Source organism: Candidatus Marinarcus aquaticus (assembly GCF_004116335.1).
GTDB lineage: Bacteria > Campylobacterota > Campylobacteria > Campylobacterales > Arcobacteraceae > Marinarcus > Marinarcus aquaticus.
This window is the reverse complement of sequence record NZ_PDKN01000004.1, coordinates 115344-230686: the sequence shown is the minus strand read 5'-3', so window position 1 is coordinate 230686 and position 115343 is coordinate 115344. Positions and strand designations below refer to the sequence as shown.

Genomic DNA, 115343 nt, shown 5'->3' with positions numbered 1-115343 from the left:
CTAATTTTGAGTATCAAATTATCAAAGAGTGTGCTCAACACACAAAACTTTTAATACATTTTAATGCCAATGAATTTAATAAAAAAGCGTATGATAAGTTTAAAGATTTGGGTTTTGAACTTGAGGAAGGGTATGATTATACGCTTAATTTCAGTGACAAACAAATTCAAAAACAAGAAAGTGTACAAAAGACAGAACAGCATATCACCATTGAAGGATTTCGTTCACGTATTAATCAAATTGCATACATTAAACATCAAGTCTCAGAATTAGTCCATAAAGGCATTTTAACCAGTGATATAGTGATTGTAGTACCTGATGAAAGTTTTGTTCAAATAATGCAAGAGTTTGATGATGAGGCCTATTTTAACTATGCCATGGGAAAATCTATAAAAAGCAGTGACTTGTATATCTCAATGAAAGCGTTGTATGATTATTTGAATGAAAATGAGATACAACAAAGTGAGTATATTCACTACTTAAATCGTTTTGATAAACAAACAGAAGAGTACTTAACCAATGAGTTCAAAAAAGAGTTGAATCATGAAAATTTTGACATGCTCTTAGAGTGGATTAAAAAAGATGAAACAAAAGAAGAGTTACTTGAAAAGTTTGATGAAGTCATTTATAAATTGAAAAAGCTTCTCTTTTCTTATGAAGAGAAATTGACACTTAAAGAGGCGTATCGCTTCTTAATTCAACGTGTGCAAGAGATTACTTTAGATGATGTCAACAGTGGTCCTGTGACTGTCATGGGACTTTTAGAGACCAGAGGCATAACATTTAAAGCGGTGATTATTGTGGATTTTAATGAAGAGAGTGTACCTAAAAAGAGTGTGAAAGATAAATTTCTCTCTTCAAGTATCAAAAAATATGCCAAACTTCCCACTTTAAAAGACAGAGAAAATCTGCAAAAGTTCTATTATACGCAACTGTGTAAAGAGGCAGACTTTGTTAAAGTTGCTTATGTAAAGAATGAAACAGCTCAAATCAGTCGATTTGCAAAAACACTCTTCAGGGTGAATATATCGGATATAACTTCAGATGAAAAGTATAAAGAGATACTTTTCTCGCAAAAAAGATTTCGACATTTCAATGGTGAAATCAAATTAAATATGGATCTTTCTAAAAAGAAATGGTCGGCCACATCGTTAAAGAGTTATTTGCAGTGTAAAAGAAAATATTATTTGAAGTATATCGCCAATATCAATGAACACCATTTTAGTGTAAAACCGCAAGGATTTGAACTGGGAAGTATCATACATAAAATTCTTGAAGAGTTTTATAATCAATACACACAAATAGATGCAACCATTGATGATGAAATATTATCATCAGAAATAACGAAATACCAAAATCAAAATCCATTTTTAACATTGGAATTAGAGGTATGGAAATTCTACTTAAAAGTATTTATTCAAAAAGAGAAGTTATTGTTTAATGAACCCAAAGAGGTATTATATACTGAGAAAAAATTCAATGTAATGCATTGTGGTATCAATTTGATTGGTTCAATAGACAGAGTTGATTTTAATAAAAAAAGCAATCACTATGCCATCATAGATTATAAAACCAGCTCTAATTTAAAAGTGGACAGTTTGAAAAATTATGAAAAGAGTGTCGAGTTTCAATTGGAGTTTTACTATATTGCCCTTAAAGAGTTACTTCAAACAAATGAACTTCATGCAACGCCATATTATTATGATTTAAAAAACCAAGAGTTAATTGAAGAGAGTGCACTCGATGAAAAGCTTATGTTACTTGAAACAGTTTTAAATGACTTGCATACTTCTGAAGTTAACTTTATAAAGTGTGAGGATAAAGCACTTTGTGTTTACTGTCCATACACTCAAATATGCAATCGTGATTGATATGTTTACTTTTTATACATTTTAAAGCATTATGAGATTTTTTTTGGAATTAAACGTTACAAAAATGTAAAGTAATCTAAAATATTATAAATAAAGGCTTGTTTTGTATATTTTTTATACAACAGAGCTGTTTTAATTGTTTTTTTTACTGATATAATTTTTCTATGATTTTTTTCAGATCGGAAAGTAATATGTAAATATTACGAAATTTAGTCAGTAGATTAAATACAAAAGTGCGAAAATTAAAATAAAGGGAAGAGAAATGAAAAAACTAAGTTTAGTAGCGTGTGGACTATTACTCAGCAGTACAGCACTGTTTGCAGAGTCAAACAGTATTAAAGAGGCTTTTGCCAATGGTAAAACAAGTGGTGATATCACTGTTTATTATGAGTCACAAGATAATAAGCAAGGTACGGATACGTCATTTACAGCTGGTTCTGTTGGTGTAAATTATGAAACAGATTCATACAATGGTGTGAGTATTTCATTGGGTGGGCGAGCTCACCACGAGTTTCATGAAAAAAATGACACAGATTATGAAGCATCATTTGCAAATGACGCAATCTTACATACAGCGGCCATTAAATATGCCAATGAGAATTTTTTTATCTCTGTAGGTAGACAAGCAATCGATTTAGAGTGGTTAGGTGATTACAATGAGTCTGTAGTTGCAGGTATTACAGCTGTTCCAGATACTACAATTATCTTAGGATACACAGACAGACAAGCTGAAATTGGTTTTGATGTTGTTGAAGATTTTACTGAAATTACAGAAGATGGTGCATACGTACTTGACATTAAGTATGAAGGTGTAGAAGGTTTAATGGTGAACCCATATGCATACACTGCTCCAGATGTGGCTGATTTTTACGGATTAAAAGTAACGTATGATACAGATATGTTTGGTGTAACAGGACATTATGCCGCATCAAATGAAGATGTAAGCACAACTGAAGATGGAAGCATCTATAACTTAGAAGCACGATTAAACATCGCAGGTGTTGCATTAGCTGGTGGATACATTAAAACTGATTCTGATGGTGGTGTAGGAAGTATTGCTGCATATGGTGATAACATCTCTCCATTTGAAGATGGGAATAACACATACAGTACGGATGCAAAAACTTATTATGCTTCTGTTGGGTATGAGATTGCTGGTGTTGGTTTAACTGCATTGTATGGTGAAACAAAATACGATACAACTACAGATACTGAAAAAGAGGATGAGTTTAACTTCTATATTGACTACAGCTTCACTGATGAGTTATCTGCAAGTATTGCGTATGTTGATTATGATGATAAAAGCAATACCAATGGTGATTACAAAAAAGTATTTGCTAACGTAACGTACGCATTTTAATTCATAACAATATAACTGCCATAAAAAAAGGAGTATCTTTAGAGATACTCCTTTTTTATTTTAAAAATTTACAACTATTTTGCCGTTGCTATTAATACATCTTCAATGATTTTTGTAATATCTCCATCTAAAATAGCTTCGACATTGGAGTACCCAATACCACTTCGTGTATCTTTAACCTGTTGATAGGGTTGTAAGACATATGAACGAATTTGATGTCCCCATCCAATTTCACTCTTTTCAATACCGTCTGAGGCTGCTTTTTGTTTTTCCAGTTCCAATTCATAAAGCCTACTTTTAAGCATTTTCATGGCACTTGCTTTGTTTTTGTGTTGACTTCTGTCATTTTGGCACTGTACCACAATATTGGTTGGTATATGCGTAATACGAATAGCACTCTCTGTTTTATTCACGTGTTGACCACCAGCACCCGAAGCTCTATAGGTATCTATACGAATATCTTTATCTTCAATTTCAATATCAATGTTGTCATCAATCTCAGGAGAGACCATCACTGAAGTAAAAGAGGTGTGCCGTTTAGCATTGGAATCAAAAGGTGAAATACGCACCAATCTGTGAATACCATTTTCAGCTTTTAAGTACCCATAAGCATTTTCACCTTTAATAATAAAAGAGACATCTTTGATACCTGCTTCTTCACCATCTTGATAATCCAGCAACTCAATTTTAAAGTTTTGACGTTCTGCCCATCTAAGATACATTCTATAAAGCATTGAAGCCCAATCTTGGCTCTCTGTTCCACCTGCACCTGGATGAATAGTAACAATCGCGTTAGAAGCATCATCTGGATTTGAAAGCATCACAGCAATCTCTGTGGATTGAATAAGCTCTTCAATATCAGAGGCTTCCTCATAAAGCATTTCTAAAGTCTCTTCATCTTTTTCTGAAGTGGCCATTTCATAAAGCTCATTGGTGTCATTAAGCGCATCATGTGCTTTATTAAACTTAGAGAGTTTACTCAATATTCTATTTTTCTCAATACCAATTTGTGTGGCTTGTTCAACGTTGTTCCAAAAGTTTTGATCCGCTTCTAAAGCTTCAATTTCAGCTAAACGTTGATTTAAAATGTCTGGTTTAAGTATGTTAGTAATGTTTTGAAGCTTTTTATTTAAAAGCTTCAAAAGTTCAGAGTATTCGTAGGCGTCCATTAGTTCTTTTCTGAGTTGATGGATTTAAGATATGTATAGACGTTTTTAATGTCTTGATAATCCATTGATCCTGCATATGGTTTCATCAATATTGACATCACACTGTTTCTTTCTCCATTATTATAAGCTTTGATTGCATGTTGGAATTCATTGTGATCAAGAGTATTAAGAGGTTTTGATACACCTTTGGCTCGTAACTCCCCTTTATCTCCATGACAGTTTGCACACTTAGAGGTGTATAAAGCTTCTCCTGCTTTTGAGTTGGCTACAAAGAGGTCTTGTTTGGCTTTTTCCTCTTTTGCTTTTTTTTCATTCTCTAACTTCTTATAGAGTTTATCCATAAGCTCTTCTTCACTTACGTTTTGAAGACCAGACTCTTTTTTAAATATATAGATATAGTTGCTTCCATTTGATGTTGGGGTGATTTTAATATCATCTACCATCCAACCTTCAGACTTCATATCTTTTGCACTCTTATTGCCTGCACATGCGCCACCATCCAGTCGTGTGTTTTCTATGGTGATCATGTCTTTATGATTTTCCTTAAAACACATAGTGGTTTGGGCTTGTAGCGCAATAGAAGAGAGTAGAAGCGATGACACTATCAAAGATTTTTTAATCATTACATTTCCTTTAAAAAAGAAAAAGTGTAACATAGTTTTACTTTAGGGTTTGTTAGAAAAAAAGAAATAAAAAAAGGGGCAAAGCCAAAGCTTCACCCCTTTACTGAGTTTAGTAAGACAGGTCTATACTTTTCTAAAATTAGAAAGAGTATTGTACTTGTAATCTTCCGATTGTACCTTCTTGATCTTTTGCATTTTCTTTTTCATACTCATTTTCACCAAATCTAACATATGTAGATAAGTTTGGAGACATTTTGTATGTAGCTTGTAAATATAACTCTTTATCAGTTAAATCTGTACCTCTACCATGGTCATCATTTTTATCTTTATCTAATTGGTGATATTTAAGAGCAATGTTTAATGACTCTAATACTTGTGCATCAACAGAAACTTGTAAGTATTGAGCATCTGCAACACCGTTTAATTGTACAGTGTACCCTTGCATACCAGTTGTAGCATCGTTATCTAATGCAGCAGTACCACCTTCATCATCAGTCCATCCGTAGTTTACGTTAGCACCGAAAATTCCAGCTTTTAAACCTAACATGATTTTTGTTAAAGATTGGTCTTCTTTAGATAATGCTTTTCCAGCTAATTCTCTATCGAAGTCTAACATAGTGTGTCTAGCACCAACAGATAATTTCACTGCATCAAAATCAAAGTTAGCAGATGCACCTAATGTGAAAGTGTCAAATGTATCTTGCATTTCTAAGTACCATGCATCTAAAGCAACTGGTCCTACATTTGCAATTGCAGCAACAGTCCAAATGTTTCGATCACCTTCTAATACGTCAGTTAATTTAAGACCATTCGCTGTACCACCTTGAATTGTCATGTCAGCTGAGTCAGTTAAGTTTGTTTGGTTAAAGTAAGCACCTGCTAAAGTAACTGGTCCTACAGTTGTAAGAGCTAAGATACCAGTACCAGTTTGCTCATTTCCATCTGGGTCAATAGCAACAGTCCAAGGAGTTGTTAACCCTTGTTTACCAACGTTAACTGTAGTGTTAGCAATACCAGTGTATGAAAAGTAAACATTACTTAAAGATACGTCAGCTTGACCATCTTTACCACCATCTGTAGTAGTATTTAAAGATACGAAATCAGCATTAGTTTGTGAACCAACAATGAATCTAGTAACAGCAGTAACGTCATCGTTAACTTTTGCTTTAAGATTTAAACCAATTTTATATTTGTTGTTTGATAAATCTTTATCACTGTATTCATCATTGTAATCTCTGTCATCATATCTGTATACAACTGTTCCAGATACGTCAACGTTTTTGATTGCTTCCTCTAAAGGTTTTGCGTTAGCAGTAGTTAAACCAGCAACTGCTACAGCAGCCACTAAACTCATTTTTACGATTTTTTTCATTTGTTCTCCTAAATTTCGAAATTTCGTCAGTATTATCGGAGCGCGCGAACCATACCATCAAAGGTACCTTTTCCGATACACCGTTAGAGCAATTCTACACGAGAGTTTTTTAAAGTTTTCTTAAATCTGGGTATTCTTTTGAATTATAGATATAATTTAAGGAATTATTAAATAAATAAGGGTGTTTAGAGCATACAAAAATGGTGAATCAGTGTTCAATTGTGACAATACAGTTGTTAAGAATATCGGGTTTAGCGATAGCAAGCTTAAGTTTTGTTATTTTGTATTTTTTTGTGAGTTTTTTCTTTAAATAAAGGATGGCTTCTTCTAAAAGCTCAAATTGTCTCTTTTTCATTGTTTTTTCAATCTCTTTTGCAACCAAACTGTAATCAATAAACGCATTATTTGAGTAGTTATAAGAAAAAGAGCAGTTGATCACCACTCTTTGTTCTTTTTCTCGTTCAAAAGGTAAAATGCCGATGATACAGTTAAATGTTAACTCATTGATAGAGACTTTCATTATGCTACTTTACCCTCTTGTCCACGTACCAGTCTTATAATATTGGGAATATGTTTATAAATTATAATGAATGCAACAATATACATAGGAACATTACTTTGTACACCTAAACCATTGTTTATAAAAAGTGCAGCAATGACGGCGGTGATAAGACCTAACAGCGAAGAGAGCGATGAGATTTTAAGCACCTTTGCACAAAATGCCCAAACCACTGCACCAATAAGTGTAGGAATAGGAATAAGCACAATAAACACGCCCAATCCTGTAGCAACACCTTTCCCTCCTTCTAATCCTAAAAAGACAGAGTAACAATGACCCAATACAGCTAATACAGCAATTCCCCAAAGAGTTGCTTGTGAAACATCCATTGAAAGAGCCACTAAAAGTACAATGGTTCCTTTAAGAGCATCCAAAAGCACCGTTGCAACGCTGAGCTTTTTAGCCAGACTTGGATTGGTTTGTTTAACCACTCTTAATACGTTTGTAGCTCCAATACTTTTACTTCCTTGAGATTTAATATCCACTCCCGCAAACAGTTTTGCTAAAAGAAGCCCAAAGGGAATCGAACCAAACAAATATGCGGCAATATAGAATTGAATGGTGGTGTGTGAAAAAAAGTCCATGCTTTTCCTTGATTAATATATAGGCCTTTGATATCCATACGATTTTCAGACCAATTGATTTATTTAAATGAATTATAACTAAAATTTTGTTATATTCCGATTTAAAATGAGTAGGGCAGAGATAAAACACACCGTGTTCTTTGCCTATTACTAAAGGTCAATTTTGAATTTAAAAGAAGAGATACTGAAACTAAAAGAGCAACTCGATGTGACGATAGTTGCTCACTTTTATCAACGAGATGAAGTCTTTGAGCTTGCTGACATCAACGGCGACTCTCTCGAGCTTGCCAAAAAAGCGATGAATACATCCAGTAAATACATTCTGTTTTGTGGTGTGGGATTTATGGGAGAGAGTGTCAAAGTTCTAAGCCCACAAAAAAGAGTTTTAATGCCTAAAATTGCCTGTTGTGCTATGGCAAGAATGATTGATGTGGACTATTTTGATGAGAGTTTAAAAAAACTCAATGATGTGGGCATTAAAAGTGAAGATTTGCTTCCCATTACCTATATCAACTCCAGTGCAGCTGTGAAAGCACGTGTGGGAGAGATGGGTGGAATGGTGTGTACGAGTTCTAATGCCTATAAAATCATTCAAAAAGGATTAGAGTCAGGTAAGAAAATCTTTTTTGTACCCGACAGATGCCTAGGTCAAAACTTTGCTAAAAGTTTGAATCTAAAATCCACCGTTATTGGCGATGGCACAGACCCACATGAAGCAGATATTATTTGTTATGATGGTTTTTGTTCTGTTCATCAACTCTTTAGTGTTGAAGACATAGAGTTTTACCGAAATAAATTCCCTGATATTTTAATTGCGGTGCATCCTGAATGTGACCCAAGAGTGTGTGACGCCGCAGATTTTGTGGGTTCAACGTCTCAATTGATACAATTTATAAAAGATTTACCCCAAGATCAAAAAGTTGCTGTGGGAACAGAGTATAATATGGTGAACCGATTACGAGAGAAAAATACCTATATTTTAAGTTCAACCAAACCAGAGTGTCCAACGATGAATGAAACCACTTTAGAAGATGTTTACAGAACACTCAAAGCGATTGAAAAAGATCAAGACGAACCGTATGAAAATGAGATTATAGTTGACGAATCAGTCGTAAAATGGGCCAAAGTAGCTCTGCAAAGGATGTTTGAAGTATGATTAATATTAAGAAATTTGTAAAGAATGCCGTTATTGAAGACAACGGTCGAGGGGACTTATTCTTTGATGTTGCACCAAAAGGACGCTTCACCGCACGAGCCATTGCTAAAAGTGACGGTATCCTTGCAGGAGTTAAATACGCCAAAGTACTTGCTCGAACTGAAAAATTTGATTGTAAATTTTTAAAATTTGATGGAGATGTTATTAAGAAAGGAGACGTAATTGCAAAACTGGAAGGAAAAGCCTCTATTTTGCTTTCAAGTGAACGAACCTTTTTAAATATGTTGCAACATGCCAGTGGTATTGCAACCATGGCCAACAAATATGCCAAACTCATTGAAGGTACGGGGGTTGTACTTTTAGATACACGAAAGACGCGACCACAACTTCGAGATTTTGAAAAGTATGCTTCAAGAGTCGGAGGGGCTATTAACCACCGATTGGGCTTGGATGATTGTTTAATGTTAAAAGATACGCACATGCGAACCATTCAAAACTTAAAAGAGTTTATCGTAAAAGCGCGCAAACGAATCTCTTGGGTAACAAAAATTGAGATTGAGTGTGAAACCTTTCAGCAAGTTCAAGAAGCCATGGATGCGGGTGCAGATATCATCATGTGTGATAACATGACACCTGAGCAGATTGTGGAAGTGGTTACATTTAGAAATGAGCATTACCCGCATATTTTATTGGAAGCCAGTGGAAACATCTCTTTAGATACCATTCAAGAGTATGCCGCAACAAAAGTGGATGCAATCAGCAGTGGAAGTATTATTCACCAAGCAACATGGTTAGATTTCTCAATGAAGTTTGATTAAGAGCGTTTGTTAACTTTTTGTTATATTTTCTTGTATACAATGATTGAGATGTGAAAGGAGCAACGTGAAGAAAGATTTTATCTTAAACAACAAAGTAGACACTTCTTCACTTGAAGAGGCTCTGACACTTATAGAAAAGAGTCGGTATATATTAATAGTAACGCATGTCAATCCTGATGCAGATACCATTGCATCAGCATTGGCGTTGTCGAACTATTTTCGTGAAAACAGAATCAAACACAAAGTCTTTAATGTGGGTACAGAGTTGCCTCAAAATTTAGACTTTCTTAATGGGTTTGATAAAATCATTCATGAATTGCCCAAGTTTTATGACTTGGTGATTTCAGTGGATTGTGGTGCGATGTCACGATTAGGTTTTGAGATTCCTCAAGGGATTCCTCTGATTAATTTTGATCATCATAAGTCCAACGATCACTTTGGCGATGTGAATATTGTGGATTATTATAAGTCATCAACGTCTGAAGTAGTGTATGACTTCTTTAAATTCAATGGGTTGTATATCACGAAAAACAGTGCGACAGCGATGTATGTGGGTATTTATGATGACTCCTTAGCATTTACAGTCAATCGGTGTGATGAGTTCACGTATGACAAGATTAACTATTTGGTGAAGTGTGGTGCTGATCCATCTAAAATTGCAGATTTGTTAACCAGACGGGATTCATTGGCAAAATATCGCATTTTGCCTAAGATTTTTGAGAGTTTAGAGCTGCACAACGAAGGACGAGTTGCGACCATTTATGCACGCCCTGAATGGTTTAAACAAACGGGTGCTTCTTTGTTGGATACAGAGGTGGCATTGAACATGGTATTAAGCATTGCAGTGGTTAAAATTGCCATATATTTTAGAGTATCAAATGGTAAAGTGCGTGTCTCTCTTCGTTCTAAAGAGAAGATTGATGTGTCTGATATTGCGAGTTTATTTGGAGGTGGAGGGCACCTAAATGCCGCAGGGTGTTCTTTAGAGTGTAAAGATGTTTTTGAAGCAAAAGAGATAGTGTTAAAGGAAGTTCTTGAGAAATAAAAAAAGCAGTTTTGGAAAAGTATTATTTTTAATAATATTTTTAGGTATATTAGGTGGTGTGGGGTTTGTATTTGTCTCTCCTATTTTTGAAAAAGAGGCACCCATAATTACATTTAAAAAAGATATTTATTGGAACCTCAAAGAGAGTTTGGATTTAAAAATAGATGATAACAGTGGAATTAAATACTACAAAGTTGTTTTTAAAGATGGTGCCAATGAAACCATTTTAAAAAATGAGGTATTAAAAGAGCCACTTAAAAGTGTGGATTTGAAAATTGTTCCACCACAATTGGATATTTTCTTTAAAAGCAAAGAGGTTCAAATTGCTGTTGAGGTTGTGGATAACAGCAAATGGAACTTCTTAGAAGGAAATCGTGCGAGTGAAACGTTTAACGTTAAAATTGATACTAAAAAACCCGTTGCAAACGTGGTTGGAAACTCATTGGCTATTCGAAAAGGTGGAAGTGCTGTTGCCGTTGTAGAAGTCTTTGATGATAACTTAGAGGAGGCATACATCAGTTTTAATAACGATGAAGAGACGTTTGAGCTTATTCCTTTTTATAAAGAGAATTATTATGTCTCTCTGATTGCTTGGCCCGTTACAATTGATGACTTTGAACAAGTATCAATCATTGCAAAAGATAAAGCGGGCAATATTACTAAAAACAAAATACCACTTTACATTCGACCTTTGAAAGCGAAGAATGATACCATTAAAATCTCAGATAATTTTATTAAAAATGTGAGTACCTCTGTATTAGAACAGAGCAATGAGCCTATACCAGAAGAGCTTGAAGAGGTCTTTATTGCGCAAAATAGGTTGCTAAGAGCTAAAAATGTGGATATAATTAAAAAAGACAGTCGAAAATACATGGACAGAAGTGCTATCACTTCATTTGATATTAAACCCTTCAGTCGTCTGAGTGGTTCAAGAACGGCGGCTGGGTTTGCAGAAAAACGACACTACTACCATAATGGAAGTAAGATTGATGAAGCATGGCACTTAGGGATTGATTGGGCGAGTGTAAAACACGCCACCATTAAAGCAACCAATCCAGGACGAGTAATTGCCAGTAAGTACATAGGTATTTATGGTAATACCATCATCGTCGATCATAAAATGGGATTGTCAAGTCTGTATGCACACACAAGTATTGCTAAAATCAATGTGGGTGATGAGATAAAAACCAATCAAGTGATTGCAAAAACAGGTACAAGTGGTGCCGTGTTGGGAGATCATTTACACTTTGGGGTATTGGTACAAGGGGTTGAAGTTAATCCATTAGAGTGGATGGATAAAAATTGGATTAAAACACGTATCACAGACGTGCTTGATAGTGCTAAAAAGGTAATAGATACAAAATGAAACAACGAACCATCAAAAAACCCATTGAGATTGTAGGAATCGGACTTCATAAAGGTGTTCCCGTCACAATGAAACTGGAACCTTTAGAAGAGAATATGGGAATCGTTTTTTATCGTAAAGATGAGGGTGTAACCATCCCACTTAAAATAGAGAATGTGGTGGATACTAAAATGGCTACGGTCATTGGAAAAGATGGGGTGATCATATCAACCATTGAACATCTTTTGTCGGCTATTTATGCGTACGGTATTGATAACCTTCGAATTATTTTAGACAATGATGAAGTCCCCGTACTTGATGGAAGCAGCAGTGGGTATTGTTTGCTGATTGATGAAGTGGGTATCAAAGAACAAGAGGCAACAAAAAAAGCCATCAAAGTGAAAAAAGATGTACAAGTTAAAACCGATGAAGGCAAAATCGTCAGCCTAAAACCTTCTCACCATATTGTTTATGATTTCTCTATTAATTTTGAACACCCTGTTATTGGGGAGCAAGAGTTTAGATTTGATTACTCGATTAAAGAGTACAAAGAGAACATCTCAAAAGCACGGACTTTTGGATTTTTACATGAAGTACAATATTTAAGAAGTATCGGATTAGCACAAGGCGGTAGTTTGGAAAATGCCATCGTTTTAGATGACAATAAAGTACTTAATCCTGAAGGGTTACGATATGAAAATGAGTTTGTACGACATAAAATTCTAGATGCCATTGGTGACATGGCACTGTTGGGTTATACCATGATTGGTGAGTATAACGCACATGCAGGAAGTCATCATTTAAATCACCTCTTAACCAAAAAACTCTTCGAATCTGAAGAGAACTATGAAATTGTAGATTTAGATACTGCTGAAGCAGAGAGTAAAGTCTTTGAAATGGCATTTGCACACGCCAATTAAAAGAAGTTATATGGATGTATTAGTTATCAGTATTGCCAATCCCATTCTTATTGGTCTGTATAAAAACAACAAATTAATAAAAGTTTATGAAAAAGAGGGGCAATCATCTGATATAATACCACTTATATTTGAAGAGATACTCAAAGAGCAAACGCTTCAACGTATTTTTTATGTTAATGCTCCTGGAAGTTATATGGCCATCAAAGTCGCGTATGTGTTTTTAAAAACATTGGTCATTACCCAAAAGTTAGAGTTATTGGCAAGCAGTGGATTTCATTTCAATCAAAATTCACCCATTAAAGCATTAGGCAAAAAATATTTTATGCTTCAAAATGGTGAAATTATTGTTGATTTTATTGAGCAAGACAGAGAGATAAAACCCTTTTGTTTGCCTCAAATATTGGATGAAACCATTTTTTCAAATGAAAATTTACCAGAGTATAATTTACCCGCAGTTTAAAGGAAAGTGAGTGAAAATAACAGTACCAGCAACCAGTGCAAATCTAGGACCTGGATTTGACACCTTAGGTATCGCCGTTGGGATTAAAAACCAAGTTATTATAAAGCCGTCAAAGTTTCATAGTGTATCATTACGAGGAGAAGGGTCCAACAACCCAGTGCTTAAAGACAACAACATGTTTTTAGCTATTTTTAATGATTTTTATAACAACTTAAGCACCAAAAAACGATTTTTCAGATTTGAATTTATCAATGAAATTCCGCTCTCACGAGGTTTGGGTTCGTCATCTGCTGTAATTGTAAGTGCGATTGCTTCAGCGTATGCCATTGAAGGTATTAAACTCTCTAAAGAGAAGCTTTTAAACTTGGCTTTAGCTTATGAGAGTCACCCCGATAACATCACCCCAGCAGTCATGGGAGGATTTAATGTAGCAACCGTGCAAGACAATGAAGTGAAATACATTAAAAAAGAGATACCAAAACACTTAGTAGCCGTAGTTGTTGTTCCAAATAGACCGATATCAACACAACTTTCACGAAAAACATTGCCGTATAAATACTCAAAAGATGATGCTATTTTTAACCTTTCACATGGTTCACTTTTGACTGCTGCATTTATGACAGAAAACTGGGAAATGCTTAAAATTGCTTCACAAGATAAATTTCACCAATCATACCGAATGAAGCAGATGCCAGAGTTGTTTGAAGTGCAAAAAATGGCTTTAAAAAGTGGTGCACTTATGAGTACACTTTCAGGTTCGGGTTCAACGTTGTTCAGCATTGCATACCGAAATGATGCCAAAAAGATTGAAACAGTTTTAAAAGAGAAGTTTCCTCATTTTAAAGTTTTTACCACTCATTTTGACAACACAGGCGTTAAAATAGAGTATTAAAGCGCTATTTTAAGTAAAGAATAGGTATAATATTGGCTTATTTAGAAAAACCTTCTAGAATGTGCATTGTGTGTCGGAGTCGTAATGCACAAGATAAAATGCTCAGATTGCAATGCAATGGTAATAAAAAACTTGTATCATATACGCACTATGGTAGAAGTTTTTATATTTGCAACACATGTATTGAATATGCATTTGAAGAGAATAAAAACAGAAAAAAACTAGAACAAACATTATGCAGAGTTTGTAAAAATAAAGATGACTACATCTTTCAACTTAAGGAGATATTAACGCATGTCAGATAACGTAAGAGTTTATGAAATTGCAGATGAAACTGGAGCAACCAGTGCTGAGGTAATTACAAAAGCAAAAGATTTAAGCATTGAACTTAAATCACCTCAAAGTACTGTTTCATTTGAAGATGCAGAAGAAATTGCTACGTACATTTTAACAGGGAAAAGTTCAAAGCTTCCTGCTAAACCAAAACCAGCAGTTAAAAAAGCAGCAAAAAAGATAGAAGCTCAAATAGAAGAAAATAAAAAAGAGGAAAGCGCACCACAAGAAGAAGCAAAACCTGAAATCAAAGAGGACGATAAAGCTCAAAAAAGAGCTGAAGCTAAAAAGCCATCTTCGATTGCTGTTACGAAAACTGCACCTAAACCTGCGCCAAAAAAAGTTGAAAAAGATGAGTCTTCACAAGAAGAAGATGAGAAATCAAACAATGGACGAATCGTCCCAAAACGACGTGGATTAAAAATTGTTAAAAAACGAAAAGAGAAAGAAGAGACTCCCTCAACACCTTCACGAACTTCGATTCAAATGGACAACACATCAGTAGAGCCTGGAAGCGCTAAGAAAAAGATGAAATCTTTGAGTGAAATCTTAGGAAATGCTTCATCTGAAGAAGAAATAAAAGATGAAGCATTAAAAGCAAAAAGTAAAAAAGAGAAAAAGAAAGCTCCACCAAAAGCACATGAACATGGTAAACTTATTGAAGTTGATAGGGACACCACTGAGAGTTTTTCAAACAGTGATGATTCACTTCTTGGTGAAGAAGTCGTCTTACTTGACATGGATATGGGTGATACACCTAAAATCTTGGAAGAGGACAGACGTCCAAAAAACAACAATAATAATATTCGTTCAAGCCGACCAAGTGAGTTTGGTAACCGACCACAAGGTTTAAAAAGAGGTAAACGAAAAAAGAGAATTAAAAGAGAAGTTGAAGCAGTAGAGATTACTGAAGTAACAATTCCTGAAGATGTACGGGTATATGAGTTTGCTGAAGCGTGCGGAAAAAGTGCAGCAGAAGTCATCACCGTACTGTTTGGTTTAGGAATGATGGTAACTAAAAATGACTTCTTAAAACAAGATGAACTTGAAATTCTAGGTGAAGAGTTTGGTATTGAAGTGACGGTTAAAGATGCGTTAGAAGATGTAAACTACGTTGAAGATTATCATGAAGAAGAGATTGATAAAACGAACTTCACAAAACGACCTCCCGTTGTTACAATCATGGGTCACGTTGACCACGGTAAAACTTCATTGCTTGATAAAATTCGTTCAGCAAAAGTAGCTGCGGGTGAAGCGGGTGGAATTACTCAACATATCTCTGCATATACCATTGAACAACACGGTGAGCAAATTACATTTGTGGATACTCCAGGTCACGCGGCGTTCAGTGAAATGCGTTCACGAGGAGCAAGTGTAACGGATATTGTTATTATTGTTGTTGCCGCGGATGATGGTGTTAAACCACAAACAGAAGAGGTTATCTCTCATGCCAAAGCAAGTGGCTGTCCAATCATTGTGGCAGTGAACAAAATCGATAAAGAAGCCGCCAATATAGATATGGTTAAATCACAAATGGCTGAAAGAGATATGACACCAGTTGATTGGGGTGGAGATATTGAGTTTATTCCACTATCAGCAAAAACAGGTGAGGGTATCGATGACCTTCTTGAAAACATATTGTTACAAGCAGAAATTTTAGAACTTGCAGCAGATCCAACTGCAAAATCTAAATCAGTGGTTGTTGAAGCAACAGTTGAAAAAGGTCGAGGACCAGTTGCAACGGTTATTGTGCAAAGTGGTACTCTTAAAGTGGGTGATAATATCGTATGTGATACAACATATGGTAGAGTTAAAGCCATCACCAATGATTTAGGTAAACCCGTCAAACAATTGGGACTTTCTGAGACAGGAAATGTTCTAGGGTTAAATGAAGTACCAACCAGTGGTTCAATCATGGTAACACAAGGAAGTGATAAAGAAGCTAAAGAGATTGCAACAACCAGAGCTGAGCATGCACGTGCTAAAGAGTTATCACGATCAACTAAAGTATCACTTGAAGAGATGAGTGGGCTGATTGCTGAAGGTAAAATCAAACAACTTCCAGTGATCATTAAAACAGATGTTGGTGGTTCTCTTGAAGCCATTAAAGGAAGTTTAGAACAAATTGCAAACGAAGAGGTTAAAGTAAAAGTAATCCATGCAGCTGTAGGTGGTATTACTGAGTCTGACTTAGTATTAGCAGGTGCAAGTGAAGGGTGTATTATCTTAGGATTTAACGTTCGACCAACAGGTGCAATCAAACAAAAAGCAAAAGCGGATGGTATTACTATTAATACATACTCAGTTATTTATGACTTGATTGATGATATCAAAGATGCTTTATCTGGAATGATGAGTGCGGTTATCAGAGAAGAAAATACCGGTCAAGCTGAAGTAAGAGATACTTTCGTTGTACCAAAAATTGGTACGGTTGCTGGATGTTTAGTTACAGATGGAAAAGTTATTCGAGGTGGACATGCCAGAATCATCAGAGATGGTGTTGTTACTTATACAGGTAAAATTTCATCATTAAAACGATTTAAAGATGATGTAAAAGAAGTAGCAAACGGATATGAGTGTGGTATCATGTTTGAAAAATTCAATGACATTCAAGTGGGTGATTTCATTGAAACATTTATTCAAATTGAAGAGAAGGTTACAATTTAATCTCGCATGAAAAGTATCAATCTACAAAGAACTGAATCACTTTTGATGGAGCTTCTACCTGAAGCTCTTTCAACACTCAATGACAGCAGAATTAACTCATTAGCTATTACAGGAGTCAACTGTAAAAACGGTAAGTATGATGCAACGGTTTATTATGATGGAAGTGATTATGACAACCAAGAAATCAAAGCTATCAATCAAATTTTACATAAAGCCAATGGACGCATTAAATCGTATATATTAGCAAGTACAGGTTGGTATAAATGTCCTAACTTTAAATTTGTGAATGATGACTCTTTAGAAGAGAGTAAAAACATTGAAGCACTTTTTGCAAAAATTGCTAAAGAGAAAAAGGATCAAGAATGACATTAGAAGAGTCTATTCAACTTGCCGTTGAAGGCAATGGTGCAAAACTATATGATATCGTCTCTTTAAAAGAGAATGATAATAATATTTATAGAATCTACATCACTGCACCTGAAGGTGTCTCTTTAGATAAATGTGCTGAAATCTCTCGACAAATTTCACCACTTTTAGATATTCATGAACCCATGAATGGAAAGTATCATTTAGAAGTGAGCTCTCCAGGAATTGAGCGAAAATTGAAAAAAACAAACCACTTTATCTCTTCAGTAGGAGAGAAAGTAAAGATCAAAGATTTTGATAAAAATGTTATCGAAGGTGAATTGGTGAAAGCCGATGAAAATGAAATCGTAGTAAAGACGGCACATGGTGAAGAGCAAATTACTTACGATGAGATTTCATCTGCATCAACTTATTTTGAGTGGTAAATTTTATGCGTATTGATGATAACTTTTATATGAAGTTAGCCATTGATGAAGCATGGAAATATCAACTTCTCACTTATCCCAACCCAGCTGTGGGTTGTGTGGTTGTTAACAATGGTGAACCTTTAGCCATTGAAGCACACAAAAGTGCAGGGGAATCACACGCTGAAGTCAATGCTTTAAAAGCTGCCTACCTAAAGAAAAATCCCAACTCACCACTCAAAGCCATCAGTGACCCTTTTAAAATCCATGAATTTTTAAAAGAAAACCACAATGGTTTCTTTCGGGATTGCACGGTGTATGTAACATTAGAACCATGTGCTCATATTGGAAAAACACCTTCATGTGCCACGCTTTTATGTGAACTAAAACCTTCTAAAGTGATAATAGCACATGAAGATATGAACAAAGAGGCTTCAGGGGGTGCACAGCGTCTAAAAGAAGCTCAAATTGAAGTGAGTATTGGTTGCATGAAAAAAGAGGCGTATGAGCTTCTGTATCCATTTATTAAGTGGTGTGAAGGGAACTTTACCTTTTTCAAAATGGCACAAACACTTAATGGAACGATTGATGGTGGACGAATATCTTCCAATCAAGCACAAGCGTATGTGCATACTTTAAGAGATAAACTGGACTTACTCGCTATTGGAGGCAATACGGTTCGTACCGATCAACCCACACTTGATGCTCGTTATGTCGCTGGTCGTGCACCTAATGTATTGATATACTCAAGAAATAAAGTCTTTGATAAAAAAATACCGCTTTTTTATATTCCAAACAGAGAAGTGATTATCAGTGATAACATTGAAGATATTAAGCAATATAAGCTTGTCATGATTGAAGGGGGGTATTCTCTTTTAAATGAACTGCAAGATGTGGTTGATTACTTTATTATGATTGTCAGTCCTACGATGAAGAGTGGGTTTAATGGGGTTGAGGGGTTGGATATAAACTTCGATATCATTCACGAAAACTATATTGGTTCTGATAAAATCATATACTTAAAGAAAAAGACATCTTTTTAGCAATCTTTGCGTCATAGTAATAAATTTATTCAGTCACATACTTCAGTATGCTCTTTCACAAATTTATCTCTCTTCCTTAACCTTACTAAAAATATGACTTTTTTTGATAGAATAAGATATGAAAATAAATGCTGTAGAATTTAATAATGTATTTAGTATAGATGAATTAAAAACATTAAATAATTTTTTATTTGAGGTTGATAGATGTAATCAATCTAAGATAATAAAGAATAAAAAAATTAATTTGAACCAAACTATATCATTCAAAGAGAATAAAGTATCAATTACACATAGTTTAATAGAAGAAGATGATTTACATTCTTTTTTACATAAAATAAGACCTTTTATATTAGAAAAAGAAAATTTGTATTTTATGACTATAAAGAATTTAATAGGTAAAAGATTTAATTTTGATGTCTTAAATAAATATTTAAAGGAATTGAATAATAAATATATCACTAAAAATGATTATAATTCAAATTTAATTATTGATGAAAAAAAAATGCCGTTTGAAAAAATATTTACTTATTATTTAAATAGTTTACATTATCATCGTGAGGAAAAGAAAAAACTTATTATTGATAAGATTATTGAATTACATGGAAATATTGAGTTATTTGAATTTAAAATGATGAATATCTTATTAATAAAATATAATGCTATTCAGGAACTAGCATATATTGTTGATAAAATCATCAAAGATGAAGATATAACACTGTAAAACTATAAATATTTATTGTTAGAAACAAGAGAGAGGTGTATTTGAAGAAGGAGCTTATGTCAATAAGTGACTGATAAAAATAGATCTTTATCGCCTTTTATAGCGATAAAGATTTATAGTTTTATTTTACCTTTTCTAGGTATTCTCCGGTCTTTGTATCAACCTTGATACTGTCCCCTTCCACGATATGGAAAGGAATTTGAACAACAGCACCAGATTCTAAAGTAGCAGGTTTTTTACCACCTTGAGAATCCCCTTTGAAGTTCGGTGGCGTTTCAACGATTTTAAGTTCAACCACTGCAGGTGGCTCAACAGTGATAGCTTCACCGTTAAAGAACATCATATCTACGTTCATACCATCAATAATCCATTTAGCAGCATCACCCACTTGGTCATGTGTTAAACCGATTTGGTCGTATGTTTCAGTGTTCATGAATTGAAGCATTTCACCATCGTCATACAAGTATTGCATGGTTTGTTGTTTTAAATCAGGAACTTCACACTTATCACCAGCGTGGAAAGTTTTCTCAATCACTTTTCCATTTAAAAATGATTTGATTTTACATCGTACAAACGCTGCACCTTTCCCCGGTTTTACGTGTTGGTACTCTGTAATTCTGTAAGGGATTCCATCCATTTCAATTTTTAATCCCTTTTTTAACTCACTCATAGAAATTGCCATGGGTTCTCCTAGATTTCTGCATATGAAACTGAAATAGCAGCTTCAATGTTTTCTAATTTTTTAAGCATGTCATGACTCATATTGTTATCTACTAAGATAACGGCTAAGGCAGAGTCTTTACCTCGTGAAAGTCTAAAGTCAGCGATGTTAATGTTGTTATCGCCTAAGATTTTACCCACTTCGCCAATAACACCTGGAACATCTGAGTTTCTTAATAGAATCATATTTCCTTTAGGTGCAATGTCAAAAGCAAATCCATTGATATCAACAATTCGTTGAACCGAGTCATCAAATACAGTACCAGAAATAGTATTGACACCTTTTTCTGTTGTGATTTTTACAGTCACTTTATTGCTGTAGCCACTGTTGTGTGCAATTTCGCATGTATCAAACTTGATACCTTTTTCCTCAGCCAAGAACGTTGCATTTACATAGTTTACATCTTCACTTGTAACAGAGAGTGCACCCACTGTTGCAAACGTACTTAAAGATTCTAAATACTCTTTGATCTCACCTTGGGCACACACAGAGATAGATCGAATTGCACTCTTATCGCTTTGTGCACTTAAGAATGCCATTTTTTGAGTTAACTCAATGTATGGTTTAACAAACGAAGGAATTTTGCTCTCATCAATAGGTAAGTTAAGAGCATTTGGATATGCAATTCCTCTTGCAGATTCAATCGCATTTTGAGCAGCTTGTATTGCAATTTTCTTTTGAGACTCTTTTGTATTTGCTCCTAAGTGAGCGGTTACAGTTACATTATCTAAATCTAAAAGAGGGTGGTTTGTTGCAGGCTCTTTTTTGAATACATCAATACCCGCCATAGCAATCTTACCGTTTTTAAGGTTATTTACGAGTGCTTCTTCATTATACAATCCACCACGTGCACAGTTGATTAAAATCACACCGTCTTTCATCTTAGCAATCTCTTCTTCACCAATCATATCAATGGTTTCTTGATTTTTTGGTGTATGAATGGTGATGATATCACACGCTAAAATGTCTTCAAAGTTTTTTGTATATGTAATACCTAAATCAGTCGCTTTTGTCGAAGGAATATATGGGTCGTATGTTACAACGTCCATTTCAAATGATTTAGCTCTGAGTGCAACTCGGTGTCCAATGTTACCAAACCCAATCACACCCAGTTTTTTACCGTATAACTCATTTCCATACCAATCTTCTCTTTTCCAAATTCGGTCTTGTTTTAATTGGTTGTGAGCATATGGGAATTTTCTCATACAAGAAAGCATGTGTGCCATGGTTAACTCAACAGCTGCAATAGTATTTGCAGTTGGAACGTTCATAGCAATGATTCCTCTTTTGCTACAACCTTCCATGTCTACGTTATCATAACCTACACCTGCTCGAATAACTGCTTTTAAATTAACAGCAGCATTTAAAAACTTTTCATCTACGTCTGTTGAGCTACGTGTAATTGCAACATCCGCATCTTTAATTACATCTAAAAGTGCAGTTTTATCAATGTCTGCTGCATATACATAATTAATATCTTCTGTAGTTTGTAAGATGTTTAATCCATCTTCATGGATGTGGTCACAAACTACAATTGTATGTTTACTCATTTTAGTCAAATCCTTGAATTACTTAATTTGATCTTTAATAATATCACCAAGCGTCATTGATGTGTCATCGTTAACTGCTTTGAGTGTTTCTCTCTCTCTTTGAACTTCTAATCGTTTGATTGATAATCGAATTCTATTTCTTTTAGTATCAATGTTTACAAGTACGGCTTCAATTTCATCACCCACTTTGATGTCCTCTTCTTTTAATGGACCAAAATCTTCTTTTCTGATAAGACCATCTAAGTTGTCTTCTAATTTAATGAAAAGACCGAACTCTTTGTTATCTTTGATTGTACCTTTAACAATATCACCAATAGCATGTTTATTTTCAAATGCTTTTGCAGGAGAGTCAGAAATCTCTTTAACTGAAAGTGAAATATTCTCTTTTTCTCTGTCAATTTTGATGATTTTAGCTTCTACTTCATCACCTTTTTTATAGATGTTTTTACATTTAACGTTATTATCCCAAGAGGCTTCTTCATTGTGAAGTAATCCATCAACATCACCGATTGTAATGAACGCACCAAAGTCAGTTAAAGTTGCTACATGACCTTTTACGATATCACCCACTTTGTGCTCTTTTGTGAATTTACTGAATGGTTTTTCTTGTAAGTTTTTCAATGAAACTCTTAATCTTTTTTTCTCAACATTCAGTTCAATAACTTCAACATTAACTTCTTCACCTAAAGTAAGAACATCTTTTGGGTTTTTAAGATTTTTGTTCCATGAAATTTCAGATACGTGTAAAAGACCTTCGATATCATTTCCTAAATCAACGAATGCACCATACGATTCGAAGTTAGAAACTGTAACAGTGATGGCATCACCCACTTCTAATTCGTTTTTAATCTCTTCCCATGGATTTGGAAGTGCCGCTTTAATTGAAAGGCTTAAGTGTTGTTTTGCTTTGTCATAAGATAATACAACAACAGTCACTTCGTCACCTTCGTTGTAGTAGTTCGCAGGATTTACTGGTCCTTTGTAAGAGATTTCATTGTAGTTAACTAAACCATCAATTCCATCTAAGTCAATGAACATACCGTATGAAGTGATTTTTTTAATCACACCATTGATTGGTTCATTTTTTTCAATGATTTCTGCAACTTTTGCATCTTTTTCTTGTTTCCCATCTTCAATCAGTTTTTTTCTAGAAACAATGATTGAGTTTTGTGCTTCGTTTACTTTTAAAACTTTTGCTTTAACTTTTTTACCTACTGCACCGATAGCTTTTAAGTAGCTTTGTGCCATTGGCATGAAGTATTCACAACCGTTATCATCTTCAACGATAAACCCACCTCTTTTTTTAACAGAAGTAATTTTACCTTCAATTGTAACGTCTTCAACGTTTTCACCGTGTGCTTTTACAAACTCATCAAATTTCTCTTTTTGTAAAACTTTTTTGTGAGAAATCGAAGGTCTTTCACCTCGATTACCAGTTAACATTACAGGGATTACATCACCTGCTTTGTACTTAACTTCACCATTGATAGTGATTTCAGACAATGGAAGTCTACCTTCAATTTTTTGTCCCACATCAACTAAAACGTTATCACCAGTAATCTCAACAATTACACCATCAACTACAGAGTTGTTTTCACTATTTTCTAAAGACTCGTTAAGCATTTGCTCAAAGTCAAAGTCTTCACCAATTTCAATATCTTCGATACCCATATTTTTCCTTCGTATTAACCGTTATTTATTAAATTCGTAGATTATATCTAAAAAAGGCTTAAACTATTTAATCTATATTTTTTGAATTTCATCAACAACCTCTTGAATAATCCAGTCAGGCGTTGATGCACCCGCAGTAATACCGCAGATTTCGTGGTTTGTAAACCAATTGTTATCCAATTCATTTTTGTTTTCAATGAGGTAACTGTTGGCACAATTTTCCAAACAAATGGAGTGCAATTGTTTGGTGTTTGAAGAGTTTTTTCCACCAATGACAATCATGATATCCACCTCTTTTGAGAGCTCTCTTGCGGCATCTTGATTTTCAAACGTTGCATCACAAATGGTGTTAAAGACACGCACTTCTTTATTTTTTAAGATAAGGTGGTTTACGATGTCTAAATAGATCTCTTTTTTCTTGGTTGTTTGCGCCACAGTGGCAATTTTGTCGTATTTAAAATGAATGGTATTTAAATCAGAGAGTTGTTGTACGACATGTACATCATCTGTGGCATACGATTTTACCCCTTTAACTTCAGGATGTTCTTCATCCCCAAAAATTAAAATACTGTACTGCTCTTGAGACATTTTCTTAACAATTTGTTGAGGGGTTGTTACAAAGGGACAGGTGGCATTGATAACTTTGGCATCTTTTTGTTTGAGCTCTTTTAGATCATTTTTTGGAATACCGTGCGTTCGTATGATGACCGTGTCATTTTCTTTAACGTCACCAAGTTCATTGTATAATCCAACATTGTAATCATTTTTAAGTCGATTGATTTCGTTTTGATTGTGAATAAGTGGACCCATGGTCGAAGAGTTTTCATACGATTCCGCAATTTTAATGGCTCGTTTTACACCAAAACAGAATCCATAGCTTGATGCTAATTTAACTTTCATAATGTTTTATCCTTAAAAATGGTCCCCATTTTTAAGGGACCGTATCCAATAACTTCTTTGATCATACAAGCTAAGCTTGGATTAAAGAGACAAGCTCTAAAGGAAACAACGACTTGTTTCTATGATAAAGAGTTTAAAATGTCTGTAAAGTTTGGAAATGAGGTTTGAATACACGCAGTATCTTCAATGTGCATACCACAGTGTAATCCAGCAATGGCAAAACTCATAGCAATTCGATGATCACCATGCGAATCAATGGTTGCTTGGCTCATTGTTCCACCAATAATTTCGTATCCATCAGGATACTCCGTATATTTGACACCACACATTTTTAAGTTGTTCACCACTGAAGCAATTCGGTCACTCTCTTTGACTCTTAACTCTTCGGCATTACTCACTTTTGAGTTCCCCTTTGCCAAAGACATTGCAATGCTCAGTGCTGGAAGTTCATCAATTAACCAAGAGATATTATCTTCAACAACAACTCCATTTAGTTGATTGTATTTAACTTCAATATCTCCAATAGGTTCATAAATATTCTCTTTTTCAATAAAGTTAACTTCTGCACCCATTCTCTTAAGAACTTGATAGGCTTCAATTCGTGTTGGGTTGAGCGTAACGTTTTTAATTCTTACACTTGAATTGGGTGTAATGGCTGCAGCTACAGCGAAGAAAAATGCAGAAGAGGGATCCGTTGGTACGGTCATCTCTAATGGTTTTAAAGGCTTGCTTAATGGCGTGATTTCAATAAACCCTTCTTCATTGGTTGTTAAAGTCGCTCCCATGCCTTTAAGCATTCTTTCTGTATGGTCACGAGTGAGTTCACTCTCTTTATATTTTGAGACACCATCAGCTCTAAGTGCTGCTAAAATCATCGCTGATTTGACTTGAGCTGAATCCACAGGTGAGACATATTTAAACGCTTTTAATTTGCCCCCTCGAATAAAAAGTGGCGCTTTATTCCCTTTTTCACGTCCATCAATTTGTGCACCAATACTTCGTAAAGGGTCGGCCACTCTTTTCATCGGTCGAGCGTGAAGGTATCTGTCTCCTACAAGAACAAAGGCTCCATCAATAGAAGATAAAAAACCACAAAAAAGACGCATCGCAGTTCCTGAATTACCACAATCTAAAACATCAGCAGGCTCTTTTAATTCACCTGTTGGTGTAATTGTAACATCTCCACCATTTCGTTCAATACTTGCACCCAATTGTTCTACAATGGAAAGTGTATTAATCGTGTCTTCTGCTGTTAAAAAGTTTTTGATGTGTGAAGGCTCGTCACTGAGAAGTGAAAACATCGCACAACGATGTGAAATCGATTTATCACTGGCAATGTTGTCAATGACAACATTAAATGGTTTTGTGAGTTTTTCAACCTTCATTATTTCCCTTTAATCTCTCAGACCAATACCCAGGTCAGAATGGAGTTTTTCTAAAATTGAGTCCATGATTGAAGTGATGTCTTCTTCTTCCATTGTTTTTTCATCACTTTGAAGGACAAATCGAATCGTTAAACTTTGATTATCACCTAATTTTTCATCGCTGTAAATATCCACCAAGTTAAACTGCTTAATGTCTTTATTGTCTAAAGTAAAAATGGCTTTTTTAATTTGACTGTAAGGCATATTTTTTGGTGTAACCACACTTAAGTCACGTTTTGATGCTTGAAATTTAGAGTAGCTGTTTACTTTGACTAACTCATCACCTAATGCATCAAAATCAATTTGTGCAATAAACGAATCGGGTAAATCAAAATCGTCCGCGACACTTGGGTGCAGTTTAGAGATATATCCTACCTCTTTTCCTTCAATGATAATCACCCCGTTTTGATATGGATGTACAAATTTATTAGGAATCGAATTTATTGGTTCAATTTCAAATTTCCCAATGACGTTGAGTACTTTTTGTGCAAACTCAAAGAAGTTCATGTTTTGAGGTTTTCCTTGATTTGAGAAATCCTCTAAGGCTTTATCTCCACAGTGTACAAACGAAATCGCTTTTGATTCATCTCTTTGTTTATTGAAAATGGTTCCAATTTCAAAGAGTGAGACTTGTTTGAATCCCAGTTTAAAGTTGTTTGATGCGGCTTCAATCAGGTTCAATAAACATGTGGTTCTAAATGTATTCAGCTCTTTTGTAATAGGGTTTAAAATATCTTTTTTATCAATGACTGTATCAAACCCATATTTTTCAAGTTGCTCTCTTGATGAGAAAACATACGTCACAGTTTCAAAGAAACCATTTGAAATGGCATTTCTTCGTAATCGATTCTTTTTAATTAAATTTTTTGATGTTGCATTGGTTCGGTTCACTTCATCAATGGCCAATGGTTTTGATTGAATATTATCAATTCCAATGATTCGTACAATCTCTTCAGTAACATCAGCAATGTTTTTAATGTCGTGTCTGAAGAATGGAATTTTGATAGAAAATACACCATTTCCTCCATCTCGTACTTCAAATCCTAAGGCATTTAAGATATTCTCAATTTTAGCTTTAGCAATTTTTTGTCCAATGATGGCATTGACTTTTTTAATATCAATGTCTAAGTGCAGTTTCTCTTTATCATCAATAAACGTTTCACTTCCGGCATAGATTTTTGCACCACATTTTGAAATCATGGTTGTGAAGTAATCAATACCCGCTTTGATATTGGGTTCACTTCCTCTTGAACTTCGAAAGTAAACATCCCCCGTCTTAGCTTTGCTTTCATACACTTTTCGTGAAACTGTCTCCGGGTCAATGTAGCTTGCTTGAATGATGAAGTCATCATCTGTTTCATCAAACTCTTGTGCATTCACTCCAATGGTCCCTAAGCACTCATCTCCATACACAGAGTCAAACCCTTTGGCATCTTTTTTGATGTGAAGAAGTGCCAAGTCATTTTTGCTTGATGCAGAAGATTTTGAGTAAGCTGTTAAAAGTACGCCTAATGTGTGTACCACATAGTTCAGTGCATCTTGAATTGCTCTGCCCGTGAACTGTTCAATGATGCTCATTCTGATCTTTTGAAGAACAGGCAGTTTGAATTCGCTGAAATCAGCTGCTTTAAAGACCAGTGAAGAGTCAATATTGCTTGCACACTCAATCTCTAAAACTTGACCAATCCCTAACTCTTTATACTCTAAATGTTTCTCTTCTTCATGCATTGGAAGTTTGTAGTATGTTGATAGCTCTCGTGCAACCCCATTGATGCTCAGACAATCCCCACGGTTGGCTGTCAATTCAATCTCGATGATGTCATCATTTAAAAGCGGATACTCTTTAAGCTCTTTTCCTAAAATCAACTCTCCAATGGAGTCATCTAACTCTAAAATACCGTCGTTCATTTTAGGCAGACCAATCTCCGTGGTTGAACAAATCATACCAATGGATTCAACTCCTCGAAGTTTGGCTTTTTTGATTTTAAAATCTTCTCCTAAAACACACCCTAAAGTTGCAACCGGTACGTATTGACCGGCTGCTACATTTTTAGCTCCACAAACAATTTGAACTTGTTCATTTCCCAAATCAACTTGACAAACACTCAGTTTATCAGCATCAGGGTGTTTCTCTTTTTCAACTACTTTTCCAACAACAACCCCCGAAGGAATCTTTACACTTTGTACACTGTCAACTTCTAAACCAATAGAGTTAAGTGTTTTACAAATGTCTTCGGTTGAAATCTTTGAAATATCAATAAATTCTTGTAACCATGCTCGTGTAACTATCATTTAAACTGTCCTAATAATCTTAAATCACTCTCAAATAAAGATCTTAAGTCTCCAATATTGTGCGTTAACATTGCAACTCTTTCGATCCCCAAACCAAATGCGTATCCAGATTTATTTTCGTATCCAACTGCATCAAATACATTTTGATCCACAATACCGCATCCAAGAATTTCTATCCATCCTGTATGCGAACAAACTCGACATCCATCTCCACCACAGAATACACATGAAATATCAACTTCTGCCGATGGTTCAGTGAATGGGAAAAATGATGGTCTAAATCGTACATCAACTTCGCCAAACATATGATGTAAAAATTCGACTAATACATGTTTTAAATTGGCAAATGAGATTTTATCTGCATCATCAACAACCAATGCTTCAATTTGATGAAACATTGGAGTGTGTGTAATATCATAATCTCTTCTAAAAACCGTTCCTGGAGCAATCATTCTAATTGGAGTAGACTGAGATAACATCGTTCTAATTTGCACAGGTGAAGTATGCGTTCTTAATAGGGTAAAATCTTTGTTATAAAATGTATCTTGCATATCTCGTGCAGGGTGGTATTTCGGCAGATTGAGTGCTTCAAAGTTATGGAAATCATCTTCGACTAATGGACCCTCTTCAACCGAGAAGTTAAGGTTTTGAAAATAGTTAATAATTCTGTCCATAGTGTCCATAACAGGGTGAACGGCACCACATGTGTGCTCTGCATTAAACATCGTTACATCAATCTTTTCAGCTTCAAGTTTTCGGTTTAGCTCTAAAGCTTCAAGCGTCACTTTCTTGCTTTCAATTGCTTCAGTTACCGCTGCTTTTTGTTGATTTAAATTTTGTGCAAATGCTTTCTTTTCTTCGTTGGGAACATCTTTCATTTTTGCAAACTCTAATGTTAAAACACCTTTCTTCCCCAGTGTCTCAACACGTAGTGTCTCTAATGCTTCCAGAGACTGCGCATTGTCAATTTTTTCAAGCCACTCTTTCAATATATTACTCCATTGATTAATCGTTAAAGGTCGCTATTGTACTTAATATTTTATTAGAGTTTGGTTATAATATTTTTTACTATAATTTCAAGGATATAAAATGTGTATTTTCTGTAAAATTGTTAATAAAGAGATTCCTAATAATACGGTATTAGAAAACGAAGAGTTTTTATGTTTTCATGACATCAATCCTGCGTGTAAAATTCATGTATTGATTATCCCAAAAGCACACTATGACTCATTTGATGTCACACCACCAAGTGTGATGAAAGGTTTAACAGCATTTACTCATCAAGTGGCTGAGAAACTGGGAGTCAAACAGAGCGGTTATCGTTTGATTACAAATATTGGAAATGATGGAGGACAAGAGGTTCCTCATCTGCATTTTCACCTTTTAGCAGGTGAACGAGTAGGGCGTTTAGTAGGGGAAAAGTAGAAAAGCTTTGGCTTTCTACTTATCTGTAAACTGACCTAATTTCATCAGTTTTTCATAACGTTTTTCATAACGTTCTTCAGGTGTGAGTTGTCGTAACTCTTGAAGTTGTTCTAAGAAGTAATCACCCAATGCTTTACAGGCTTCTTCTTTTCTTCTGTGACCACCAACAAGTGGCTCATTAATCACATCATCAATTAAATCTAACTCTTTAAGAGATTCGGCTGTGATTTTAAGTGAATTAGCAGCTGTTTCTGCTTGAGCTGGGTCGTTCCATAAAATAGCGGCACACCCTTCTGGTGAGATAACGGCGTAGACTGAGTATCGCATCATCGCTAATTTATCGGCAACAGAGATTGCTAAGGCTCCCCCTGAACCACCTTCACCAATAACCACTGAAACGGTGATGGTATTTAAATCAGAGAACTCAAACAGGTTTTTAGCAATTGCTTCACTTTGATTTCTCTCTTCTGCACCAATTCCCGGATATGCACCTGGGGTGTCCACAAGCATTAAAATCGGAAGACCAAATTTCTCTGCCATTTTTGCGCAACGAAGAGCTTTTCTATACCCTTCAGGGTTTGGCATACCAAAGTTACGCATCAATTTATTTTTTGTTCCTCGACCTTTTTGTTCACCTATGACCATGACTTTTTCAGTGCCAATATAACCAATGTAACACACAATTGCGTTGTCATCACTGAAATGTCGGTCTCCATGAATTTCATAAGCATCTGTTAAGAGTGCTCGAATGTAGTCAAGCGCATAAGGTCTGTCAGGGTGACGAGCAAGTTGAAGTTTTTGATAGTCGCTTAAGTTTTTAAATGTTTTCTCTACTTCTTTATCGTATTTACTTTGAAGTATTTCAGCAGCATGATCATCTGCTTTTGATTTTGCTACGATTATCTCTTCTTCTATGGTCTTTAATTTCTCTTCAAATGCTAAATATGTCGCCAAATTATTCCTTTTTTAATAGGCTCTAAAAAAGAGCCTCTTATCCGTTTATTAGTTAACTTTTTTGAAAATAACTGAAGCGTTTGTTCCACCAAAACCGAAGTTGTTACTCATAACAGTTGTTAAAGTAGCTTCACGTTTTACGTTTGGAACATAATCTAAAGTACACTCTGGGTCTTGGTTTTCAAGGTTAATGGTTGGAGGAATAACACCCTCTGTTAAAGCTTTGATTGCAAAAATCGCTTCAATTGCACCAGCTGCACCTAAACAGTGACCAATTTGTCCTTTAGTAGAAGAAACAGGAGGGCAGTTCTCTCCAAACAGCTCTTTGATGGCTTTTGTTTCGTTTACATCTCCCACAGGAGTAGATGTCCCATGAGCATTGATATAATCAATAGTAACATCCCCACCTGTATGCTCTTTTGCCATAGCCATTGCAGCTTTCATGGCTCTTAATGGACCATCCATAACAGGAGCAGTAATGTGGTTTGCATCGGCACTTTCACCAAAACCAATCACTTCTGCATAGATTTTTGCACCTCTTGCTTGAGCTGATTCCAAGGTTTCAAGAACCAATGCCCCCGCACCTTCACCCATTACAAATCCATCTCGTTCTGCATCAAATGGTCGTGAAGCTGTTTTAGGATCATCATTTCGAGCACTGAGTGCTTTCATTGCAGCAAATCCACCAACACCAGCACCACATATAGCACTCTCTGCACCCACAATTAAAACTCTGTCCGCACCATTTAATAAAATAGTTTTAACACCATCTGCTAATGCATGAGTTGAAGCGGCACACGCAGTTACATGAGAAAGGCTTGGCCCTTTTAAGTTGTGTTCAATTGAGATAAACCCACCTAACATATTTACTAAAGATGATGGAATAAAAAATGGAGAGATTCTTTTTGGTCCTCGTGTTTCACATACAACCGAGTTTTTCTCAATTGTAGACAGACCACCAATACCAGAAGCTGAAACCAAACCAAATCTTTCAGAAAGGCTTTCATCTACTTTTTTATTCTCTTCACTGATATATCCAGAATCTCTCATTGCTTCGTTTGCAGCTTTGATTCCCAGTTGAATAAATCGGTCTGCTTTTTTAACCTCTTTTTTATCCATAACTGTAGCAGGATCAAAATCTTTTACTTCACCAGCGATTTTAACTGGGTATTCACTTGCATCAAACAGTGTGATTGTGTCGATTCCACACTCTGCATTAACGACTGCTTTGAATGAATCTTCAACGTTGTGTCCCACACTATTAATCGTACCAATTCCTGTTACAACTACTCTTTTCATTTATGCTCCATATTTTAATAAATTATTTAAAGTATTCAATTTTTTCAATAATATTGTCAGAATATTGAGAAAAACTCAATACTTTAAATAAAAAGTCAGTAAAACTGACTTTTTAATTTAAATTAAGCGTGGTCTTCAACGTATTTAATAGCGTCACCAACAGTTAAGATTTTTTCAGCATCTTCATCTGGAATTTCGATGTCAAATTTTTCTTCTAATGCCATAACTAATTCAACAACATCTAAAGAGTCTGCACCTAAATCTTCAATGAATTTTGAATCTTCTTTGATTTCTGATGCTTCGCAATCTAATTGCTCAACTACTACTTCTTTTACGTCATCTAATAATGCCATTTTCTTTCCTTTTAAAAAATTGTCGTGTTATTATACCCAAAAAGATTTTAAAAATTCTTTTATGAGTTTTAAACTATACGTATAATCCACCATTAACTTTGAGGATTTCTCCCGTAATATAGCTTGAATGGTCGCTTAAAAGAAAAGCAACTGCTTGTGCAACTTCACTTGCTTGACCGAATCTTTTCAATGGAATATTTCGAATATACTCCTCTTTTACTTCCTCTTTTAACTCATCTGTCATGTCTGTTTGAATAAATCCTGGAGTAATTGCATTATATCTGATACCTCGTGCAGCAGCCTCTTTTGCAAAAGATTTTGTCATGGCATTTAAACCACCTTTAGATGCAGCGTAGTTTGTTTGACCTGGATTTCCCATCTCTCCAACAATAGAAGAGATGTTTACTACTGAACCAAACTTCTTTTTACCCATTGCTTTTAATGCCTCTTTACATCCAATGAATGCAGATGTTAAGTTCGCTGAAATAACATCATTAAAATCATCAATTGACATTCTTAAAGCCAATTTATCTCGTGTAATACCTGCATTATTGACTAAATATGAAAGCTGACCATCTGCATCCACGATTGTTTTAATCGCTGCAACAAATTCATCCTCTTTTGTAACATCAGCTTGAACCACTGCAGCGCTTCCACCTGCAGCTTCAATTTCTTCTTTTATTTTTAATGCAGCATCGGCTCCACTTCGGTAGTTGATCCAAACTTTCAGACCATGCGTTGCTAACTCTTTAGCAATCTGAGCTCCTATTCCTCTGCTTCCACCAGTTACAAGTACATTTGTTCCACTGAATTTCATACGGTTTCCTTATATAAATTTTTTGTATTTTAGCAAAAACAACATTATAGCTGTTTTTAATGACACTCAGATGTCTTTAGCCAAGACAAACATTTTGTCAAAATTGTTTTTATAATCACTGCAACGCTCACACACATTGCCTTGGTTTTTATTGATAAATGCGCCATTACACTCTGAACACTTAATGTATTCAAATTCGACAAGTTTATTCGCTTTGTCAAACATATGATCAATGATATTTAAATTGGAGTGGGTTTTAATGGCATTGGGCTGACATACTTGTTCACAGATTTGACACCCGATACATTTTCCTGATTGGAAATAGATGGCATCTTTGGTTGAGTTTTGAAAGAGTGCTTGCGTAGGGCAAAAGGTGATACACTCTACACAATTGGTACAACGCTCAAAGTCAATGATTTTACTAAAAACAATGGTGTGTTCGTGATTGACTCGCAGCTCTTGTTGTTTGATGTCTTCACACACCAATTTTAAAGAGTTTTTAAACAAGATATGTTTTGCAGGCACATTTTTTTCATGTTCATTGAGTCTTGCGGAAATGTTTATCTCTTTACTGAGCTCTTTGTTTGTTTGTACCAGTTGTCTAAAGAGATTTCTTCTGCTGTGGTCTTGAAGCTCTTTTTTAAATGGTTTTAAGAACAACGAGCTTTCACTGCCAATAAAAGCAAGGAAATAGTTGGCATTTTGTACGATGGCTTCAATGTAGTTTACTGCATGTTCTGAAATATCTTTATCATACTCTAAAAAGATGTTTTGTTTGCTTCTTAACACAATAGAGATAAGATGGTAGCTGTCAAACATTGAAAAAGTAGGAACATCAGTTTTTTCAATGATCTTGTTTTTTTCACTGTTGATAAACTCAAAAACAAAACTGTTTACATCAAAGTTTTCTAAATTCAGAGCTTCAGTGGGGCAAATACCTATGCATTCACCGCATTGGGTACATTGCTCAGAAAAGAGTGTTATTTTTCCTTTAAACAGACCTAAGGCTTGTGTTGGGCATTGCGAAAAACAGAGTTGGCAATCATTATAAAGGTACTCATTTCTTAAACATTTTAACGTGTTTAATGAAAAAAGCTCTTTTTGTTGAATGAAGTTGATGTTTTCCACTTAAACACCTCGTTTGTTGTCCCACACACGTATGTGTAAACGGTCTGAGTATTTAAAACCATGTTGTATGGCCATATTAATGACCGCTTCAGAGTTTTCATCAATCTGTTTGGCACTGTCCCCCATGGGCATCAAAAAGACTTCTGTGGGAGGGATTTGCTCTAAAATGGCTTGAATCTCCTCAATGGCATGACTTAAAAAAGTTTTATCAATCACAAACTTTAAGTAGTGCTCTTTGGCATGTGTGCAAATTGTTGTGAGAGTGTCAATATTGATACGTTTTTTTAAGGGTTCTTTGCTGTTTGAGAGTTTCACACTCATGGAAAAAAGTATTGCTTTTTGGTAGGCGTGTTTGAGTGTTATGTTTAAAGAGGCATTGGTTTCGATGGTGACATGAAACCCTTCATTGACATAATACTCTAAGAGTTTTTGAAACTCATTATTGTTCCAATACAGCAGTGGCTCTCCACCAGTAATGACAATATCACACTTATAAGTAGGCAATATTTTAGCCACTTCATGTATGATTTCTTGGTGACCTTCATAACTTTTCCAAGTGTGTTTAAATGCTTTATCCGCAGCATAATAGGAATCACATGAGAGTTTTTTAATGCCACTTGGCGTTTCATACTCCACATTAAACCCTTCGCATTGCATGTTGCATTTTCCAAAACGAATAAACACAGACGGTGTACCTACTTTTTTCCCTTCTCCTTGAATAGTCGGTCCAAAAATTTCATTGATTTCAAGCATGTACCGTGCTTTTACTCTTTGGGGTTTCGTAGAATTCTACTTTACTCACTTTGACATTAAGTGGTTTGATTTTCTCTTGAATAATACCAAGTAACCAAGCAGAGAGGTTTTCACTCGTGGGTACAAAATCAACAATTACAAACCCTTCGTACATCTCTTTGATGTGTGAAGGTTCTTCTTTGATGATATTTAAATCCACCAGTTTATAGCCCTCCTTAAACTCCATGAAGTTCTTTTTTTCAGCATAATGAGGTAAAAGGGTTTCAAAAAGTGGGTCATTGATATCAATGATAAATTTATGATCCAACACATCATCAATAAAGGCTTTAAACCAGTTAAGGTGTTTAAAGTCTGTTACCATTGAGTTTTGAAGTTGGTCACTACTTAAGTGTACAATGACTTTTCCTTGATGCCCATGCAGGTGGCGGCATTTTAAACATGGGTCAAGTGAGAACTTGGCATTGAGCTCTTGAGACCAAACACGATGTCCATAGCAAAAGTCAAATGATTTAGAAATTTCCCAATACATTATTGACCTTTGTATTTGATGGGGTCAGTGGCATTGACTTGTTCAAAACCATTCAGACGTAATCGACAACTATCACATACACCACATGCTTCCTCTTGCTCTTTATAACAGCTCCATGTGTGCTGAAGGGGCACATTAAGCTCCAGAGCTTTTTGCACAATATCCGATTTCATCATATGCACCAACGGTGTTTTTATCTCTAGGTGTGTGTTTTTTTTGGTTCCTTCATTAATGGCTTGTGTCATTTTATCAATGAACGTATCTGTACAATCGGGATATCCACTGCTGTCTTCTTCAACCACACCAATAAACATGGCACTCGCTTCCTCTTTTTCAGCAATGGCTGAAGCAATTGAGAGGAAAATACCATTTCTAAATGGCACATACGTAATAGGCACACCTGGCTTTACGCCATCAACGGGTACATCGATTTTATCATCCGTTAATGCACTGGCACCGATTTGTGTAAAGAAAGGGATATCAATCTCATATTTTTCTTTAATCTCTAAATCTTCACAGATATCTCGGAATGCTTGAAGTTCTCTTTTTTCTGTTCGTTGTCCATAATTAAAATGAACAGCAATAATATCGTAGCCTTCGTTTTTAGCAATGTAACTGGCGAGTGTAGAGTCCATTCCTCCACTTAAAATACATACGGCTTTTTTACTCATACGTTAAATAGTCCTTTTCTTCATCTGTAAAGAACTCCCAGTTAATAGGTAAGATTTTTATAGGAGCATCTTTTTTAATCATTTGTACATCTTCATTTAACACAATCATACTGTTACATTTAGCTAACACTGAAACCATCCCTGGACTTCTTTTTTGTGAAGCAGTGAAATACTCTCCATTAAAAAAACCTGGAATGATAGTCACACGACCTTGTTTGTTTTTTAAGTCCTCATCCATTTTTCCTAAGATGGTATTCGGAAAACAGCTTGACTCTCCTTTGAGTCGTTGAATTAAGATTTTTCCAAAGAGTTCAAAAATCAAGCTTGATGCTAAAGGGTTTCCTGGCAAGTTCAAAACCAGTGTTGAACCAATTTGTCCAAAGATGGTTGGTTTTCCTGGTTTGACAATAATACCTTCAAAGAAGCTTTCAAAACCAACTTGAGTAAAGGCCTCTTTGGTAAAATCGGCTTCCCCCACAGAAACGCCACCCGAAGTGATTATTAAGTCTGCATCCAATGAGTTTTCAATGTGCTCTTTAATGGACTCCACACTGTCTCTTGCTTGACCAATGAAATTCACTTCACAGCCCATCTCTTCAGATCGTGCAATAAGCGTAGGGGTATTTGAGTTATAGATTTGATACTCTTTGACCTTTTCATAGTGCAGTTTTAACTCTTCCCCTGAAGCAAAAACAACCACTTTGGGTTTTTTAAACGTTTTAATGTGCGTGATACCTTGACTCGCCATTAAGGTGATTTTAGCAAAATTGATTTTTTCACCCTCTAAAACAACGGCTTCACCCAGTTTAACATCTTCACCAATATAACGAATGTGTTGATTCTCTTTGATGTTTGAAGGTACTTGTATTGTTTGCTTGTCAAGTTCTTTTACATCTTCTTGAGGAACAATTGCCGTGCAGTTATCAGGAATTTTAGCTCCTGTCATAATCTTGACACACTCATTGGCATTTAAATCCATGGTTTTATCATCACCCGCAAAAATCGTATCCACTACTTTTAAAGGGACATTTCTGTCTTCAAAACGAATGGCATAACCATCCATGGCTGAGTTATCAAAACGGGGTAGGGCATGAGTTGAGAAAATATTTTGTGCACAAATGCGATGAATGCTCTGTTCAATTGGTAAAAATTCGTAGTTGGTTCGGTTTGTTTTTTCTATAATTGTTTGAATTGCACCTGCAACACTAATAGCCATGTTTTCCCTTTGTAGCGCTTAAATTGTATCGTTTGATTGTGTTATAATGTTTGACATAACTTCATATTGCTATTATGTTTAATTCGGTATGATACCAAAATTTTATAAAAGTGAGATAAACAATGGATATTATGTATGAATCAGTCGTAACACATGTGTGGGCAGTGTATGCCTTTTTACTCATCATGCTTTTTAATCTCTATTTAGTATCTACGACAAAAAACTTCATGGATTTAGCAAAACGACTGCGTTTTATGACACCTATTTATCACTTAACCAATGCCATTATTATGTATACAGGTGCCATTGTAGCAACATACAATCATGATTTAAATCTTACTGTTATATTGATGATCCCCGCTTCTATTTTTTTAATGGTGATTGAAATTAAACGATATAAGAAAATGCGTGTGATTAAATCTGATGAGGTGCAATTGCAAGCAGCATTTGTAAAGTATGCTAAAACAATTTATACCATAGAGATTACGGTGCTTATTGCTGTGTATATTGTTTCAAAGGTCTTTTAATGCAGTTTGTTTATTGTGAACAAGCAGGTGAGGCTACTTTAAATATTGATAATGAACTCTTTAAATATCTTTTCAAAGTCAGACGTCACCAACTGCAAGATATCATTGAAGTAAGAAATTTAAAAGACGATACTTTTTACAGTTATGAAGTTCAAAACATCACTAAAAAAGAGGCCACTTTACTGCTTCAAAAAAGTGAAGAAAAACCAGTGAATGCCAATATGAAACTTCGCTTAGGTTGGTGTGTGGTAGATACAAAAACCATCGAAAAACAGTTGCCTTATTTAAACGAGTTGGGGGTGTACTCTATTGCATTTATTTATGCTGATTATTCACAAAAAAACTTTAAACTCAATTTGGATAAATATGAGAAAATTTTAATCAACTCATCTCAACAGTGTGGACGCAGTTCATTGATGCAATTTGAGGTTTTCAAATCACTGGATGAGTATTTAAAAAGTTATCCTGAAGCGTATATGTTTAATTTCTCACAACAACATGTACAAGAGGTTTCAAATATTGATACTATTGTTGTTGGCTGTGAAGGTGGATTTTCAAAACGAGAGATTGCATTGTTCAATGAAAAAAAGATTGTGGGGATTGATTCAAACTTAGTTTTGCGAAGCGAAACAGCGGTTACAACTTTAGCTGCAAAATTAATTGTCTAAACTAACACTTGATTAACATAGCCTTGCTATACTTCTCTTACCAAACAACAACAAACGACAATTTAGATGAATTTCCTCCTAACTTTTGTCTGAATATCAAGCTATCATCTTGATGGCTTGAGTCTATATCCTCTGTTTTTTTGTGACTCTATTAATGCATTTCCTATCGTTTTTCTGATACTCCAAATATGATAACGTAAAACGTCTGATTTTGAATCGGTGTTTGAAGGGTAAGTATTGAGTTCCAACTCACTTGGATGAACGAATTGTTCACGCTTTTTTATTAAATAATCTAAAACCATAATGGCTTGATGTTCAATCTCCAAAACTTGATTGTTTTGATAAAGTTTTTTTTCAAAAATGTTGTATTGTAACGTGGATGAAAGAGGAATAAAAGTTTCATAGGTTCGATAAGAGCGTTTTATTAAAGCTTGAATTCGAAGCAGAAGTTCATCTAAATCAGCAGTTTTATTTAAATAACCATCGCAACCATTTTTAAAAGAGCGTATACAGCTATCAGGTTTGGAGCTTAAAACTAAACGCATGGTTTGATCATTGTGTTCGGTTAAGATTTTTAAAATCTCAAACCCATTAATATGAGGGACATTGATATCTAAAAGATATAAGTCGTAGATATTATTATAAGTTTTTAAAAAAAAATCTTCACCATCTTTACATGTATCAACATCAAAATGTTCTTCTTCTAAAAACTCTTTGATGCTCTCTTGATAAAGCAGGTCATCTTCTAAAAAAAGTATTCGCGTGCCATACATAATGTATCCAATGTAAGCCAAAGAGAGAGTTCTCTTTGGCTAAAAGTTAAAGTATATTTTTAAATAAAATGGTCATACCCCAACCAAAATAAATCACCATCCACACTACCATAATAGTAAGTGTATAGTTTCCTAATCGTGTTACGGCTTTGTCTTTTGAGCCATCAAAAACACCTTGTGTTTTTCCTACTTTCCAAGCCATGGTCAGTAAGTAAGCTACACCAACACCACCCATGATTAAAAATGTGAGTAAAAACATCGTAATCGTTGGAATCTCTAAATTTACAGGGTAATCATAAATGTTATAACCTAAATCAGACATTAAGTCAAATCGAATCACTTCTCTCATACCCGAAATCAATAATGCCACAATAACCAATACAATGGTCGTAATATAACTGTTGCTATTTTTATTGGCAACAATGAGTAGAAGTACAACACCTATAATGATTGCAAGTGATACTGGATGCATAAGATAATTGATGCTTAACATCCATGCAACAAATAAAATAGCACTTAATAACAGTCCTACAAGTGTCAGTTTCGTACCTAAATCAGCACTGTATTTAATAAACTGGGCTGAAAAATCTTCTCGAGTACTTAAAAAACGGCTGTAGTTTTGTAAAAAGATACCCACAACAGGAATCGCTAAACTCACCATAAATGCAAGTCGAATAATATCAATATTAAATGTCCATCCCGAAGTATCTACAACACCATTAGGTGCATACATATTCATCCACTCATTAGGCATAATTGATGTCACTGCAAAGTTGTGCATTAATACACCTGCAAAAACTAAAATGGCAAAAGAGATAATTCCAATCAGTTTTCCACCACCTTCTTTTGCTTTATTAGCATAATAATACCAATAATACATGATATAACCAACTACTAAAGCATAAATAAAGATAAATACCCACATTCCTGATAAAGTATTGGCTACATACCAATTAGGATCATAGATGACTTGTGTAAAGAGCAGGGGTGCTACTCCCAGTACAATCAAAATAGAGATACTTATTTTCCCTGTTTGAATCAAATGAGGGGTTAATATCTTCCAATGAGAATCGCTTTTTTGTAACAGTGTTCCGTATAAAGAGAGCCCCATTGCACCCAATGCCAGTAAAACAAAGGCTGCGTGTAGTGCCCATGTGAGTATATAGAGTGCTTGAAAAACGACAGGATAAAATGGAACTCCTGCAGGATCTCTTAACGCTAATAAAACTGATGCGTCCATTTATTCCTCCTTAATAGTTTAAAGATGCAATATATTCAGCAATTGCATCGTATTCATGGTCAGGTAGTTTAAGTGTTGGCATATATGACATACCACCACTACCAATGGCATAAAGTATTGATTTAATACCCTCTTTATCCATACCTGTTAATCTTGCTTGAAGAGGTCTGTATTTACCAGTTTTTTCAAGTGAATGGCAGTTTGAACATGACATTTTAGTTAATAATTCACCCACTTCTAACTTATTCTCTTCTGTAATGACTCGAAGATTTTCAGGAACAAATGGATTGACTTGAAGCAGTCCTTTTTCAGCAATAATTGGCAGCTCACTTTTAATATTTTTTCCTTCAACATCGCGGCTGATGATTTGATTGGAATAGATATATTGACCTGCAACATATGGTTTTCTCATAGATTCTCTGAGTTTTTCACCTGGCCAAATTCCTGCAATTAATATTACAAAAACCATAATACCTGCTAATGGTGTACTGATAAATTGTGGTTTTACAATTGCAACTAAAAAATAAATAGAAAAAACAACTGTAAGAATAATTCTACTTTGAACAACATCTGCTTTTGTGATATTAAATACAGCATGAGCATTGTCAGGTAGAGTTCCCATATACCACATAAAGAAGAATAGAACTAAAAATCCTCCAATCATACTTATGTAACCCATTTTTCTGGTTAATTCACGTGAAAGTTCTAGATTATCTTTTTTCATTGCACTTGAAATAATAAGTCCAATTACACCTGATAACATAATCATAAAACCAATTCTTAAAAACATATGAGGGAAAGTATTGATACCAAAAAATGCATCACTGGCACTTCCCGTTGCATAATATTCTTGAGTCCCTGGCCACATCATAAAGCTGATGATACCAATAATAAGCGCAAGTGTTCCAACAGATGCTAAAGCAAAGGTGTAAGTCAGTTTCAAATGAGTTTTTTTATCGATCTTACCAATAAAGTAGACCAAAACAAACACACCTATAACTTCGTATACAAAAAAGACCCACTCCGTTGCCCAGACCCAAACAAAGTTATGTATGAGTGCGCTGATTCCTCGTGGACTTGCAGCGGTTGCTGTATACCAAATACCCGGTCCTGTAATTGAACCAATTACATATGAAAAGATCAACAAAAACATACCGTATTTTTTCATATACGGATACAAATCAGTTCGATTCTCGTTATATGCTTTGTAAGCCAAAAATGCGAAAAGCATTGCAGCACCAACAGAAGTGTGCGATGCCAATATATGAATGGTACCTGTCATACCCATCATCCATGCACTTCCATATTCTGGAAAATAAAACAATGGGAATTGTCCTATAATATCCATAAATCCTCCTTTTTAGAATTTACTGGAATTCTACAGAAGTACTGTTAATTAATTGTTAGATTTAAGAAAAATATTAGATTTGAGAAGTTGAGTATGAAGAAAATCTTCATACTCAAATAAGAAATATTACCAGTTTCTTACAAGTGCATGACAGCTTGAACATGCATTTAAGATATCTGAGTAAGCGTTAGAAGCTTTGATATAAGCTTTCTCTTCTAAATTTAAGTTTAAAACATTTACGTCAAGTGTGATTCTTTTAGAAGCATTCACCGCAACGTTTACCAAATGTTTTTTCTCTTCAGTAAGATATTGACCAATAACCTCTTTTTTATTAAATAAAGAGTTACCTTCGTTCACAAGTTTGGTTCCATTTTCAATTAACGCAATGTTATTGTTTAAGAAACCTTGTTGAATTTGAGTCATTCCTTCTTCCATCATTGACATTGATTTTTGCATTACATCTTCAGCTTGAGCTACAGAGAATGCTAAAAATCCAGCGATTAATAGTTTTCCTAATTTCATTCTTTCCCTTTCAATTGATGAAAAGATATGCTTAGTGCATATCTCTCCATTGTTTAACTTTCCATAACCATGCAAAAATTGCAAAAATTACCAAATAGATTAAGAATTTTGGTCCTAATGCTGCTCTTTCGTCTGCTTTAGAATCACCAACTTCTTTCATGTATGCAACCACTTGCTCTTCAGCATCTTGAGTTAAACCAACTCTAGGCATTGCAGTACCTTCTAAATGTTTTTGAGGGTCATTAATGAATTCATGTAAATAACTTGCACCTCTACTTCTGATGTATTGAGATAAATCAGGTGGGATTTTACCCATATAAGATTTAATGTTCTCAACAGGAGTAAATGCAGTCATTGTACCGTTTTGCATGTCACCATATTTAATAGAGTGACATCGTTGACAAGCATTTGTAAATACCTCTTTGTTCGTCATTTCTTCTGGAGCAATTGATTGTAAATATGCAACCATATCTGCAATCTCTTGAGGTTGCATCCAAGAGTAACCCGGCATTGGGTGAATTTTTCCATCCACAAATTTGTGTGATGTTTTTGTGGCTGTTGCAGGGTCTTTAATAAATGCTGCTAAGAAATCTGCATTGTACAGTTTACCTGCTGTTCCTAAATCTGGTGGAACAACACCGTATGCTGCAGCACTGCTCGCATCATCCATTAATTTAGGGAATCCTTGAGATTCAATAGAGTGACACGCAGTACAGTTAGATTGAACTAAAACCGCACCAGCTTCTGCGTTACCCGTAAGACCATTTAATCCATCTACATCTTTAAATGAATACTCTGGTTCTTCAACATGTGGGTGCATTTGTGAGTGTGCAAATGGCTCAACTCCCCAGTAAGTAATAAGTGTAAGGACTACTACTACTGCTAAAATTTTTAATTCTTTCATTATGCACCTCTCTTTTTCGCATCAGATTTCGTGATGATTGGTAAAATTAAGAATAGGATAATAAACGCAGTTGCAGCAAAGAATCCTACCCATGCATTGATACCTGTTGGAGGCAGTTTTCCATAAACAGTTAATACAATTAAATCCACCATTAAAATCCAGAACCAAATAAAGAATTTAGGTCTTTTGTGTGCAGGTAGGATTTGAGTATCTCTGTCCAAGAATGGTAACAGTAAGAAAATAGCATTTGCAAAACCAAACGCAGCTAAACCAATATCAAACGCTTTAACAGGACCAACATCAAAGAAGAAACCTCTTAATACTTCATATGACCATAAAAAGTACCACTCTGGGTAGATGTGTGCTGGCGTTACCATGTTATCTGCAGGATCAAAGTTAACTGGATCCATTGCAAAGTTATAGTGGAAGAATACCAAATAGAAATAGAAAATTAAGAAGATTCCAAGTACCGCTAAATCTTTAGAGATAAATACTGGCCAGAATGGAATAACTTGAGACTCTTTTTTATTTCCGCTTAAGTATTTTTCAGCTTCAGCATCAAAGTCAACTTCATCAGAATCTTGGTTGTTAACGTGAGGAATTCTTAATGTATAGAAGTGTAATCCAATCAGACCCATGATAACGATAGGTAATAAGAATACGTGTAACATAAAGAATCGAGTTAATGTAGCATCCGCAACGTTAAAGTCACCTCTGATCCATACAACCAATGCATCACCAATCACTGGAATACCACCAAAAAGGTTGGTAATAACCATTGCAGCCCAGTAAGACATTTGTCCCCATGGTAACATATATCCAGAGAATCCAGCAGCAGAGAATGTCATAAATAATAACATACCTGAAATCCAAATCATCTCTCGCCCTTGTTTATAAGATCCATAATAGATTCCAGTAAACATGTGAATATAGATGATTAAGAATACAACTGACGCTGCAACCCCGTGCATGTGTCTGAATAACCAACCATATGCAACTTCTTGCATAATTGTATAGTTAACTGAATCAAACGCTAAGTTTACATCTGGTTTGTAGTACATCATTAAGAACAGACCAGAAATAACTAAAATACCAAAAGTTGTTGCTAAAAGAACACCCATCGCCCATAAAAAGTTGATATTTTTTGGAATCCAATATTCCGTCATCATCACCTTGTTAAGAGCTGTTAGGTTTAATCTTTGATCTAACCACTCACCTACTGAGTTTGCTTTTTCAAATTTTGCCATACTCAATCTCCTACGCTTGTGTTGCTACGAATGCAGCAATTTTTTTAGATTCAGGACCTTCATTACCTAAAACGATAGTCGTTCCTTGAACTTCAAATGGAGGTACATCAAGCGGTCTTGGAGGTGGACCAAAAACTTGTTTTGCACTTGGATTGAACTCCCCACCATGACATGCACATTTCCATTTGTCTTTTTTCCACGCAGGGATACAACCTAAGTGTGTACAAAGACCAATAGCAACAGTATATCTGTCATCACCAATAATTAAATCTCTTTCAGAACCTTCCATATCAGCCGTTTTTTTAAGAACAAAAATCGGCTTTCCTCTCCATGTGAATGTTTCTGGTTCTCCTGCTTTTAATGGAGCTAAGTCTATTGTTGTGAATCCACCAGCAAGTACGCTTGGAAGCGGATCCCATACTTTTTTCATACCAACAAGAGAAGCAGCACCACCCACTGCGGCAACAGCAGCAAATGAGTAACCAAGAAAATCCCGTCTATTTGTATCGTTAGACATAAATCTCTTCCTTATTTTAAAATAAAATCTAGCTATTATATTTCATTTTTACTTAAATTATTATGACATAGGTCAAGAAAGGTGTATATTATTTATACAGTGGGTAGAATGTACACGATATATAAGAATAAGTTATCAAAAAAAGTGTCTTTTTTTGATAACATTCATCGTGTTTATTGGATAAAATTGATGATTTCTTTTTCTATATCTTCTTTATCAATGATGGTGTCATGAATCACGTTTGCAGAGAAAAGTGCTTGCACACTCTCTGGAATTTTCGCGTTATTTTTTTGTGCAATGGTTTCTAACGCTTCCTTATCTGCATAAGAAATATTGGTTTCATTCAGAGCATTTAAAACCGTTGGAGAAAACTTGGTCCACTCTGCTGTTGAGTACATGACTGTTTTAAGTGGTTTCTCTTTTAGGTTTTCATAGGCTTTAAGACATGTTGCTGTATGAGGGTCCATCAAATATCCCTCATCTAAAAACTCTTTGATTTTGCTTGAACCATATGCATCATCTGAATAAATGGCAGAGAAAATCGCTTGAATTTGTTCTTTTTCACACGTACTTAATGTAAAGTATTGCTTCTCATGGAGGTTTTCCATCAATTCTTTTGTGCGCTCAGCTCCAAACAGGTCAAACAGCACTCTTTCAATGTTGGATGATTTTAAAATATCCATAGCAGGAGACTTGGTTAAAATCAACTCTTTGCCTCGAATATCATATACTCCATCATTGATCCATTGCGTTAAAATATTATTTTCATTGGAAGCAATGAGAATTTTTTCAATTGGAATGCCCATTTTCATGGCATAATATCCACCTAAGGCATTACCGAAGTTCCCACTTGGTACAATCAAATAAATCGCATCCCCTAAGCTGATTTCATTTTGTTTGACTAATTCAATGTATGAGTGAATGTGATAGATGATTTGAAAAATAATTCGTCCAAAGTTCACGGAATTAGCCGCACTTAACTTGATGTTGTGTTTGTGCAGCTCATTTTTAAATGTCGATGAAGCTAAAAGGTTTTTCAGTGCAGCTTGCGCGTCATCAAAGTTTCCATTGATACCAATGACTTTAAGATTTGCACCATCTTCACACACCATTTGAAGACGCTGAACGTCACTTGTTCCACCACTTGGGTACATACAAGCAACTTGAATACCCTCTTTGTTTTTAAACGTATTCAGTGCAGCTGGTCCTGTATCTCCCGAAGTTGCAGCTAAAATAAGATAGTGCTCATTGTTTTTCTTTGCCAAGCTTGAAAGCAGTGAACCAAATGGTTGTAAAGCCATATCTTTAAAGGCTCTGGTTGGTCCATGATATTGCTCTTGTACAAATAAATCCTCTTTAACTTTTACAACCGGACATGGGTCTTTGGGATTATCAAAGTTGTCATACAAATCAAGTGCTTTGTGAATCTCACCATCATCAATATCAATTTCAAATTTTTTTAAAAGGGCAAAAGCCAACTCTTTGTAACTTGAGTTTAGGTGTGCTTTAACAAACTCAAGTCCCAACTGTGGTAACTCTTTTGGAACATACAAACCACCAAAAGAGGCACTTGGGTTTAATATGGCTTGAGAAAAACTGACCTCTTGAAGGTTTTTAGTATCGTTTCCACGTGTTTCTATAAAATTCATAATATATATCCTTATTCTATACGCTTACATCTCATCGTTTAAAAGTTTGTCCATATCAATGCCATTGTTTGGATTATCTTTTCTTAAAAATTGAGTACCAATACCATCACTGGTAAACAGCTCCAATAAAATAGAGTGTTCTACTCGACCATCAATGATGTGTGCCTTGTTGACTCCATTGTAAATGGCATCGATGCATGAATCTACTTTAGGAATCATGCCACCTGCAATCGTTCCATCGGCTTTATATTTTGCCACATCTTTTTTATCTAAAGAGTTCAGAAGTTTTCCCTCTTTATCTAAAACCCCTACAGTATCGGTTAAAAACAGAACTTTTTGAGCACCAATGGCACTGGCAATTTTAGATGCAGCCACATCTGCATTGATGTTAAAGCCTGGGTGATTTGGTGTCGCACTGTCTGCAATTGGGGCAATAACAGGGATAAACCCTTCTTTAATAAGATTATTAATCATCTTTTCGTTGATTTCAGTGACCACACCCGTATATCCAAATTTTCCATTATCTTTAGGTTTAGCTTTGATGATAGAAGAGTCTTTTCCTGAAATACCAATCGCTTTTGCACCGTGGTGATTCAGTAGTGAAGTGATGTTTTTATTAATCTCACCACTTAAAACCATTTCAACAACTCGCATGGTATCTTCACTGGTAACTCGGTGTCCATCTACAAACTCAGAGTTGATTTCAAGTTTTCCAAGCAGTTCAGAAATACGAGCTCCACCTCCATGAACTATGACGGGTTTAATCCCTACTAAAGACAGAAGTGCAATGTCTTGTGCGAACTTCTCTTTTAAATCGGGACTGGTTTGTGCAGACCCCCCATATTTAATAACAATGGTTTTTCCATAAAATTTTTTAATGTAGGGTATTGCTTCAAGCAGTGTTTCGACTGTTGTGTGTTTTTTTTGCATGATGATTAACCTGTTAAAATATTGATATTGCGTGACTCAATATCTGCGTAATAAAGCTGCATTATACTTAAAAAATACTTTTTCTTTTATAATGTAAAATAGGATTGACAGTTGTCAACGAAGTTTGTAGTGTTTTTATGTAAAATAACACAGAGAAAGGATGACAATGAATGATTACCGACTTCCTGATGATGCCAGACCCATTGAGGTGATTGGCGCAACCGTACCTTTTTATACTTTCAGTGAAGATGAATTGACCTATTACTATTTTGATTCTTCTATGACGGCAGTTCCAGAACCCATGGTCAATGCCATGGCAGGGTTACGATTGATTGATGATGTGAATAAACGGCTTGTTATGATTAATCATCAACCACCATTAGGTCTCTTGCCAAAAATTGAGGGTCATTTTAAATTTGAAATTGAACACAACAGTGAACAAAAAGCAGTGGTGATTTTCACGTATATACCCAATAAAAGTGAAGAAGCAGATTTAAATCAGACTCATTGTGACGGCTAGAACCAAAAGGGCAAAAGACCCTTTTAATAGTTTTCGTTGATATTACTTTTTTCAAGTAACTCTTTAGAGAACATGATGACGCGATCACGTCCCGTATTTTTAGCTTCATATAAAGAAATATCAGCATATTTAACACACTCCCAGAAGTTTTCTGTGTGAAGCGGGAAGACCGAAGCTCCAATACTGACGGTTTTACTGAAGCTGACATTATTTTTACTGATGGTTTTTCCTGCAAATGCAATACGAATTTTTTGTGCAACTTCTTCCACAAACTCTGGGTCACAATTATAAAGCAAGATAAGAAACTCTTCTCCTCCGTAACGTACAGCAACATCCGATGAACGAATGTTCTCTTTGAGCGTTTGAGAAATCACTTTAATTGCTTCATCCCCTACATCATGACCATAAGTGTCATTGACCATTTTAAAATAGTCAATATCAATCATTAAAATACCGTATTGTATCTCTGAACGTTTTGCTTGTGAGACAATTGTTTGAACTGATTCTTCAAGGAACTTACGGTTATAAAGACCTGTTAAAGCATCTGATCGAGCTGATTTTTCTAAGATATGCATCAACTGTTTACTGACAATTTCAGGTTTGGCTGTATTGATATAATCATCAATGATAGGGATTTGCTCTCTTATAACATTGATCTCCTCTTTGGTGTTTGCGGTTAATGTTATGATAAGTTCAATGTCATGTGAAATAGTATATGGAATACAGATATACTCTTTATTGACTTTTTTAAACTTACTGCAAATCTCATCAAATTGGCAAGAGTTGGTTACCGTGTTGGTTCGATTGGCTCTGCAACACTCAAGTGGGTCACAATAAATCGGTTTGTTCTCAAATATGATATTAACTTCACCCGTGTTTTGATTTACTTCAAACATGTTAAACTCTTTGATATTCAGACGATTCTCCAACACATGACCGATGCGTTTATAAATCTGCTCCAAACTCTCATCATGTTCAATCGTTTTTCTAAACTTATAGACGCAAGAGAGATTACTGACAGCATGATTAACATTAATCAATGGGTCCTCAACCACTGCTTTTTTATTGGTTAAAAAGACAGAAATCTCTTTTTGAATATCTTGTAGTGTGTTTTCTAACTTGTCCAAGAAGCTGTTGATCCATTTAGAGACATCTTTCCCTTCTTTAGAATTTGTTGACTCAATTCTTTGAGTATAATCACCCTCTTGAGCACGTTTCATTACACGTTTAATGGCATCAAAGATGATTAAAAATGGATTGATAACACGGTTGATAAAGACTAAAATAATGGCCATAAGTATAAGAGCAATGATGGCTGTGTTGGTGATGGTATTGATACCCACCTCTTTAATATCATCCATGGACATGGAAATAGAAATCGCTCCTAATACATCCCCATCTTTTGAGTTGTGGCAGGATACGCAATTTATTTCTCCCTCTGAGGAACTGATATAAGGAATGGTGATTCGAAAACTGCTGCCACCAAAGAGTCGTTCATTGATGACCTTTTGCTCTTTAGCCGTTTCTAATACTTTTTGGTCAATGGTATCTCTCATGGTTTCCCCATTAAATCCTTTTCCATACTGTTCAATCACTGTTGGAGAACGAACCAACCAAATTTCATCGATGTTTTCTAAATCTTCAATCTGTTCTAAAAAGATTTTTCGATTATCCATCACGCCATTAATCATGTGTGAAGTGAGTGAATGTTTTACAATTTCAGCAACAACGCGTGCTTTTTTTTCGATACTGGCTAAGCCGTATCCTCTGAAGTTGTAAATAACATTGGCGATGATAAGAATGAATAGAAAGGACATGATGGCAATGAGAAGAAGTGAGATTTTTTTACTGGTATCCAATGAAGCTCCTTGAAAAGGTCTTAATAAAAAGAAGTAGTTGTTTTAAATAATATAATTTTATAACTTATATTATAGGAGTAACAATTATAAACTTTGCTTAAAAGGAATATGATATTTTTTATACAATTAAAGCCTTATTATAAAGCAATTATCAATGATATTTCAGTACAATTTAGGCATGAAAAACTATTTAGCTTTAAAGGCCAGTGCAGGGAGTGGAAAGACCTTTGCCCTAACGGTCCGATATATCACTTTACTGCTGTTTGATGCCAAACCCAATGAGATTTTAACGCTGACGTTTACCAATAAAGCGGCCAATGAGATGAGTGAACGAATCTATCACACATTGTTGAGTTTAGGGGATGATGAAGCCTATTTAAATGCCATCATTGAACAATCAGGAAAAAGTAAAAGTGAAATTCTCTCACTTAAACCCAAACTTTTAAATACCTATTTGAATTCTGAATTAGCCATTTACACCATCGATAAATTCATCAATAAAATTTTGCGTGAATTTTGTGGTTATTTGGGCATCAATGATGACTTTGACATCAAAGAAGACAACACCGATGAATTGAGTTTGAAGTTTTTACAATCTCTGGATTTAAAAAGCTTTGATCGTTTTGTAGAGTTTTTTTTATATGAAAATAAGAAGTTTAACTCTTTGTTTGATATGTTTAAAAACCTCATTGAACACAATGAGACCTTTCAAACCATTGAAATAGAGCAGGGTCTGATTGATGTTCAAAAAGAACAAGTGCTTAAATATGCCTTTAAAATGAAAGAGTTTATTGTAAATTCCAATGCTTCTAACAGTGGGAAAAACAGTGTTGAGTTTGATGACTTTGAAACACTTTTAAAAAAAGGGAAAACATGGCTGACCAAAGAGAGTGTCTATGACTTCTCTTACTTTAAGAAAGTCGCCAATGAGACTTTGGAGAGTTATTTCCAAGCATTAAAAATAGAGTTGAAAAACTACTATAAATTGCGTTCGACGTACTCATTGAACCATCTTTTAGAGTTGTACCAACGTTTTTATGAGTTTAGAAAAGGGTATTTAAAAAATAAAAACTATCTGGAGTTTAATGATATCTCTAATTTGGTTTATGAACTCTTAGGTCATACCATTGACAAAGACTTCTTATATTTCAGACTGGACAGTAAGTTTTCACATCTTTTGATTGATGAGTTTCAAGACACCTCTTTATTGCAATACAGAATCTTAGAACCCATTATTCAAGAGATTGTATCGGGGGATGTGGGCGAGTTTAAAACCTTCTTTTATGTGGGGGATACCAAACAGTCTATTTACAGATTCCGTGGGGGTAAACGAGAGCTGTTTGATTATGTCTCTACTCAAAACTCATTAGTGGAAGTTGAAGCTTTGCATACCAACTATCGAAGTTGTGAAACCATCGTCAACTATGTCAATGAACTCTTTTTACAACTGCCAAACTATGAATACTATGAACAACACTCGATTAAAAAGGGAGGTTTTGTCAAGGTGTTAGAAGATGAGGCTTTACAAGAAGAGGAGCCTTTTAAAAACGTTGCAAAAATCATTGCAGAACTTTTAAAGCAAGGGGTACATCCCAATGACATTGCTGTTTTAACCTATACCAACTCGGATGTATTGGCACTGTATACCTACTTAACACAAAAGTTTACCGAAATTAAAATTACCACAGAGATGACCTCTCGACTCATCAATCAAGAGAATGTCAAAGCAGTGATTAATGCCATTAAATATCTTTACTTTAATGAAGAGATATATAAAGAGAATTGTCATGCGATTTTGGGTCTGCCACCACTTAAACCAATGAATTTAAATATTGACTTGATTCATAATAATCTTCGCCATATTGTAAAGTACGTCGCCACACAACTGGATGTGATGGATGAAAATGTCATTAAGTTAATAGAACTTTGTGGTCATTATGAACACATTGTTGATTTTGTTTATGAGATTGACCACTTAGATGCCACGATGGTCAATAAAGAGCAATCAGGAATTCAAATTTTGACCATTTTTAAATCCAAAGGTTTGGAGTTTGACACGGTACTGTTGCTTGACAGAGTCAAACGAAAAAACAGTGATAAATCAACACTTCTGTTTGAATATGATGAAGTCAATTTAAAAAATGTCTACTATAAAATTGCCTCTTTAGAAGAGCATGATGAACATTACAAAGAGGCATTAGAAAAAGAGAAACGTCTCTCTTTTGAAGATGAAATCAACATTTTGTATGTGGCCCTCACTCGTGCAAAACACAATCTGTTTGTTTTTAAAAAACCAAAAAGTTCTGTGTTTGATTTACTCAACATGCAACCTATGAGCAAAGGAAACTTGGTTATTAAAGAGATCAAAGCAACCCAAGCACCAAAAATACAAAAAGTCAATTATATTCCTCTTCAATTAGGAAAACAAGAAGCACCGATTGCACAAAATAAAAAAAGTGAACACTACTCTTTACACTCTAAATATTTTGGATTGGCCACACACTACTGTTTAGAGATGATGCATGAGTTCTCTTTAACAAGTCTGTCTCACGCCATGCAAGTGACCAAAAGTCAGTACGGGAACTATTTAAACAGCACGGACTTTGTCCAAATTGAACAACGAATTCAAAAGCTTTTAGAAAATGACTTGTTTATGGATATGGTCAAAGAGAGCAACTTCTCAAAAGAGCAAGCCATTGTTTATAAAGATGAGGTCAAAATCATTGATTTATTGGTTGAAAAAGAAGAAGCATATATCATCTTTGATTACAAAACAACCAAAGATGAACTGCATGAACATGTTCAGCAAGTAACACAGTATAAAAAAGCGATTCAAAATATTACACAATGCAGCAGTATAAAAGGGTATATTCTTTATTTAAATGAAACAGATACCAAAGTTAAAGCGGTTTAATTATACAAAATAACGTATAGAAGCAAACCCTTTTGCCAAGCTCTGTTGTATCATTTCTACATGGTTTTTATTCGTTATCCCACCTAAAGCAATCACATCAATGTCATACTTTTTACAAACAGCCTTTAAGTGAGTTACTCCTTTTGCTGCACCTTTATTGGGAGTATCAAAGATGGGAGAATAAGTAATAGTATCAGCGTTTAATTCTATGGCTTTTTGTATCTCTTTTTCATTGTGGCAAGATATGATGGTGTAAAGCCCCGCTTTTTTGGCTTTAGGAATCAGATGAAATTGTTGGCTGGTCAGGTGTACTCCATACGCTTTAAGCTTAATGGCAACACCCAGTTCATTGTTGAGTATGATTTTTGAAATATTGTTTTGATGGCAGGTGTCTATAAAAGCTTGGGCTAAAATTTCAAAGTCACTACTTTGTTTATCTCGAAAACAGGCAAAATCAACACGGTGTTGCTTAAATACTTCATTGAGTTTTTGTGAGATACTTTTAGGAGTTGAACCATAATATTGTGGGTCAGAGATAAGATAGTGAATAAAGTTTGAAGACACAATTGACTCCTACATAGGATAACTCTAAATAAAAAAAGGGAGCAAAAGAGAAACTCTTCTACTCCCTATTTGTCTCTTAGTGCTGTTCGCACTAAAAAACGTAAAGTCATTTACGTTTTTAGTGGTGCTTATTCGGCTCATCAAAAGAGACGTTAGTCTCTTTAGTGATGATCCTCTTCAGCCATCATAACAGAACCTGCAATATATACGTATGTTAAGATAGAGAAAATAAACGCTTGTAAGAAACCAAACGCTGTTAATAAGAAGAAACCAGGTAATGGTAATAACCAAGGTACTAACATTAAAAGTACCATTAAGAACATATCATCCCCTCTAATTGATCCGAAAAGCCGGAAAGATAAAGATACGATTCTTGATAAGTGTGAAATAATCTCAATTGGAAACATTAAAGGAGCTAAAACAGGCATAGGTCCCATGAAGTGTTTAAAGTAATTGAAAAAACCATTCAGTTTAATACCCACATAGTTATAGTAAATAAATACGATTAACGCTAATGACAGAGTAAAATTAATGTTACTTGTAGGTGCTTCAAATCCTGGAATAACTCCAATCATGTTACTTACAAAAATTACCAATGCCAATGTACCGATTAATGGTAAATATCTTCGAGCATTTTGCTCACCCATTGTATCTGCACCCATAGCTACAATACCACCAACGAATGCTTCCATTACGTTTTGTGACCCAGTTGGCACCAACTGCATTTTTCGTGTAGCAGCACGTGCAATTAAAAAAATTATCGCACAGACTAATATAAAGTGCGATAAGATAATCCATTCTTGTCCGTGCCCACCAATAGCACCCAAGAACGTAAATAATCTACCTTCCATTCTCTTCCTTTAACTTTTTTATCTAAGTTTTTTTCGTGTTCAGTTCGAAATGGTATAATAACTTTGCTTATATTTCTTTGAATTTATAGCCATTTTGGCTGAGTTGTTCCCTTATGTTACATTGGTGCTCTTCTCCCTTGGTTTCAAGGGCAATGGTCACATTCGCCTCTCCAAAATCGAGTTTCACTGAGTTTCGGTCATAATCTATTTGAACAATATTTGCATCACATGCTTGGAAAATTTCCGTTAAGTGTTTCAATGATCCGGGTTTATCTATGAGTGTCACAATCAAGTTCATTTTTCGATTTGATTTGACCAAACCTTTTTCAATGATAAGTGATAACATCGTAACATCAATGTTCCCTCCACTTAATATGGCCACTACTTTTTTATCTTTAAAATCAAACTTTTTATGCATAATAGCTGCAACTGAGACAGCACCAGCTCCTTCTACGACCAGCTTTTGACGTTCAAGTAGAAATAAAATCGCATTGGCAATCTCATTATCGCCTACTTCTACAATTTGATCCACATACTCTAAAACATAGTTGAGCATCTTTGGTGTTACATCACGAACAGCAATTCCATCTGCAATCGTTTTAACGGCCATTGAGTCAATTGCTTTTTTAGCTTCATACGACTCTCTCATAGCTCGAGCGCCACTTGCAACCACTCCTACAATCTTAATTTTTGGGTTCATTGCTTTAGCTGCAATGGCTGTTCCAGAGATTAAACCTCCGCCACCAATAGGCACCACCAATACATCAAAGTCATTCATTTCATTTAAAATATCAAGTGCAATGGTGCCTTGACCTGCTATGACATCATTGTCTGCAAAAGGGTGAACAAAAACTTTATTGTTCTCTTTGGTGTACGACATGGCTGCAGCGTATGCTTCATCGTAGTTTTCACCTTTGAGTACAACATTGGCATTGTACATCTGTACGCCACGCACTTTTGTTAAAGGGGTTGCTTCAGGCATAAAAATAGTGGCTTCGCACCCAAAATATTGTGCTGAAAAAGCCAACCCTTGCGCGTGGTTTCCTGCACTTGCAGCAACCACACCGGCATCTCTTTGCTCTTGTGTTAACGAAGCCACTTTGTTAAATGCTCCTCGCAGTTTAAAACTTCCAGTAAGTTGCAGATTCTCTTTTTTTAAAAAAATTTGAGCCCCCACTTCTTTGCTTAAATTGGGTGCAAAGGTCAATGGAGTGGCTTGAATGACTTCATCAAGTCTTGTTTTTGCTTGTTTTATTTCGTTTAGTGTGATCATGGTGTTCTTTTTCATTTTTTTTGTATCTTATCTAAAAATAGTTTTTATCACGATGAATAAAAACTATTTTTATTGAATTATCCTCTCTTTCTTATGATTTCGACGGCTTTAACCATATTTTGTAAACTGGGTTTTACCTCTTCCCATTTTCTAGTTTTAAGTCCGCAATCGGGGTTGATCCACAGTTGTTCTTTGGGTAAAACTTCTAACAGTGCATCAATTTGAGTTACAATTTCATCGACGCTTGGAATACGTGGCGAGTGAATATCATAAACACCTGGTCCCACTTCTTGTTTATAGCCCACTTTTTTAAATATTTTCAGTAACTCATTGCCGCTTCGTGCAGTCTCTATTGAAATCACATCTGCATCCATTGCTTCAATGGTTTGGATAATATCATTGAATTGACTGTAACACATGTGTGTATGGATCTGAGTCTCTTTTTTTGCACTGCTGACGCTGATTTTGAAGTCTCGCACAGCCCACTGTTCATAGGTTTTAATATTGGCTTTGCGTAAAGGGTAACCCTCTTTAAATGCCGCTTCATCGACTTGAATGATTTGAATCCCTGCTTGTTGTAAATCATCCACTTCATCACTTAAAGCAACAGCAATTTGTTGAGAGACTTGTTCACGAGGTAAGTCATTTCGTACAAATGACCAATTGAGAATGGTTACTGGACCTGTTAACATCCCTTTCATAATCTTGTTGGTTTGTTGTTGGGCATACGTAATCCATTCAACGGTCATCGCTTTTGGACGGCTGACATCGCCATAAATAAAGGGAGGTTTTACACATCTGCTTCCATAACTTTGAACCCATCCGTTTTGAGAAAAGCCAAAACCATTGAGTTGCTCTCCAAAATATTCAACCATGTCATTTCTTTCGGGTTCTCCATGGACAAGTACGTCAAGTCCACACTCCTCTTGAAATGCCACGCAATCATCAATGTAGGTTTTCATTTTCTGTTCGTAAGTCTCTTGTGAAATTAATTTGTTCTTAAAATCGCGTCGAGCTTGACGTACTTCTGGAGTTTGAGGAAATGAACCAATGGTTGTGGTAGCTAAATCGTTGTATTGAAGTCTCTTTTTTTGCAGGACAATACGCTCTTTAAACTCACCGTCTCGTTTTGTTTTTGTAAATGAAGTTAAACGGTTTTGAACATTTTTATCATGGATTAAAGGAGAACTTTTTCTCAACTCATTTGCTTTTTGGTTGTTTTGAAATGCCTCTTTTTGTTCCGAGCTTAAATGGGTGTAACCTTCATGAAAGTAGTCATTTAGCAGTGCCACTTCATCAAGCTTTTCAACGGCATAAGCAAGCCAATTTTTGATTTCTGCCTTCATGGTTTTTTCATATTTTAATGTAAACGGTGTATGCAGCAGTGAGCATGAAGTAGACACTATAATGTTCTCTTTAGGGACGCTATTAGCAATACACTCTAAAAGTACATGACTCTTCTCTAAATCACATTTCCAAATATTGCGACCGTCAATAACACCAGCAATCAGTTTTTTACCACTTAAAGCAATGATTTGCAGAACATCTAAGTTTTTTTCTCCATATAAAAAGTCTAAGCCTAATCCATAAATAGGAGTATTGACTAAAATTTTAGTGGCTTCATTTGAGTGTTCAAAATAGGTGGTAACAATGAGTTTAAGATTTGATGCAACACTGCACAACGCATCATAAGCGGGTTTGATTAAACTCAAAACAGCAGAACTGTTGTCTTTTACTAAAAAAGGTTCATCTATTTGAACAATGATGTTTGAATCGAGTTTGGAAAGTGTTGTCAATAGCTCTTTATAAACAGCAAGAATCTTTCCAAAGAGTTCAAATCTGTCTTCATTATCAATTCTTTTGGAGAGTCCAAGAAAAGTCAATGGTCCAATGATATTGATTTTTGGGTTGATACCTAATGCCTTTGCTTCTTGGTATTCATTGATGATTTTTGAAGCATTGAGTCTATATTCATCATCAAGACTTAATTCAGGTACGATATAGTGATAGTTGGTATTAAACCATTTGGTCATTTGCATTGCCACATACTCTTTATTTCCTCTGGCCATTGCAAAATATTGCTCTTGGTTGGATAAGTGTTGAAAACGTTTTGGTACAGCATTGAGCATGATGGCAGTATCGAGCATATTGTCATATAAAGAGAAATCATTACAACTGATATGGCCTATTTCTGCATTTTTTTGATAGTTCCAATGTCGCTTACGCAACTCTTTTGCACACTCATTGACCTCTTCAAAAGAGCACTCTTTTGACCAATATTTCTCCAAAACTTTTTTTAATTCTCGTTGTTCTCCAATTCGCGGAAAACCAACAACATAACTTTTGTTTGACATGTTTTATCCTTGTTTGTGTAATTTTATATAAATAGTATGAGTATTAAAAGGATAAAGGAGGGTGGGTCCCTGTACGCCTAAATGCAAAAAAAGTGCAGTAAAAAGGGCATCGAGGTATGAATTTAAACAAAGATATGGCTAAACGTGTTTTACGTTTAAATAAGCAGTCGCAGTGACATGGTTTCGTTGTATTAATATAACTACAAAGAAGTATCTCTGTGAGTGTAGGTGGGTCATCTTCTGTATCTTCTTCGCTTGAACTTTTCATGACATTGGTCAGCAGAAGTTTAAACAGAATGGTTTTATTATGAAGTTTCTGTGCACAACTGTGTGCTTGAATGGAAGCAAGTGAAAAATAGAGCTTTTTAAATCCATTTAAAGACTTCACAGAAAACCTTTGGTTAAATTTCTGCAAGTTTAAGTTAAAATGACTTAACTTAATATTAAATAAAATTAAATATGTTACTATTTCAAAAAACGAGTAAGGTTCATGTTGAAATTTACATTTGTGACACTTTTCCCCAATTTAATTGAGTTCTATTTTCATGACTCTATCTTAAAACGTGCCGTTGATGCAGGTTTTGTTGGATATGAATTTTATAATCCCAGAGACTACAGTGAAAATAAACATTTGAAAGTGGATGCCCCCATGATTGGTGGAGGAGCAGGCATGCTGATGACACCCCAGCCACTCTTTGATTGTTTGAATAAAATCAAAAGAGAAAATGAAAATGCTTATATCATCTTTCCTTTGGCAGCTGCTAAACCTTTTAAGCAAAATGACGCCAAACGATTGGCAAAGAAAAAGAACATTGTATTTGTCAGTGGTCGATATGAGGGTATTGATGAACGTGTGATTGAAAAATATGCCAATGAAGTTTTCTCTATAGGTGAATTTATTTTAACAGGAGGAGAGTTGGCTTCATTGGTGATGGCCGATGCCATTTCACGAAATGTGGATGGGGTACTTGGCAATGCCGACTCTTTGGTTATGGAGAGTTATGAAAACAATCTTTTGGAAGCACCATCATTTACAAAACCTGAAAATTTTCAAGAATTAAGTGTGGTTAAAGAATTCTTAAAGGGTAATCATAGTAAAATTGCCGACCTAAAAAATAATCTGGCTATTTGCAAGACAAAATATTTTAGACCAGGTTTAGTTACAAACAAAAAAACAAAATAAAAAGTGTGATACCCCGCAAGTTGCAAATGCGGGCACTTTCACCAAAGGTAAACACAATGAAAAACAGATACATTGCAAGCTTTGAAGCAGCGCAAATTGCAGAAAAACAAATCCCAGAATTTAAAGCTGGTGATACGTTAAGACTTGGTGTTGAGATTAAAGAAGGTAACAAAACAAGAGTTCAAGGATTCGAAGGTGTTGTTATCGCTCGACATGGTGAAGGTACGGGTGCTACTTTTACTATCAGAAAAATCGGTGCAAACAACGTTGGTGTTGAAAGAATCTTCCCATTATACTCTGAATCTTTAAAAGAGATTGCAGTATTAAGAAGAGGTAGAGTAAGAAGAGCGAAACTTCACTACCTAAGAGGATTAACTGGTAAGAAAGCTAAAATTAAAGAGCTTAGAAAATAAGTTTTTTAATTCAAGGCTTTTTTGCCTTGAAGCATTGACTTCAATGTCAAAACCACTTAAAACTCTCATACACACAGCCCTTCCAAGTGAAGCGCGTCCACTTATACAAACCCTTAAACTTCAACAAAACAGTTTCTTTCCTAAAATCTATGAAAATGATGAAACGCTTTTAGTCATTTCAGGCATGGGGAAAGCAAATACTCTAGAAGCATTAACTGATATATTTCAAAGTTACACGTTTGAACGAGCGATTAATGTAGGCATTGCAGGATGTCGCGATGAATCGTACGAAATAGGCACTCTTTTTTGTACCACGCATGATTTGAAGAAGAGTCATGAAGGAGATATTACAACGGTTGAACAGCCCTTGGATAATAAAGAAGCGTTGGAAACACTCTTGGTAGATATGGAGTGTGAACATTTTTTAAAGGTCGCAAGCAAACACTTGCCCAAAGAGCAGTGCATGGTCTTTAAAGTGGTCTCTGATTATTGCAATACAAGCATACCTAAAAAGAGTTTTGTCATTGAACTCATTCAAAAACATGTACAAACCATTCAAGGGTATATCAAGTGAGTTATTCAGAGACATTTTTAGACCATATTGAAAAAACCAACTTTAAGCACTTGCCTCAAGCAACACAAAGCTTTTTAAAAAACAAAGCGTTAGAATACCACTTCTCTTTTCAAGAACTCAAACAGCTCATTGATTTTGCAATTGATTTTCGACTTTGGCATGAACAAGATATCAGTGAACTGTTTGAAACTGAATATAGAAGCAAAAAAGAGGCTTTTAACCACATACGAACTGTTTGGGAGGATTTAAAGGCACAACCGAACAGTTATAAAAATTTTACCTCTGATTTATACAAACAAGATGTGCGAAAATTCAGTTTTGAAACGTTTAAAAGCCATAAAACGGCTTTAGGCAGTTGCCCTGTAGCAAGCCCTAATACTCGATGTTGTAACCTGCTTACTTTAGATGCCGTGCAGTCATGTGGATTTGATTGTTCGTACTGTTCTATTCAATCTTTTTATAATCAAAATAGAATTGGCTTTGATGAAAACTTTAAAGAGAATCTCAAAAATTTAGAGTTGGATCCCAACGAGATTTATCATATCGGAACAGGGCAGAGTTCAGACTCACTCATGTGGGGGAACAAAGAGGGGATTTTGGATGCACTTTTTGCGTTTGCACGAAAATACCCCAATGTGATTTTGGAGTTTAAAACCAAATCCAATAACATCAACTACTTTCTAGAAAATGACGTACCCAAAAATATCATCTGTACATGGTCTTTAAATACGCCCACTATCATTCAAAATGAAGAGCATTTAACGGCATCTTTAGAAGAACGTTTACATGCAGCTCAAAAATTGAGTGAAAAAGGGGTATTAATCGGTTTTCATTTTCACCCCATTGTTGAGTATGAACACTATTTAGAAGAGTATGAGTCTGTTTATAAAGAACTCATCAAACGATTTGATGCACGAAAAGTTGTGTTGGTCTCTTTTGGGACATTGACGTTTATAAAACCTGTGATTCAAAAAATACGTACACGAAACTTTAAAAGTAAGATTTTGCAAATGCCTTTTAGTAATGCCAACGGAAAACAGTCCTATTCATTAGCAACAAAAAAAGAGATGTTTAAACATGCGTACGAGTGCTTTACTCCTTGGCATAAAGAGGTCTATTTTTATTTATGTATGGAAGATGAATCATTATGGAAAGAGGTATTTGGTTATGAGTACCTTTCGAATAATCAAATGGAAGAGCTTATGAAAATGGCATACATGAAGAAGATTACATCAACGGTTTAAACTCATGTGTTTAAACGTCCGTTGTATGATTGATTTTTAAAAATTGTGTTGCTTGAATGATACTCAAACCTGATTTTGAACAAATAGTATCAAAACTTTCATTGGTATGTAGTAATCTTTGAAAGACTTTGTATTTGTATTCCATTGTTAAAATAAACATGTTTCTCCTTTATATTTTATGTGTGACAAGCAATGATAAATTCATATTTTGTATTGATATTATGAGAAGATATTTCTCATAGAGTATTTTTTATAAGCTGTAAGGGTATTATAAAAGTGTTGTGTGAGTATTTTTCACATCAACACTTTAAAGGCAGTGAAAAAAGAAGGAGCAATTACAGTGCTTCTACACTGGTTGCATGTTCCCCTTTTTGATTAACACCAATATTAAATGATACTCTTTGACCATCATTTAATGAAGCTCTTCCATAATTAGAATTTGTGATTTCCGTATGATGAACAAATAAATCTTTGCTGTTATCTTCTAATTGAATAAATCCAAAACCTTTTTCATTGTTGAACCATTTTACAGTTCCATTATATCTATTTGACATAGAATATCCTTGTATTATATTGTTAAGTGTAAATTGTTCTTTTGATTTTGAAAGTTATGTATTAAGAGGTAAGTTTTAATAAAAAGCCAACAAAGAAAAAGTTCTAATTTTCCTTAAGTGATTCATTGTATCTGAATAGAAAAGAAATAGCAAGCTTTTTGATATATCTTTGTTTAATATGATGAGATTGAATGAAAATAGAAGTGTAGATGATAAATTTACACACTCTATGATAGAATTCACATAAAAAATATAAGTAAGGCATAGATGTTACACGAAATAGTTGATTTTATTGTAAATACAGTAGGAGACTTAGGTTACTGGGGAATTTTTATTATGATGTTTTTAGAGAGCTCGTTTTTCCCCTTCCCTTCAGAAGTGGTGATGATACCAGCAGGGTATTTGGCGTATCAAGGAGAGATGAACCTTTTTTTAGCAATTTTTGCAGGAATTTCAGGCAGTCTGGCAGGGGCAGTGTTTAACTATTTGTTGGCGTTGAAGTTTGGACGAGCCTTTTTAAGTCGATATGGAAAATATATTTTAGTTAAAGAAGAGACCATGCAAAAAATGGAGAACTTTTTTAATAAACACGGACATATTTCAACGTTCAGTGGAAGGTTAATCCCCGCTGTACGACAGTACATCTCACTTCCAGCAGGCTTAGCCAAGATGAATCTTTTAAAGTTTTCCATCTACACGAGTTTGGGTGCAGGTATTTGGGTCTTGATTCTAGCACTTTTAGGGTATTTTATTGGGCACAATCAAGCGCTTATTTCTGAGTATTTACGAGTTATTATCATCTCTATTTTAATTCTTCTGGCTGTTTTTATACTGTTTTATATTAGAATAAAAATGAAGAAATCTATTTTTATAAAGAAGAAACGATGAAAAAAGCACTTGTCACTGGGTACTCTTCGGGTATTGGTAAAGCCATTTGTGAAACATTGGAAAAAAATGGGTATGAAATATTAAAACTGCAATGCCGTTTACAGCAAAGTTGTAATCTCGAAGAAGAAGTCAAGACGCTTTTAAAAGATCATGATTTGGATGTGTTGGTTAATTGTGCAGGTGTGGGTGTTTTTGCTCCGCATGAAGAGATCAGTGTGGCAAAAATAAAAGAGCTTATTGATGTGAATTTAACCGCTCCCTTGATACTGTCCAATTTGTGTTTACGAAGTTTAAAGAAAACAAAAGGGCATATTATCAACATTGCTTCGGTTGAAGCAACACGTCACTCGAAATTTTCAGCCCTTTATACTGCAACTAAAAGCGGGCTTCGAAACTTCTCTTTGAGTCTTTTTGAAGAGTTACGGCGTGCCGATGTGAAAGTAACCAGTATCAATCCTGATTTAACCAAAACCAACTTTTTTGATGAGTTGCAGTTTGAACCAAGTTCGAAAGAGAACACACATTTACTCGCAGAAGATATTGCCAAAGCAGTCTTGGATGTGTTGCAGTTTAATGGTGTCATCACAGAGTTGACAGTCAGACCGCAGCGTCTTGAAATTATTAAAAAGTAGTTTAAAAGCCATCTTTTTAACGCGTGAAATTTCCTTGTGCATTTAGCACAAGTTTTCTCCTACTTTTCTTGGCGTTGAAACTCAAAATTTAATCATACACATACTCTCTTTTTAACGACTATTTATAAAAAAAGTGAGTTGTTATCATCCATTTTTTAGATGATGGGTCGATTATATCTGATATAATAAAGCGATGGCAGAGCAAGTCCAAAACTGATTGCACTTAAAATTGAAATCGATTTCAAACCATTCTCTATAAACATTGCAATAAGCTCAGGGGTCACCCCATGTGAGTTCATGTCCACTAATGAAATCATGGCATTAAATGCAAAAGTTCCTGGAATAAGCGGAATAATTGATGCAACGGTGTAAATAGGTCGCGGCACAATATACTTTCTGGACCAATACACTCCAATGATTCCTAAAATCAATGAGGCTAAAAAAGTAGAAATCTCAATAGAAATTCCTGCATCTAAAAAGAGCGTTCGTAAGCTATAAGTAATCGCTCCACCTAAAGCACAAAATTTCAAGGCACTTTTAGGTACATTAAAGAGCATCGCAAAACCCACTGCAGGAATGGCAGAGAAAACAGCATCGAGTAAAAAGTTTGTTAAAATTGGATTCATCTTACCACCCTTTTATGTTTAAAATGGACATGGCAAAGATAATACCCATACTTGTTGCAAGTGTTAAAAGGGATGCTTGCATCCATCGTCCCCAACCCATACTTAAATAGCCTTTCATGGCATCTAAAAAAGAGTTTACAAAAGGAAACCCTGGTACTAAAAGTAAGACACTGGAGGAGAGTGCAATATTTGGTGTAGCACTGATATTATTGATGTAGGACAAACTGGCAATGAGTGTGACAAAAAAGGCGGTAATTCCAAAGGTGATAATCAAGATAAACTGACGTTTGGCCAACTCTTGTCGAATAAACATTCCCACACTTGAAGCCAAGAGTGTAATACCAAAGGCGACCCAATCAGCTCCTCTTAAATAAGCAAACGAAGCACACGCTAATCCTACCATTAAGACAATCAACCAACGGTTATAATAGTTGGGTTGAATATCTTTGAGTTGTTGAATCACCGTTTCCACACTGTAAGGATTTTTCTCTAAATCAATACAAATTTTTTGTACATCATACACAATAGACATATTGATGGGTTTATGGTGCGCTCGTCTTGTGGTTGTAACGGATTGATTGCTTGTAAGTGTGGTTAACACAATGGCTGAAGGTATCAATGAAATCTCTACAGAACGGACTCCAAGAGCCGTTCCCATACGTTGTGCAGTTTGTTCAACCAATCGACTCTCTGCACCAAATTCAAGCATCAAAGTGGCTGCTCGAATAATGGCACGTGTGATTTTACTCTGTTCGTCGTAAGCGATATTTGGGTTCTCTGTTTTCATATGGATATTTTACCCAATTTACGGGATAAAAGTATGACAATATGAGATACTCAACTCTTTTTTTGAAAAATAGACATTTCGGAAATAGTGTGTTGAAATTTACGTTTGGTTTCTCGTATGACAAACTCAATATCTTGAGTATGCAGCAGTTCAAAATCACTCAACTCATGTTTTAAGCGATCAAAGGTGTATTGAGGTTTGCCCTCACTCATATAACCGCCAAACCACTCATTTTTGTGAGTGTGGTCATGTAACCATGTATAAGGAGAACACAATACTAAAAGTCCATTGGGATTGAGTCTGCTTTGGATGTCATCTAAAAATTTCTTGGGTTCACTTAATCTGTCAATTAAATTACTGCAAAAGATGAGGTCGTAGTGCGTTAATTTGGAGTTTAAATTTGAAGCATCTCCTTGTGAAAACGAGACTCTGTTTTTGGATGTAAAAAAATCAAACGCAGTTAAGTCAATCTCTTTTTTCTCATAGATTTCACCCTCAATCGTCATATTGTATTCTACTTGTTCTCCCGCTTGCAGTTGTTGTGCAACTTCAATAAAATTGTGAGAGTAATCCACTGCATCAACATGTTGAAAATATTGAGCCAACTCAAAACTGCTTCGTCCAACAGAACAACCTAAGTCTAAAGCTTTTGTTTTTTGTTTTACAAAAGGAAGAAGTGTATCAATGGTTTTTTTAGGGTAGTTGGAGACATCGAAATAATCTTCTCCATAGTGAAATTCACAATATTGAGAGATAAGATGGGATGTTTCATAGATATTTGTATTTGCCATGTCGCTCCTTTTTTATACCTTACAGTTGTCTGCCTTGTGATATACTAAAGTACAAGAATTAATACATAATTTTTGATATAATGTAAAAAAACGGCAATGAGGCGATATGGAATTTATAAAACAGCATTGGAACAGACTTTTAATTGTGACCATTTCATCATTGGCAATTATTTTAGCATTTACTTTTGCCATTGATATTAAAGGCAAAGCACTCATTGATGAATCTTTCACACAAGCGGTGGTTGTTTTTGGAAGTGCAAAAGCATTGAATGCTGTGATCTCTTTGGCGCAAGGAACAGAACTTGACTTGCCTTTTGTAACCGTGGCCATTGGAGAAGTACTTGACCCAATCAATGACTTGGTGGAGCAGTTTGCTTTAGTGATGCTTGCCAGTATGGCATCTCTTGGAATTCAAAAAATACTGCTTTCGTTTGCTACAAGTACGATGTATAATCTGATTTTAGGGGTGAGTTTAGTCATACTTAATATTTGGCTTTTTGTGCGTTTTGCAAAAGATGAGAGGCTTCGAACACTCTTTTTTAAAGTCACGGTGGTGATTCTGTTTTTACGATTTGCCGTACCATTAATTGGTTATGTCAACTATGTGGCGTATGAGAATTTTGTCAAACCAGAGTATAATATCGAGCAACTCAATGGTAAAATTGAAGGCGTAACCGATGAGGTGAGTCGCGTGAATCAAGAGACGATTACTCAAAAAGAGGAGAGCTCCTTTTTTAATAAAGTGGCACAAACATTTGATACGAGTTTTTACTCTAAAAAAGTGGATGCGTATAAAGATGCCGTGAATAATGCGAGTGAATATGTGATTGATTTAATCATTGTTTTTATTTTTCAAACCATTTTTTTACCACTGCTGTTTTTATTTGTGTTGTATCATTTAGTAAAATCAATTTTTAATATAGGAAAGGCGTAACGTGATAGATTGGAAAAATACTTATGCGGCGATTTACAGAGCAAAAAAAGATTATTTAAAGCCCGTAAAACATTTTGATGACATCGGTTTTGATGATTTAATAGGAATAGAGAGACAAAAGAGTGCATTGATACAAAATACCAAACGATTTGTTGATGGATTACCTGCAAATAATGTACTGCTTTGGGGTGCGCGAGGAACAGGTAAATCTTCATTGATTAAAGCACTTTTAAATGCATATAAAGATGAAGGGCTTCGAGTCATTGAAATAGACAGAGAGGACTTAGATGAGCTCATTGAAATTGCCGATATGATTCGACATGAGCCTTATAAGTTCATCATCTTTTGCGATGATTTATCATTTGAAGAGGGAGAAAAAGGGTACAAAGGTTTAAAACGTATCTTAGAAGGTTCGATTGAAAAAAGTCCAGAGAACATTAAAATTTATGCCACATCAAACAGACGGCATATCATAACAGAGTATAATCGAGATAATGAAGGTACAAAAGTGGGACGAAACGGTGAGATACACTACAGTGACTCTGTAGAAGAGAAGATTTCATTAAGCGACCGATTCGGTCTGTGGCTCTCTTTTTATCATGGTACACAACAAGAGTATTTAAATATGGTGGACAGCTACTTTAAAGAGTATAAAGGGGACATGGAACACCTGCATCATGAAGCACTGCAATTTGCTCAACAACGAGCCAGTAAAAGTGGACGTACGGCGAAACAGTTCTTTAACTATTTCAGTAATAAGGAGTAAACATGGCGGTCTTTGTAGTGGGACAAATCATCATCAAAGATGAACAAAAGTGGGAACGTTATAAAGCCAGTGTTCCTAAAAGCCTAGAAGGGTATGATGCCAGTATACTTTTAAGAGGTTCAAAAGAGTCCACACTTGAACAAGCTACAGAGTATGAACATATTGTCATCCTTCAATTTCCTTCGCTGCAAGCTGCAAAATTGTGGCATTCTTCAAATGTGTATCAACAACTCATACCTTTAAGAAAGGAGGCTGCATCGGTCTCTTTGAGTATCTACACCAGCTAAAATCATACTAATTTGTACTTGTTTCTTCTTTTAATAAACAAACTTTAAGTTGTTTTTAGTAACAATTTTGAGAATTACTATCATATTAAAGGAAGAAGATGAAAGCAGTACTCATACTGTTTCTTTGCTTGCAAAGTCTGATTTTGGCGAATCCCATAGACCAATCCATGCAAGTAATCGAGCAAACAAATAAAAAACTGAAAGAGTATCAAGCACAAATAAATAACGTAGATGAAGAGCGTGAAGTACTTTTAGGTGAATACAAATACACCAATGCAGAACTTAAAAACAGTCGAATTTACAACAATCAATTAAGAGGGATCATTCAATCGCAAAAAGATGAGATGATCAACATTGATGAACAACTCGTACAAATAGAGAAAACGCAAAAAAATATTTTCCCACTCATGTTGCAAATGGTTGAGAGTTTGAAAAACTTAGTGAAGATGGACATGCCATTTTTACTTGAAGAGAGAATGGCTCGGGTACAACGACTTGAAGATGCTTTAACACAAGCCGATATTAAAACAGCAGAGAAGTACCGAATCATTTTAGAGGCGTTTAAAATTGAGTATGACTATGCCAACTCAATTGAGAGTTACCAAGACAAAATTGATGATAAAACCTATACGATTTTACGTCTTGGAAGAACGGCTTTATATTTCCAAAGTTTGGACTTAACACAATATGGATACTGGAATAAAGAGTTACAACAGTGGGTTGAAATAGATGATAGCACAGCAAAATCCAATATCAGAAAAGCAATTAAAATTGCAAAAAAAGAGCAAAACGTTGACTTCCTTGAACTGCCTTTTTTAGCAAAGAAGGAAAGTAAATAATGAAGTTAGTAGTAGGATTATTATTGAGTGTTTACTCACTCTTTGCTTTGAATTTAGAGACCCTTTTAGGCAGTGTAGAAGCCAGTTCCAAACAAGAGATTGTTCAAGAGAGCAAACGTCTTCAAGAGTTTATTGATAACAAACAAAAACAGAAACAACTCTTAATTCAAACCAAAGAGGCACTTAAAAGAGAAAATCAAATCACCAAAGAACTAAAAGTTGTCATTGAAAAAAATGAAAAGATATTGGCAAAAAAAGAGGCGGAATTAGCAGTAAAAGTGGGCGACTTAGGTGAAATGTTTGGAAGTGTAAGACAAACATCTTCTGATTTTCTAACTAACTATAAAAGAGCCTTTACTGCGTCGCAGTTTCCTCAAAAAGAGGCTATTTTTGATAAGTTCTCTGACTCTAAAAAATTACCGACCATTGAAGAGTTGACACTCTTTTGGCACACCATGCTTGATGAAATTGTACAAAGTGGTAAGGTATCACAATACCCTGCCCAAGTGGTGATGCAATCAGGAGAGAAAGTAGAACAAACGGTAACAAGAGTAGGACAGTTTGCAGCATTCAGTGATGGAAACTTTTTACAATACTCAAGTGACATTGATGCTTTAGTTGAGCTTTCAACACAACCCGCTTCATCGTTTCAAGGGGGTGCAGAAGATTTTGAGCAAAGCAGTGATGAGGTCTTAAATGTTTTAGTGGACCCAACACGAGGAACGTTGTTTGAAATGTTAGGGAATAATCCAACCATTATGGACAGAATCAATCAAGGTGGAATCATTGGTTATATCATTCTTTTACTGGGTGGATTAGGAATAGCGTTTGCAGGATATAAAATGGTGATGCTTAATATCTTAGATAAAGCGATTAAAAAACAGCTCAAAGACGTTACAAAATATTCTGTGGATAATCCATTGGGAAAAATTGCATCGGTGTTTTATAACAATCTTAAAGACTCTATTACAGATTTGGAGATTAAAATTGGTGAAGCCATTTTAAAAGAGACTAATCACATTAAAAAGGGTCAAAGTTTTGTCAAGTTACTTGCAGCTGTTACACCTCTTTTAGGATTACTAGGGACAGTTACAGGGATGATTGCAACGTTCCAAGCCATTACACTTTTTGGTACGGGTGATCCCAAACTTATGGCAGGTGGTATTTCAACGGCATTGATTACAACAGTATTGGGGCTGGTAACGGCTATTCCACTGCTGTTTGCATATACCTATATTGCATCAAAATCAGAAGAGATGGTCTCTATTTTAGAAGAACAAAGCATTGGGATGCTCGCAAAAAACTTAAAACAAAATGATTGATATATATTTAGATAACTTCTTCTCATTTTTTGATCGTGGTGGAGCTGTGCTCTACGTGGTCTTTTTTATCGCACTTTGCTTATGGGCATTGCTGATTGAACGATACATGTACATCAGTTTTGAATACAAACAGTATCGTAAAAATATGATGGATGAGATACAAAACAACTCTTATAATGCTCGTTTTAAAGAGGAGATTAAAAAATACTTGATAGAAGAGTCAAACCTTAAACTTAAAACGGGATTGAGTTTTATTAAGACACTGATTATCGTCTGCCCTTTGGTAGGCCTTTTAGGTACGGTTACAGGGATGATTGAGGTATTTGATGTCATGGCAATCAGCGGTGCAAGCAATGTTAAATCAATGGCCAATGGGGTGTCGATGGCAACAATACCTACTATGGCAGGGATGGTTGTAGCCCTAAGCGGTATTCTGTTTGAAAAGAAACTGGAATTATCGATTAAATACAATACAGACAGGCTCTATTTAGAGATTTCAAAGGTTTTATAGATGAGAAGATTTTCACATAAACAAGCAAAAGAAGAGACAGAAATCAATTTAACTCCCATGCTGGATGTTGTTTTTATCATGTTGATTTTCTTTATTGTTACAACCTCTTTTGTGAAAGAAGCAGGGGTGAGTGTCAACAGACCCAGTGCGAAAACAAGTGAGCAAAAAGCAGAAGCCAATATTTTAATTGCAATCAAAAACAATGATGAAATTTGGATTGATAAACGTATGGTGGATATTCGAGCAGTTCGATCAAATATTGAGCGACTCAAAGCAAGTAACATGAACAATAGTGTGGTAGTACAATCGGATAAAGATGCGCGTACAGGAACTTTGGTGAAGGTTATGGATCAAATCAGAATGGCCGGTATTACAAATATTTCAGTCTCTACATTAAAGAATTGAAGATGATAAACAGACGTTTGGCGATTGCTTTAGGCGGTTCAGTAGCAATATCGATTGCAATTTTTGCGTTGATGCAACAGATGATCTCTTCAGATGCACAATTAGAGCAAAAAAAGCAAGCTCCCATTGAGTTGAACTATTTACGGGATAAAAAAGAGACCGATATTGAGAAAAAAACACGTATTCAACCCAAAAAGCCTATAGAGAAAGTGGAGCCAAAGAAACTTGATTTTAAAAAAGAGTTGAATCAAAACTTGAATAAAAATGTCAAAGTACAACCATTGGCCATTGCCAATAACTTGGATTTATCCAATATCACCTCTTTAAAAGGTGCACAATTAGATATTGGTTCATCTCTTATTGATGCCAATATGCTTACGGCATTGAGTCGTTCCAATCCACGTTATCCACGAATGGCTAAGATACGTAAACAAGAGGGTTTTGTACAACTGATATTTAAAATCGATGCACAAGGATTTGTTTCAGATATTAAAGTCGCAGCATCTGATCCCAAAGGGGTATTTGAAGACTCAGCAGTCAGTGCCATGAAACGATGGCGCTTTAAACCTACAAAAGGGGATGCTCCTGGTAGCTTCAAAGAGGCAACAATCACATTTAATTTTAGGTTGGCACAATGAAAAGACTGGTTTTAATTTTACTGTTAGGAAGCTCACTGTTACTTGCACGAGGTACAATGTCGCAAGGGACCTATAAACAACTCATGCAAGTACAAGAGTTGATGGCAAAAAATGAATACGCTCAATCAAAGAAGATACTTTCTGAAATGCTCAAAGAAAAAGGTGAGAACAAATATGAGCGTTCATATATTTTACAATCACTTTCAAGTATCTATATATTTGATAACAACTATAAAAAAGTGGAGTCTATCTTTGAAGAGATTTTGGCATTAAATGCGCTTGAAAAAGAGAGTTTGAATCGAGTAAAACTCTCTTTGGCTAAAGTCTATTTATCGACTGAAAAGTATAAGAAAAGTTTGAAACTGCTCAAATCGATTCAACATGATTCTAAAATCGATAAAAAAGAACTCTATGAAAGCTTTATTTTAGCGCACTATTATAATAAGAATTATACGCAAGCCGTTCACTACTCAAAGCTCTATTTTCCTTTGAAAAAAGAGGTCAAAGAGTCATGGTATAAAATTTTATATTCGTCGTATGTCGAACTTAAAGATTTGCCCAATGCCATTACTACCATGAAAATAATGGTTAAACTTTTCAGTGAAAACGAGATTTATTGGGTGCAGTTGGCTTCCTTGTATCAAGAGACCAATGAGTTGAAGAAATCACTTTCGACTTTAGAGTTGGCGTATAAAAAGAGTCTTTTAACTAAAAAAGAGAATGTACTTTATTTTATCAATATTTTATTGCAAAATGAGGTCTATTTTAAAGCAAGTGAACTTTTGAATGAAGCGATAGCAAAAGGGTACATTAAAGAGGATAAAAAGATTTTTGAACTTTTGGTTTCAAGTTATATTCACTCAAAACAAACAGAATTGGCTATCAAAAAACTGGAGAATTCTAATTTTGCACAACAAAGTAAATATCAAATGATTTTGGCCAACTTATATTATCAACATCAAAACTATCAAAAGAGTATTGCGGTGCTTGAAAATATGAAAACGAAAAAGAACAGTAAAATTGAAGGGGAACGTTACATTTTAAAAGCACTCAGTTTTTATGAGTTACAAAAAAGGGATGAGTGCATTGCAAATTTGAAAAAAGTGATCAACAATCCTCATCATAAACAGCGGGCTCAAAATATTTTAAAACAACTCAGTTAATAGTAGTATCTTCGCTCTTTCATCACATCTTTGGGGCGTACTTTAAAGTAACGAACAAAAGCTGTGGTAAAACTTTGTTGATGTTTATAACCAACAAAGTTTGAAATCTCATTGATTGAGAGTTCCGAATTTTGAAGCAGTTTTTTTGCATAAAGCATTTTTTGATGTAAAATCATGTTGCCAGGTGTTGTGTGAAAGAGTTTTTTAAATCCATATTTCAGTTTAAATTCATTGAGTGCTACTTTTTTAGACAGAGTCAGAATATCGGGAAACTCTTTGCTGTTGAGAATAATCTCTTTTGCTTTATGCAACGCCGCAATATCCTCTTGTGTGAGTTTGATGTGGTTGGATGGTGTATCTTTTAGGTAACACGAAAGTTCTTTAAATTCACTGTAAATAATATCTAAAATCTTACTTTGAATATAAAGATTATGCAATCCCCCCTTAAAAGGCGATTGAAAAAGTTCTTTGGCCAAAATGACACTGTTGGATGCACTGTATTTTAATGTGGTGCTTGAAAAATGTTTATTGTCATAATTACTCAGATCTAAAATCTCTTTAAAGTTTTTTTCCAAGAAATCATTTTTAATAAATAATCCAATACCACAAGAGGTTTTTCCCAATGTTGTGGTCATATCAAACTCATTGATATAAGAGATTTTCACTTCATTTTTGTGTAATGTGATACTGTGGTCTAAAAGATTGTCTTTATATGTCACTTCCCCATCAAGTAAAATACCGATATATAACCCATTCATTTTTTGATGGGATTGCATGACAACATTTTTTTGTGTTTGTACATTTGATTTAAAAAAAAGGATATCTTCAGTCACAATTTTTTTTTCAGATACAATGCTTCCAATATCGTGTGGAAGATTGATTATATAATCACGTTCAGCAGAGGCTGAATGCATAAACTCACTCATGTCTTCTTGTGTCAGGTTGTAAGACATTTTATCCCTTATTATTAAAAAATAATTCTTAAATAGGAAATTAATCCTTGAATTTGATAATTAATATCATTATAATGCGAATTCGATTAAAATTTTATTAATATAAAGGAAGGTTAAGCATGAAAAAATGGACTACATACAAGGTAGCAGTGCTCTCATTGATGGTGAGTTCTATGTTATGGGCTGCTGAACAACCGACACAATTAGGCAATGTGGTGGTCAGTGCAAATAAAATGGAAGAAAATATTCAAGAGGTGCCCCAAAGTATTACAATACTGGATGCTCAAACCATAGAAGAGAAAGGGATGAATAAAGTTTCAGATGTCATAAATGTTATTCCCAATATGTATATGAACTCAGAGAATCATGGTGGGGCCATTAACTTTAGAGGATTAAACACCTCCATGTTTACAAACTCTAATCCAATTGTTATTTATGTCGATGGTGTTCCTACAAGCAGCAGAAATGCATTTGATATTTCAATGGAGAATATAGAAAAAATTGAGGTATTAAGAGGACCACAAGGAACTCTGTATGGAAAAGATGCCATAGGAGGCGTGATTAATATCATTACAAAAGTGCCGACCAATGAAACCTCTGGCAGTATCGGGTTTGAATATGGAAGCAATGATTATCATAAGGAGAGTTTTAATCTTAATACACCTTTGATTAAAGATAAACTCTTTTTAAATTTAAATGCGGCACTCTTTTCGGATCATGGTTGGATTACAAATGATTATAACGGTGATGATGAAGCTGCAAAAGAGAGAAGCATCAAACTGGGTACCTCTTTATACTATAATGTGACGGATAACCTTTCTGCTAAATTGGTATTTAAAAGAGAAAAGACCAAAAACTATTGGGGTAATTATGGTGTTGCACAAAATGTAGTGAGTTTGAATGAGTTCAGCAAAAAGGCATCTGAAAATGCCAATTTTGATATGCCTGCAATTGAAGACAATGAGATCAATACGCAAAGTTTAAATCTTAAATATGAGACAGATGATTATCTTTTTGAAGCCATCTCCTCTCATAAAGATACCGATTTTAAGAGTACCTATGATATTGACTTTACTGCCAATAATCTTTTAGATGGTTCATTTATGACCCGAAATACAAACATGGAAACTTATACGAATGAAGTCAGAGTATCCAATAAAAGTGATGCTTTTAGATGGATTGCAGGTGTTTATTTTGACTCAGATAAAATTAAAGAAGACCCTTACAGTCAAACACTTTATCTATCAGGAGTAAAAGCGGTATATGCCAATGCCCTTTCCACGAGTCATAATGATACCAGTGCCATATTTACTCACTTGATGATACCTTTAAATGAAAAGATTGATTTAACTTTGGGTGGCCGATATCAACGCATTAAAAAAGATATAGATATGACCGTCAACAATGGTGCAACGACGTTTGATTTTGATGCTAATAAAACATGGAATACTTTTATTCCTAAAGGGGCATTAAGCTATAAAATCAATGATAACTTTACCACCTATTTCTCTGTTTCAAAAGGCTACATGGCCGGTGGTTTTAACAGTTTTGCATCCTCTTCAAATGAAGATGATAATGCTTTTGATTCGCAAAAATCGACCAATTATGAAATAGGGATAAAAAGTACTTTTGATGACTTGATTTTAAATGCGGCAATTTTTAGAATGGATATCGAAAATATTCATATCTACAGACAAGTAGTAGGCAACTACTATACGGACAATGCAAAGAAAGCACACTCACAAGGGATTGAACTGGATTTTACATATTTTCCTACAGACACCATTGTTATTAATGGAGCGGTGGGGTATGTAGACACTGAGTATGACTCGTATGATGCGGGTGATTATGACTTTAGTGGCAATAAAATAGAGAACACTCCTTCGCATACAGCTAATTTAAGTATGGCATATTATGATCCAAAAGGATTTTATGCCAGAGGGGATATCAAAAATCAAGGCTCATTATATTTTTATGATGATCGACAAAAAAAGTTTCTAAAAAATAAATCATACACCACCCTTGATGTCAAAATAGGGTATAGATATGCAAATTTTGATATCTATGCGTATGGTAAGAACTTAACCGATGAAGAGTATATGACCTATTACCAATCAAGCTCAACGGTATCTCTTGCAACTTTTGCAGACCAAAGAAGCGTAGGAGTAGGAGTAAGATATAAATTCTAAAGAGAGATTTCTCTTTTTAGAATGAGTCTTAACAATCTACTGTGTATCGAGTTTTGCTCTCTTTTTTTATTTGTACGGGTGTTATTCCAAATTGCTCTTTGAATATTTTACTGAAATGACTGATACTTTTGTAACCCACTAAAGCAGAAGCTTCACCGATATTAATTTCACCATGTTCTAGGAGTTCTTTGGCTTCACAAAGACGATAGTTTTGTAAGAAACCATACACCGTTGTATTAAACAGTTGTTTAAATCCTTTTTTGAGTTTGAATTCATTAATAGCAGCTTTATAGGACAACTCTTTTAAAGAGGGAGGGTTTTTTATGTTTTCAATTAAGATTTGTTTGGCTTTATGTAAACACTCAATATCTTTGTGATTTAAGTAGAACTCTTCTTTTTTTGTATCCGTCTCAATGGCATTAAATGTGGTATAAACAAGGTCTAATAATTTGGATTCTAAGTATAACATTTGTAATTTAGTATCCAAATTTGAGACGTTGATGATTTCATTCAATAATATTTTTTGTTTGACATTAACATGATTATTGAAATTAACATCAATGTAGTCACCTCTGTATACAGATTTGAGATTTTTAAATTTCTCATCACGCAGAGTAATCTCTTTAAATAAAGTATGATCAAATGTAATATTATGAGTGATGGATTGTTGGTTTTTAAAATAAAAACTGTTGGACTGATGCCCCTCATTCATGGTTCCATTCCAGCATATATCGGCATCAAGTTTTACCTTTTTAGATTTTAATGCATCCTCCATAAATATTTGTTTGCCGGTATTGAAACATAAAAAGTGAGTATTAAATGAGTTTTTATTTTCTAAAACAGTATCTTGATAAAAGTCTGCAACAAAATAAGAGTATTTAATACCATAACCTGTATTGTAATGAGTCAGTTTGAATTGCCCAAATTCATCATGGTGCTTAAAATCATGCATACCTAAAGGCGAGTTGGGAAAAGAGAGATTATGGCATATTTTATCCCATAACTCATTGGATGAAATGTGTTTATGCATAAAATACTCCTAACGACAATAAAAATCCTTTCCAAGATAAATATAATATTGATAATTGTTTTCAATTAAAGTATAATTTCGCTTAATTTTTAATTAATGGAGAGAAAATGACGCCAATCAAACTACAAACGTTATTGTTGATATCTACAATGTTAGCAAATAGTCTTTATGCTGATGAAATAAAATTCGATTCGGTGATGGTTACTGCCAATAAAGTGGAAGAGAATATACAAGATGTTCCTCAAAGTATTACAGTAATCAACAGCACACAAATAGAAGAAAAAGGGATAAAAAGTATTACAGATGTGATACGTGAAATTCCTAATATGACAGCTACACCTTTATCTGGAGTAGCTGTCAACTTTAGAGGATTAAATGCTTCAATGTTTACGAATAATAACCCAGTAGTGATCTATATTGATGGAATCCCTACAAGTGGAAGGTTTTCTTTTGATGCCCCTATGGCAAATGTTGAGCGTATAGAAGTATTAAGAGGACCACAAGGGACACTTTATGGGAAAGATGCGATTGGTGCAGTAATTAATATTATTACAAAAGAACCTACAAACATCGTTGAGGGAGATGTTCATATGGAGTATGGCAGTAATAATTATATGAGAGGTTTATTTAATATATACGGACCTATTATTGAAGATAAACTGTTTTTTGGATTCAATACTGAACAACGAAGAAATGATGGTTGGATCACCAATCAAAATAATGGAGATGATAAAGCAAATAAACAAGAATATGAAAGTTATAATGCATCACTTCATTATAAAGCGACAGATAGATTGAGTGCAAAACTTGTATTAAAAAGAGAAGAAGCAGAAGAAAATTGGATAAAAGGGTATGCAAAATCTGCATATGATGGATTAAGTGATTTTAAAAGAGATGAAGCAGAAAATGTAAATTTTGATATGCCAACATATGAAGAGAATACGATAGATTCACAAAGTTTAAAGTTAGAGTATGAGGCAGATACTTTTACAATCAATTCTATCACAACACATAAAAATACGGAAATGATTGGAGAATATGATGCTGAATATTCTAATAACCCAATGTATGCAGGACTTAAACAGTTTATGGACAATGAAATAGATACTTATACACAGGAAATACGATTATCGAGTAATAATAGTGAAGGCATAAGATGGATCTCAGGAGTTTATTTTGATAAAGAAGATAGTGAAATGGGTCCATATGGGATGGAGTTCCCAAACTATTTATCGACTCCACCTTATACGTATATCGGAAATTATCGTATGAATGCGCCATCTGAAACAAAAAGCAAGACTCAAGCTATTTTTGGACAAGTGATGATACCTTTTGCAGAAGATTTTGAATTAACTCTTGGTGGAAGATATCAGAAAATTGAAAAAAAGATAGATATGAAGCTTTATTATTTGCCTGTAGGAACGACAGGAACACCTTTTTATACTCTCAACGATGAAACATCATGGAATGTGTTTTTACCTAAGGTTGCGTTATCTCATAAGATAAATGGAAACTTTACAACATATATCTCTGTGTCAAAAGGATATATGCCAGGAGGATATAACTTTTTTGGAATGTCTGGAAGTATCGAAGATAATAGTTTTGATCCACAAAAATCAACAAACTATGAAGCAGGGATAAAAGGGACAATTGATAATTTTGTTTTTACTGCTTCAATATTTAAAATGGATATAGAAGATATACATGTATATAAATCTACAGGGACAGGTGTATATATAACGGACAATGCAGATAAAGCACACTCTCAAGGAATTGAGTTTGACTTTACTTATTTTCCTAATGATAATTGGGAAATCAGTGGGGCTTTTGGATTCATAAAAGCACAATATGATGACTATGATGGTGGTACATTTGACTTTGATGGCGAAAAGATAGAGAATACACCTTCTCATACAGCGAGTTTAAGTGTAGCATATTATCATCCACAAGGTTATTATGGAAGAACCGATCTTAAGAACCAAGGTAATACATATTTTTATAATGACAAAAATAAAGAGATGTTAAAACAAAGCAGTAATACAACAGTAGATATAAAATTAGGTTATAGATTCTCAGATTTTGATATTTATGCTTATGGAAGAAACATAACAGATGAAGAATATCTGACTTCATTTACTGCTTCCTCTTCATTTGCAAGAGCAACTTTCAATGATCCAAGGTCATTTGGAGTAGGACTTAAGTATAGCTTTTAAAAACATAACTAGAAATATCAACTTCTAGTTATGTTTTTAATATATTTGTGATCGATTTCCCTCATCGCATTTTGCAAGATAGGTTAAGATAATAGCTTGTTATAGGCTTGAGATTGTTATTAAATTCATATATCAAAAGGATATTTTTATTAGAAATATTATCTAGATGTTTTACAAGAGCTCTTGAACTATTTTTATGAGCTACGATCAAAAAATTTTAGTAGTATTTGATATTTTTCATAACCTCTTTTGGTAAGATCCCAAACTCTTTAAAAAATGCATTACTAAAGTTATTAGCATATTTAAAGCCCACGTATTGTGCTACTTCATTGATATTATAATCCCCTGATTCAAGCATTCTTTTTGCTTTATTTAGTTTATATTGTGCCAAAAGTTTATAAGGGGTAGTATGAAAAATTTGTTTAAATCCTTTTTTTAATTTAAACTCATTAAGATGCACTTTTTTTGCAAGTTCACAGATAGATGGAGGATTTTGGAAGTTTGATAAAAGTAGCTTTTTTGCTTGATAGATCGCTTCTTTATCATATTGGTTTAGCAACATAGTATCTGAATTATTTTGATACAGTTTCCCAAGCTCAATCGATAAAAGCTCCAAGGCTTTTGCTTGGGTGTAGAGTGAGTGGATATCTCCTTGTAAATTACAGTGTAAAATATCATTGACTAAGAGTTCAGAGTACAAGGAAGTAGGGCGGAAGTTGATAAGGCTTAGGCTATCTTCATTAAAATACTTCTCTAAAATATTCTCTTTGAGGTTTCTTTTTAAAAAGTTCTCATCTAAGATGATTCTCACTTGATCTATTTTGTGATCTTGAAACTCTCTTAGCCCTTCTATTTCACTATTGAGTAATGATATGGTTGTAAAGCCTTCTTGAAAGTTGAGTTTTTGCGAACAATCCATACTTTTATATAAAACATTTCCTTTTAAAGATATGGTTATAACGAGTTTTCTTTCACTTTGTTTTGCTTCCATAAGGGTGGGGCGTTTGAAGTTGTACTTTGTTTTTAAAAAGATAAAACCCTCTTGGATATCTATTTTTTCCATATAATCATTTCCAATCTCTTTAGGAAAAGAGTTTTTTATGATGTTTTTGTTTGAATTAAATGTAGGTAAAAGTAGATCTTTTAGTTGTACTTTACACATCTTTTTCCTTTTATAATAGAAATAAAACCATTTGAAATATTATTGATATTGACTATCAATATTTTGAAGTATATACTACACAAGTATAAAAAAACATTAAAGGAATTTATAATGGTAGATTCAAAAAGTATTGTTCTATTTTTAGCTACAACTATTATTTTAACGAGTAATAGTTATGCAAAAGGTAGCCAAAGTTTAGAACCAGTGACAGTAACAGCTCAAAAGAGTGAAGAGGATGTGCAAAAAGTCCCTATAAGTATGGATGTATTTGATGAATATAAGTTAGCAGATAGTTCTATTGATACCATAGAGGATCTTGGAAAATATACGCCAAATCTATTTTTATTTAATGTAGGATTTCAAGGACTCACTTCACCCTCCATTCGTGGATTAAGTGCCAATTTACTCTCTTTTTCATCTCCTGTGAGTATGTATGTGGATGGAGTGCCTACTATGAGTAGCTTTGGATTTAGTGAGGGGTTATTGGATATAGAAAGGATAGAAGTTTTAAAAGGACCGCAAGGGACTTTATATGGCAAAAACTCTGAAGCAGGGGTTATCAATATCATCACAAAAAAACCTGACAATGAGTTAAGAAGAAAAGTATTTACAAAACTAGGGACAGATGGCAAAAGAGTATTTGGATTGAATGTTTCAGGACCTATTATAGAAGATACTTTTTATGCAGGAATCTCTTATAAACATGATGAAAAAGATGGCTTTATCAAACATGAAACAAAAGGAAGAGATGTAAATGATAAAGAGACAGACTATGGAAAACTTAATCTTCGATATACTCCAACAGACAATCTTGATATCTCTTTTGTTACTTCAAAAAAAGAGAGTGATGACGGTGCGATTGATTGGGCAAGGGCAGGACAAGATCTGGAAGGTGTAAGTGTATCATCAAATCTTGATGGGTATTCAAGACCTACTACAAAGAGTTTTGCTTTAAATATCGATTATGATATTGATGAGACTACAAAGATAAGATCAATTACTACAAAGCGTACCCATAAAGAGGATGCTGCTTTGGATAATGATCTCTCTGCTATGAATATCATGCATATTTTTAGAAAGTATAAGTTGGATACTTTATCCCAAGAGATAAGAGTGGAAAAAGAGTTTGTCGATACAAAAGTAGTCAGTGGAATCTATACAGATAAAGAGGAAAATCAACTCTCACTAGTGCAAAAAACGATGATGAATCCAACAGGTGTCAATTCGCATCCTCAAGAATTAAATGCAAAAACATATAGCTTTTTTACTAATGTGATCTATTTCTTTAATGATAGTTTTATCTTAAATACAGGTGTGAGATATGATAAAGAGAAAAAAGATATTAAAGTAAAAGAGTCAGATATCGCTCTTGAAAATGATTGGAGTAATATCTCTCCAAAACTCTCTTTACAGTATAACATAGATACTTCAAGTATGATGTATGCAACAGTTTCAAAAGGCTATAGAAGCGGTGGATTTAATCCATATGCTACTACAAAGAGTCTTGAAACCTATGATGAAGAGAGCTTGATCTCTTATGAAATAGGATACAAATCGATGTTTTTTGATAATAGATTAAAATTCAATACAGCAATCTATTACATGGATATTGATGATATGCAAGTACAAACTATGCCAACCCCTGGAGTTGTCTATATGGTAAATGCAGCAAGTGCTACATCACAAGGGATCGAGCTAGATATTGAAGCAATATTATGCGATAACCTTACATTGTATTCAAGCCTTGGGTACAATAAAACAACCTTTGATCAATTTACTGACAATGGAAATGACTATAGTAATAACTATAACCCGTTTGCTCCAAAGTATAACTTTAATCTAGGCATCCAATATAGAGATGAGAGGGGAATATATGCAAGAGCTGATTTCAATGGATATGGGAAGACATATTTTGACTCAGCAAATGAAGATTTTCAAAAAGCCTATGAACTTGTTAATGTAAAAGTAGGGTACGAAGCAGACAACTACGATATCTATCTGTATTCCGATAACCTTTTTGATACAGAACACCATGCAACGAACTATTTTAACGGAACTACAACTGCTTATCGTGAAGGTCGAGAGATAGGCGTACAATTAGCCTATAGGTTTTAGGAGAAAAGATGAATATAGATAGATACTTAAATATGCTCTTGGAGGGGCAAAAAACAGAAGTTTTAGGAGTCGCTTTAAACTTAAAAATTTTCAAATCTTTAGAAGAGGAGAATCACACGTTTAACTCTCTTGCCGTAAAACTTGAGCTAAATCCTCACAATACAAAAGTACTTTTAGATGCTCTTGTACTTCTTGATCTTCTTTACAAACAAGGGGAGTTTTATAAAAATGAAGCTTTAACAAAAGAGTTTTTTATAGAAGAGACAAAAGGGTATTGTGGGGATGTGTTTCTACATCGAAAAGAGATGTTAAATCATGGAAAAAAGATGTTAGATACTTTAGTAAAAGAGGGATGTGGGGCTTTAAAAGATTCTAAGCATCCAAAAAAATGGGCAGGAGCTGCAAAAAGATTTTTACGACAAGAGCAAGAGAATCTTATCTCAAAAGTAGCCCTTGATACGGTGACAAGATTAAAAGAGTTTTCTAGTGCTAAAAAAATGCTTGATCTTGGTTGCTCTTCTGGAATAGTAGGTTTAGAGATAATTAAAAGCCATCTAAGTTTACAAGGAGTTCTTTATGACTATAAAGAGGTAACCGATGTAGTTGATGAACATATCAAAGAGTATGGGCTACAAAATAGGGTAACAACACTAAGTGGTGATATCCAAAATGATGATATAGGAAGTGGATATGATCTGATTTGGTGTAGCAATATCTTTTATTTTTTTAAAGATAAAAAAGAGGTGATAGAAAAGATATATAAAGCTCTCAATACAAACGGAGTCCTAGTAAGTGTACATGTAGAGATAGATGAAACAGATAAAACAAATCTCGATGAGTATTTTTATTTTCTTTTTTTAAATATGCAAGAAAGAGGTGTCTTAAAACCTTTTGAACTAAGTGATATCTTTGAAGAAACAGGTTTTAGAAGTATCAACTCCTATACAAGTGTAGAGATGCCTATGACAAAATCCCAAATCCATATAGCAAAGAAATAGTATGAATCAATTAGCCAAAAAAAATATAGTATTTGGGATATTAGTTACAAGCTTCTATACCCCAATCGTTTTTTTTCTTATGGGACTGCCTATGATCCTTCAAGTAAAAGGATTTGATCCTTCTACTATTGGTATCTTTCAAGCTTTAGGATTACCTATGGTTATAAAGTTTTTACTTTCACCTCCTGTGGATCAAATAGTCTTTGAAACAAACCATTATAAAAAATGGATAGTTTTTACGGGAATATTTTACGTACTTTTCCTTTTTGGAGTAAGCTTCGTCTCTTTAGAAGATAATATCTATTTGGTCTTTGGCGTGATCTTTTGTACTACATTAGTTGCGACTTTTTTAGATATTCCTTTAAATGCACTGGCAATAAAAGTCTTTCATAAAGATGAACGAATGAGTGCAGGAAGTTATAAGATGAGTGCTTATTTTGCCGCTGGACTTTTAGGTGGTGGAGTGTTTTTACTTGTCTTTAACCGTTTAGGTTGGCAAAATACTTTTGTTATTATCGCTTTATTTGTATTGGTTTCATTATTGGCATTATATTTTATCCATGAAAGCGATGAAAAGATAGAAGAACAAAAAGTTTCACTCAAAACACTAATCACCTTTTTCAAACAAGAAAATATTGGAATATGGATATTTGTACTGATGTTTTATTTTGCTTTTATAAGTGCTATTTGGGTCTTTATGAAACCCTATCTTATAAGCAAAGGGATTACACCTGATGAGGTGGCTTTTTATGTGGGAGTATATGGAAGTATAGTCGGCTTTATCGGTGGAGTAGTAGCGAGCTTTGTAGGAAAAATATATTCTAAAAAAACGATCCTCATCCTTTTTGGAGTTTTTAACATTTTAAGTGCTTTGATATTAGTTATGATAGAGTATTTTGATATGTTAAATTTTATCTTTTTAATGAGTATAGTTACCATCGCATCAACTGCTATTGCCTTTTCTTCTGCTATTATATTTTCACTGATTATGGACTATAGTAGAAGCTCAAGTAAAGCGATAGATTATGCTATCCAATCAAGTCTATTTTCTCTTATGAGAATATTCTCAGCTATTATTGCAGGAGTGTTTGTTTCAAACTTAGGATATACGAGTATGTTTGTTTTTGAGAGCTTAGCTATGTTTTTTGTAGTGTTTGTTATTTATCGGTTTTATATAAAATAAAAAGGATAAAGGTTTAAACTTTAATACACACTTGTAAATAGATATTGAATATTCAATATCTATTTTCTATCTCATTTTAGCTTTGATTTGAAAAAATAATACAACATCAATCCAAATAATATAATCGTACTCATCGTATCTAAAAGTGTCGAATCTTCAGCATGAGAATGGATATCCACTATCTGTAATCCCGTAAAAAAGTTATCAAAAATCCATCCAAAAAAGATACTTAAAATTGAGATTGCTCCTAAGTAAATCAATAATGACTTCTTTCCAAACATGGAAGCAATGACACCCATGGTAACTGAGTTTGTTGCAGGGCCTGCACTTAAAAATACAAATACTCCTCCACTGCTCATACCGCTTAATAAAAATGCTGCTGCAATAGGAAGAGAAGCAGTTGCACAAACATATAAAGGCAAACTGATAATAAGTACCGCAAGATAGGTTAAAAACGGGTATTTAAATAGAGGTTCCAAAAGCTCTTTAGGTAAAAAAGTAGTAAAAAGTCCACCCAGAAGCAAACCAATAAATAAACCAAAATAGATATCTTTAAACAGTATGTTAAAAGCATAGTTAAAACTCTCTTTTATGCTAAAGCCGTTATTATTCTTTTGAGTACTGCAACAAGAACTACTCGAACAACAATCACTTTGTATTTTGTTTGTATGAGTATGCTCCTGATGATGTTCAGGTTTATGGACACTAAAGCTCATAGGTTTTTCTTTTTTTTCCACAAAGTTTTGAATAATTCCTGTTACAATAGCAATAAAAATAGAAGTGATTACTCGATAGATAGTAAATATCCAGCCAAAAAAGCTGTAAGTAGCTAAAATAGAATCAGCTCCCGTTATAGGAGTGGCAATTAAAAAACTTTGCACAGCCCCTTTACTTGCTCCCTCTTTTTGTAAAGATTTTGCCAAAGGAATGACGCTGCAAGAGCAAACTGGCATAGGGATTCCTAAGATCGTAGCTTTTACAACTGAACTTACTTTATTTTCTCCCAAATGGGAACTGATAAAGTTATCAGGGATGAGTTGTTTGATTATCCCTGCAAGTAAAAGTCCCAGTAATATATAAAGACTCATTGCATTGGATAACACCATAATGTTGTTGAATATGTTAGATAGCATTTCCATTTATTCTCCTTAAATAGTATACCCCCTATAGTATATTAAAATGGCTTGTTTTAGCTTAAGTGAGAACAAAAAGAGAACATTTAATCCTTTTTACATAAAAAAGAATCCTTTTAAAACAATATAGATATTGATAGTACTTATCAATTTGAATATAATCCATCTTTATAAAATTTCTTAGGACAATATATGAGTCAACAATCAGAACACAAACAAGGGCTTTGGGCCATTTTAAAACCAGTGATGTTTGAGATTACGATTGCTATGTTTTTAGCTGCATTTGGAGCTGTGAGTTTAATCGTTGCTTTGATACTTTTATCTTTTACATTAACCCATATTATGCAAGGAAGCCCTTTAGAGATATTGGGTGTAAAACTTGATTTTTTTAATACCATTGTAGTATTAGCCATTATGACTGTTATCGCTTTTGTATCAAGGTTTTATGGGTTTGTGGTCTCTCATTTGGGTGCTTTTAGATTAGAGCAGATACTGCGAACCAATCTAGCACAACATTTAGCAGAAGTTCCATTGGGATACATTATCTCTAATGGTTCAGGGGCATTAAAAAAAGTGATGCAAAATGATGTACGAGGACTTCATGCTTTTGTTGCAGACAGTACGCCGATGATAGCAAAAAGTATTGTCGCACCTTTTGTAACACTTATTGCACTTTTAATTATTGATTATCGCCTAGCACTTGCAAGTATTGCTGTTTTAATTCTTGGATGGATTACAATGGCATATGCAATGAGAGATTCAAAAGTGTTAAGACAAAAGTATGATCAAAGCCAAAGTGATATTAATAAAGCGGTCATAGAATTTGCGCAAGCCATGCCAGTAGTTCGTACTTTTGATGATGGAACAAGCTCATTTAAAAGGTACAATGATGCACTTGTGGCGTATAAAGAGAATTTAAGTAAATGGATGCAAATCAGTGCCGTTCCCGCAAAACTTGGAATGATAATATTAAGTCCTCTTCCCACTCTTATAATGGTTTTTATTACAGGAACAGTACTTCTTAATAGTGGTTCTTTAGAACTTTTTGCTTTTATATCAGCACTCTTTTTAAGTACGGGGATGGCCGATGCTATGATGCCAGTAATGTGGCTTCAAAATTTTATCAAAAAATCCCAAGCTTCGGCACTACGTATCCAAGAGGTTTTATCTGTACCTGCTCTTCCTATTTCCAAAGAACCAATGACTCCCAAAGGGTTTGATATAGAGTTTAAAAATGTATTTTTTAAATATGATGGGGTAGAAAATGATGCCTTAAAAGATATAAATTTGAAAGTCAAAGCAGGCAGTATCACAGCACTTGTGGGACCAAGCGGTGCAGGAAAAAGTACCGTCGCAAAATTGATTCCAAGGTTTTGGGATGTAAACAGTGGGGAGATACTCATAGGAGACGTCAATATAAAAAAGATTGCTCCTGATGTGTTGATGCAGACCGTCTCTTTTGTTTTTCAAGATACTTTTTTGTTTCAAGATACCATTTATAACAATATCCATATGGCAAATCCCAATGCCACAAAAGAAGAGGTCATACATGCAACCAAAGCGGCACAAATTCATGATTTTATAGAGAGTTTACCCAATGGATATGAGACTTTAGCTGGGGATCGAGGAGCAAACCTTTCTGGAGGACAAAAACAGCGTATAACCATTGCACGGGCACTTTTAAGAGATACTCCCATTGTGGTACTCGATGAAGCAACCGCTTTTGCTGATCCTGAGAATGAAGAAGAAATAGTAAAGGCTTTAGCGAACTTAACCATTAATAAAACAGTCATTATGATTGCTCATCGGCTTTCAACCATTAAAAATGCAGATCAAATAGTGGTTTTTGACCAAGGAAAAGTGAGTGAAATAGGTCAACATGAGACTTTGTTACAAAATGAAGGTATTTACAAAAAGTTGTGGAGTAATTATGAAAAAGCGAGCCAATGGAATTTAGAAAAAGGAAAAAGCCATGAATAATGAAAACATATCTTCATTTAAAGAGTCATATCGCATTACACTTAAAATCGCAGGGGAAAGCAGCTCTTTAGTTAAAAGAAGTTTTTTACATTTTATTCTTGCGTATATTTTTCAAGGGGTGGCATTTGCTTTTTTCTTTCCTCTTTTAAACAGCGTGTTTGCGAAAGAGTTTAATATAGAGAATACACTTTTTTGGCTTGGCACGATTGTGGTACTGAGTATCGTATCCTTTATATTCAGATGGTTGGGGTCAGGGTTTCAATACTCTGAAGATATTATTCAAATAACCCATGATATCCGAATGAAGTTAGGAGAAAAGATAAAAACAATGCCTCTTCAAAGTCTCTATAAATATAGAACCGGGGAGTTAAATGCTATTTTATCACAGAATGTAGATGATTCAATACTGCATATGGGCATCATTGCAGGAATGTTTTTTGAAGTGGCAATCGTACCTGTGGTATTAATTATAGCTACTTTTTTTATCGATCCCTCAATGGCCTTTGCCCTTCTCATTGCTCTTCCTGTAGCCATTCCTATTTATAGCTGGAGCAGAAAAAAGACAAAATGGGATAAAACAGAAGGTGCAAAAGCACATGCAACACTTGAAGCAGATACGGTTGAATATATACAAGGGTTACCGGTATTAAGAGCTGTGAACCAAGTAGGAGTTAATGCAAAAAACCTTCAAAAATCGATTGTTCACCTAAGAGAGGTGCAAAAAAAAGGTGTTTTTGCTTCAACCTTACCCATGATTATCATGAACACTTTAATAGAATTTGTCTTTTTATTGGTATTGGTTTTAGGAAGTTTATGGATAACGCAAGGAGAGTTTACAATAGGAGCATTGATTGCGCTGCTTATCATATTAGGACGATTGTCTGAACCTTTAGCAAACTTTTTAGCCATTGCAGGAGTATTGGATATTATGGAAGCCTCTTTTAAACATATTCAAACTCTTTTAAATATAAAAGAGTTTGTAATACAAAAACCAATACAAAGCGCAGAAAAATTTGACATTGAGTTTGAAAATGTCGCTTTTTCTTATGAAGGAACAGATCAAAAAGCTGTGAATAATCTCTCCGTACATATTCAAGACAAATCACTCACGGCAATTGTAGGGCCATCAGGGAGCGGAAAGACAACCTTGATAAAACTTATCATGAGATACGCCGACCCCCAAAAAGGCAGTGTAAAAATGGGTGGAGTTGATATACGAAGCATACCTCAAACAACACTGATGAGTTATATCTCTGTCGTATTTCAAGATGTCTATTTGTTTGATGACACTATTTTAAATAATATTCGAATGGGAAAACCAAATGCAAGTGATGATGAGGTATTACGTGCTTCTAAAGCAGCCTTTTGTCATGAGTTTGTTTCAAGACTTCCTTATGGGTATCAAACAAAAGTAGGAGAGATTGGAGGCAGTTTAAGTGGTGGAGAACGTCAACGTATCTCAATTGCACGTGCGATACTAAAAGATGCTCCTATTGTTATCCTTGATGAACCCACTTCGGCACTTGATACTCAAAGTGAAGTAGCCGTACAAAACGCTTTGGATGAACTCATTCAAAACAGAACCGTCATTGTAATAGCGCATCGACTCTCTACGATTGCTCATGCTGATAACATTGTAGTCATAGAAAATGGACAACTCAAAGAGAAAGGGACGCACCAACAGTTATTTGAAATAAAAGGGAAATATCATGCGATGTTCCAATCTCAACAAAGGGTCAAAGAGTGGAGTGTAAAAAGTGGTATTGAATGAAAAAAAAATTAACGATTAAGGAGTTTATTCTTTTAGTAAGTCTCTATACAAGTCAATATATTGGTTTTGCTTTTTTTGCAGAAGCATTTATCGGAATCTTACGACAAAATAATATGCCCTTAGAAAATTTGGGTTTGATTTATATGTTGGGACTGTTTTGGGTATTTCGGTTTTTATGGGCACCTTTTATAGATAAGAAAAAGTTTAAAATAGGGCACTATAAAGGTTGGATTATCATTTTTCAACTGCTCATGGCGTTTGTTCTTTTTCTCATAGCACAGTTTAGCCTTATAAATAATCTGCAAACCATTGTGTTATTAAGTGTGGCATTTGCATTTACAGCCGCTTCTCAAAGTATCGCTTTAGATGGATTTGTTTATAACAATATCTTTAAACGAGAGCGTTCGCTTGCAATGTCTATAAAAGTCGCAAGCAGTCTTTTAGGAATGATTTTAGGTGGTGGCGTGGGACTTGTGTTATATACATATTATGGATGGGAAATCACAATGACAATCATCTCTTTCATAATGATAGTTGCCCTTATTCAAATGATTTTTTATAAAGAAGTAAAGCCCAAAAAAGAGCAAAGTGCAACAGAGCTTGATTATAAGCAGTTTATTTCATTTTGGAAAGGGAAAAATAAAAAACAGTGGATGTTGCTTCTATTTTTATATCCTGCATCTATAAGTTCTGCCTATGGTCTTATGACTCCTATTTTAGTTGACCTTGGATGGAGCCTGGATAAGATTGGTTATGCGGTTCATATTGTCGGGTATAGCCTTGGAATGCTTGCTTCATTTAGTGCATCGTGGTTTATAAAAAAATATGGGAAAAGAAATGTGTTAATAGGAGCCTCTTTGGGGCAATGTATGAGTATATTGCTTTTATTGATTCTTTTTTATAATAATGAGACAGTAACAACCATTATTATTGTAGGAATAATATTCTCATTTTATACCCCTTCTATGGTCATAATGACAACTTTGATGATGGACAGGGCTTCTAAGAAAACACCTGCTGCACAGTTTGCAGCACAGCACAGTATCTATTCACTATCAGGAATTATTTTTGCAACATCAGCTGTTTCTTTTGCAGGTGTATTGGGGTATAGAAACATTGTTTTTATAGGTGCCATTGTTGGGCTTTTTGCCGCATTTGTTTCATATAAAATAGAGTTAGAAAAAGAGAAGGTAAAATAATGAAAGAGATAAAAATATTAATGGTGGTCAATGTCTTATGTATATCGGCAATGATGGCTTTTTTAGCTGTTGTTGGTCCTATTATAAGAGAGTTGCACCTACAAGAGTGGCATGCTGGATTAACCGTAGCAATTGCAGGGGTTTTATGGGTTGTATTGTCAAGATATTGGGGAAGAAAAAGTGATGTGATAGGCAGAAAACCTATTTTAGTAATAGCAGTAGCAGGAGTGGCCGTCTCCTATTTAGTCTTAGCAATTTTTATAGATAATGCTTTACTCTCTCCTCCTGCAGCGGTGGTTTCACTTTTTATATTGATTCTCACAAGAGGTGGAATAGGGGCATTTTATTCTGCTATTACTCCTGTATCAAATGCTTTGATTGCTGATCATGTTAAAAAAGAGAAACGCACCAGTTATATTGCAAAACTTGCTGCAAGCAGTGGAATAGGGATGGTTATAGGCCCCCCAATTGGAGGCTATCTTGCAAATTTTGGTTTAAGTGCTCCACTTTATACTTTTGCAATATTGCCATTATTGGCAACGGTTGCACTGTATATGATACTTCCTCATGAAAAACCCGTTACAACAGAAAAAACACCTGTTTTAAAAGTGTTTGATGAAAGATTACGGATACCCATGTTTGCTGCATTTATTACGATGTTTTCTATTGTAACGGCGCAGGTTTGTTTAGGATTTTATATCATCGATAAGTTTGAACTTGATTCGTTAAAAGCAGCAGAGATGACAGGGTATGTACTGGCTTGTGTGGGATTCTCTTTTATAGTTTCTCAAATAATAGTCTCTAAAAGTAGTATCAAAGCAACAAAACTTTTAAAGTATGGAGCATTTGTTGGGATGATTGGATATATTGTGGTGTTTATGATGGATTCTCAACTTATATTAACTTTTGGATTTTGTATCGGTGCCTTTGGTATGGGGATGCTTTTCCCTGCATATCAAACTTTAGCAGTCAACTTGGTAGATAAAAAAGAGCAAGGTGCATCTGCTGGTACAGTCAGTGCGGCACAAGGAGTAGGAATGATTATTGGACCATTGGTGAGTACAGTGGTGTATAAAATTGATCCAATTGCCCCTTTTATATTAGTAAGTATATTGTTTTTTATACTAGGAATATTTTCATTTAAATATGATGGGAAAGAGAGATGATTGAAGTTTTATTATTAGCAGTTGCTTTGAGCATGGATGCTTTTGCAGTATCTATTGGACTTGGAGTAAAACAAAAAAAAGATATCAAAGTTTTAGCTTTGAAAGCAGGACTGTTTTTTGGTATTTTTCAAGCAATTATGCCTCTTATTGGTTATTTGGGAGGAGTAGGTTTAAAACAATATATTGGCGGATATGATGTAATCATTGGATTTACCCTGCTTTTATTGATTGGTGCAAAAATGATTTACGAATCTTTTGGAGAAAATGTAGAAGATGAGATTTTGCTTATTTCCAATAAAGTACTGTTTACGCTCGCTATTGCAACCAGCATTGATGCAATGGCAGCAGGTTTTACGTTACATCTTTTTAGTTTAAATCCAATTGTAAGTGTTATCATTATAGGAATAGTAACGTTCTTTTTCAGCATATTGGGTGTCTATTTAGGAACGAAAGGGAGTGAAAAATTAGAGAGTAAGTCTGAAGTCATGGGTGGCGTCATTCTCATTATGATTGGATTTAAACTCTTATTGTTTACCTAAGATTGAAGGAGACACAACTTTTTACCACTCAAACTGAAAAGTTGTGTGTACGATTTTGTACTTCTCTTTAAGTTCATGATTGATTTTATGCAGGAGGTGCTCATAGTTTTCTAAAGAGTGTTCGTTGATTTTGACATGGGCAGTCATGTTGTACATGTCTTGTGTGATCTCCCAAATATGCACATCGTGCAATTCGATGACCTCTTCGTGTCGTTCAATAAAGGCTTTGACCTCTTCTAAATCTATAGGAGAACTCTCCATAAGTGTATTGATGGAGTGTCGTAATACATCAATGGCCCAACGTCCAATGACAAGTGCTACCATTACAGCTAAAATGACATCGATAAAATACCAAGAGGTGAAATGAATAACAATATACCCAATGATAATTGCAACCGATGAAAGCGCATCACTTAACATATGAATAAACGCCGAACGCAAGTTAATGTTTTGTTTGTCCCCTTGCATTAAAATCACACCCGTAATAATATTGACAACCAATCCAATGATAGCAACAATCATTGCTGTATTCACATCGATTTCTGAAGGGTTTAAGAAACGCTCCACTGCTTCATAAACAATCCAAACAATGGAAAGCACAATGGTAATTCCGTTGATAAATGCTGCTAATACTTCCGCACGGTAGTATCCAAAGGTTTTTTCTAAAGGGGCTTGTTTACTGGCAATGACAATCGCGATGAGTGAAATAATCAACGCAAATGAGTGTGTAAACATATGAATTGCATCGGAAACAAGTGCCAAAGAGTTGGATAAAAAGCCATAGAAAAACTCTAAAAACATGGTAATGAGCGTAATGCTCAAAGCCCATTTTAAAACCTTTTTGTCTGTTCCTCTGTGGTCGTGAGTGTGTCCATGTTCATGGTCGTGATGATGGTGGTGGTCATCTTCTTTTAAATAGGGTTGGTGGTCATTAAGACCAAATTTACAGTGTTGCATACTTACATACCTTTTATTTTCCAAATACTTTTATAATTTCTAATAAATTATCTATTTGTGCTTCTGCATCAGCAGAGTTGCTATTTTTAATTTTATCAATCATGTGTCCTTTTGCATAGTGCTCCACATATGAAGTAATCATACCACTGACGGCTCCTTTTATAGCGGTGAGTTGTCGTATGGTTTCATACGGGTCACTGTCTAAATGAAACTGTTCATCATTGAACTTACTTTTTAAAGAGTTCACTTGTCCTGCAATTCGATTGATACGATTTTGCAATTTTTTTCGCTCTACTTCACAACAATATGCCATATCTGTTCCTTATTATAGTATACCCCTATATAGTATATAAAGGTGACTTAAAAGACAATAAATTTTCAAGAATTGTTTGTACCAATTAAAATGGATTACAAGCAGTTAGTATGTTTAAAACAATGAGGTTATTTGAATCGATAACCTGTTCTGTGAATATTGATAATATAGTTTTGTCCCAGTTTTTTTCTTAAATCTCTTACAACACTTCTTAGGGCTGAAAGGCTCATAGAGTACTCTCCCCATACTTGGTACTCTATCTCTTCATAAGTAAATGTTTTATTTATATTGGAACACAACAGTTTTAATAAAGCAAACTCTTTTTTATTTAAATGAAAGGATTTGTTATATGCCGTTACGGAATTCTTTTCAAAATCAATGAAGATATGTTCATCCAGTTGAATTTGCGTTGAGGTGTGTTCCGTTTTTTTTAAAAAAGCATTAAAGCTGCCCAATAAATCCTCTTCTGTAACGGGTTTAATGATATATCGATCCACTCCTTTATGGATGGCATCAATTAATAAATCTGTGTCCGTATGAGCAGAAACAATAATCAAATAGGATTGACATAAACGTGCTTGCAGTTGTGTAATAAATTCAAATCCATCCATATAGGGCATTTTTAAATCAGTGATGATGATATCAGGCAGATGATTTTCATACTGTTCTAATCCCTCTAAGCCATTGGATGCAGTGTAGACATCTTTAAAAAAGAATTTTAACATGGAAGCAATATTATTGCGTATGATGTGTTCATCTTCAACCAATAAAATGGTTTTTGATTTTAAGGAAATCAATGGTTGCACAAGGAGTCTCCTTTTGGTACAGATATAATAAATACAGCACCTTTATCACTGTTTTTAACTTTGAGTGTACCTTTCATGTGTTTATGAATAATCTCTTTTGCAATGTATAGACCAATGCCTGTTCCATTGAGCTCTTTGGTGGTAAAATAGGGTTCAAAGATTCGATCAATGTATTCAAGTGAAATACCACCTGCATTATCATTGATTTCACAATGAACAGAGTGTTCATCTTTATAAATATGTATTTCAATACGTGGTTTTTGGATTTTTCTCTCCAGTAACACATCTTTTGCGTTAGAGATTATATTTAAAACGACTTGTGAAAACTCGTTGGCATAACCGTAAGCAATCATATCTTTAGAAGAGAACAGCTGTAAATTAATGTTGTGATGTTGTAAGGTGGCATTTAAAATCTTAATTGCATTACGACACTCTTTTTTAAGGTCAAAATAGCTTTTCTCTTTGTTGGGTTTAAAAAAGTTTCTAAAATCATCAATGGTTTGAGACATATATTTGAGTTGTTCATTGGCCTCTTGAATACGTTCTTCTAAAAATGTTGTATTCAATCCTTGATCCATTGCTGTCCACTTGATATTCATCATAATAGCACTGACTGCACTGATAGGTTGTCGCCATTGGTGTGCCACATTGCCTATCATCTCACCCAAAGCCGCAAGCTTGGATTGTTGAATCAATAACTTCTCTTTTTCTCGTTGTTTGCCCACCTCTTCTTGAACTTTATTATGTAAGGTTTTATTAAAATCATCCAACTCTTTGACTTTCAGTTCTAAGGTATGATTTAAGTTTGAAATCTCTTGTTCATCTTTTGCTTTTAAACGTTGATAAATGACAAAAGTGATGATGGTACCAATGGTGGCCAATATAAGAAAAATAATGGTCTGTTCTTTGTCTTTTTGCAATGTAGTGAGTTGTTCAAGCTCATCGGAGGTATCAAAATAGATGCTGATGGCTCCTCGTACATCGCCTATTTTATACCCTTGATGTGCATGACACTTTAAACAGTCAGGTTCTGTTTTTAAAGCTCCCATAAATTTAAAGACATCTTTTTCAATGGTCCAGTAGTATGGAACATCAGGGGTTTTATCAAATCTGTCGAGCATCTTTTTTTCATATTCATCGGGGGCATTGTTTTTATTGATGAGCTTATTACTGGTGATTTTTAATCGAAAACCAGCTCGTTTACTCGCAATCTCTGAGATTTGGCGTGTCATAAATGCAGGATTGACCCAAACCAGTCTCTCTCCTTTTTGCGATAAGATAAAATTTGGGTTTAAGTATGGATTGGGTTCTAACTCTTCAGATTTTATATATACGCCATCATATTGCGCATTCCAATGACGCATGTCTACAATGAGATTAAAAATTGTCACGGCTTTATTCTTTAAGTTTTCATACAACAAGTTCTCTTGTACTTTATAAGAATCTTTAATGGTTGTCCCAATTAAGATGAATAACAATAATAAAAAGAGGGTAAACATTGTGATGATTGATTTTTTGATATGAACTCCTATGATTCTATTATAAAATGTTCTGAACGCATCGTATTTTAAATTTTGTATAAAAAATATACAAACAAATTTGTTTTTCCTTACTTTTTCCTTACTCAATCCTTTACAATGAATTCATGAAAACACAGTTTCAATGCTGTGAAATAAAAAAGAAAAAGGAGCTTTTATGGCTTATATTGAACCCAATGAGTTTGCCACGAAAATGGTTGATGCTGGTGAACAAAAGGTATTTATGTCGACAAAAGACACATTAATCAGAGCTTATATGGCCGGTGCAATTTTAGCATTGGCTGCAGTTTTTGCAATCACCGTTGCAATGAAGTCAGGATCACCTATTTTAGGAGCGTGTCTGTTCCCTGTTGGTTTTATTATGTTGTATTTAATGAAATTTGACCTTTTAACAGGTGTGTTTACTCTTGTGCCTTTGGCATGGATTGATAAAAGACCGGGAGTCACCTTTGGACAAATCTTAAGAAATTGGGGATTGGTCGCATTGGGTAATTTTGGTGGTGCCTTTACTGTAGCAGTAATGATGGCATATGTCTTTACCTTTGGTTTTAATACCGATGGAGGTGCCATTGCTATAAAAGTTGCCAGTATCGGTGAAGCAAGAACACTGGGATATGCCTCATATGGAGTTGATGGATGGATTACCGTGTTTATTCGAGGGATGTTGTGTAACTGGATGGTCTCTATGGGAGTTGTTGGTGCAATGATTTCCACTTCTGTATCTGGGAAATGGCTTGCTATGTGGATGCCAATCATGCTCTTCTTTTTTATGGGGTTTGAACACTCAATTGTAAATATGTTTTTATTTCCTTTCTCGCTTATCATGGGTGGAGATTTTACCATCTCAGATTATATTTTATGGAATGAATTGCCTGTAGCACTTGGTAATATGGTTGGAGGTCTCTTTTTTGTTGGTTTGATGATTTATTATACTCATGTGAAAACAGGAGGAAAAAGAGTTTTGAAAAAAGCAGTTAAGAGTTCAGGTGCACAAAAAGTAGCATAAATAAAAAGAGAGTATTTCCATGCTCTCTTTTTATAGGGATAAAACATTATTTGAATGTTTTATTCATGTAAAAAACAGAGGTATTAAACAATCATGCAAAGCAGTTTACAAATTACATATGCAGCGTATTCCAACAAAGGGGTTAAAAATATCAATCAAGACTTTTGTGATATTTTTATTCCTAAAGAGCCTTTTCTTACGACCAAAGGAATTGCTCTTTGTATGGCAGATGGGATCAGCAGCAGCTCTGTCAGCCAAGAAGCCAGCCAAGTGAGTGTTCAATCTTTTTTGGAGGATTATTATTGCACCAGTGAAGCGTGGAGTGTGAAAAATTCTGTGATGAAAGTGATGCATGCAACCAATTCATGGTTGTATGCAAAAAACAGAGAGAACCAATACCATTATGAAAAAGACAGTGGATTTGTATGTACGTTCACTGGTTTGGTTTTAAAATCAACCACTGCACACCTTTTTCATGTTGGGGATATTCGTATTTATAGATTAAGAGGAAACAGTTTAGAGCAGTTAACCACAGACCATCGAACATGGATCAGCAAAGATAAAAGTTATTTGGCCAGAGCCATGGGGATTGATTCGGTTATTCACAGCGATTATGAAGCTTTTTCTTTGGAAAAAGGAGATGTTTTTTTACTTATGACCGATGGGGTCTATGAGTTTATAGAACTGAATGGTCTCATTGATATGTTACAAGCTTCTCAGGATGACTTCAATGACATTGCAAAAGAGATAATTCATAAAGCGATGCAAAATGGCAGTGATGATAACCTTACTTTGCAAATATTAAGAGTTGATAATTTGCCCAAGAAAGAGGCCAATGAGATTCAAAATGAGATTTATGAAAAACCCATACCTGAATTTTTAAATGAAGGAGACTTGTTTGATGGCTTTGAAGTTTTAAGTGTTTTACACACCAACAGTCGAAGTCATGTCTATTTGGTTAAAGAGATCCATTCTGCAGAGAAAATGGTGCTTAAAACACCTGCGCATACCAGAAGAGATGACATGGCATATTTAGAGAGTTTTCTGCTTGAAGATTGGATTGCCAAACGAATTGATAATAAACATGTTCTCAAAGCGTGTGAAATTGATCGACCTAAAAACTATCTTTATATTTTAACACACCATATAAAAGGGGAAACCTTGACTCAATGGATGCGAGATAACCCTAACCCTACATTGCAAGAAGTAAGAGGGATTGTGAGACAAATTGCCAAAGGTTTACAAGCATTTCATTCGCTAGAAATGGTGCATCAAGATTTGAGACCTGAAAATATTTTAATCAATAAAGATGGAGTGGTTACTCTCCTTGATTTTGGTTCAACCAAAGTAGAAGGGATCCTTGAAATTGACAGTTTTAATACGCAACATCATCTGCAAGGAACAGTTTTGTATTCAGCACCAGAGTACTTTTTAGAAGAGGAGGGAACGGCCAAATCGGACATCTTTTCATTGGCTGTTATCATTTATCAAATGTTGAGTGGTGATTTTCCTTATGGCACCAATGTAGCTAAATCAACAACCAAATCAGCACAAAACAGATTGAAATATCAACCTTTAATTTATAAAAACATCAAAGTACCGCAATGGTTTGAAGAGGCATTAAAAAAGGCCTTAAGTATTAATGTACACAATCGTTATGGTTTGCTCTCAGAGTTTATGCATGATTTGGAAAAACCCAATAAAAATTTGATTCATCATCGTAAGCCTGCAATCATGCAAAAAGACCCTGTGTTGTTTTGGCAAAGTCTGGCGATTTTATTGGGCTTAAGTCATCTGATTGTGTATTGGCTCAATCACGCTGCATAAAATTAAAAACATTGATAATCAAGATAAAAGGAAGAAGCATGAAAGAAAAACTAGTTGTTATTGGAAATGGAATGAGCGGTCTTCGAACCATTGAAGACCTTTTGGAGTTAGAGAGTACGAAGTATGATATCACAGTTTTTGGTGAAGAACCTCATGTAAACTATAACCGTATCATGCTCTCTTATATTTTATCAAAAGAGAAAAGCTTTGAAGATACGATTATTAACCATCCTAAATGGTATGAGCAAAATGGCATCACGCTTCACAAAGGCGATAAAATTGTTAATATCAATACCAATAATAAAACCGTTATCAGTGAAAGTGGAGAGGTGGTTTCGTATGACAAGCTTCTGATTGCTACGGGTTCGAAACCTTTTATTCCTAAAACGCAAGGAAGCAGTTTAAATAATGTGATTGCATTTAGAACCAAAGCAGACGTGGATGCTATTTTAAATACGATTGATGCAAGTAAAACAGCTGTGGTTGTGGGTGGTGGTCTCTTAGGACTTGAAGCGGCATACGGAGTTGCCATGCATAATATTAAAACCATTTTAGTGCACCGAAGTGGCTCAATCCTTTCTCAACAACTGGATTCTACAGGTGGTCGACTGCTTCAAAAGAATTTAGAGAAATATGGTATTGAGTTTAAGCTTGATACAACCATAGACTTAATTAATGGACACAGGGAAGTTGAAGAGGTTGTTTTCAGTGATGGTTCCAAAGTTGAATCCAATCTGGTGGTTTTTGCAACGGGGATTATTCCCAATACTTCTTTAGCACAAGAGGCCAATATTGCTTGCAATAAAGGTATTGTGGTGGATGATTTTTTACAAACAAGTTATGAAAATATTTATGCCATTGGAGAGTGTGTAGAGCACAATGGCAATACGTATGGTTTAGTGGCACCACTGTATGAACAAGCCAAAGTCTTAGCAAAGATTTTAGCGGGAAAAAAAACTGAAGGATACAGTGGTTCAACACTCTCAACACGACTTAAAATTTCAGGTGTGGATTTGTTCAGTGCAGGGGATTATTTGGGAGATGAAACCACTGAAGAGTTGATTTTATTGGATGAAAAAGTGGGTATTTATAAGAAGTTGGTCATCTATGAAAACAGAATCATCGGAATTGTTTTATATGGAGATACAGCAGATGCCTCATGGTACTTAAAACTTTTAAAAGAGCATACGAATATCTCTGATTTACGAACGAAGATTTTATTTGGAAAATCGGCATTGGGTGACAGTGGTCATGGTGGCAATGACGTTAATGCCATGAGTGATGATGAAGAGGTGTGCGGATGTAATGGAGTGTGTAAAGGCGACATTGTAAAGGCCATTAAAGATAAAGATTTAAAATCGCTCAATGAAGTTAAAGCGTGTACAAAAGCAGGCGCTTCATGTGGTTCTTGTTTAGGACTTGTTGAGCAGATTTTAGTGAATACTTTAGGAGATGAATACGACAGTCAACCTGAAGGTATTTGTGGTTGTACGACTCTAGGACATAAAGAGATTAAACAAAGCATCCTTGAAGGTGAGTTTGAAAATGTGTATGAAGTGTTTAAAAAACTCGATTGGAAAACGCAAGACGGGTGTGCAAAATGTCGACCAGCTGTGAACTACTATCTGCTTGTTAAATACAACGACGATAAATACACCAATGACAAACGAAGTGCCTTAATCAATGACCGAGTCTCTGCAAATATTCAAAAAGATGGTACGTATTCTGTGGTTCCAAGAATTTGGGGAGGTTTGACTTCTCCTAAAGAGTTACAAGACATTGCTCAAATTGCCGTCAAATATGATGTGCCTACAGTAAAATTCACAGGTGGTCAACGTCTTGATATGTTGGGCGTTAAAAAAGAGCAACTTGAACCCATGTGGAAGGATTTAAATGATTGTGGGTTTGTCTCAGGACAAGCCTATGCCAAAGGATTACGAACTGTTAAAACATGTGTAGGAAATCAATGGTGTCGATTTGGTACACAAGACTCGATGCAAATGGGAATTGATATAGAGAGACTCACTTGGGGAAGTTGGACACCTCACAAGTATAAAATTGCAGTATCTGGATGTCCAAGAAACTGTGCTGAAGCAACCATCAAAGATTTTGGAATCATTGGTGTGGATTCTGGTTGGGAGATACATGTTGCAGGAAATGGTGGTATCAAGGTGCGAGTAACCGATTTACTGTGTAAAGTAGAAACCGATGAAGAGCTCATAGAGTATGTTAAAGCCTTTATGCAGTTTTACAGAGAGGACGCGTATTATTTAGAGAGAACCGCACATTGGGTAGAGCGAGTAGGGTTACAATATGTTAAAGACACACTCTTTGATAAAGAAAAACTTGATTACTATGCACGACGATTTGAGGAGTCTCAAAAGAGTGCACAAGTAGACCCTTGGGCAAAATCAATTGATGAAGGTTTCACCAAAGAGTTTGATGCCATTGTGATTGATACAAAAGATCTACCAAATTATGAAAGTAAGGAGAACTGAGATGGGAACTTGGATTAAAATAATAGAAGTTGAAAACATTCCTTCAATGGGTGCGCGAAAAGTTGTGATTGCAAATGAAGAGATTGCACTCTTTAAAACACGAGATGAATTGATCTTTGCTGTGAAAAATGAGTGTCCACATAAAAAGGGACAACTCAGCGAAGGGTTGGTGCATGAACATATCATTACGTGTCCTTTACATAATTTGGATATCAATTTAGAAAATGGTGTTGCTTTAGAGGAGGGTGCGGGGTGTGTTAAGCCTTATGAAACAAAAATTGAAGAGGGAATGGTCTATATCCAGTTTTAAAGAAGAGCTTCTTTTTTTAAGAAGCTTATTCTTTAACTGCAAGCACTTCAGGTTCAGGTTTTCCGATATGATATCCTTGTAAATAATCCACACCTAAATCCAATAAAATCGATTCAATTTGTGCTGAGTGTACTTTTTCTGCAATGGTTTGAAGGTGTAATTCTTTGGCAAATGCAATGATGGTTTTAACCACTCGAAGTGAATCGTGTGAGACATCAATTTTTTCAATGAGTGAACTGTCAATTTTCAGATAATCGATGTTCATATTGATTAAATATGAGAAATTAGAGTAACCACTGCCAAAGTCATCAATAGCAATACGCACCTTGTATTTTTTCGCACGTGTAATAAAGTTGTTTAACACAATAAAGTCATTAATCTCTTCAGTTTCAAGCAGTTCAATGATCAAACGATCACCCAGTTCATATTGTTCGAGTAAACTGAAAAGTTTTCCTGTGGTTTGAGGGTTTTGTATATCATCAATTGAGTAGTTAATAGAAAACTCCAACTCTTTTCTTGTACTGAAATACTCGAAGGTCTTTTCTATCATGATTTGAGTGATGTTGGGATAAAGTTTCGCTTTTTTAGCCACTTCTAAAAACTCAAAAGGAACATGATAGTGCCCATCTTTTAAAACTCTTGCCAAACACTCATATTTTTTAATGTTTTCACTGCCTACAGCTTTAATGGGTTGAAAGACGGGCACAATGTTGTTTTGTTCAATCGCATCTTTGAGGTATTGTGTCCATTTGATGTGTTGTTCATATTCCTCTTGAAGCAAGATAGACTCTTTAAACAGACGCAAACTTTTTTTATGTTTTTTCGCATTTTTAAGAGCAATGGTGGCTTTCTCAATTCTTCGTTTTTCGGCAATAAATACAATTCCCATTGTCACTTGAATATAGATATTGATGTTTTTGTATTTAAACTCATGCTGTGAAATTTTAGTAATGAGGTCATTACACTCTTCAACGGTGGTATTATTTGTAAACAATAAGGCAAATTCATCCCCATAGAGTCGGTAAAGTTGAACTCCATCCAGTTGCTGTTTTTTTAAGAACTTTGCCAAATCTTTGATGATGAAATCGCCCACTTTAATACCGTAGAAGTTATTAAACTCTCTGAAGCTGTCAATACTCATAATGGCCAAAGGTGCTTTGGGATATTGAGGTAAGTCTTGTTGCAGTTTATTCATGTTGCCCAATGAGGTCAAGGAGTCATGATAGAGGTTCTCTAAAAGTTTCTCATAATAGTATTTAATGGTTGAAAGCAGTTTATTAAAAGAGGTCTGCAAGGTTTGAATCTCTTCGATATTGGTTTGTACATTGGCTTTTTTCTCTAAATTCTTCTCTTTGGTTAGCTCTTTGATGGTTTGGGTAAATCCCACAATAGGGCTGATGATTTTTTTATTGACCACCAAATAGAAAATATAAAAAAAGATTAAAATAAAAAGAATAAAAAAAGCAATGAACCAATAGGTCAGTTCATTGAGTGAAATTTTAATTTCACTTGGTGGATACGTAATATCTAACACCCCATTGATATCACCAACTTTGGTATTATAATGACAGGTGATACACTCTTGGTTCACGTGAATGGGATAGATGTATCGAATGGAGCCATCTTTTTCTACAATAAATTGTTCTTCACCTTGCATCGCTTTTTGGATGGCTTTATCATTTTTTACAACAATTGAATCCGCTTCATTCTTCCCTAAAATTTCTTCAACCAATGCACTTCTGTAGGAGTGAACGGTCAAGCCTTCTCGAATATGTTCCAAACGACTTAAAATGGATTTTAAATCCTCTTTAGCCCAGCCTTCTTGCATCTTGGTATTCATGATTTCAAAAATAAGTTCACTCGTTTTTTTAGCATCGTCTTGTGCCAATCGAGTCAATGCTGTTTGTTTGATATAAATACTTGAAACAAGGATAAGAATAATACTAACAGCTAAAAGCAGTGAGATGATACGAAATATCAGTTTTTGGTTTGAAATGAGATTTTTACTCAACGCGGACCCTTCTTCTTTTGTAGTGTTATATTAACATTATTTTTATAAAAGAGAATTGTGAGGTAAAGCCATAAAAGATTATTTTTTTGTAATGTTATTTTGTATAGCCTTTTGCTATAATACACTTCAAAGGAAGATGCTTGAAAGAATTAACACACTATTTTAATCAAAAAAACATACTTTTTAAAACCCTTGAAAAAGTTGAACCCAAAGCATTGGGCAGTCGAAAAAAAATTGATATTTATGCTGCCACAGGCATAGATAAAAACTATTATGCCATCTTTATTGTGGAAGCAAAGAGTCGATTTTTGAAAAAAAATGCGCAAGAGTTAATTGAGTTATGCGAGAAATTAGCCCATTTACAAGGGCATAATTTTAAACAAAAAATATTATTGATTGGCTCACCACTTTGTTCAAAGGCTAAAGTCTTTTTAGAGCAAAATCAGTGGCAAGTGGACGAGAAATATTAAAAGCAACCAGAAAACTAAAAATATTTAGTTTTCTAGCAAATACTTTAGAATGTCATTTTCAATTCAAACCAAATATTTCTACCTGGTTCATATATTCTTTCTTGAGCCATAAAAGTTGTGGCACTTGAAACATTTGAATTACTTAAGTGTTCCATATATGCTTTGTCAAATAAATTATCAACTCCCAAAGAGAGTGAAACATTTTTATTATATTTATAGCCACCATTGATAGAGAAAATTGAAGCACCGGGTGTTTCACCTTTATCAACACCGTTCATAACAATGCTCCCCGCTCCAACATCATATCTGTCTTGTTTTGAGATAAATCTTGCGAGAATTCCAGCTGAATATTTTCCATCATCATACATAACAGAGAGTTTACCTTCAAGTGGTGGTTGTTGTGCTAAAGGTTTATCATCTGTGTCATTTTTCCCCACCACATGGGTTAATGATCCTACGATTTTATAGTCATTTGATATTTTATAACTTGCACTTAATTCACCACCATAAATGGTTGCATCAATATTATATACACTTGTATATGTTGTGGTGCCCATGCCATAAGGAACCGTCATTTGATTTCCATTTTCATCAAACCATCGGTTTAAAATATAGTCATTGACTTTACTATAAAACATAGAAATGGATGTTGTGAAATCACCCGTTGCCCAACTGGCTCCAATATCAATTTGATTTGTTTTTTCTGGTTCAGGCGTATCTTGTGAAGTGATGGCGTTTGGATCTGTTTTGTTTGCATTGGTGATGCCTTCAAGGTTATATTTTGTTCTTTCCCAATAATCAGCAAATCGTTCTGCATGTCCAAATCCAATATAGGTATTCAATCCATACTCTGGAATATCTTTTTCATATCTTATAAATCCACTTGTTAAAGTATCTTTTTCTGTTTGATTATAATTGGGATTATTATAAATCAGCATTCCCAATTTTGTTCTTTTATCTGTTACTTCATGTTTGTCCAGTCTGATTCCAGCAATGATTCTATTATCTTCATTGATATCAATGGTGGACTCATTAAAAAAGCCCATTTGTGAAAAGTCAAAATCAGTTTGTCTTGATGCAGAAAACATGGCACTGTCTGCTAAAGAAGCAGATGTTTTCATCATAGCACTTCTTGCTCTGTGTTCATCTTTTTTAAAATCAACACCTGATATATTGGTTAATAAAAGAGAAGGGATGGCAGTCGTAACTTTGAGATTTCCTCCAACAGTGATTCTATCGGGATTCATAGCGGTATATGCTTTTTTCCCTGTCATCGCACTGATAGAAGGGTCTCTTAATGTATAATTGTCCATGATATGGTCAACATAGTTTCTATAAACTTGCATTTCAACTTTTTCTACATTGTTTGTTAAATTATATTTTATGAATTTGAGTGCAACATTCTCTCTGAGTAACTTCGATGCATCCATCGTTCTATCCGCATATTTGGCTTCACCGTCACCTTTTGAACCTGAGATTTCAAATGTAGTATCATCTGAAGGGGTATATCCTAAAGTAAGGCTTGTATTCCATCTTGTGTATTCTGAATCTACAACATCCCCGTTACCATCTTTATAATCATTTGAATGTGAACGTGTTCCTATTAATTGAACATATCCTAACGGTTCTCCGCCACTAAAATCAATAAATTGATCACTTCTCCCAAAACTTCCTTGTTTAAAAGAAGAGTATATATCATAATCGGGAGTCGGATAATATTTGGGATTTTTTTTAAATTCAACTACCCCAGCAGAAAACCCAGAACCTACCAATACCGTTTGAGGACCTTTGGTAATAACGACACTGTCATAAGTCTCAGGGAAAATATATGCTGTAGGTGGATCCATTCTCCCTCCACATCCCCCATATATCTCTTGACCGTCAGAAAATATTCCAAGTTTAGAACCAGACATTCCTCTTAATATTGGATCACCATCTGTTCCACCTTTTCTTTTAACAGAAAAACCGGGTATATTTTTCAAAAAATCCGCCCCATCACTCGCAGGAATAGGTTGAATCGGGTTTTTAGGATCCGCTATTACTTTTAATGGATTTTCAGATTCCACAATAGAGACAACTTGTATTTTTTCTAAAACAGTCGTCTCTTTACTTTCAGCAGTTTTCTCTTGGGCTAAGAGTAAACTTGCACATAAAGATAAACATAAAATAATCCTCTTCTTCTTCACAAATACTTCCTTCTTTAAAAATTTAAGTGATATTAGAAAAGAGCTGTTAATTTTCTGTTAATTTATTTAAAAAATACAATGAACCATACAAGGCAAACATTAAAACAAATCAGTTATAATTAACAGCAAAAGAGATATTGAACTATCTCCAAACTATTCTAAAGAAGCAGTCAATAATGATTTTATGTGATATTGGAAACAGCACATTCCATTTTTATATCAATGAAAAAGAGCGAAAGTTTTTTTTACACGAAGAGCTTCCCAGCTTAAATGAAACCATCTGTTTTATCAGTGTGAACGATAAAGCTACCGCAAAACTTTTAAGCCGTTATCCCAATGCCATAAATTTAGAGCATTATGTAAAGTTTGAAACGCAATATGTGGGCATGGGCATTGACAGAAAAGTGGCTTGTTTAGGCTTACGTGATGGTGTGATTGTAGATGCAGGCAGTGCCATTACGGTTGATGTGATGAAAGAGGGAACACATCAAGGGGGATTTATCTTGCCTGGTATTCGAAAACTGAAAGAGACCTACGCCCAAATCTCCCCCAAACTTGATTTTGATTTGGCTCTAAAGCAAAACTTCGATAAAATACCACAAAATACAAAAGACGCTATTTCTTACTCAATTTTAAAAGCGATCGTGTTACCTATACAAGAAATCGCTCACAATCAAACTGTCGTGTTAACGGGTGGAGATGCTTCACTTTTACATGAATACATACAAAACAGTACGTGCAAAAATGAGTTAATATTTGAGAACATGAAAGGGATTATAGATGCTAACAGTTGCATTGCCTAAAGGAAGAATTGCTGAACAAACGTTAGAGAAGTTTGAGAAAGCATTTGGTGAAAAGTTTATCTTTGAAGACAGAAAACTGATTTTAAAAAAAGCAGGATTTACTTTTTTAAATGTACGAAACCAAGACGTGCCAACATATGTGATGTATGGTGCAGCAGATTTAGGTGTGGTTGGGCTTGATGTTTTAGAAGAGAAAGAGTACGACTTGATTAAACTTTTAGATTTACAATTGGGACAATGTAAAGTGGCCATAGGTCTAAAAGCGGGAGAAGAGCTGGATTGGACTAAGAGTCAAATCAAAGTCGCAACCAAACATGAGAAGATTGCAAAAAAATATTTTGAACAAAAAGCGATGGCCGTGGAAGTGATTAAACTCTATGGTTCAATTGAACTTGCACCATTGGTGGGGTTAAGTGATTGTATCGTGGATATTGTTGAAACAGGTACCACCATGAAACAAAATGGACTGGAAGTGGGACCAACCATTATGGAGAGTTCGGTGTATCTTATTTCTAATAAAAACTCTTTTTATTCTAAAAAAGATACCATTTTAGACCTAAGAGAAAAAATAGAAGCCACACTCTAATGGGTCTGAATCTCTACGCCAAAGTTGAATCGTACTTAGACTTTGAAGAGGAAGTACGACAGCTTCATAAAGCCTTCTTAGGGCTTTTGTATGAACGACAACCTCAAAGTGTGATTGACATTGGTTGTGGTCAAGGGGCATTTTTACAACACCTACAAACAAACGGTGTAAAAGCCTTTGGGATTGACTTAAGCAGTGAACAAATCAAAGTTTGTCAAGCCAAAGGACTAGCTGCACAGTGCCTTTCTTTGGAAGAAGTTTCTCAAACTTTTGATTGTGCCACAGCTATTTTCGATGTGATCAATTATATCCCGAAACAACATCTCAAAATATTTTTTGAACAAAGCTATCTTGTTTTGAATCAAGGCGGAACATTCGTTTTTGATGTAAACTCTCTTTTTGGATTTCAAGAAGTCGCTCAAGGCAGTTTGAACATCAATTTGGATGATAAATTTATTGCCATTGATGCCCTTTTTGAACAGAACATATTACGAACAGATATTACGCTTTTCTCTTTGCAAAAAAGTGGACTTTATTCAAAAGAGCAAGATTTTATAGAACAGTATTATCACACCACTAAAGAGCTTAAAACACTGCTTGAAAGTGTCGGTTTTGCAGTGGAGTCGGTTGTCAATTTTAACTTGCATGGCTATGAGGAGAGTGATAAATTAATATTTGTTTGTAAAAAATCCTAAAAGGAGTTTTTATGAACTACCCCTCATTTTATGATGAGATACCCACCATCACCCTTCAAGATGCTTTATCAGAGTTTTTAGGTGCCTTTGAAGAGGGCATCATCGAGTTTTCTTATTTAGATATTGTTAAAAGTGCAGGGCACTCTTGTCCGACTGTATTGGGTGCTTATTTGATGACACAACAAGCACTTAAAAGACTCTATAATAATGAAATCCCTAAACGAGGTGAAATTAAAGTTGCTTTTAAAGAGGATGCTAATGAAGGTGTTGCAGGCGTTATAGCCAATGTTATTCAACACATCACTGGTGCTACGCAACTCAACGGTTTTAAAGGTATTGCGGGTCATTATGACCGACGACATTTGATGTCATTTAATGCCAATATCTCTTCAATGGCTCGATTTACAAGACGTGATACCAATAAAAGTGTGGAGGTAATGTACGTGCCCTCTAAAGTATTGCCTCACGAAAGCATGTCTGAATTAATGCAAAAATGCATTGCACATCAAGCCACCAAAGTTGAAGAAAAAAGATTTGGTGAACTGTGGCAAAAAAGAGTAGAAATGATTTCTCAAAGAGTGGATGAGGTCATTGAAGTTTTTGAATCGTAGCATTTAACGATACGGTGTGTACTTCTTATACACCGTTTTTTTAATAAGTAAAAAAAAATTGACTAATTTGTCTCTTTTTTTTATACAAAGAATTTTTTAAACGCTTTGGTCATAGTAAAAGTGGATATATCTCTTATTTTTAAGTTATTACAATAACTTATAATCGGGCTAAATTATGTAAAAAAAATTTCAAAAATAACTTTTTAAATGATAAAGAATGTGACATTAATCCGTTAAAATTTCCCCTTTGTATGAGGAGAGAGAATGAAGTCACTAAAGACGAAAATGTTATTGTTAACCGTTATTCCACTTTTTTGTGGGATAGGTATTATGTCTATTCTAAGTTATGTAAAAACCAGTTCAATGTTGAGTAATACACTTGTTGAATTTGAAAATGCAATCATTCAAGAAAAACAGTCTTTGATTCGAAATGAGTTGATTGTTGCTCAATCTCTTATAGAAACCACCCTTAAAAACAATACCAATAAAGAGGCTGCAAAAGCAGAAGTGATTCGATTGTTAAGTGGTCTGCGATATTTAAAAGATAAAAGTGGATACTTTTTTGCATATGAAGAGAAATCAGATGGTTTTTATTTTGGTTTTCATGGAACCAAACCTCAGTTAAATGATCAAAAAACGGACATCAACCAACCCGATATCAAAGGGTATGCATTTCGACAAGATTTGATTAAAAATGCGCAAGAAGAGAAGTATGTAAAATACTACTATAAGCGACCAAATAGTGATTTAATTATTCCTAAAATTGCATCGTCTGTTTATATTCCCGAATTAAACTGGGTATTGGTTACGGGTATTTATGTGGACAACATTGAAAAACAGATGAATTTGATTAAGGATGAAATTAACAGCCAAATCAATGAGTCTTTACTCATTGCATTTATCTCAACAGCAGTGTTGATTATTGTGACCACACTGATGGTGCTTCCATTGGTTAAACGCGTTATCATTGACCCTATTTTTGAATTCCAAACAGGCTTAAAAGGCTTCTTTAAATATCTTAATAAAACATCCGACAGTGTGAAACCCATTCAGTTATCAACTCAAGATGAGTTAGGTCGAATGGCCGCAGCAGTGAATGAAAATATTGTATTGGTTCAAAAAAATTTAGATGAAGATGCCAAATTGATTAACACCACTATTGACGTACTGGGTAAATTTCAAGAAGGAGATTTATCACAACGATTGAATGTGCAAGTAAGTAACCCCTCACTTGTTAAACTGCAATCCGTGTTAAACAATATGGCACAAAACCTTGAAGAGAATATTGACAATGTATTGGTGGTTTTAGAAAAATATACGAAATATGATTATCGACCTAAAGTCAATATCGTTGGTCTTCAAAAGCATCTTTTAAAATTGGCGCAAAGCGTGAACAATTTGGGCGAGTCAACGACTCAAATGCTCATCCACGATAAAAAGAATGGATTGGCTTTAGAAAAAAGTTCCGCATCCTTGTTAAGCAACGTGGATAATCTCAATGAAAGTGCCAATGAGGCGGCATCAAGTTTAGAAGAAACAGCAGCAGCACTGGAGCAAATGACAGCCAATATCAGAAGCAATACACAAAATATTGCAGAAATGGCAAACTTAGCAAATGAAGTCACAAGCTCTGCAAACAGTGGTGCACGACTGGCAAATGAAACCACAACGGCAATGGAAAACATAGATGAACAAGTTATAGCAATTAATGAAGCCATTACAGTGATTGACCAAATCGCATTTCAAACCAATATCCTATCTCTGAATGCAGCCGTTGAAGCAGCCACTGCAGGTGAAGCAGGTAAAGGCTTTGCTGTGGTTGCACAAGAGGTGAGAAACTTGGCTTCACGAAGTGCAGAAGCCGCTAAAGAGATAAAAAACATGGTTGAAAATGCAACCAATAAAGCCAATCAAGGTAAAAATATAGCTGAAGAGATGATTGATGGATATAAACACTTGAATGAACGTATCTCTCACACCATTGAGTTGATTAAAGATGTGGAGAATTCAAGTAAAGAGCAGTTATCAGGAATTGAACAAATCAATTCAGCAGTTTCACAACTTGATCTTCAAACGCAAGAGAATGCAGCCATTGCATCAGGAACCAAAGAGATTGCAATGTCAACCGATGAGATGGCAAAACTGATTGTTTATCATGCCAACAAAAAAGAGTTTGATGGCAAAGATGAGATAAAATCTGAAGAGGAGTAAGGCTTAATAATTTAAGCCGACTACTTCTCGGATTTGCTCCATTTTTGCTTGCGCAATTTTACGTGCTTTGTTTGCACCGTGAGCTAAAATCTCTCGTACTTCATCTTTGTGATTTAAGTAGTACTCTCTTTTTTCACTATAAGGACTGAAGTGATCATTGATTTTATCTAACAGTGCGAGTTTAAAGTGACCATACCCTTCGCCCGGTGTGGCATATCTTTTTTGCATTTGGGTTAATTCATCTTGATTCATAAAGAGTTCACACAGTTTATAGACATTACACGAGATATAATCTTTGGCTTCTTCAAGTGGCGTAGAGTCTGTTACAATCCCCATGACCTGCTTTTTCACTTTTTTAGCTGTTCCAAACATATCAATGGTGTTTCCATAGGATTTGGACATTTTTGCGCCATCGGTACCAGGTACGGTTTGCAACACTTCATCCACTTTGGCTTCTGGCATGGTAAAAATTTCACCATAGACATTGTTAAAGCTGGTGGCAATGTCTCGTGTCATCTCGACGTGCTGGATTTGATCTTTCCCAACAGGCACAATATTTGAATCATAGAGTAAAATGTCTGCAGCCATCAATACAGGGTATGAAAACAAGCCATGATTGGCTTGAATGCCTTTAGCTGTTTTATCTTTGTATGAGTGGGCTCGTTCAAGAAGTCCCATAGAGGTGTGATTTGAGAGGATCCAATAAAGCTCTAATACCTCTTTGACATCGTGTTGTACCCAAAATGTTGATTTCTCTGGGTCCATTCCCAATGCTAAAAAGTTAATAGCCGCTTCCATGATGTTGTTTTCTAATGCTTCTTTATCTTTCAATGAAGTCATGGCGTGATATGAAGCAATAAATGCAAACAACTCTCCGTCATCTTGTGATTCAATCATTTTTTTAATCATTCCAAAATAATTACCAATGTGAATCGTTCCAGATGGTTGAATACCTGATAAAATTCTCAAAATACATTCCTCAAAATTTTTTGAGTATTATATCGAAATTAGTTAAAGATAAGCAAAGCCTTAGTTTGGGCTTTAAAGACGTGCTTTTATCTTATTGGTGATCATCTCTAAGTGAAGCAGTAAGTTGTAGTACTCTCCCATAAAGGCTAAGGGAACTTTGGTTTGTTTACTGATCTCTTCTTGTAGGTTTTGAAGTGTAATCAGCTTTTCGTGCAATTGTTCTTGGTTGTAGCTTGGAAGTGCTTTATCAATATCGTTTAAATCATCATACCATTTATAGATTTTGGAACGCATGGTCCATGTATAAAGAGGCATGATGCCTTTAAACAGTGGAAACATCAATGTTAAAAGAGGAATGAGTAGGATTTTTAGACGGTCAATATTCGAAGCAATCCAATAAGGGAAAATACTCTCCAACCAACTGTCTCCATTTTTCATATATTTTTCAGCCTCTTTATTGATAGGTGCTTGCATGTTTAAAAGGTTCGGAAACTCTCCCTCTTGCGCAAAGAGTGTTTTCTCTTGGTGGGTCTGTTTGACTTTTTTTAAAAACAGACGCACCAACTCTTCGGGCATCTCTTTTCGAACGATAAGATTGGCTGTGGTCGCAAGCAGACTGGTGTCATCAGATGGCAGATTTTTGTATAAATCCATCGTTCCTTCATAAAGCGTCAAAGGGGTTAAAAAGGTATATTTTCGACTGTACGCTCGCGCTCTTTTGATGCTTAAGACATTGATGTTTGGGTCTTCAAGTAAGGATTGTACCAGTGCAGATTTTGGGGAAATGACCACCAACATTGCATCAATTTTGCCTTCAAGCAGTTGTTGTTTGGCTAAAGTGGAATTGAGTTCAAGTAAGCTTGAATTTTCATTGTTAATTCCATTATCGTTTAAAATAGTCAAGGCCAAATCGCGTGTCCCACTGCCAAGTCCACCCACGGCTATTTTTTTGGAGATGAGTTGAATGACATACTCAATCTCAAAGCCTTCATTTTTATAAAATATCCACAGAGGTTCATAATAGATGCTTGCAAGGGATTCTACGCTGTTTAGTTGGGCAGGTTTTAAAACACCATTTTGTATAAAACCAATATCGGCTTTGCCTTGTTGTATGAGTTGTATGTTGTCAATGGAACCTTTGGTTTCAAGCAGTGTGACCTTCACTTTTTCTTTTTCTAAGAGTTTTTTGTATGCTAAAGCGGTTTGGTAATAAGTGCCATCTTTACTGCCTGCAGCAATGGTGATCTCTTTTTTGGGTGCGGGTTCGATAAATTGTGAAGTGATATAAAAAGCCAAAAATATGACGGTGATAATGGGCAAGTATATTTTAAAAAATGATTTCATAGTGGTTCCCCTATGTGAATAGTTTACTTTATTCTATTTTCAATTAGAAAAGAATAAAAAAGGCACATTTAGGCTTATCTTTGATATAATTGCGAAAAAATTAAGCGAGATTGTATGCCTTTTGTAAAGATTGAAAAAGAGTGTAAATGCTTCCAAGAGTCAGACTTAAAAGCGATCGAAGAGTTTGAAACTATTGATGAAGCATTGGAAAAAGCCAATGAAAAATGCAACTTTATGAATGAGAATTTTTGTACAAAACACCATTTTCGTAGCGTTTATGAAGATGGAAATATGATAATAAAAGTGGAAATGAATGGTTGATATAAAATTACTACAAAGAGATTACGACACAGTTGCTGCAAAGCTAACACGTAAAGGAGTGGATGCTGCTTTATTGGAGTCACTGAAATCTTTAGCGCAAGAAGCTAAAGCCAAACGACAAACAATGGAAGAGGTCACTGCACAGCAAAATCAACTCTCTAAAGAGTTTGGTCGATACAAAAAAGAGGGCTTAGATATTGCCCCACTGCAAGCCAATATCAATGAGCTTAAAAACCAAAAGCAAGCCTTAGAAGAGGAAGTGCGAGTTTTAGAAGAGAAGCTTGAAGCCATTGCTCTTGGTGTGCCAAACTTACCTGATGATAATGTACCTGATGGAAAAGATGAAGAAGAGAACGTGGTGCTTGAAGTTGTGGGTGAAAAACCAAACTTTGCTTTTGAACCCAAAGAGCACTGGGATTTAGGTGAAGCCAATGGGTCACTTGACTTTGTTCGAGGGGTAAAGCTCTCTAAATCACGATTTGTTGCCATGAGTGGACAAGCGGCACGTTTAGAGCGCGCATTGATTAATTATATGTTGGATTTTAACCGTGAGAGAGGGTTCAATGAGTGGTATGTGCCATTTATGGCAAACGCAAACACACTTCAAGGGACAGGGCAATTGCCTAAATTTGAAGAGGACTTGTTTAAAATAGAAGGTGAAGATTTATACCTGATTCCAACAGCAGAAGTGCAGTTAACCAACCTTTACAACGATGAGATTATTCCAAGTGAAGAGTTACCACTGCTTCTTACTTCATACACCCCATGCTTTAGAAAAGAGGCAGGAAGTGCTGGACGAGACACACGAGGATTAATCAGACAACACCAGTTTGATAAAGTTGAGATGGTGGCCATCACGTCTCAAGAGCAAAGTGAAGCCGTGTTTGAAAAGATGGTTTCTTGTGCCAGTGATTTATTGACTTCTTTAGGTCTTTGCCATCAAAAAGTGCAACTGTGTACAGGAGATTTGGGTTTCAGTGCCGCAGTAACGATTGACTTAGAAGTGTGGCTTCCAGGTCAAAATAAATTCAGAGAGATCTCTTCAATTTCAAATACACGAGACTTCCAAGCACGACGAGCAAAAATCAGATACAAAGAGGGGAAGAAAAACATCTTAGCACATACGTTAAACGGTTCAAGTTTAGCAGTAGGGCGAACGTTGGTTGCCATTATGGAGAACTACCAACAAGAAGATGGAAGCATTGCCATTCCAGATGTACTTAAAAAGTATCTTTAATCAAATCAAGTAGGGCAACCTACTTGACATACAAACTTCTATCAAATAACTCGTTGCCAATATAGACTTCCAAATAACCACTTCGTACAGTAAGGTGTTTAAAAATCATCTCATAACCAATGTGTAAACCATTTTTGACAATGGGTCGTTTACGAACCAATATCCCTAAGGATGAACCTATTTGTGCATGAGGTTGCATATGAAAAAAATCCCCAAACGCATAGATTTTAGTGTAAGTAAGACCATTGTAGTCTTTTTTTGTTTTACGAACTCCTTGAATATTCTCTTCATTCATATTGGCATCATAAACAGCAACAGCATAAGCATTGATTGCTTTGCTGGAGTACGCATACAGTGTGTACATAAAGAGGCTGACAATGAAAAA

General features: G+C 34.9%; 112 protein-coding genes (2 of these 112 cut by a window edge). 58 read left to right on the top strand and 54 right to left on the bottom strand.

Translation table 11 applies throughout. The annotated features are described in order from the left end of the window. Together CRV04_RS07915 and CRV04_RS07910 are read left to right on the top strand one after the other, a co-directional pair. Positions 1 to 1871, top strand: the 3' portion of a protein-coding gene (locus CRV04_RS07915) for a PD-(D/E)XK nuclease family protein (protein WP_128996300.1). It extends 502 nt beyond the left edge of the window; 1871 of the gene's 2373 nt are visible here — the last part of the coding sequence; its start codon lies beyond the left edge, outside the window; the stop codon is at positions 1869 to 1871. A gap of 262 nt (positions 1872 to 2133) precedes the next feature. Next, the gene (locus CRV04_RS07910) at positions 2134 to 3231 is read left to right on the top strand and encodes an Opr family porin (RefSeq protein WP_128996299.1); all 1098 of its coding nucleotides are present in this window, start codon (positions 2134 to 2136) and stop codon (positions 3229 to 3231) included. Positions 3232 to 3305: 74 nt separating this feature from the next. Here the strand turns inward: CRV04_RS07910 and prfB are convergent, their stop codons facing one another. The 5 genes from prfB to plsY form a co-directional block, all read right to left on the bottom strand. Continuing rightward, positions 3306 to 4400, bottom strand: a complete 1095-nt coding sequence (prfB, locus tag CRV04_RS07905) for a peptide chain release factor 2 (RefSeq protein WP_128996298.1) — start codon at positions 4398 to 4400, stop codon at positions 3306 to 3308. Further along, positions 4400 to 5023: a c-type cytochrome gene (locus CRV04_RS07900; RefSeq protein WP_164969136.1), complete on the bottom strand. Its 624-nt coding sequence runs from the start codon at positions 5021 to 5023 to the stop codon at positions 4400 to 4402. Before CRV04_RS07900 ends, prfB begins: the two co-directional genes overlap by 1 nt. A 139-nt stretch (positions 5024 to 5162) precedes the next feature. Then, on the bottom strand, positions 5163 to 6395 hold the full coding sequence (locus CRV04_RS07895; RefSeq protein WP_128996296.1) for a major outer membrane protein: 1233 nt from the start codon (positions 6393 to 6395) through the stop codon (positions 5163 to 5165). Between the two features lie 208 nt (positions 6396 to 6603). Next, positions 6604 to 6915 (bottom strand): dihydroneopterin aldolase, encoded by a 312-nt coding sequence (locus CRV04_RS07890; protein WP_128996295.1) that lies wholly within the window; start codon positions 6913 to 6915, stop codon positions 6604 to 6606. Continuing rightward, positions 6915 to 7538: a glycerol-3-phosphate 1-O-acyltransferase PlsY gene (plsY, locus tag CRV04_RS07885; RefSeq protein ID WP_128996294.1), complete on the bottom strand. Its 624-nt coding sequence runs from the start codon at positions 7536 to 7538 to the stop codon at positions 6915 to 6917. The genes CRV04_RS07890 and plsY overlap by 1 nt, the downstream gene beginning before the upstream one ends. Before the next feature lie 163 nt (positions 7539 to 7701). Between plsY and nadA the strand changes: the two genes are divergently transcribed. From nadA to CRV04_RS07820, 13 genes are all read left to right on the top strand, one after another. Beyond that, complete coding sequence (nadA, locus tag CRV04_RS07880) at positions 7702 to 8694, top strand: quinolinate synthase NadA (RefSeq protein WP_128996293.1); 993 nt, start codon at positions 7702 to 7704, stop codon at positions 8692 to 8694. Continuing rightward, complete coding sequence (gene nadC / locus CRV04_RS07875; protein WP_128996292.1) at positions 8691 to 9512, top strand: carboxylating nicotinate-nucleotide diphosphorylase; 822 nt, start codon at positions 8691 to 8693, stop codon at positions 9510 to 9512. Before nadA ends, nadC begins: the two co-directional genes overlap by 4 nt. A 64-nt stretch (positions 9513 to 9576) precedes the next feature. Then, the gene (locus CRV04_RS07870) at positions 9577 to 10557 is read left to right on the top strand and encodes a DHH family phosphoesterase (RefSeq protein ID WP_128996291.1); all 981 of its coding nucleotides are present in this window, start codon (positions 9577 to 9579) and stop codon (positions 10555 to 10557) included. Beyond that, positions 10547 to 11923, top strand: coding sequence for a M23 family metallopeptidase (locus tag CRV04_RS07865; protein ID WP_128996290.1), 1377 nt, complete (start codon positions 10547 to 10549; stop codon positions 11921 to 11923). The genes CRV04_RS07870 and CRV04_RS07865 overlap by 11 nt, the downstream gene beginning before the upstream one ends. Beyond that, the gene (lpxC, locus tag CRV04_RS07860) at positions 11920 to 12822 is read left to right on the top strand and encodes a UDP-3-O-acyl-N-acetylglucosamine deacetylase (RefSeq protein WP_128996289.1); all 903 of its coding nucleotides are present in this window, start codon (positions 11920 to 11922) and stop codon (positions 12820 to 12822) included. The genes CRV04_RS07865 and lpxC overlap by 4 nt, the downstream gene beginning before the upstream one ends. A gap of 10 nt (positions 12823 to 12832) precedes the next feature. Beyond that, the gene (locus tag CRV04_RS07855) at positions 12833 to 13282 is read left to right on the top strand and encodes a hypothetical protein (RefSeq protein ID WP_128996288.1); all 450 of its coding nucleotides are present in this window, start codon (positions 12833 to 12835) and stop codon (positions 13280 to 13282) included. A 10-nt stretch (positions 13283 to 13292) separates the two neighbouring features. Further along, positions 13293 to 14174, top strand: a complete 882-nt coding sequence (gene thrB, locus CRV04_RS07850; RefSeq protein WP_128996287.1) for a homoserine kinase — start codon at positions 13293 to 13295, stop codon at positions 14172 to 14174. 32 nt (positions 14175 to 14206) lie between these two features. Next, positions 14207 to 14479 (top strand): DUF448 domain-containing protein, encoded by a 273-nt coding sequence (locus CRV04_RS07845; RefSeq protein ID WP_128996286.1) that lies wholly within the window; start codon positions 14207 to 14209, stop codon positions 14477 to 14479. Then, positions 14469 to 17174 carry a translation initiation factor IF-2 gene (gene infB / locus CRV04_RS07840; protein ID WP_128996285.1) on the top strand — a complete coding sequence of 902 codons (2706 nt, stop codon included), beginning with the start codon at positions 14469 to 14471 and terminating at the stop codon, positions 17172 to 17174. Before CRV04_RS07845 ends, infB begins: the two co-directional genes overlap by 11 nt. A gap of 6 nt (positions 17175 to 17180) precedes the next feature. After that, positions 17181 to 17540, top strand: a complete 360-nt coding sequence (gene rbfA / locus CRV04_RS07835) for a 30S ribosome-binding factor RbfA (protein WP_128996284.1) — start codon at positions 17181 to 17183, stop codon at positions 17538 to 17540. Next, the gene (gene rimP, locus CRV04_RS07830; RefSeq protein WP_128996283.1) at positions 17537 to 17965 is read left to right on the top strand and encodes a ribosome maturation factor RimP; all 429 of its coding nucleotides are present in this window, start codon (positions 17537 to 17539) and stop codon (positions 17963 to 17965) included. The genes rbfA and rimP overlap by 4 nt, the downstream gene beginning before the upstream one ends. A gap of 5 nt (positions 17966 to 17970) precedes the next feature. After that, the gene (ribD, locus tag CRV04_RS07825; protein WP_128996282.1) at positions 17971 to 18987 is read left to right on the top strand and encodes a bifunctional diaminohydroxyphosphoribosylaminopyrimidine deaminase/5-amino-6-(5-phosphoribosylamino)uracil reductase RibD; all 1017 of its coding nucleotides are present in this window, start codon (positions 17971 to 17973) and stop codon (positions 18985 to 18987) included. Between the two features lie 118 nt (positions 18988 to 19105). Beyond that, positions 19106 to 19708 carry a hypothetical protein gene (locus CRV04_RS07820; RefSeq protein ID WP_128996281.1) on the top strand — a complete coding sequence of 201 codons (603 nt, stop codon included), beginning with the start codon at positions 19106 to 19108 and terminating at the stop codon, positions 19706 to 19708. 121 nt (positions 19709 to 19829) lie between these two features. On the opposite strand, the gene efp is transcribed toward CRV04_RS07820, so the two are convergent. The 7 genes from efp to CRV04_RS07785 form a co-directional block, all read right to left on the bottom strand. Next, positions 19830 to 20390 carry an elongation factor P gene (efp, locus tag CRV04_RS07815; protein ID WP_128996280.1) on the bottom strand — a complete coding sequence of 187 codons (561 nt, stop codon included), beginning with the start codon at positions 20388 to 20390 and terminating at the stop codon, positions 19830 to 19832. An 8-nt stretch (positions 20391 to 20398) separates the two neighbouring features. Then, a complete protein-coding gene (serA, locus tag CRV04_RS07810; RefSeq protein ID WP_128996279.1) occupies positions 20399 to 21979 on the bottom strand; it encodes a phosphoglycerate dehydrogenase in 1581 nt (526 codons plus the stop codon). Between the two features lie 18 nt (positions 21980 to 21997). Next, positions 21998 to 23650, bottom strand: a complete 1653-nt coding sequence (locus CRV04_RS07805; protein ID WP_128996278.1) for a 30S ribosomal protein S1 — start codon at positions 23648 to 23650, stop codon at positions 21998 to 22000. A gap of 72 nt (positions 23651 to 23722) precedes the next feature. Then, entirely contained in the window at positions 23723 to 24550 is an 828-nt protein-coding gene (locus CRV04_RS07800) for a 4-hydroxy-3-methylbut-2-enyl diphosphate reductase (RefSeq protein ID WP_128996277.1), read from the bottom strand. A gap of 119 nt (positions 24551 to 24669) precedes the next feature. Next, positions 24670 to 25935 (bottom strand): 3-phosphoshikimate 1-carboxyvinyltransferase, encoded by a 1266-nt coding sequence (aroA, locus tag CRV04_RS07795; protein ID WP_128996276.1) that lies wholly within the window; start codon positions 25933 to 25935, stop codon positions 24670 to 24672. 9 nt (positions 25936 to 25944) lie between these two features. Beyond that, on the bottom strand, positions 25945 to 28266 hold the full coding sequence (gene pheT / locus CRV04_RS07790; RefSeq protein ID WP_128996275.1) for a phenylalanine--tRNA ligase subunit beta: 2322 nt from the start codon (positions 28264 to 28266) through the stop codon (positions 25945 to 25947). Further along, complete coding sequence (locus CRV04_RS07785) at positions 28263 to 29255, bottom strand: phenylalanine--tRNA ligase subunit alpha (RefSeq protein ID WP_128996274.1); 993 nt, start codon at positions 29253 to 29255, stop codon at positions 28263 to 28265. Before CRV04_RS07785 ends, pheT begins: the two co-directional genes overlap by 4 nt. A gap of 100 nt (positions 29256 to 29355) precedes the next feature. On the opposite strand from CRV04_RS07785, the gene CRV04_RS07780 reads away from it, so the two are divergent. Further along, positions 29356 to 29691, top strand: coding sequence for a histidine triad nucleotide-binding protein (locus CRV04_RS07780; protein ID WP_128996273.1), 336 nt, complete (start codon positions 29356 to 29358; stop codon positions 29689 to 29691). A 15-nt stretch (positions 29692 to 29706) separates the two neighbouring features. Here the strand turns inward: CRV04_RS07780 and accA are convergent, their stop codons facing one another. From accA to acpP, 3 genes are all read right to left on the bottom strand, one after another. Beyond that, positions 29707 to 30645 carry an acetyl-CoA carboxylase carboxyl transferase subunit alpha gene (gene accA / locus CRV04_RS07775; protein WP_128996272.1) on the bottom strand — a complete coding sequence of 313 codons (939 nt, stop codon included), beginning with the start codon at positions 30643 to 30645 and terminating at the stop codon, positions 29707 to 29709. A gap of 48 nt (positions 30646 to 30693) precedes the next feature. Then, entirely contained in the window at positions 30694 to 31944 is a 1251-nt protein-coding gene (locus CRV04_RS07770) for a beta-ketoacyl-ACP synthase II (RefSeq protein ID WP_128996271.1), read from the bottom strand. 122 nt (positions 31945 to 32066) lie between these two features. Next, a complete protein-coding gene (gene acpP, locus CRV04_RS07765; protein WP_128996270.1) occupies positions 32067 to 32297 on the bottom strand; it encodes an acyl carrier protein in 231 nt (76 codons plus the stop codon). On the opposite strand from acpP, the gene CRV04_RS13050 reads away from it, so the two are divergent. Next, positions 32230 to 32382 carry a hypothetical protein gene (locus CRV04_RS13050; protein WP_419188590.1) on the top strand — a complete coding sequence of 51 codons (153 nt, stop codon included), beginning with the start codon at positions 32230 to 32232 and terminating at the stop codon, positions 32380 to 32382. The genes acpP and CRV04_RS13050 overlap by 68 nt on opposite strands. Here the strand turns inward: CRV04_RS13050 and fabG are convergent. The 6 genes from fabG to CRV04_RS07735 all read right to left on the bottom strand — a co-directional run bounded on the left by fabG (position 32371) and on the right by CRV04_RS07735 (position 37411). After that, entirely contained in the window at positions 32371 to 33114 is a 744-nt protein-coding gene (gene fabG / locus CRV04_RS07760; protein WP_128996269.1) for a 3-oxoacyl-ACP reductase FabG, read from the bottom strand. The genes CRV04_RS13050 and fabG overlap by 12 nt on opposite strands. Before the next feature lie 66 nt (positions 33115 to 33180). Beyond that, positions 33181 to 34242, bottom strand: coding sequence for a 4Fe-4S binding protein (locus tag CRV04_RS07755; protein WP_128996268.1), 1062 nt, complete (start codon positions 34240 to 34242; stop codon positions 33181 to 33183). After that, complete coding sequence (locus tag CRV04_RS07750; protein ID WP_128996267.1) at positions 34243 to 34995, bottom strand: 7-carboxy-7-deazaguanine synthase QueE; 753 nt, start codon at positions 34993 to 34995, stop codon at positions 34243 to 34245. It lies immediately after the preceding gene. Further along, positions 34988 to 35524, bottom strand: a complete 537-nt coding sequence (locus CRV04_RS07745) for a 6-carboxytetrahydropterin synthase (protein ID WP_128996266.1) — start codon at positions 35522 to 35524, stop codon at positions 34988 to 34990. Before CRV04_RS07745 ends, CRV04_RS07750 begins: the two co-directional genes overlap by 8 nt. Then, a complete protein-coding gene (gene queC, locus CRV04_RS07740) occupies positions 35524 to 36195 on the bottom strand; it encodes a 7-cyano-7-deazaguanine synthase QueC (protein ID WP_128996265.1) in 672 nt (223 codons plus the stop codon). Before queC ends, CRV04_RS07745 begins: the two co-directional genes overlap by 1 nt. Beyond that, on the bottom strand, positions 36188 to 37411 hold the full coding sequence (locus CRV04_RS07735) for a molybdopterin molybdotransferase MoeA (RefSeq protein ID WP_128996264.1): 1224 nt from the start codon (positions 37409 to 37411) through the stop codon (positions 36188 to 36190). Before CRV04_RS07735 ends, queC begins: the two co-directional genes overlap by 8 nt. Before the next feature lie 122 nt (positions 37412 to 37533). Here CRV04_RS07735 and CRV04_RS07730 point away from each other — a divergent pair, with 122 nt between their 5' ends. Together CRV04_RS07730 and CRV04_RS07725 are read left to right on the top strand one after the other, a co-directional pair. Beyond that, a complete protein-coding gene (locus CRV04_RS07730; RefSeq protein WP_128996263.1) occupies positions 37534 to 37938 on the top strand; it encodes a hypothetical protein in 405 nt (134 codons plus the stop codon). Continuing rightward, positions 37938 to 38606, top strand: a complete 669-nt coding sequence (locus CRV04_RS07725) for a 16S rRNA (uracil(1498)-N(3))-methyltransferase (protein WP_128996262.1) — start codon at positions 37938 to 37940, stop codon at positions 38604 to 38606. Before CRV04_RS07730 ends, CRV04_RS07725 begins: the two co-directional genes overlap by 1 nt. A gap of 104 nt (positions 38607 to 38710) precedes the next feature. Here CRV04_RS07725 and CRV04_RS07720 read toward each other — a convergent pair whose 3' ends face one another. From CRV04_RS07720 to argB, 9 genes are all read right to left on the bottom strand, one after another. Next, positions 38711 to 39379 carry a response regulator transcription factor gene (locus CRV04_RS07720; protein WP_128996261.1) on the bottom strand — a complete coding sequence of 223 codons (669 nt, stop codon included), beginning with the start codon at positions 39377 to 39379 and terminating at the stop codon, positions 38711 to 38713. Between the two features lie 46 nt (positions 39380 to 39425). Further along, positions 39426 to 40619, bottom strand: coding sequence for a hypothetical protein (locus CRV04_RS07715; protein ID WP_128996260.1), 1194 nt, complete (start codon positions 40617 to 40619; stop codon positions 39426 to 39428). 10 nt (positions 40620 to 40629) lie between these two features. Beyond that, positions 40630 to 41967, bottom strand: coding sequence for a c-type cytochrome (locus CRV04_RS07710; RefSeq protein ID WP_128996259.1), 1338 nt, complete (start codon positions 41965 to 41967; stop codon positions 40630 to 40632). A gap of 126 nt (positions 41968 to 42093) precedes the next feature. Continuing rightward, complete coding sequence (locus CRV04_RS07705) at positions 42094 to 42489, bottom strand: hypothetical protein (RefSeq protein WP_128996258.1); 396 nt, start codon at positions 42487 to 42489, stop codon at positions 42094 to 42096. Positions 42490 to 42520: 31 nt separating this feature from the next. Beyond that, positions 42521 to 43393, bottom strand: a complete 873-nt coding sequence (locus CRV04_RS07700; protein ID WP_128996257.1) for a c-type cytochrome — start codon at positions 43391 to 43393, stop codon at positions 42521 to 42523. After that, positions 43393 to 44640, bottom strand: coding sequence for a cytochrome b (locus CRV04_RS07695; protein WP_128996256.1), 1248 nt, complete (start codon positions 44638 to 44640; stop codon positions 43393 to 43395). The genes CRV04_RS07700 and CRV04_RS07695 overlap by 1 nt, the downstream gene beginning before the upstream one ends. Positions 44641 to 44650: 10 nt before the next feature. After that, positions 44651 to 45157, bottom strand: coding sequence for a Rieske 2Fe-2S domain-containing protein (locus CRV04_RS07690; protein WP_128996255.1), 507 nt, complete (start codon positions 45155 to 45157; stop codon positions 44651 to 44653). Between the two features lie 173 nt (positions 45158 to 45330). Further along, positions 45331 to 46806: a threonine synthase gene (thrC, locus tag CRV04_RS07685; protein ID WP_128996254.1), complete on the bottom strand. Its 1476-nt coding sequence runs from the start codon at positions 46804 to 46806 to the stop codon at positions 45331 to 45333. A 24-nt stretch (positions 46807 to 46830) separates the two neighbouring features. Beyond that, complete coding sequence (gene argB, locus CRV04_RS07680) at positions 46831 to 47736, bottom strand: acetylglutamate kinase (RefSeq protein ID WP_128996253.1); 906 nt, start codon at positions 47734 to 47736, stop codon at positions 46831 to 46833. A 166-nt stretch (positions 47737 to 47902) separates the two neighbouring features. Between argB and CRV04_RS07675 the strand changes: the two genes are divergently transcribed. Next, positions 47903 to 48256 (top strand): hypothetical protein, encoded by a 354-nt coding sequence (locus CRV04_RS07675; RefSeq protein WP_128996252.1) that lies wholly within the window; start codon positions 47903 to 47905, stop codon positions 48254 to 48256. A gap of 23 nt (positions 48257 to 48279) precedes the next feature. On the opposite strand, the gene CRV04_RS07670 is transcribed toward CRV04_RS07675, so the two are convergent. Further along, positions 48280 to 50115 carry a GGDEF domain-containing protein gene (locus tag CRV04_RS07670; protein WP_128996251.1) on the bottom strand — a complete coding sequence of 612 codons (1836 nt, stop codon included), beginning with the start codon at positions 50113 to 50115 and terminating at the stop codon, positions 48280 to 48282. Positions 50116 to 50293: 178 nt separating this feature from the next. Here CRV04_RS07670 and CRV04_RS07665 point away from each other — a divergent pair, with 178 nt between their 5' ends. Beyond that, positions 50294 to 53029 carry a RecB-like helicase gene (locus CRV04_RS07665; protein ID WP_128996250.1) on the top strand — a complete coding sequence of 912 codons (2736 nt, stop codon included), beginning with the start codon at positions 50294 to 50296 and terminating at the stop codon, positions 53027 to 53029. Here the strand turns inward: CRV04_RS07665 and CRV04_RS07660 are convergent, their stop codons facing one another. The 5 genes from CRV04_RS07660 to CRV04_RS07640 form a co-directional block, all read right to left on the bottom strand. Further along, a complete protein-coding gene (locus CRV04_RS07660) occupies positions 53030 to 53593 on the bottom strand; it encodes a thiamine phosphate synthase (RefSeq protein WP_128996249.1) in 564 nt (187 codons plus the stop codon). 161 nt (positions 53594 to 53754) lie between these two features. Further along, entirely contained in the window at positions 53755 to 54444 is a 690-nt protein-coding gene (locus tag CRV04_RS07655; protein ID WP_128996248.1) for a F0F1 ATP synthase subunit A, read from the bottom strand. A 67-nt stretch (positions 54445 to 54511) separates the two neighbouring features. Continuing rightward, on the bottom strand, positions 54512 to 55717 hold the full coding sequence (ilvA, locus tag CRV04_RS07650; protein WP_128996247.1) for a threonine ammonia-lyase: 1206 nt from the start codon (positions 55715 to 55717) through the stop codon (positions 54512 to 54514). 77 nt (positions 55718 to 55794) lie between these two features. After that, entirely contained in the window at positions 55795 to 58071 is a 2277-nt protein-coding gene (gene metE, locus CRV04_RS07645) for a 5-methyltetrahydropteroyltriglutamate--homocysteine S-methyltransferase (protein ID WP_128996246.1), read from the bottom strand. Between the two features lie 43 nt (positions 58072 to 58114). Further along, on the bottom strand, positions 58115 to 58459 hold the full coding sequence (locus CRV04_RS07640; protein WP_128996245.1) for a hypothetical protein: 345 nt from the start codon (positions 58457 to 58459) through the stop codon (positions 58115 to 58117). 105 nt (positions 58460 to 58564) lie between these two features. Here CRV04_RS07640 and trmD point away from each other — a divergent pair, with 105 nt between their 5' ends. From trmD to CRV04_RS07620, 4 genes are read left to right on the top strand one after another with little or no spacing between them, the layout of a single operon-like run. Next, complete coding sequence (gene trmD / locus CRV04_RS07635; protein WP_128996244.1) at positions 58565 to 59254, top strand: tRNA (guanosine(37)-N1)-methyltransferase TrmD; 690 nt, start codon at positions 58565 to 58567, stop codon at positions 59252 to 59254. A gap of 56 nt (positions 59255 to 59310) precedes the next feature. Then, positions 59311 to 59667 (top strand): 50S ribosomal protein L19, encoded by a 357-nt coding sequence (gene rplS, locus CRV04_RS07630; protein ID WP_128996243.1) that lies wholly within the window; start codon positions 59311 to 59313, stop codon positions 59665 to 59667. Positions 59668 to 59710: 43 nt separating this feature from the next. Then, a complete protein-coding gene (locus CRV04_RS07625; RefSeq protein WP_128996242.1) occupies positions 59711 to 60241 on the top strand; it encodes a nucleoside phosphorylase-I family protein in 531 nt (176 codons plus the stop codon). Beyond that, on the top strand, positions 60238 to 61485 hold the full coding sequence (locus CRV04_RS07620; protein ID WP_128996241.1) for an SPL family radical SAM protein: 1248 nt from the start codon (positions 60238 to 60240) through the stop codon (positions 61483 to 61485). Before CRV04_RS07625 ends, CRV04_RS07620 begins: the two co-directional genes overlap by 4 nt. 10 nt (positions 61486 to 61495) lie before the next feature. On the opposite strand, the gene CRV04_RS12875 is transcribed toward CRV04_RS07620, so the two are convergent. Further along, a complete protein-coding gene (locus CRV04_RS12875) occupies positions 61496 to 61645 on the bottom strand; it encodes a hypothetical protein (protein WP_164969135.1) in 150 nt (49 codons plus the stop codon). A 175-nt stretch (positions 61646 to 61820) separates the two neighbouring features. Continuing rightward, positions 61821 to 62039, bottom strand: coding sequence for a cold-shock protein (locus tag CRV04_RS07615; RefSeq protein WP_128996240.1), 219 nt, complete (start codon positions 62037 to 62039; stop codon positions 61821 to 61823). 267 nt (positions 62040 to 62306) lie between these two features. On the opposite strand from CRV04_RS07615, the gene CRV04_RS07610 reads away from it, so the two are divergent. Then, on the top strand, positions 62307 to 62927 hold the full coding sequence (locus tag CRV04_RS07610; protein WP_128996239.1) for a DedA family protein: 621 nt from the start codon (positions 62307 to 62309) through the stop codon (positions 62925 to 62927). Continuing rightward, a complete protein-coding gene (locus CRV04_RS07605) occupies positions 62924 to 63559 on the top strand; it encodes an SDR family oxidoreductase (RefSeq protein ID WP_128996238.1) in 636 nt (211 codons plus the stop codon). Before CRV04_RS07610 ends, CRV04_RS07605 begins: the two co-directional genes overlap by 4 nt. Before the next feature lie 155 nt (positions 63560 to 63714). Here the strand turns inward: CRV04_RS07605 and CRV04_RS07600 are convergent, their stop codons facing one another. Genes CRV04_RS07600 through CRV04_RS07590 form a run of 3 tightly spaced genes read right to left on the bottom strand, consistent with a single transcriptional unit; the run spans position 63715 to position 65763 of the window. Beyond that, a complete protein-coding gene (locus tag CRV04_RS07600) occupies positions 63715 to 64185 on the bottom strand; it encodes a threonine/serine exporter family protein (protein ID WP_128996237.1) in 471 nt (156 codons plus the stop codon). A gap of 1 nt (position 64186) precedes the next feature. Beyond that, a complete protein-coding gene (locus tag CRV04_RS07595; protein ID WP_128996236.1) occupies positions 64187 to 64972 on the bottom strand; it encodes a threonine/serine exporter family protein in 786 nt (261 codons plus the stop codon). 50 nt (positions 64973 to 65022) lie between these two features. Next, positions 65023 to 65763, bottom strand: coding sequence for a putative 4-mercaptohistidine N1-methyltransferase (locus CRV04_RS07590; RefSeq protein WP_128996235.1), 741 nt, complete (start codon positions 65761 to 65763; stop codon positions 65023 to 65025). 106 nt (positions 65764 to 65869) lie between these two features. On the opposite strand from CRV04_RS07590, the gene CRV04_RS07585 reads away from it, so the two are divergent. The 9 genes from CRV04_RS07585 to CRV04_RS07545 all read left to right on the top strand — a co-directional run bounded on the left by CRV04_RS07585 (position 65870) and on the right by CRV04_RS07545 (position 72628). Next, positions 65870 to 66697, top strand: a complete 828-nt coding sequence (locus tag CRV04_RS07585; RefSeq protein WP_128996234.1) for a hypothetical protein — start codon at positions 65870 to 65872, stop codon at positions 66695 to 66697. A gap of 4 nt (positions 66698 to 66701) precedes the next feature. Further along, the gene (locus CRV04_RS07580; RefSeq protein ID WP_128996322.1) at positions 66702 to 67463 is read left to right on the top strand and encodes an ATP-binding protein; all 762 of its coding nucleotides are present in this window, start codon (positions 66702 to 66704) and stop codon (positions 67461 to 67463) included. Positions 67464 to 67465: 2 nt separating this feature from the next. Then, the gene (locus CRV04_RS07575) at positions 67466 to 67750 is read left to right on the top strand and encodes a DUF1330 domain-containing protein (protein ID WP_128996233.1); all 285 of its coding nucleotides are present in this window, start codon (positions 67466 to 67468) and stop codon (positions 67748 to 67750) included. 98 nt (positions 67751 to 67848) lie between these two features. Then, complete coding sequence (locus tag CRV04_RS07570) at positions 67849 to 68589, top strand: DUF3450 domain-containing protein (RefSeq protein WP_128996232.1); 741 nt, start codon at positions 67849 to 67851, stop codon at positions 68587 to 68589. Beyond that, entirely contained in the window at positions 68589 to 69911 is a 1323-nt protein-coding gene (locus CRV04_RS07565; protein WP_128996231.1) for a MotA/TolQ/ExbB proton channel family protein, read from the top strand. Before CRV04_RS07570 ends, CRV04_RS07565 begins: the two co-directional genes overlap by 1 nt. Next, positions 69904 to 70422 (top strand): MotA/TolQ/ExbB proton channel family protein, encoded by a 519-nt coding sequence (locus CRV04_RS07560; protein WP_128996230.1) that lies wholly within the window; start codon positions 69904 to 69906, stop codon positions 70420 to 70422. Before CRV04_RS07565 ends, CRV04_RS07560 begins: the two co-directional genes overlap by 8 nt. After that, positions 70423 to 70827 (top strand): ExbD/TolR family protein, encoded by a 405-nt coding sequence (locus CRV04_RS07555; protein ID WP_128996229.1) that lies wholly within the window; start codon positions 70423 to 70425, stop codon positions 70825 to 70827. Between the two features lie 2 nt (positions 70828 to 70829). Further along, positions 70830 to 71465 (top strand): energy transducer TonB, encoded by a 636-nt coding sequence (locus CRV04_RS07550; protein WP_128996228.1) that lies wholly within the window; start codon positions 70830 to 70832, stop codon positions 71463 to 71465. Beyond that, a complete protein-coding gene (locus CRV04_RS07545; RefSeq protein ID WP_128996227.1) occupies positions 71462 to 72628 on the top strand; it encodes a tetratricopeptide repeat protein in 1167 nt (388 codons plus the stop codon). The genes CRV04_RS07550 and CRV04_RS07545 overlap by 4 nt, the downstream gene beginning before the upstream one ends. On the opposite strand, the gene CRV04_RS07540 is transcribed toward CRV04_RS07545, so the two are convergent. Next, positions 72625 to 73581, bottom strand: a complete 957-nt coding sequence (locus CRV04_RS07540; RefSeq protein ID WP_128996226.1) for a helix-turn-helix domain-containing protein — start codon at positions 73579 to 73581, stop codon at positions 72625 to 72627. The genes CRV04_RS07545 and CRV04_RS07540 overlap by 4 nt on opposite strands. Before the next feature lie 119 nt (positions 73582 to 73700). Here CRV04_RS07540 and CRV04_RS07535 point away from each other — a divergent pair, with 119 nt between their 5' ends. Further along, complete coding sequence (locus CRV04_RS07535) at positions 73701 to 75770, top strand: TonB-dependent receptor (protein WP_128996225.1); 2070 nt, start codon at positions 73701 to 73703, stop codon at positions 75768 to 75770. 28 nt (positions 75771 to 75798) lie between these two features. On the opposite strand, the gene CRV04_RS07530 is transcribed toward CRV04_RS07535, so the two are convergent. Next, positions 75799 to 76800 carry a helix-turn-helix transcriptional regulator gene (locus CRV04_RS07530; protein ID WP_128996224.1) on the bottom strand — a complete coding sequence of 334 codons (1002 nt, stop codon included), beginning with the start codon at positions 76798 to 76800 and terminating at the stop codon, positions 75799 to 75801. A 107-nt stretch (positions 76801 to 76907) separates the two neighbouring features. Between CRV04_RS07530 and CRV04_RS07525 the strand changes: the two genes are divergently transcribed. Continuing rightward, the gene (locus CRV04_RS07525) at positions 76908 to 79013 is read left to right on the top strand and encodes a TonB-dependent receptor (protein WP_128996223.1); all 2106 of its coding nucleotides are present in this window, start codon (positions 76908 to 76910) and stop codon (positions 79011 to 79013) included. Positions 79014 to 79230: 217 nt separating this feature from the next. Here the strand turns inward: CRV04_RS07525 and CRV04_RS07515 are convergent, their stop codons facing one another. Continuing rightward, on the bottom strand, positions 79231 to 80175 hold the full coding sequence (locus CRV04_RS07515) for a helix-turn-helix domain-containing protein (RefSeq protein WP_128996222.1): 945 nt from the start codon (positions 80173 to 80175) through the stop codon (positions 79231 to 79233). Between the two features lie 111 nt (positions 80176 to 80286). On the opposite strand from CRV04_RS07515, the gene CRV04_RS07510 reads away from it, so the two are divergent. Genes CRV04_RS07510 through CRV04_RS07500 form a run of 3 tightly spaced genes read left to right on the top strand, consistent with a single transcriptional unit; the run spans position 80287 to position 84471 of the window. Continuing rightward, positions 80287 to 82290, top strand: coding sequence for a TonB-dependent receptor (locus CRV04_RS07510; RefSeq protein WP_128996221.1), 2004 nt, complete (start codon positions 80287 to 80289; stop codon positions 82288 to 82290). Positions 82291 to 82298: 8 nt separating this feature from the next. Next, positions 82299 to 83288 (top strand): class I SAM-dependent methyltransferase, encoded by a 990-nt coding sequence (locus CRV04_RS07505; RefSeq protein WP_128996220.1) that lies wholly within the window; start codon positions 82299 to 82301, stop codon positions 83286 to 83288. Position 83289: 1 nt separating this feature from the next. Next, positions 83290 to 84471, top strand: coding sequence for an MFS transporter (locus tag CRV04_RS07500; RefSeq protein ID WP_128996219.1), 1182 nt, complete (start codon positions 83290 to 83292; stop codon positions 84469 to 84471). Positions 84472 to 84542: 71 nt separating this feature from the next. Here the strand turns inward: CRV04_RS07500 and CRV04_RS07495 are convergent, their stop codons facing one another. After that, on the bottom strand, positions 84543 to 85610 hold the full coding sequence (locus CRV04_RS07495) for an SO_0444 family Cu/Zn efflux transporter (protein ID WP_128996218.1): 1068 nt from the start codon (positions 85608 to 85610) through the stop codon (positions 84543 to 84545). Between the two features lie 186 nt (positions 85611 to 85796). On the opposite strand from CRV04_RS07495, the gene CRV04_RS07490 reads away from it, so the two are divergent. The 5 genes from CRV04_RS07490 to CRV04_RS07470 are packed head-to-tail and all read left to right on the top strand — an operon-like array spanning position 85797 to position 92259. Then, positions 85797 to 87584 carry an ABC transporter ATP-binding protein gene (locus tag CRV04_RS07490; protein ID WP_128996217.1) on the top strand — a complete coding sequence of 596 codons (1788 nt, stop codon included), beginning with the start codon at positions 85797 to 85799 and terminating at the stop codon, positions 87582 to 87584. Further along, positions 87577 to 89355 (top strand): ABC transporter ATP-binding protein, encoded by a 1779-nt coding sequence (locus CRV04_RS07485; protein WP_128996216.1) that lies wholly within the window; start codon positions 87577 to 87579, stop codon positions 89353 to 89355. Before CRV04_RS07490 ends, CRV04_RS07485 begins: the two co-directional genes overlap by 8 nt. Then, a complete protein-coding gene (locus tag CRV04_RS07480) occupies positions 89352 to 90554 on the top strand; it encodes an MFS transporter (protein ID WP_128996215.1) in 1203 nt (400 codons plus the stop codon). The genes CRV04_RS07485 and CRV04_RS07480 overlap by 4 nt, the downstream gene beginning before the upstream one ends. After that, positions 90554 to 91720: an MFS transporter gene (locus tag CRV04_RS07475; protein WP_128996214.1), complete on the top strand. Its 1167-nt coding sequence runs from the start codon at positions 90554 to 90556 to the stop codon at positions 91718 to 91720. Before CRV04_RS07480 ends, CRV04_RS07475 begins: the two co-directional genes overlap by 1 nt. Next, positions 91717 to 92259 carry a manganese efflux pump MntP gene (locus CRV04_RS07470; RefSeq protein ID WP_128996213.1) on the top strand — a complete coding sequence of 181 codons (543 nt, stop codon included), beginning with the start codon at positions 91717 to 91719 and terminating at the stop codon, positions 92257 to 92259. The genes CRV04_RS07475 and CRV04_RS07470 overlap by 4 nt, the downstream gene beginning before the upstream one ends. Before the next feature lie 21 nt (positions 92260 to 92280). Here the strand turns inward: CRV04_RS07470 and CRV04_RS07465 are convergent, their stop codons facing one another. From CRV04_RS07465 to CRV04_RS07450, 4 genes are all read right to left on the bottom strand, one after another. After that, on the bottom strand, positions 92281 to 93216 hold the full coding sequence (locus CRV04_RS07465; RefSeq protein ID WP_128996212.1) for a cation diffusion facilitator family transporter: 936 nt from the start codon (positions 93214 to 93216) through the stop codon (positions 92281 to 92283). A gap of 13 nt (positions 93217 to 93229) precedes the next feature. Further along, complete coding sequence (locus CRV04_RS07460) at positions 93230 to 93529, bottom strand: metal/formaldehyde-sensitive transcriptional repressor (RefSeq protein ID WP_128996211.1); 300 nt, start codon at positions 93527 to 93529, stop codon at positions 93230 to 93232. 128 nt (positions 93530 to 93657) lie between these two features. Beyond that, on the bottom strand, positions 93658 to 94335 hold the full coding sequence (locus CRV04_RS07455; protein WP_128996210.1) for a response regulator transcription factor: 678 nt from the start codon (positions 94333 to 94335) through the stop codon (positions 93658 to 93660). Then, a complete protein-coding gene (locus tag CRV04_RS07450; RefSeq protein WP_128996209.1) occupies positions 94323 to 95834 on the bottom strand; it encodes an ATP-binding protein in 1512 nt (503 codons plus the stop codon). Before CRV04_RS07450 ends, CRV04_RS07455 begins: the two co-directional genes overlap by 13 nt. A gap of 196 nt (positions 95835 to 96030) precedes the next feature. Between CRV04_RS07450 and CRV04_RS07445 the strand changes: the two genes are divergently transcribed. The 4 genes from CRV04_RS07445 (at position 96031) to nirD (ending at position 101514) form a co-directional block, all read left to right on the top strand. Continuing rightward, on the top strand, positions 96031 to 96879 hold the full coding sequence (locus CRV04_RS07445; protein WP_128996208.1) for a formate/nitrite transporter family protein: 849 nt from the start codon (positions 96031 to 96033) through the stop codon (positions 96877 to 96879). Positions 96880 to 96972: 93 nt separating this feature from the next. Continuing rightward, positions 96973 to 98706: a bifunctional protein-serine/threonine kinase/phosphatase gene (locus CRV04_RS07440; protein ID WP_128996207.1), complete on the top strand. Its 1734-nt coding sequence runs from the start codon at positions 96973 to 96975 to the stop codon at positions 98704 to 98706. 38 nt (positions 98707 to 98744) lie between these two features. After that, positions 98745 to 101204 (top strand): nitrite reductase large subunit NirB, encoded by a 2460-nt coding sequence (gene nirB / locus CRV04_RS07435; RefSeq protein WP_128996206.1) that lies wholly within the window; start codon positions 98745 to 98747, stop codon positions 101202 to 101204. 1 nt (position 101205) lies between these two features. Further along, the gene (gene nirD / locus CRV04_RS07430; RefSeq protein ID WP_164969134.1) at positions 101206 to 101514 is read left to right on the top strand and encodes a nitrite reductase small subunit NirD; all 309 of its coding nucleotides are present in this window, start codon (positions 101206 to 101208) and stop codon (positions 101512 to 101514) included. Between the two features lie 25 nt (positions 101515 to 101539). Here nirD and CRV04_RS07425 read toward each other — a convergent pair whose 3' ends face one another. Then, a complete protein-coding gene (locus CRV04_RS07425) occupies positions 101540 to 103525 on the bottom strand; it encodes an EAL domain-containing protein (protein WP_128996204.1) in 1986 nt (661 codons plus the stop codon). Positions 103526 to 103665: 140 nt separating this feature from the next. On the opposite strand from CRV04_RS07425, the gene CRV04_RS07420 reads away from it, so the two are divergent. After that, positions 103666 to 103995: a hypothetical protein gene (locus tag CRV04_RS07420; protein WP_128996203.1), complete on the top strand. Its 330-nt coding sequence runs from the start codon at positions 103666 to 103668 to the stop codon at positions 103993 to 103995. Positions 103996 to 104039: 44 nt separating this feature from the next. On the opposite strand, the gene CRV04_RS07415 is transcribed toward CRV04_RS07420, so the two are convergent. Beyond that, the gene (locus CRV04_RS07415; protein WP_128996202.1) at positions 104040 to 106181 is read right to left on the bottom strand and encodes a TonB-dependent copper receptor; all 2142 of its coding nucleotides are present in this window, start codon (positions 106179 to 106181) and stop codon (positions 104040 to 104042) included. Positions 106182 to 106357: 176 nt separating this feature from the next. On the opposite strand from CRV04_RS07415, the gene CRV04_RS07410 reads away from it, so the two are divergent. The 5 genes from CRV04_RS07410 to CRV04_RS07390 all read left to right on the top strand — a co-directional run bounded on the left by CRV04_RS07410 (position 106358) and on the right by CRV04_RS07390 (position 111087). Next, a complete protein-coding gene (locus CRV04_RS07410; RefSeq protein WP_128996201.1) occupies positions 106358 to 106984 on the top strand; it encodes a type III pantothenate kinase in 627 nt (208 codons plus the stop codon). Then, complete coding sequence (gene hisG / locus CRV04_RS07405; RefSeq protein WP_128996200.1) at positions 106962 to 107570, top strand: ATP phosphoribosyltransferase; 609 nt, start codon at positions 106962 to 106964, stop codon at positions 107568 to 107570. Before CRV04_RS07410 ends, hisG begins: the two co-directional genes overlap by 23 nt. Continuing rightward, positions 107570 to 108265 carry a class I SAM-dependent DNA methyltransferase gene (locus tag CRV04_RS07400; RefSeq protein WP_128996199.1) on the top strand — a complete coding sequence of 232 codons (696 nt, stop codon included), beginning with the start codon at positions 107570 to 107572 and terminating at the stop codon, positions 108263 to 108265. The genes hisG and CRV04_RS07400 overlap by 1 nt, the downstream gene beginning before the upstream one ends. Positions 108266 to 108276: 11 nt before the next feature. After that, positions 108277 to 108876 (top strand): FmdE family protein, encoded by a 600-nt coding sequence (locus CRV04_RS07395; protein ID WP_128996198.1) that lies wholly within the window; start codon positions 108277 to 108279, stop codon positions 108874 to 108876. A 264-nt stretch (positions 108877 to 109140) separates the two neighbouring features. Then, positions 109141 to 111087: a methyl-accepting chemotaxis protein gene (locus CRV04_RS07390; protein ID WP_228126509.1), complete on the top strand. Its 1947-nt coding sequence runs from the start codon at positions 109141 to 109143 to the stop codon at positions 111085 to 111087. Positions 111088 to 111090: 3 nt separating this feature from the next. On the opposite strand, the gene trpS is transcribed toward CRV04_RS07390, so the two are convergent. Together trpS and CRV04_RS07380 are read right to left on the bottom strand one after the other, a co-directional pair. Beyond that, positions 111091 to 112056, bottom strand: coding sequence for a tryptophan--tRNA ligase (trpS, locus tag CRV04_RS07385; RefSeq protein ID WP_128996197.1), 966 nt, complete (start codon positions 112054 to 112056; stop codon positions 111091 to 111093). 72 nt (positions 112057 to 112128) lie between these two features. Then, complete coding sequence (locus CRV04_RS07380) at positions 112129 to 113400, bottom strand: TAXI family TRAP transporter solute-binding subunit (protein WP_128996196.1); 1272 nt, start codon at positions 113398 to 113400, stop codon at positions 112129 to 112131. Between the two features lie 114 nt (positions 113401 to 113514). Here CRV04_RS07380 and CRV04_RS07375 point away from each other — a divergent pair, with 114 nt between their 5' ends. Both CRV04_RS07375 and serS read left to right on the top strand, forming a co-directional pair. Further along, positions 113515 to 113721, top strand: a complete 207-nt coding sequence (locus CRV04_RS07375; RefSeq protein WP_128996195.1) for a hypothetical protein — start codon at positions 113515 to 113517, stop codon at positions 113719 to 113721. Then, positions 113714 to 114958 (top strand): serine--tRNA ligase, encoded by a 1245-nt coding sequence (serS, locus tag CRV04_RS07370; RefSeq protein WP_128996194.1) that lies wholly within the window; start codon positions 113714 to 113716, stop codon positions 114956 to 114958. The genes CRV04_RS07375 and serS overlap by 8 nt, the downstream gene beginning before the upstream one ends. Before the next feature lie 19 nt (positions 114959 to 114977). On the opposite strand, the gene CRV04_RS07365 is transcribed toward serS, so the two are convergent. Next, a protein-coding gene (locus CRV04_RS07365; RefSeq protein WP_128996193.1) for a hypothetical protein crosses the window boundary here: on the bottom strand, positions 114978 to 115343 show its 3' portion. Its footprint extends 15 nt past the window's final position; the window shows 366 of its 381 coding nt (coding positions 16-381); its start codon lies beyond the right edge, outside the window; it ends in the stop codon at positions 114978 to 114980.

Coding starts and splice junctions, on each gene's coding strand:
- CRV04_RS07490 (WP_128996217.1), top strand. CDS start 85,797: ATGAGTCAACAATCAGAACACAAACAAGGGCTTTGGGCCATTTTAAAA.
- CRV04_RS07705 (WP_128996258.1), bottom strand. CDS start 42,489: ATGAAATTAGGAAAACTATTAATCGCTGGATTTTTAGCATTCTCTGTA.
- serS (WP_128996194.1), top strand. CDS start 113,714: ATGGTTGATATAAAATTACTACAAAGAGATTACGACACAGTTGCTGCA.
- CRV04_RS07565 (WP_128996231.1), top strand. CDS start 68,589: ATGAAGTTAGTAGTAGGATTATTATTGAGTGTTTACTCACTCTTTGCT.
- CRV04_RS07530 (WP_128996224.1), bottom strand. CDS start 76,800: ATGCATAAACACATTTCATCCAATGAGTTATGGGATAAAATATGCCAT.
- CRV04_RS07375 (WP_128996195.1), top strand. CDS start 113,515: ATGCCTTTTGTAAAGATTGAAAAAGAGTGTAAATGCTTCCAAGAGTCA.
- CRV04_RS07525 (WP_128996223.1), top strand. CDS start 76,908: ATGACGCCAATCAAACTACAAACGTTATTGTTGATATCTACAATGTTA.
- CRV04_RS07540 (WP_128996226.1), bottom strand. CDS start 73,581: ATGTCTTACAACCTGACACAAGAAGACATGAGTGAGTTTATGCATTCA.
- CRV04_RS07730 (WP_128996263.1), top strand. CDS start 37,534: ATGGATATTATGTATGAATCAGTCGTAACACATGTGTGGGCAGTGTAT.
- CRV04_RS07560 (WP_128996230.1), top strand. CDS start 69,904: ATGATTGATATATATTTAGATAACTTCTTCTCATTTTTTGATCGTGGT.
- CRV04_RS07895 (WP_128996296.1), bottom strand. CDS start 6,395: ATGAAAAAAATCGTAAAAATGAGTTTAGTGGCTGCTGTAGCAGTTGCT.
- CRV04_RS07545 (WP_128996227.1), top strand. CDS start 71,462: ATGAAAAGACTGGTTTTAATTTTACTGTTAGGAAGCTCACTGTTACTT.
- CRV04_RS07590 (WP_128996235.1), bottom strand. CDS start 65,763: ATGGCAAATACAAATATCTATGAAACATCCCATCTTATCTCTCAATAT.
- rimP (WP_128996283.1), top strand. CDS start 17,537: ATGACATTAGAAGAGTCTATTCAACTTGCCGTTGAAGGCAATGGTGCA.
- CRV04_RS07395 (WP_128996198.1), top strand. CDS start 108,277: ATGAACTACCCCTCATTTTATGATGAGATACCCACCATCACCCTTCAA.
- CRV04_RS07555 (WP_128996229.1), top strand. CDS start 70,423: ATGAGAAGATTTTCACATAAACAAGCAAAAGAAGAGACAGAAATCAAT.
- CRV04_RS07855 (WP_128996288.1), top strand. CDS start 12,833: ATGGATGTATTAGTTATCAGTATTGCCAATCCCATTCTTATTGGTCTG.
- CRV04_RS07505 (WP_128996220.1), top strand. CDS start 82,299: ATGAATATAGATAGATACTTAAATATGCTCTTGGAGGGGCAAAAAACA.
- CRV04_RS07625 (WP_128996242.1), top strand. CDS start 59,711: ATGTCAAAACCACTTAAAACTCTCATACACACAGCCCTTCCAAGTGAA.
- CRV04_RS07485 (WP_128996216.1), top strand. CDS start 87,577: ATGAATAATGAAAACATATCTTCATTTAAAGAGTCATATCGCATTACA.
- metE (WP_128996246.1), bottom strand. CDS start 58,071: ATGTCAAACAAAAGTTATGTTGTTGGTTTTCCGCGAATTGGAGAACAA.
- acpP (WP_128996270.1), bottom strand. CDS start 32,297: ATGGCATTATTAGATGACGTAAAAGAAGTAGTAGTTGAGCAATTAGAT.
- argB (WP_128996253.1), bottom strand. CDS start 47,736: ATGCAAAAAAAACACACAACAGTCGAAACACTGCTTGAAGCAATACCC.
- CRV04_RS07465 (WP_128996212.1), bottom strand. CDS start 93,216: ATGCAACACTGTAAATTTGGTCTTAATGACCACCAACCCTATTTAAAA.
- CRV04_RS07695 (WP_128996256.1), bottom strand. CDS start 44,640: ATGGCAAAATTTGAAAAAGCAAACTCAGTAGGTGAGTGGTTAGATCAA.
- CRV04_RS07770 (WP_128996271.1), bottom strand. CDS start 31,944: ATGAAAAGAGTAGTTGTAACAGGAATTGGTACGATTAATAGTGTGGGA.
- CRV04_RS07725 (WP_128996262.1), top strand. CDS start 37,938: ATGCAGTTTGTTTATTGTGAACAAGCAGGTGAGGCTACTTTAAATATT.
- aroA (WP_128996276.1), bottom strand. CDS start 25,935: ATGAAGGTTGAAAAACTCACAAAACCATTTAATGTTGTCATTGACAAC.
- CRV04_RS07600 (WP_128996237.1), bottom strand. CDS start 64,185: ATGAATCCAATTTTAACAAACTTTTTACTCGATGCTGTTTTCTCTGCC.
- CRV04_RS07390 (WP_228126509.1), top strand. CDS start 109,141: ATGAAGTCACTAAAGACGAAAATGTTATTGTTAACCGTTATTCCACTT.
- CRV04_RS07380 (WP_128996196.1), bottom strand. CDS start 113,400: ATGAAATCATTTTTTAAAATATACTTGCCCATTATCACCGTCATATTT.
- serA (WP_128996279.1), bottom strand. CDS start 21,979: ATGAGTAAACATACAATTGTAGTTTGTGACCACATCCATGAAGATGGA.
- CRV04_RS12875 (WP_164969135.1), bottom strand. CDS start 61,645: ATGTTTATTTTAACAATGGAATACAAATACAAAGTCTTTCAAAGATTA.
- prfB (WP_128996298.1), bottom strand. CDS start 4,400: ATGGACGCCTACGAATACTCTGAACTTTTGAAGCTTTTAAATAAAAAG.
- CRV04_RS07480 (WP_128996215.1), top strand. CDS start 89,352: ATGAAAAAAAAATTAACGATTAAGGAGTTTATTCTTTTAGTAAGTCTC.
- CRV04_RS07440 (WP_128996207.1), top strand. CDS start 96,973: ATGCAAAGCAGTTTACAAATTACATATGCAGCGTATTCCAACAAAGGG.
- CRV04_RS07595 (WP_128996236.1), bottom strand. CDS start 64,972: ATGAAAACAGAGAACCCAAATATCGCTTACGACGAACAGAGTAAAATC.
- CRV04_RS07515 (WP_128996222.1), bottom strand. CDS start 80,175: ATGTGTAAAGTACAACTAAAAGATCTACTTTTACCTACATTTAATTCA.
- CRV04_RS07890 (WP_128996295.1), bottom strand. CDS start 6,915: ATGAAAGTCTCTATCAATGAGTTAACATTTAACTGTATCATCGGCATT.
- CRV04_RS07400 (WP_128996199.1), top strand. CDS start 107,570: ATGGGTCTGAATCTCTACGCCAAAGTTGAATCGTACTTAGACTTTGAA.
- nirB (WP_128996206.1), top strand. CDS start 98,745: ATGAAAGAAAAACTAGTTGTTATTGGAAATGGAATGAGCGGTCTTCGA.
- plsY (WP_128996294.1), bottom strand. CDS start 7,538: ATGGACTTTTTTTCACACACCACCATTCAATTCTATATTGCCGCATAT.
- CRV04_RS07700 (WP_128996257.1), bottom strand. CDS start 43,393: ATGAAAGAATTAAAAATTTTAGCAGTAGTAGTAGTCCTTACACTTATT.
- CRV04_RS07720 (WP_128996261.1), bottom strand. CDS start 39,379: ATGTATGGCACGCGAATACTTTTTTTAGAAGATGACCTGCTTTATCAA.
- CRV04_RS07750 (WP_128996267.1), bottom strand. CDS start 34,995: ATGCTTGAAATCAATGAAATTTTTGGACCGACTATTCAAGGAGAAGGG.
- CRV04_RS07690 (WP_128996255.1), bottom strand. CDS start 45,157: ATGTCTAACGATACAAATAGACGGGATTTTCTTGGTTACTCATTTGCT.
- CRV04_RS07820 (WP_128996281.1), top strand. CDS start 19,106: ATGAAAATAAATGCTGTAGAATTTAATAATGTATTTAGTATAGATGAA.
- rplS (WP_128996243.1), top strand. CDS start 59,311: ATGAAAAACAGATACATTGCAAGCTTTGAAGCAGCGCAAATTGCAGAA.
- CRV04_RS07610 (WP_128996239.1), top strand. CDS start 62,307: ATGTTACACGAAATAGTTGATTTTATTGTAAATACAGTAGGAGACTTA.
- CRV04_RS07675 (WP_128996252.1), top strand. CDS start 47,903: ATGAATGATTACCGACTTCCTGATGATGCCAGACCCATTGAGGTGATT.
- nirD (WP_164969134.1), top strand. CDS start 101,206: ATGGGAACTTGGATTAAAATAATAGAAGTTGAAAACATTCCTTCAATG.
- ilvA (WP_128996247.1), bottom strand. CDS start 55,717: ATGATCACACTAAACGAAATAAAACAAGCAAAAACAAGACTTGATGAA.
- CRV04_RS07475 (WP_128996214.1), top strand. CDS start 90,554: ATGAAAGAGATAAAAATATTAATGGTGGTCAATGTCTTATGTATATCG.
- CRV04_RS07605 (WP_128996238.1), top strand. CDS start 62,924: ATGAAAAAAGCACTTGTCACTGGGTACTCTTCGGGTATTGGTAAAGCC.
- CRV04_RS07585 (WP_128996234.1), top strand. CDS start 65,870: ATGGAATTTATAAAACAGCATTGGAACAGACTTTTAATTGTGACCATT.
- CRV04_RS07500 (WP_128996219.1), top strand. CDS start 83,290: ATGAATCAATTAGCCAAAAAAAATATAGTATTTGGGATATTAGTTACA.
- CRV04_RS07655 (WP_128996248.1), bottom strand. CDS start 54,444: ATGGAAGGTAGATTATTTACGTTCTTGGGTGCTATTGGTGGGCACGGA.
- CRV04_RS07450 (WP_128996209.1), bottom strand. CDS start 95,834: ATGTTTACCCTCTTTTTATTATTGTTATTCATCTTAATTGGGACAACC.
- CRV04_RS07445 (WP_128996208.1), top strand. CDS start 96,031: ATGGCTTATATTGAACCCAATGAGTTTGCCACGAAAATGGTTGATGCT.
- CRV04_RS07550 (WP_128996228.1), top strand. CDS start 70,830: ATGATAAACAGACGTTTGGCGATTGCTTTAGGCGGTTCAGTAGCAATA.
- CRV04_RS07495 (WP_128996218.1), bottom strand. CDS start 85,610: ATGGAAATGCTATCTAACATATTCAACAACATTATGGTGTTATCCAAT.
- ribD (WP_128996282.1), top strand. CDS start 17,971: ATGCGTATTGATGATAACTTTTATATGAAGTTAGCCATTGATGAAGCA.
- CRV04_RS07575 (WP_128996233.1), top strand. CDS start 67,466: ATGGCGGTCTTTGTAGTGGGACAAATCATCATCAAAGATGAACAAAAG.
- CRV04_RS07910 (WP_128996299.1), top strand. CDS start 2,134: ATGAAAAAACTAAGTTTAGTAGCGTGTGGACTATTACTCAGCAGTACA.
- CRV04_RS07460 (WP_128996211.1), bottom strand. CDS start 93,529: ATGGCATATTGTTGTGAAGTAGAGCGAAAAAAATTGCAAAATCGTATC.
- CRV04_RS07735 (WP_128996264.1), bottom strand. CDS start 37,411: ATGGCTATTAGTGTTGCAGGTGCAATTCAAACAATTATAGAAAAAACA.
- infB (WP_128996285.1), top strand. CDS start 14,469: ATGTCAGATAACGTAAGAGTTTATGAAATTGCAGATGAAACTGGAGCA.
- pheT (WP_128996275.1), bottom strand. CDS start 28,266: ATGATAGTTACACGAGCATGGTTACAAGAATTTATTGATATTTCAAAG.
- CRV04_RS07570 (WP_128996232.1), top strand. CDS start 67,849: ATGAAAGCAGTACTCATACTGTTTCTTTGCTTGCAAAGTCTGATTTTG.
- rbfA (WP_128996284.1), top strand. CDS start 17,181: ATGAAAAGTATCAATCTACAAAGAACTGAATCACTTTTGATGGAGCTT.
- CRV04_RS07710 (WP_128996259.1), bottom strand. CDS start 41,967: ATGGATATTATAGGACAATTCCCATTGTTTTATTTTCCAGAATATGGA.
- CRV04_RS07665 (WP_128996250.1), top strand. CDS start 50,294: ATGAAAAACTATTTAGCTTTAAAGGCCAGTGCAGGGAGTGGAAAGACC.
- CRV04_RS07780 (WP_128996273.1), top strand. CDS start 29,356: ATGTGTATTTTCTGTAAAATTGTTAATAAAGAGATTCCTAATAATACG.
- CRV04_RS07535 (WP_128996225.1), top strand. CDS start 73,701: ATGAAAAAATGGACTACATACAAGGTAGCAGTGCTCTCATTGATGGTG.
- CRV04_RS07805 (WP_128996278.1), bottom strand. CDS start 23,650: ATGGGTATCGAAGATATTGAAATTGGTGAAGACTTTGACTTTGAGCAA.
- CRV04_RS07410 (WP_128996201.1), top strand. CDS start 106,358: ATGATTTTATGTGATATTGGAAACAGCACATTCCATTTTTATATCAAT.
- efp (WP_128996280.1), bottom strand. CDS start 20,390: ATGGCAATTTCTATGAGTGAGTTAAAAAAGGGATTAAAAATTGAAATG.
- CRV04_RS07800 (WP_128996277.1), bottom strand. CDS start 24,550: ATGAAAGTTAAATTAGCATCAAGCTATGGATTCTGTTTTGGTGTAAAA.
- thrC (WP_128996254.1), bottom strand. CDS start 46,806: ATGAATTTTATAGAAACACGTGGAAACGATACTAAAAACCTTCAAGAG.
- fabG (WP_128996269.1), bottom strand. CDS start 33,114: ATGAAATTCAGTGGAACAAATGTACTTGTAACTGGTGGAAGCAGAGGA.
- CRV04_RS07745 (WP_128996266.1), bottom strand. CDS start 35,524: ATGTATTGGGAAATTTCTAAATCATTTGACTTTTGCTATGGACATCGT.
- lpxC (WP_128996289.1), top strand. CDS start 11,920: ATGAAACAACGAACCATCAAAAAACCCATTGAGATTGTAGGAATCGGA.
- hisG (WP_128996200.1), top strand. CDS start 106,962: ATGCTAACAGTTGCATTGCCTAAAGGAAGAATTGCTGAACAAACGTTA.
- queC (WP_128996265.1), bottom strand. CDS start 36,195: ATGAGTAAAAAAGCCGTATGTATTTTAAGTGGAGGAATGGACTCTACA.
- CRV04_RS07900 (WP_164969136.1), bottom strand. CDS start 5,023: ATGATTAAAAAATCTTTGATAGTGTCATCGCTTCTACTCTCTTCTATT.
- CRV04_RS07615 (WP_128996240.1), bottom strand. CDS start 62,039: ATGTCAAATAGATATAATGGAACTGTAAAATGGTTCAACAATGAAAAA.
- CRV04_RS07715 (WP_128996260.1), bottom strand. CDS start 40,619: ATGGACGCATCAGTTTTATTAGCGTTAAGAGATCCTGCAGGAGTTCCA.
- nadC (WP_128996292.1), top strand. CDS start 8,691: ATGATTAATATTAAGAAATTTGTAAAGAATGCCGTTATTGAAGACAAC.
- CRV04_RS07470 (WP_128996213.1), top strand. CDS start 91,717: ATGATTGAAGTTTTATTATTAGCAGTTGCTTTGAGCATGGATGCTTTT.
- CRV04_RS07510 (WP_128996221.1), top strand. CDS start 80,287: ATGGTAGATTCAAAAAGTATTGTTCTATTTTTAGCTACAACTATTATT.